This window comes from Paraburkholderia sp. BR13444 (assembly GCF_040948755.1).
Taxonomy (GTDB): Bacteria; Pseudomonadota; Gammaproteobacteria; order Burkholderiales; family Burkholderiaceae; genus Paraburkholderia; species Paraburkholderia youngii.
In genome coordinates this window covers 1-111,832 of the sequence record NZ_JBFPKM010000009.1, presented here as the reverse complement: position 1 = coordinate 111,832, position 111,832 = coordinate 1, and the positions used below count along the sequence as shown (strand labels likewise).

Annotated in this window: 102 protein-coding genes and 7 pseudogenes; 59 read left to right on the top strand and 50 right to left on the bottom strand. The window is 64.1% G+C overall.

What is annotated here, in order from left to right:
• Positions 1-133 precede the first annotated feature (133 nt).
• The 4 genes from AB3X95_RS24525 (at position 134) to AB3X95_RS24510 (ending at position 3,891) form a co-directional block, all read left to right on the top strand.
• Positions 134-2,128: a putative bifunctional diguanylate cyclase/phosphodiesterase gene (locus AB3X95_RS24525; RefSeq protein WP_368622765.1), complete on the top strand. Its 1,995-nt coding sequence runs from the start codon at positions 134-136 to the stop codon at positions 2,126-2,128.
• 148 nt (positions 2,129-2,276) lie between these two features.
• Positions 2,277-2,663 carry a hypothetical protein gene (locus AB3X95_RS24520; RefSeq protein ID WP_176107054.1) on the top strand — a complete coding sequence of 129 codons (387 nt, stop codon included), beginning with the start codon at positions 2,277-2,279 and terminating at the stop codon, positions 2,661-2,663.
• Positions 2,664-2,904: 241 nt separating this feature from the next.
• On the top strand, positions 2,905-3,222 hold the full coding sequence (locus AB3X95_RS24515; protein ID WP_176120884.1) for a hypothetical protein: 318 nt from the start codon (positions 2,905-2,907) through the stop codon (positions 3,220-3,222).
• Positions 3,223-3,351: 129 nt separating this feature from the next.
• Positions 3,352-3,891, top strand: coding sequence for a DUF962 domain-containing protein (locus AB3X95_RS24510; protein ID WP_176120883.1), 540 nt, complete (start codon positions 3,352-3,354; stop codon positions 3,889-3,891).
• Between the two features lie 20 nt (positions 3,892-3,911).
• Here the strand turns inward: AB3X95_RS24510 and rarD are convergent, their stop codons facing one another.
• Positions 3,912-4,802, bottom strand: coding sequence for an EamA family transporter RarD (gene rarD / locus AB3X95_RS24505; RefSeq protein WP_368622764.1), 891 nt, complete (start codon positions 4,800-4,802; stop codon positions 3,912-3,914).
• A gap of 558 nt (positions 4,803-5,360) precedes the next feature.
• Here rarD and egtD point away from each other — a divergent pair.
• Positions 5,361-6,344 carry an L-histidine N(alpha)-methyltransferase gene (egtD, locus tag AB3X95_RS24500; protein WP_176120881.1) on the top strand — a complete coding sequence of 328 codons (984 nt, stop codon included), beginning with the start codon at positions 5,361-5,363 and terminating at the stop codon, positions 6,342-6,344.
• A gap of 103 nt (positions 6,345-6,447) precedes the next feature.
• Here egtD and AB3X95_RS24495 read toward each other — a convergent pair whose 3' ends face one another.
• On the bottom strand, positions 6,448-6,741 hold the full coding sequence (locus AB3X95_RS24495; RefSeq protein WP_013092809.1) for an acylphosphatase: 294 nt from the start codon (positions 6,739-6,741) through the stop codon (positions 6,448-6,450).
• 138 nt (positions 6,742-6,879) lie between these two features.
• Between AB3X95_RS24495 and hpnA the strand changes: the two genes are divergently transcribed.
• Together hpnA and AB3X95_RS24485 are read left to right on the top strand one after the other, a co-directional pair.
• Entirely contained in the window at positions 6,880-7,890 is a 1,011-nt protein-coding gene (hpnA, locus tag AB3X95_RS24490; protein WP_176366429.1) for a hopanoid-associated sugar epimerase, read from the top strand.
• A gap of 99 nt (positions 7,891-7,989) precedes the next feature.
• On the top strand, positions 7,990-8,544 hold the full coding sequence (locus AB3X95_RS24485; RefSeq protein ID WP_368622763.1) for a hypothetical protein: 555 nt from the start codon (positions 7,990-7,992) through the stop codon (positions 8,542-8,544).
• Positions 8,545-8,636: 92 nt separating this feature from the next.
• On the opposite strand, the gene AB3X95_RS24480 is transcribed toward AB3X95_RS24485, so the two are convergent.
• Positions 8,637-9,809, bottom strand: a complete 1,173-nt coding sequence (locus AB3X95_RS24480) for a glycosyltransferase (protein WP_368622762.1) — start codon at positions 9,807-9,809, stop codon at positions 8,637-8,639.
• Positions 9,809-10,675, bottom strand: coding sequence for a squalene synthase HpnC (gene hpnC, locus AB3X95_RS24475; RefSeq protein WP_176120877.1), 867 nt, complete (start codon positions 10,673-10,675; stop codon positions 9,809-9,811). Before hpnC ends, AB3X95_RS24480 begins: the two co-directional genes overlap by 1 nt.
• Before the next feature lie 378 nt (positions 10,676-11,053).
• On the opposite strand from hpnC, the gene ispH reads away from it, so the two are divergent.
• Positions 11,054-11,998 (top strand): 4-hydroxy-3-methylbut-2-enyl diphosphate reductase, encoded by a 945-nt coding sequence (gene ispH, locus AB3X95_RS24470; protein ID WP_176366425.1) that lies wholly within the window; start codon positions 11,054-11,056, stop codon positions 11,996-11,998.
• Positions 11,999-12,008: 10 nt separating this feature from the next.
• Positions 12,009-13,163 (top strand): adenosyl-hopene transferase HpnH, encoded by a 1,155-nt coding sequence (gene hpnH / locus AB3X95_RS24465; RefSeq protein ID WP_176107065.1) that lies wholly within the window; start codon positions 12,009-12,011, stop codon positions 13,161-13,163.
• A gap of 115 nt (positions 13,164-13,278) precedes the next feature.
• Here the strand turns inward: hpnH and AB3X95_RS24460 are convergent, their stop codons facing one another.
• Positions 13,279-13,881 (bottom strand): phospholipid-binding protein MlaC, encoded by a 603-nt coding sequence (locus AB3X95_RS24460; RefSeq protein ID WP_176120875.1) that lies wholly within the window; start codon positions 13,879-13,881, stop codon positions 13,279-13,281.
• A gap of 211 nt (positions 13,882-14,092) precedes the next feature.
• On the opposite strand from AB3X95_RS24460, the gene AB3X95_RS24455 reads away from it, so the two are divergent.
• Together AB3X95_RS24455 and AB3X95_RS24450 are read left to right on the top strand one after the other, a co-directional pair.
• Complete coding sequence (locus AB3X95_RS24455; RefSeq protein WP_368622761.1) at positions 14,093-16,708, top strand: MMPL family transporter; 2,616 nt, start codon at positions 14,093-14,095, stop codon at positions 16,706-16,708.
• Between the two features lie 2 nt (positions 16,709-16,710).
• Entirely contained in the window at positions 16,711-17,730 is a 1,020-nt protein-coding gene (locus AB3X95_RS24450) for a VacJ family lipoprotein (RefSeq protein WP_368622760.1), read from the top strand.
• A gap of 97 nt (positions 17,731-17,827) precedes the next feature.
• Here the strand turns inward: AB3X95_RS24450 and AB3X95_RS24445 are convergent, their stop codons facing one another.
• The gene (locus tag AB3X95_RS24445) at positions 17,828-18,313 is read right to left on the bottom strand and encodes an acyl-CoA thioesterase (protein ID WP_176366422.1); all 486 of its coding nucleotides are present in this window, start codon (positions 18,311-18,313) and stop codon (positions 17,828-17,830) included.
• 264 nt (positions 18,314-18,577) lie between these two features.
• Complete coding sequence (locus AB3X95_RS24440; RefSeq protein WP_368622759.1) at positions 18,578-19,054, bottom strand: DUF3828 domain-containing protein; 477 nt, start codon at positions 19,052-19,054, stop codon at positions 18,578-18,580.
• Positions 19,055-19,329: 275 nt separating this feature from the next.
• On the opposite strand from AB3X95_RS24440, the gene AB3X95_RS24435 reads away from it, so the two are divergent.
• The 3 genes from AB3X95_RS24435 to AB3X95_RS24425 are packed head-to-tail and all read left to right on the top strand — an operon-like array spanning position 19,330 to position 20,414.
• Positions 19,330-19,761, top strand: a complete 432-nt coding sequence (locus AB3X95_RS24435) for an STM2901 family protein (protein WP_368622758.1) — start codon at positions 19,330-19,332, stop codon at positions 19,759-19,761.
• Positions 19,758-20,141 carry a DUF1493 family protein gene (locus AB3X95_RS24430; RefSeq protein ID WP_368622757.1) on the top strand — a complete coding sequence of 128 codons (384 nt, stop codon included), beginning with the start codon at positions 19,758-19,760 and terminating at the stop codon, positions 20,139-20,141. Before AB3X95_RS24435 ends, AB3X95_RS24430 begins: the two co-directional genes overlap by 4 nt.
• Positions 20,142-20,192: 51 nt before the next feature.
• Positions 20,193-20,414 carry a hypothetical protein gene (locus AB3X95_RS24425; protein ID WP_368622756.1) on the top strand — a complete coding sequence of 74 codons (222 nt, stop codon included), beginning with the start codon at positions 20,193-20,195 and terminating at the stop codon, positions 20,412-20,414.
• A gap of 56 nt (positions 20,415-20,470) precedes the next feature.
• Here AB3X95_RS24425 and AB3X95_RS24420 read toward each other — a convergent pair whose 3' ends face one another.
• The 7 genes from AB3X95_RS24420 to AB3X95_RS24390 form a co-directional block, all read right to left on the bottom strand.
• Positions 20,471-21,229: a phosphorylase gene (locus AB3X95_RS24420; RefSeq protein WP_368622755.1), complete on the bottom strand. Its 759-nt coding sequence runs from the start codon at positions 21,227-21,229 to the stop codon at positions 20,471-20,473.
• A gap of 3 nt (positions 21,230-21,232) precedes the next feature.
• Positions 21,233-23,317 (bottom strand): squalene--hopene cyclase, encoded by a 2,085-nt coding sequence (gene shc, locus AB3X95_RS24415; RefSeq protein ID WP_368622754.1) that lies wholly within the window; start codon positions 23,315-23,317, stop codon positions 21,233-21,235.
• Complete coding sequence (gene hpnE / locus AB3X95_RS24410; RefSeq protein WP_368622753.1) at positions 23,314-24,582, bottom strand: hydroxysqualene dehydroxylase HpnE; 1,269 nt, start codon at positions 24,580-24,582, stop codon at positions 23,314-23,316. Before hpnE ends, shc begins: the two co-directional genes overlap by 4 nt.
• Positions 24,583-24,586: 4 nt before the next feature.
• Positions 24,587-25,435, bottom strand: a complete 849-nt coding sequence (hpnD, locus tag AB3X95_RS24405; protein WP_184225417.1) for a presqualene diphosphate synthase HpnD — start codon at positions 25,433-25,435, stop codon at positions 24,587-24,589.
• A gap of 233 nt (positions 25,436-25,668) precedes the next feature.
• Entirely contained in the window at positions 25,669-26,619 is a 951-nt protein-coding gene (locus tag AB3X95_RS24400) for a diguanylate cyclase (RefSeq protein ID WP_176107077.1), read from the bottom strand.
• Entirely contained in the window at positions 26,616-27,239 is a 624-nt protein-coding gene (locus AB3X95_RS24395) for a chemotaxis protein CheC (protein ID WP_176107078.1), read from the bottom strand. The genes AB3X95_RS24400 and AB3X95_RS24395 overlap by 4 nt, the downstream gene beginning before the upstream one ends.
• Complete coding sequence (locus AB3X95_RS24390) at positions 27,232-27,597, bottom strand: response regulator (RefSeq protein WP_176120865.1); 366 nt, start codon at positions 27,595-27,597, stop codon at positions 27,232-27,234. Before AB3X95_RS24390 ends, AB3X95_RS24395 begins: the two co-directional genes overlap by 8 nt.
• Positions 27,598-28,201: 604 nt before the next feature.
• Here AB3X95_RS24390 and AB3X95_RS24385 point away from each other — a divergent pair.
• Positions 28,202-30,496 carry a response regulator gene (locus tag AB3X95_RS24385; protein WP_368622752.1) on the top strand — a complete coding sequence of 765 codons (2,295 nt, stop codon included), beginning with the start codon at positions 28,202-28,204 and terminating at the stop codon, positions 30,494-30,496.
• 237 nt (positions 30,497-30,733) lie between these two features.
• A complete protein-coding gene (locus tag AB3X95_RS24380) occupies positions 30,734-31,906 on the top strand; it encodes a hypothetical protein (RefSeq protein ID WP_368622751.1) in 1,173 nt (390 codons plus the stop codon).
• Between the two features lie 104 nt (positions 31,907-32,010).
• On the opposite strand, the gene AB3X95_RS24375 is transcribed toward AB3X95_RS24380, so the two are convergent.
• Entirely contained in the window at positions 32,011-32,568 is a 558-nt protein-coding gene (locus tag AB3X95_RS24375; RefSeq protein WP_176107083.1) for an NADPH-dependent FMN reductase, read from the bottom strand.
• 289 nt (positions 32,569-32,857) lie between these two features.
• Between AB3X95_RS24375 and AB3X95_RS24370 the strand changes: the two genes are divergently transcribed.
• The gene (locus AB3X95_RS24370; protein WP_368622893.1) at positions 32,858-33,073 is read left to right on the top strand and encodes a hypothetical protein; all 216 of its coding nucleotides are present in this window, start codon (positions 32,858-32,860) and stop codon (positions 33,071-33,073) included.
• An 81-nt stretch (positions 33,074-33,154) separates the two neighbouring features.
• Here the strand turns inward: AB3X95_RS24370 and AB3X95_RS24365 are convergent, their stop codons facing one another.
• The gene (locus tag AB3X95_RS24365; protein WP_260331982.1) at positions 33,155-33,289 is read right to left on the bottom strand and encodes a hypothetical protein; all 135 of its coding nucleotides are present in this window, start codon (positions 33,287-33,289) and stop codon (positions 33,155-33,157) included.
• Positions 33,290-33,742: 453 nt separating this feature from the next.
• Between AB3X95_RS24365 and AB3X95_RS24360 the strand changes: the two genes are divergently transcribed.
• Both AB3X95_RS24360 and AB3X95_RS24355 read left to right on the top strand, forming a co-directional pair.
• The gene (locus AB3X95_RS24360) at positions 33,743-34,351 is read left to right on the top strand and encodes an RNA polymerase factor sigma-70 (RefSeq protein WP_176107085.1); all 609 of its coding nucleotides are present in this window, start codon (positions 33,743-33,745) and stop codon (positions 34,349-34,351) included.
• Positions 34,338-34,544, top strand: coding sequence for a zf-HC2 domain-containing protein (locus tag AB3X95_RS24355; RefSeq protein WP_176120862.1), 207 nt, complete (start codon positions 34,338-34,340; stop codon positions 34,542-34,544). Before AB3X95_RS24360 ends, AB3X95_RS24355 begins: the two co-directional genes overlap by 14 nt.
• A gap of 27 nt (positions 34,545-34,571) precedes the next feature.
• Here AB3X95_RS24355 and AB3X95_RS24350 read toward each other — a convergent pair.
• Positions 34,572-34,856 (bottom strand): annotated as a pseudogene (locus AB3X95_RS24350) (DUF1272 domain-containing protein); the annotation flags it as partial.
• Between the two features lie 180 nt (positions 34,857-35,036).
• Here AB3X95_RS24350 and AB3X95_RS24345 point away from each other — a divergent pair.
• Entirely contained in the window at positions 35,037-36,020 is a 984-nt protein-coding gene (locus tag AB3X95_RS24345; RefSeq protein ID WP_368622749.1) for a sulfonate ABC transporter substrate-binding protein, read from the top strand.
• Positions 36,021-36,074: 54 nt separating this feature from the next.
• Here AB3X95_RS24345 and arsC read toward each other — a convergent pair whose 3' ends face one another.
• Positions 36,075-36,434, bottom strand: a complete 360-nt coding sequence (gene arsC, locus AB3X95_RS24340; RefSeq protein ID WP_368622748.1) for an arsenate reductase (glutaredoxin) — start codon at positions 36,432-36,434, stop codon at positions 36,075-36,077.
• Positions 36,435-37,160: 726 nt separating this feature from the next.
• On the opposite strand from arsC, the gene parA reads away from it, so the two are divergent.
• On the top strand, positions 37,161-37,823 hold the full coding sequence (gene parA, locus AB3X95_RS24335; RefSeq protein ID WP_013092840.1) for a ParA family partition ATPase: 663 nt from the start codon (positions 37,161-37,163) through the stop codon (positions 37,821-37,823).
• Between the two features lie 24 nt (positions 37,824-37,847).
• Positions 37,848-38,903, top strand: a complete 1,056-nt coding sequence (locus tag AB3X95_RS24330) for a ParB/RepB/Spo0J family partition protein (RefSeq protein ID WP_176366412.1) — start codon at positions 37,848-37,850, stop codon at positions 38,901-38,903.
• Positions 38,904-38,962: 59 nt separating this feature from the next.
• On the opposite strand, the gene AB3X95_RS24325 is transcribed toward AB3X95_RS24330, so the two are convergent.
• The gene (locus tag AB3X95_RS24325) at positions 38,963-40,312 is read right to left on the bottom strand and encodes a replication initiation protein (RefSeq protein WP_176107091.1); all 1,350 of its coding nucleotides are present in this window, start codon (positions 40,310-40,312) and stop codon (positions 38,963-38,965) included.
• A 1,966-nt stretch (positions 40,313-42,278) separates the two neighbouring features.
• On the opposite strand from AB3X95_RS24325, the gene AB3X95_RS24320 reads away from it, so the two are divergent.
• A complete protein-coding gene (locus AB3X95_RS24320) occupies positions 42,279-43,508 on the top strand; it encodes a DNA-binding protein (protein ID WP_368622747.1) in 1,230 nt (409 codons plus the stop codon).
• Positions 43,509-43,578: 70 nt separating this feature from the next.
• Here the strand turns inward: AB3X95_RS24320 and AB3X95_RS24315 are convergent, their stop codons facing one another.
• From AB3X95_RS24315 to AB3X95_RS24305, 3 genes are all read right to left on the bottom strand, one after another.
• Complete coding sequence (locus tag AB3X95_RS24315; protein WP_368622746.1) at positions 43,579-44,661, bottom strand: tyrosine-type recombinase/integrase; 1,083 nt, start codon at positions 44,659-44,661, stop codon at positions 43,579-43,581.
• Between the two features lie 113 nt (positions 44,662-44,774).
• Complete coding sequence (locus AB3X95_RS24310; RefSeq protein WP_368622745.1) at positions 44,775-45,173, bottom strand: DUF2471 family protein; 399 nt, start codon at positions 45,171-45,173, stop codon at positions 44,775-44,777.
• A 67-nt stretch (positions 45,174-45,240) separates the two neighbouring features.
• On the bottom strand, positions 45,241-45,888 hold the full coding sequence (locus tag AB3X95_RS24305) for a helix-turn-helix domain-containing protein (protein ID WP_368622744.1): 648 nt from the start codon (positions 45,886-45,888) through the stop codon (positions 45,241-45,243).
• Between the two features lie 137 nt (positions 45,889-46,025).
• Here AB3X95_RS24305 and AB3X95_RS24300 point away from each other — a divergent pair, with 137 nt between their 5' ends.
• Both AB3X95_RS24300 and tdh read left to right on the top strand, forming a co-directional pair.
• Positions 46,026-47,231 (top strand): glycine C-acetyltransferase, encoded by a 1,206-nt coding sequence (locus tag AB3X95_RS24300; protein WP_368622743.1) that lies wholly within the window; start codon positions 46,026-46,028, stop codon positions 47,229-47,231.
• A gap of 28 nt (positions 47,232-47,259) precedes the next feature.
• Positions 47,260-48,291 (top strand): L-threonine 3-dehydrogenase, encoded by a 1,032-nt coding sequence (gene tdh, locus AB3X95_RS24295; RefSeq protein ID WP_368622742.1) that lies wholly within the window; start codon positions 47,260-47,262, stop codon positions 48,289-48,291.
• Positions 48,292-48,332: 41 nt separating this feature from the next.
• Here the strand turns inward: tdh and AB3X95_RS24290 are convergent, their stop codons facing one another.
• Complete coding sequence (locus AB3X95_RS24290) at positions 48,333-48,983, bottom strand: YceI family protein (protein ID WP_176120851.1); 651 nt, start codon at positions 48,981-48,983, stop codon at positions 48,333-48,335.
• A 123-nt stretch (positions 48,984-49,106) separates the two neighbouring features.
• Between AB3X95_RS24290 and AB3X95_RS24285 the strand changes: the two genes are divergently transcribed.
• The 5 genes and pseudogenes from AB3X95_RS24285 to AB3X95_RS24265 all read left to right on the top strand — a co-directional run.
• Complete coding sequence (locus AB3X95_RS24285) at positions 49,107-49,778, top strand: TetR/AcrR family transcriptional regulator (RefSeq protein ID WP_368622741.1); 672 nt, start codon at positions 49,107-49,109, stop codon at positions 49,776-49,778.
• A 9-nt stretch (positions 49,779-49,787) separates the two neighbouring features.
• Positions 49,788-50,267, top strand: a complete 480-nt coding sequence (locus AB3X95_RS24280) for a nuclear transport factor 2 family protein (RefSeq protein ID WP_176366405.1) — start codon at positions 49,788-49,790, stop codon at positions 50,265-50,267.
• A gap of 249 nt (positions 50,268-50,516) precedes the next feature.
• Positions 50,517-51,032 carry a hypothetical protein gene (locus tag AB3X95_RS24275; protein WP_368622740.1) on the top strand — a complete coding sequence of 172 codons (516 nt, stop codon included), beginning with the start codon at positions 50,517-50,519 and terminating at the stop codon, positions 51,030-51,032.
• A 305-nt stretch (positions 51,033-51,337) separates the two neighbouring features.
• Positions 51,338-51,541, top strand: a pseudogene (locus AB3X95_RS24270) (hypothetical protein); the annotation flags it as partial.
• Positions 51,542-52,264: 723 nt separating this feature from the next.
• Positions 52,265-52,522 (top strand): annotated as a pseudogene (locus tag AB3X95_RS24265) (flavin reductase); the annotation flags it as partial.
• 128 nt (positions 52,523-52,650) lie between these two features.
• On the opposite strand, the gene AB3X95_RS24260 reads toward AB3X95_RS24265, so the two are convergent.
• The 5 genes and pseudogenes from AB3X95_RS24260 to AB3X95_RS24240 all read right to left on the bottom strand — a co-directional run.
• The gene (locus AB3X95_RS24260; RefSeq protein WP_368622739.1) at positions 52,651-54,300 is read right to left on the bottom strand and encodes an Nramp family divalent metal transporter; all 1,650 of its coding nucleotides are present in this window, start codon (positions 54,298-54,300) and stop codon (positions 52,651-52,653) included.
• A 46-nt stretch (positions 54,301-54,346) separates the two neighbouring features.
• The gene (locus AB3X95_RS24255) at positions 54,347-54,487 is read right to left on the bottom strand and encodes a hypothetical protein (protein ID WP_176107116.1); all 141 of its coding nucleotides are present in this window, start codon (positions 54,485-54,487) and stop codon (positions 54,347-54,349) included.
• A gap of 709 nt (positions 54,488-55,196) precedes the next feature.
• Complete coding sequence (locus AB3X95_RS24250) at positions 55,197-55,577, bottom strand: BON domain-containing protein (protein WP_176120825.1); 381 nt, start codon at positions 55,575-55,577, stop codon at positions 55,197-55,199.
• A gap of 870 nt (positions 55,578-56,447) precedes the next feature.
• Positions 56,448-57,206 (bottom strand): SDR family oxidoreductase, encoded by a 759-nt coding sequence (locus AB3X95_RS24245; protein WP_176366403.1) that lies wholly within the window; start codon positions 57,204-57,206, stop codon positions 56,448-56,450.
• 53 nt (positions 57,207-57,259) lie between these two features.
• A pseudogene (locus AB3X95_RS24240) lies at positions 57,260-57,487 on the bottom strand (helix-turn-helix domain-containing protein); the annotation flags it as partial.
• A 5-nt stretch (positions 57,488-57,492) separates the two neighbouring features.
• Between AB3X95_RS24240 and AB3X95_RS24235 the strand changes: the two are divergent.
• The 6 genes and pseudogenes from AB3X95_RS24235 to AB3X95_RS24210 all read left to right on the top strand — a co-directional run.
• Positions 57,493-57,654, top strand: a pseudogene (locus AB3X95_RS24235) (phosphohydrolase); the annotation flags it as partial.
• A gap of 90 nt (positions 57,655-57,744) precedes the next feature.
• Positions 57,745-58,734 (top strand): LysR family transcriptional regulator, encoded by a 990-nt coding sequence (locus AB3X95_RS24230; protein WP_368622738.1) that lies wholly within the window; start codon positions 57,745-57,747, stop codon positions 58,732-58,734.
• 104 nt (positions 58,735-58,838) lie between these two features.
• On the top strand, positions 58,839-60,032 hold the full coding sequence (locus AB3X95_RS24225) for a CaiB/BaiF CoA transferase family protein (protein WP_368622737.1): 1,194 nt from the start codon (positions 58,839-58,841) through the stop codon (positions 60,030-60,032).
• Positions 60,029-60,994, top strand: coding sequence for a hydroxymethylglutaryl-CoA lyase (locus tag AB3X95_RS24220; RefSeq protein ID WP_368622736.1), 966 nt, complete (start codon positions 60,029-60,031; stop codon positions 60,992-60,994). Before AB3X95_RS24225 ends, AB3X95_RS24220 begins: the two co-directional genes overlap by 4 nt.
• 76 nt (positions 60,995-61,070) lie before the next feature.
• A pseudogene (locus AB3X95_RS24215) lies at positions 61,071-61,325 on the top strand (MFS transporter); the annotation flags it as partial.
• A 728-nt stretch (positions 61,326-62,053) separates the two neighbouring features.
• Positions 62,054-62,833, top strand: coding sequence for a RelA/SpoT domain-containing protein (locus AB3X95_RS24210; protein WP_368622735.1), 780 nt, complete (start codon positions 62,054-62,056; stop codon positions 62,831-62,833).
• A 319-nt stretch (positions 62,834-63,152) separates the two neighbouring features.
• On the opposite strand, the gene AB3X95_RS24205 is transcribed toward AB3X95_RS24210, so the two are convergent.
• From AB3X95_RS24205 to AB3X95_RS24155, 11 genes are all read right to left on the bottom strand, one after another.
• Positions 63,153-63,383 (bottom strand): hypothetical protein, encoded by a 231-nt coding sequence (locus AB3X95_RS24205; protein WP_368622734.1) that lies wholly within the window; start codon positions 63,381-63,383, stop codon positions 63,153-63,155.
• A gap of 2 nt (positions 63,384-63,385) precedes the next feature.
• Positions 63,386-64,426, bottom strand: a complete 1,041-nt coding sequence (locus AB3X95_RS24200; RefSeq protein WP_368622733.1) for a phage major capsid protein — start codon at positions 64,424-64,426, stop codon at positions 63,386-63,388.
• Between the two features lie 70 nt (positions 64,427-64,496).
• Entirely contained in the window at positions 64,497-64,760 is a 264-nt protein-coding gene (locus AB3X95_RS24195) for a hypothetical protein (RefSeq protein WP_368622732.1), read from the bottom strand.
• A complete protein-coding gene (locus AB3X95_RS24190; RefSeq protein ID WP_368622731.1) occupies positions 64,750-65,121 on the bottom strand; it encodes a hypothetical protein in 372 nt (123 codons plus the stop codon). The genes AB3X95_RS24195 and AB3X95_RS24190 overlap by 11 nt, the downstream gene beginning before the upstream one ends.
• Positions 65,118-65,402, bottom strand: coding sequence for a hypothetical protein (locus tag AB3X95_RS24185; protein WP_368622730.1), 285 nt, complete (start codon positions 65,400-65,402; stop codon positions 65,118-65,120). The genes AB3X95_RS24190 and AB3X95_RS24185 overlap by 4 nt, the downstream gene beginning before the upstream one ends.
• 140 nt (positions 65,403-65,542) lie before the next feature.
• Positions 65,543-67,012 (bottom strand): phage/plasmid primase, P4 family, encoded by a 1,470-nt coding sequence (locus AB3X95_RS24180; RefSeq protein ID WP_368622729.1) that lies wholly within the window; start codon positions 67,010-67,012, stop codon positions 65,543-65,545.
• Positions 67,005-67,334: a hypothetical protein gene (locus AB3X95_RS24175; protein ID WP_368622728.1), complete on the bottom strand. Its 330-nt coding sequence runs from the start codon at positions 67,332-67,334 to the stop codon at positions 67,005-67,007. The genes AB3X95_RS24180 and AB3X95_RS24175 overlap by 8 nt, the downstream gene beginning before the upstream one ends.
• Positions 67,335-67,540: 206 nt before the next feature.
• Complete coding sequence (locus tag AB3X95_RS24170; RefSeq protein ID WP_368622727.1) at positions 67,541-67,789, bottom strand: hypothetical protein; 249 nt, start codon at positions 67,787-67,789, stop codon at positions 67,541-67,543.
• Positions 67,790-67,802: 13 nt separating this feature from the next.
• Positions 67,803-68,078: a hypothetical protein gene (locus tag AB3X95_RS24165; RefSeq protein WP_368622726.1), complete on the bottom strand. Its 276-nt coding sequence runs from the start codon at positions 68,076-68,078 to the stop codon at positions 67,803-67,805.
• Positions 68,079-68,194: 116 nt separating this feature from the next.
• Positions 68,195-68,722 carry a hypothetical protein gene (locus AB3X95_RS24160; RefSeq protein ID WP_368622725.1) on the bottom strand — a complete coding sequence of 176 codons (528 nt, stop codon included), beginning with the start codon at positions 68,720-68,722 and terminating at the stop codon, positions 68,195-68,197.
• Positions 68,719-70,440: a recombinase family protein gene (locus tag AB3X95_RS24155; RefSeq protein ID WP_368622724.1), complete on the bottom strand. Its 1,722-nt coding sequence runs from the start codon at positions 70,438-70,440 to the stop codon at positions 68,719-68,721. Before AB3X95_RS24155 ends, AB3X95_RS24160 begins: the two co-directional genes overlap by 4 nt.
• A gap of 58 nt (positions 70,441-70,498) precedes the next feature.
• Here AB3X95_RS24155 and AB3X95_RS24150 point away from each other — a divergent pair.
• A pseudogene (locus tag AB3X95_RS24150) lies at positions 70,499-71,599 on the top strand (MFS transporter); the annotation flags it as partial.
• Between the two features lie 393 nt (positions 71,600-71,992).
• Here AB3X95_RS24150 and AB3X95_RS24145 read toward each other — a convergent pair.
• Positions 71,993-72,724, bottom strand: a complete 732-nt coding sequence (locus tag AB3X95_RS24145) for a GntR family transcriptional regulator (RefSeq protein WP_176366398.1) — start codon at positions 72,722-72,724, stop codon at positions 71,993-71,995.
• Positions 72,725-72,896: 172 nt separating this feature from the next.
• Between AB3X95_RS24145 and AB3X95_RS24140 the strand changes: the two genes are divergently transcribed.
• The 4 genes from AB3X95_RS24140 to AB3X95_RS24125 all read left to right on the top strand — a co-directional run bounded on the left by AB3X95_RS24140 (position 72,897) and on the right by AB3X95_RS24125 (position 79,412).
• Complete coding sequence (locus AB3X95_RS24140) at positions 72,897-74,117, top strand: alanine--glyoxylate aminotransferase family protein (protein WP_368622723.1); 1,221 nt, start codon at positions 72,897-72,899, stop codon at positions 74,115-74,117.
• Between the two features lie 176 nt (positions 74,118-74,293).
• Positions 74,294-75,580, top strand: a complete 1,287-nt coding sequence (locus tag AB3X95_RS24135) for an MFS transporter (protein WP_368622722.1) — start codon at positions 74,294-74,296, stop codon at positions 75,578-75,580.
• Positions 75,581-75,582: 2 nt separating this feature from the next.
• Entirely contained in the window at positions 75,583-76,332 is a 750-nt protein-coding gene (locus AB3X95_RS24130; RefSeq protein WP_368622721.1) for a 2-keto-4-pentenoate hydratase, read from the top strand.
• 47 nt (positions 76,333-76,379) lie between these two features.
• Positions 76,380-79,412, top strand: coding sequence for an FAD-binding and (Fe-S)-binding domain-containing protein (locus AB3X95_RS24125; RefSeq protein ID WP_368622720.1), 3,033 nt, complete (start codon positions 76,380-76,382; stop codon positions 79,410-79,412).
• 51 nt (positions 79,413-79,463) lie between these two features.
• On the opposite strand, the gene AB3X95_RS24120 is transcribed toward AB3X95_RS24125, so the two are convergent.
• Positions 79,464-80,339, bottom strand: a complete 876-nt coding sequence (locus tag AB3X95_RS24120) for a helix-turn-helix domain-containing protein (protein ID WP_368622719.1) — start codon at positions 80,337-80,339, stop codon at positions 79,464-79,466.
• Positions 80,340-80,572: 233 nt separating this feature from the next.
• Here AB3X95_RS24120 and AB3X95_RS24115 point away from each other — a divergent pair, with 233 nt between their 5' ends.
• The 4 genes from AB3X95_RS24115 (at position 80,573) to AB3X95_RS24100 (ending at position 85,032) form a co-directional block, all read left to right on the top strand.
• On the top strand, positions 80,573-81,475 hold the full coding sequence (locus AB3X95_RS24115) for a DMT family transporter (protein WP_368622718.1): 903 nt from the start codon (positions 80,573-80,575) through the stop codon (positions 81,473-81,475).
• A 328-nt stretch (positions 81,476-81,803) separates the two neighbouring features.
• A complete protein-coding gene (locus AB3X95_RS24110; RefSeq protein WP_368622717.1) occupies positions 81,804-83,987 on the top strand; it encodes a hypothetical protein in 2,184 nt (727 codons plus the stop codon).
• A gap of 94 nt (positions 83,988-84,081) precedes the next feature.
• The gene (locus AB3X95_RS24105) at positions 84,082-84,339 is read left to right on the top strand and encodes a hypothetical protein (RefSeq protein ID WP_176107130.1); all 258 of its coding nucleotides are present in this window, start codon (positions 84,082-84,084) and stop codon (positions 84,337-84,339) included.
• A gap of 93 nt (positions 84,340-84,432) precedes the next feature.
• Positions 84,433-85,032 carry a LysE family translocator gene (locus tag AB3X95_RS24100; RefSeq protein WP_368622716.1) on the top strand — a complete coding sequence of 200 codons (600 nt, stop codon included), beginning with the start codon at positions 84,433-84,435 and terminating at the stop codon, positions 85,030-85,032.
• 44 nt (positions 85,033-85,076) lie between these two features.
• On the opposite strand, the gene AB3X95_RS24095 is transcribed toward AB3X95_RS24100, so the two are convergent.
• The 4 genes from AB3X95_RS24095 to AB3X95_RS24080 all read right to left on the bottom strand — a co-directional run bounded on the left by AB3X95_RS24095 (position 85,077) and on the right by AB3X95_RS24080 (position 90,476).
• A complete protein-coding gene (locus tag AB3X95_RS24095) occupies positions 85,077-86,807 on the bottom strand; it encodes an FAD-dependent oxidoreductase (protein WP_176366389.1) in 1,731 nt (576 codons plus the stop codon).
• Positions 86,808-86,925: 118 nt separating this feature from the next.
• A complete protein-coding gene (locus AB3X95_RS24090; protein WP_176107133.1) occupies positions 86,926-87,918 on the bottom strand; it encodes a DedA family protein/thiosulfate sulfurtransferase GlpE in 993 nt (330 codons plus the stop codon).
• 406 nt (positions 87,919-88,324) lie between these two features.
• Complete coding sequence (locus tag AB3X95_RS24085) at positions 88,325-88,576, bottom strand: hypothetical protein (RefSeq protein ID WP_008921056.1); 252 nt, start codon at positions 88,574-88,576, stop codon at positions 88,325-88,327.
• Between the two features lie 499 nt (positions 88,577-89,075).
• Complete coding sequence (locus AB3X95_RS24080) at positions 89,076-90,476, bottom strand: GntP family permease (protein ID WP_176366388.1); 1,401 nt, start codon at positions 90,474-90,476, stop codon at positions 89,076-89,078.
• A 329-nt stretch (positions 90,477-90,805) separates the two neighbouring features.
• Here AB3X95_RS24080 and AB3X95_RS24075 point away from each other — a divergent pair, with 329 nt between their 5' ends.
• The 7 genes from AB3X95_RS24075 (at position 90,806) to AB3X95_RS24045 (ending at position 100,058) form a co-directional block, all read left to right on the top strand.
• Positions 90,806-92,272 carry a sigma-54 interaction domain-containing protein gene (locus AB3X95_RS24075; RefSeq protein ID WP_368622715.1) on the top strand — a complete coding sequence of 489 codons (1,467 nt, stop codon included), beginning with the start codon at positions 90,806-90,808 and terminating at the stop codon, positions 92,270-92,272.
• Positions 92,273-92,371: 99 nt separating this feature from the next.
• Positions 92,372-92,635, top strand: a complete 264-nt coding sequence (locus tag AB3X95_RS24070) for a hypothetical protein (RefSeq protein ID WP_368622714.1) — start codon at positions 92,372-92,374, stop codon at positions 92,633-92,635.
• 517 nt (positions 92,636-93,152) lie between these two features.
• Positions 93,153-93,356: a hypothetical protein gene (locus tag AB3X95_RS24065; protein ID WP_018438439.1), complete on the top strand. Its 204-nt coding sequence runs from the start codon at positions 93,153-93,155 to the stop codon at positions 93,354-93,356.
• A gap of 143 nt (positions 93,357-93,499) precedes the next feature.
• Positions 93,500-94,699: a serine hydrolase gene (locus AB3X95_RS24060; RefSeq protein ID WP_184225444.1), complete on the top strand. Its 1,200-nt coding sequence runs from the start codon at positions 93,500-93,502 to the stop codon at positions 94,697-94,699.
• Positions 94,700-94,823: 124 nt separating this feature from the next.
• Complete coding sequence (locus tag AB3X95_RS24055; protein WP_368622713.1) at positions 94,824-95,123, top strand: H-NS family nucleoid-associated regulatory protein; 300 nt, start codon at positions 94,824-94,826, stop codon at positions 95,121-95,123.
• A 710-nt stretch (positions 95,124-95,833) separates the two neighbouring features.
• Complete coding sequence (locus tag AB3X95_RS24050) at positions 95,834-97,435, top strand: peptide chain release factor 3 (protein WP_368622712.1); 1,602 nt, start codon at positions 95,834-95,836, stop codon at positions 97,433-97,435.
• A 172-nt stretch (positions 97,436-97,607) separates the two neighbouring features.
• A complete protein-coding gene (locus AB3X95_RS24045; protein ID WP_368622711.1) occupies positions 97,608-100,058 on the top strand; it encodes a GNAT family N-acetyltransferase in 2,451 nt (816 codons plus the stop codon).
• A 42-nt stretch (positions 100,059-100,100) separates the two neighbouring features.
• Here the strand turns inward: AB3X95_RS24045 and AB3X95_RS24040 are convergent, their stop codons facing one another.
• Together AB3X95_RS24040 and AB3X95_RS24035 are read right to left on the bottom strand one after the other, a co-directional pair.
• Positions 100,101-100,646, bottom strand: a complete 546-nt coding sequence (locus tag AB3X95_RS24040; protein WP_368622710.1) for a hypothetical protein — start codon at positions 100,644-100,646, stop codon at positions 100,101-100,103.
• A 128-nt stretch (positions 100,647-100,774) separates the two neighbouring features.
• Entirely contained in the window at positions 100,775-101,560 is a 786-nt protein-coding gene (locus tag AB3X95_RS24035; RefSeq protein WP_176366385.1) for an IclR family transcriptional regulator, read from the bottom strand.
• Positions 101,561-101,811: 251 nt separating this feature from the next.
• On the opposite strand from AB3X95_RS24035, the gene AB3X95_RS24030 reads away from it, so the two are divergent.
• Genes AB3X95_RS24030 through AB3X95_RS24015 form a run of 4 tightly spaced genes read left to right on the top strand, consistent with a single transcriptional unit; the run spans position 101,812 to position 105,368 of the window.
• Positions 101,812-102,852 carry an aldo/keto reductase gene (locus AB3X95_RS24030; protein ID WP_368622709.1) on the top strand — a complete coding sequence of 347 codons (1,041 nt, stop codon included), beginning with the start codon at positions 101,812-101,814 and terminating at the stop codon, positions 102,850-102,852.
• A 7-nt stretch (positions 102,853-102,859) separates the two neighbouring features.
• A complete protein-coding gene (locus AB3X95_RS24025; protein WP_368622708.1) occupies positions 102,860-103,690 on the top strand; it encodes an amidohydrolase in 831 nt (276 codons plus the stop codon).
• A 33-nt stretch (positions 103,691-103,723) separates the two neighbouring features.
• The gene (locus tag AB3X95_RS24020) at positions 103,724-104,467 is read left to right on the top strand and encodes an SDR family oxidoreductase (protein ID WP_368622707.1); all 744 of its coding nucleotides are present in this window, start codon (positions 103,724-103,726) and stop codon (positions 104,465-104,467) included.
• Between the two features lie 52 nt (positions 104,468-104,519).
• Positions 104,520-105,368, top strand: a complete 849-nt coding sequence (locus AB3X95_RS24015; RefSeq protein WP_184225448.1) for an ureidoglycolate lyase — start codon at positions 104,520-104,522, stop codon at positions 105,366-105,368.
• 86 nt (positions 105,369-105,454) lie between these two features.
• Here AB3X95_RS24015 and AB3X95_RS24010 read toward each other — a convergent pair whose 3' ends face one another.
• Positions 105,455-105,889, bottom strand: coding sequence for a PaaI family thioesterase (locus AB3X95_RS24010; RefSeq protein ID WP_176120798.1), 435 nt, complete (start codon positions 105,887-105,889; stop codon positions 105,455-105,457).
• A 283-nt stretch (positions 105,890-106,172) separates the two neighbouring features.
• Here AB3X95_RS24010 and AB3X95_RS24005 point away from each other — a divergent pair, with 283 nt between their 5' ends.
• Entirely contained in the window at positions 106,173-107,795 is a 1,623-nt protein-coding gene (locus AB3X95_RS24005; RefSeq protein WP_368622706.1) for a methyl-accepting chemotaxis protein, read from the top strand.
• Between the two features lie 130 nt (positions 107,796-107,925).
• On the opposite strand, the gene AB3X95_RS24000 is transcribed toward AB3X95_RS24005, so the two are convergent.
• Together AB3X95_RS24000 and AB3X95_RS23995 are read right to left on the bottom strand one after the other, a co-directional pair.
• Positions 107,926-108,129: a cold-shock protein gene (locus AB3X95_RS24000; protein ID WP_013092907.1), complete on the bottom strand. Its 204-nt coding sequence runs from the start codon at positions 108,127-108,129 to the stop codon at positions 107,926-107,928.
• A 299-nt stretch (positions 108,130-108,428) separates the two neighbouring features.
• Positions 108,429-109,562 (bottom strand): AGE family epimerase/isomerase, encoded by a 1,134-nt coding sequence (locus AB3X95_RS23995; protein ID WP_368622705.1) that lies wholly within the window; start codon positions 109,560-109,562, stop codon positions 108,429-108,431.
• Positions 109,563-109,890: 328 nt separating this feature from the next.
• On the opposite strand from AB3X95_RS23995, the gene AB3X95_RS23990 reads away from it, so the two are divergent.
• Positions 109,891-111,279: a hypothetical protein gene (locus AB3X95_RS23990; protein WP_368622704.1), complete on the top strand. Its 1,389-nt coding sequence runs from the start codon at positions 109,891-109,893 to the stop codon at positions 111,277-111,279.
• 163 nt (positions 111,280-111,442) lie between these two features.
• Positions 111,443-111,601 carry a hypothetical protein gene (locus AB3X95_RS23985; RefSeq protein ID WP_176107149.1) on the top strand — a complete coding sequence of 53 codons (159 nt, stop codon included), beginning with the start codon at positions 111,443-111,445 and terminating at the stop codon, positions 111,599-111,601.
• The last annotated feature ends 231 nt before the right edge of the window (positions 111,602-111,832 follow it).

The following is a 111,832-nucleotide window of genomic DNA, read 5'->3' as shown; positions in this document are numbered from 1 at the left end:
GACAAGCAGAGCCATAGCGCGCCATTACCGGGTAGATCCCCAGCGCCCTAAGGCAAGTCATGCAGCCACCTGAACATTCACTATCCGGGCGGGCCGGTTTTCGCCCGCGCCGGGTTGACGGAAAGGAAGCGCCTTGGGACAGGAAGCAACGCGCAAAGCCGGTACTGTCATAGCCGTGCTTGCCATTCTCGCTGTCATTGCGACGAGTACCTTCCTCGCAATCCGCCAGAGCAGCGAGCAGGACAGTTCGCTTCGGACGATCCAGGCTTCCGGTCGGCTGCGCCACGACCTCGACCAGGTTCAGCATGTCATGCTCGATGAGCATGCGACGCTCTACACCTCGATAGCCACGGTGCCGCTTTTCAACCGCGCGGCCTATAGCTTTCCGATGCTGGAGCTGCTCGCGTTGACGCGCGACGCGCGCGAGAGCTGCAGCGAGAATCAGGAATGCGTATCGCGGCTGTCGGACCTGGACGACATGATCGGCAGACTCAGCGAGCAGAGCTTCGGTCTTGCGCGCATGATCGCGGAACATCCCGGCAGCGTGGCAGTGGGCGACCCCCGACTCGAGGAAATCGACGCCTATTTCTATAGCGTCCTCGAACGGGTAGTCGACGTACGACTCGCGGCCGATGCTAAGGTCGCTTCAGTCGTGAGCAAATCCTCGCTGGACGGGAAGTGGTTTACGCGCATGCTGTTGGGCTGCGGCGTCGCTTCGGCCTTGTTGCTGCTTTCGCTGATTCACTGGAACGGCCGCATTGGAGCGCATCTTCGCCGCTCGCTCAAAAGACTCGAGCATCAAGCCAGATACGATGCCCTGACCGAGCTGCCGAACCGGGTGCTGCTCGGCGAACATCTTTCGGCGTCGCTGGTGCGCGCGGCGTCGACAGGCCAGAACGTTTCCGTCCTGTTCCTCGATCTCGACCGGTTCAAGGACGTCAACGATTCGCTCGGACACCGCATCGGCGATTTGCTGCTGCAAGCCGTGGCGCGAAGGCTTCAGCGCCTGCTGCGCGCGACGGATTTCGTCGCGCGCTACGGGGGCGATGAATTCGTCATCGTCGCGGAACGAGCCGACGCGACGCAACTCACCGAAATGCTGGACTCGCTGATTCATGAGATGAGCGAGCCGTATGGCATCGGCGAGCACGAGCTTTATCTCGAAGCAAGCATCGGCGTCAGTACGTTTCCACAAGACGGCGCGAAGCCGGAATTGCTCACGCGCAATGCCGATGCCGCGCTGTACGTGGCGAAATCGCGCGGGCGAAACGGCTATCAATTCTACGAACCGGAGTTGAGCCGGGCGGCCGCCGAGAAGTTGCGGCTCACGACGCGACTGCGGCGCGCGGCGAAAGCCAATGAGTTGTATCTGGCGTATCAGCCGCAGATCGACATGAAAACCGGATGCATCGTCGGTGCCGAGGCGCTGTTGCGGTGGCACGACGACGAACTCGGCGAGGTGTCGCCGGCCGTCTTCATCCCGCTTGCCGAAGAAACCGGTCTGATTCAGAGCATCGGCACCTGGGTATTGCGGCAAGCGTGCCTGCAGGCGAGCGCGTGGGTGCACTCGGGGCTTCCCCCGGTGCGCATCTCGGTCAATGTTTCGCCACTTCAACTCGAACGGGCGGACCTCCCCGGCGTGGTGCGCTCGGCACTCGAGGACGCCAACTGGCCCGCCGAACTGCTGGAACTCGAAGTCACCGAGGGCACGCTGATGCGCAACGCGGAAGAAGCGCAACGGGCTTTTCGCGAGCTGCGCGAACTCGGTGTTTCCATCGCTATCGACGACTTCGGCACCGGTTATTCGAGCCTCAGCTATCTGAAACGCTTTAGCGTCGATCGCATCAAGATCGATCGCGCCTTCGTTTGCGAAATCGGCAGAGACAAGGAGCTCGAAGCGCTGTCGCTTGCGATCATCGCGATTGCTGAAACGCTGAGCTTCGATGTGGTCGCGGAAGGGGTCGAGCTCGAGGTCCAGCGCGAGTTTCTGGTCCGCCACGGATGCACGGTGGCCCAGGGTTTCCTGTTTAGCCCGGCGGTCTCGCCGGAGGCTTTAGCGCAATTGCTCGGCAAGACCGCGGTCGCGTCTTCATTGAGCGTGGCGACTTTCCGTGGATTCGCTTTGTGAGCCGCAAGATGTGTCCGCGCTGACGCACTACTTACGTTTTGTCACCAGCGCAGCGTCAACTCCTGTATTCCGCCCTACGTTAAACCGGCAGCGCTGAAATAATTCAGCCGCGACAAACGAATCCACCGATTCAACCAGGAGTCACATCATGAAGACGCTTTTCGCCGCTGTTGCTTCCGCACTGCTCGTGTCGACCGCATTTGCTCAAACGGCCGCACCGTCCGCCGCACAACCCGCGCAACCCGCGCAAGCCACGCAGCTGCCGACTGCCGGCCAGGCGAGTCTGAAAGCAAGCACCGCGGTACAAGCCGGTGCGACGGACGACAGCGCGGCCGCAGCGAAAGCGCCCGCCGAAGCCGCCACGCAAAAGCACGTGAAAAAGACTTCCGCCCATACGAAGAAGGCCCACAAGTCCACAGGCAAACATGCCGTCGAAACGAGCGCCGCGAAGACTAAAACGGAGAGTGCGAAAGAGGCCAGCACTGCCCCGGCGAAAGCCGACGGCGCACAAGCCGACACGACCAAAACGCAATAACACGTGATCGGTTTCGGCGCTGACCGGCCATCCAGGTGCTGTTCAAATAGAAGCTGATCGAAGCCGGGCCGTGCCGTTCAGGGAGGGCGAGTCTTATGACTCGCCTTTTTTTACGCCGTGCGCCATGCCGTGTCGTATCTTTTTGCCGACAGACCCGCGAATTTTTGCACCGTCTTTACCTGCGGGCGATTACGCTCGAATTGTTCCAATTCACCATCGCGTTACACGAACGCCGCATCACATGGCTCTCACGCAATCGCTCGACACGCTCTCTGCGCAACCTGCCAGCAAGCAGGTTCAACACAGCAACGTCATTCCGTTTCCGTCCACGCGCTCGCTTCTGTTCGTGACGCTGCCGCGCCCTCACCTGCGCGCACTGCTTCATTCGCCGCTCGGCGTTTATGTCATCAACACGGAAACCGTGCGCGGAGAAGTCCGCGTGCAACTCGACATCGCGCGCGAAGACCTCGACTTCACGTTGCACACGCTGCTCACCACGTTGCCCGCCGCGACGATCGGCGCATTGAAACGTCGCGTCGGTCACCCGGGCGCGCGTTAAACGCGCTCGGCGAGCACCGTACGAACCATGGACAGCATTCGCGGGCGATCGTCGCTGATCGCCGGCTACCCGATGGTTTGAAAATCCGCTGCGCGCGATTATGCTGACGTTGACACAGGAGCGGCACTGATGAGAACGCTGACGCAGCAACTCACGCAATACGCGGCCTACCACCGCGACCGGCGCAATATCGCCACGCACTTCGTCGGCATTCCGATGATCGTGCTCGCGCTCGCGGTGTTGCTGAGCCGCCCGTCGTTCGATGCCGGGATGTTCCCGATCACGTTGTCGCCAGCGTGGCTGTTGTTCGTGGCGGCGACCGTCTATTACCTCGCGCTCGACGTGCCGCTCGGCGTGCTGATGGCCTGCATCTCGGCGCTTTGTGTCGGATTCGGCGAGTGGATCGCCGCGCAAACGACGCTCGTGTGGCTCGCGACCGGCATTGGCCTCTTCGTGATCGGCTGGGGGTTCCAGTTCGTCGGTCACGTCGCGTACGAACATCGCAAGCCGGCCTTCGTCGACGACGTGATCGGCCTGTTGATCGGCCCGCTATTCGTGCTCGCCGAAGCGCTGTTCGGTGTCGGCTGGCGTCCCGAACTGCGCGACGCGATCGAGGCGCAGGTAGGCCCGACGCGCATCAATCCACAGCGGACCGAAGCGCATCGCTGAGCGGGCGTCGCCGTTCAGCTCTATGCAAACCGCACGAAGCGCACGCTGTGCAGCGCGGTCAGCGCAACGGCGATCCAGATCGGCACATAGGTCGCGAGTTGCGCGACGCTCAGCGTTTCGCGCAGCAGCGTGATCGATACGAACACGAGCAGCACCGGCTCGACGTAGCCGAGGATGCCGAACAACGCGACCGGCAGCAGGCGGCTCGCCTTCAGATACGAAGCGAGCGCGAGCGTGCTCAACGCGCCGAGGCCCGGCAATAGCAGAAACCACATTTCCGCGCGTCCGGCGATCGCTTGCAGCGAACCGCCGACGAGAATGAACACGATCGCCACCGGCATCAGCAAGGCCATTTCGACGGTGAACATCGCGAGCGAATCCTGATTGATCTGGCGGCGCAGCATGAAATAAGGCGGATAGCCGAGCGCGACGACGAGCGTCGGCCACGAAAACGCGCCGGTCACCCACAGCTCGTGCGCGACGCCAACCGCAGCGCAGGCGACCGCGAGCCACTGCAACGCGTCGAGCCGCTCGTGATAGTGGAAGCGCCCGACCAGCACCATCACGAGTGGCAGCAGGAAATAACCGAGTGACACTTCGAGCATGCGCCCATGCAGCGGCGCCCACAGAAACAGCCAGAGCTGCACGCCGAGCAAGCCCGCGGTCACGCTCATCGCGATGCCGAGCTTCGGCTGCTTCATCATTCGCACAACGAGCGCGCGCAGAATCGGCAGACGCTTGCGCAGCGCGACGAGCAGCAGCGCGCCGGGCACGGTCCACACGATGCGCCACGCGAAGATGTCGAGGCCCGAAAGCGGTTTCAGCAGCATCGCGTAAGCGGACAGCAATGCGAACATCGCCGACGCACCGACCGACAATGCGATCCCGCGCCTGAAGTCGTTGTGAGTCATTGCGCGGTCCGGAATCGGTGTGACGCTTGGGCTTGTGGCGCGCGACCCAGGCTCGCGGCGTTCGTTGTCGTCATGAATATGATGTCTCGTGAGCAGGCAGGCATGCGGGCAAAGCGGCCGACGCTGCATTGTTGTTCTGAAGCGGCTCTGCAAAAAAGCCGGAGAACGGGCATTCTAGACGGGTTAGTCGCCGATGGGCCTGCGCTTTTTCGTCAATCGGCTGCAATTAGTCGTGCGCATTGCGCGTCAATGCACTAAAACATAACTTCATGCGCAGCGGCCGACGAACACATGTACGTTCGTCAGCGCCGTGCGCGAATCTTGCTACCAAGTTTTGCACGCTGTGGCCGCATCACCCGCGACAACGACGGCCACAGCGGCACGAAACCAGCAGCACCCACGAGCCGGGTCGGCGAATGCAACTCCGAGCGTAGTCTTGGAGGCCGCCATGAACCGACGTCCGCGCATCTCGCCCACGGCACGCGTCAACCGCGTTTCACCGCGCATGCCACCACCCGGCAGCAATCCCGCTCATCGAATGTGACTACTGGAGCCAGCATGACCCAGCCAGCCCTATCGCTTAGCAACTCGCCTTCCGAACTGCGCCGCGCCTTCGCCGCCGCCGTTCACGCCGGCCTCACCCACACGCCGCAAAAAGAGCTGCCGTCGAAGTATCTGTACGACGAAGTCGGCTCCGCACTTTTTGAAGTGATTACCGTATTGCCCGAATACGGCGTCACGCGCGCCGAAGAACGGCTGCTCACGAAGCACGCGGCCGACATCGTCGAGCATTTGCCGCATGACGTGACGGTCGCCGAACTCGGCAGCGGCAGCGGCCGCAAAACGCGGCGCATTCTCGAGGCGCTGTGTAAAAAGCGCCCTACTTCTTACTGCCCGATTGAAATATCGCGCAGTGCTTTGCAGTTGTGCCGGCGCGAACTCGGCGACATCGAGCGGATTTCGATCGTCGGCTATGAGCGTGACTATCTGGCTGGTCTCGCCGAGGTGAGCCGGCAGCGCGCGCCCGGCGACCGCTTGCTCGTGCTGTTTCTCGGCAGCACGATCGGCAACTTCGGCCGGCTCGCGGCCACGCGTTTTCTGCGCGACATCCGCAACATGCTCGCGCCCGGCGACGCGCTGCTGCTCGGCACCGATCTGATCAAACCGACCCCCGTGCTGATCGCCGCGTACGACGACGCGGTCGGCGTGACCGCGTCGTTCAATCTGAATCTGCTCGCGCGCATCAACCGCGAACTCGACGGCGACTTTCCCCTCGATGAGTTCGAGCACGTCGCGCGCTTCAATCCGGACGCGCGCAGCATCGAGATGCATCTGCGCGCGAAGCGCGATATCACCGCTCACGTGCGCGCCGCAAAGCTGACGGTGTCGCTGAAGGAAGGCGAGACGATCTGGACCGAAAGCAGCCACAAGTATCGCGCGGACGAATTGCCCGCGATCGCTGATGACGCCGGCTTCGTGTGCAGCCATCAATGGATCGAGGATGAGTGGGGATTCGCGGAGAGTTTGCTGGTGGCGCGCTAAGCGCTGACCACGCGACAAACCGCGGCCGATAACGGCATCAACGAAAAAGCGGCGCGCCCTCCTCTGGACGGCGCGCCGCTTTTTTAACCCGCCTGGCTCGAACTCAATGCTGCTCGAAGCGCTCGTACCGCTTGTCGGTCGCGCGCTCCTCGCCGCTCACCTCGGTCACACGCGCCGCCGGCGGTCCGTGACGCAGCCACGACAGCATCCGGTCGATCTGATTGGCCGGTCCCTGCAACATCGCTTCGACCGAACCGTCGTCGAGATTCGCGACCCATCCCTTGATGCCAAGGGCGTGCGCCTGGCGCACCGTCGCGAGGCGAAAGCCAACGCCCTGCACGGTGCCGCGCACCCGCGCGTAATACGTTTCGATCCGCTCATCCAGATCCGGGGCCATGCCGCTACCTCCTTTTGATGCCTGACAGTCTTTCAAGCCGGCATTCTAGTCGTGTCGCGGCGAGCGTGCTCGACAACACCCATCCCTCGCGCGCGACACGTACAATCCGTCGACCGTCACGCAGGAAATGGAAACACAATGACCGAACAGAATCGCGATCTCGTGCTCGTGACCGGCGCATCCGGCTTCGTCGGCTCGTCGGTGGCGCGCATTGCGCAGAGCAAAGGCTTTCGCGTGCGCGTGCTGGTGCGCGCGACGAGTCCGCGCAAGAACGTCGAATCGCTCGATGCGGAAATCATCGTCGGCGACATGCGCGACGAAGCATCGATGCGCAACGCGCTGCGCGGCGTGCGCTATCTGCTGCACGTGGCCGCCGATTATCGGCTGTGGGCGCCGGACCCCGGCGAGATCGAGCGCGCGAACCTCGAAGGCACCGAGGCGACGATGCGCGCGGCGTTGAAGGAAGGCGTGGAACGCATCGTGTACACGAGCAGCGTTGCGACGCTGAAGGTGACGAGCTCCGGCCAGTCCGCCGACGAAACCTCGCCGCTTCGCGCCGACCAGGCGATCGGCGTCTACAAGCGCAGCAAGGTGCTCGCCGAGCGCGCGGTCGAGCGCATGATCGCCGAGGACGGCCTGCCCGCGGTAATCGTCAATCCGTCGACGCCGATCGGCCCGCGCGACGTGAAGCCGACGCCGACCGGCCGCATCATCCTGGAGGCGGCGCTCGGCAAGATTCCCGCATTCGTCGATACCGGGCTGAACCTCGTGCACGTCGACGATGTCGCCGCCGGCCATTTCCTCGCGCTCGAACGCGGCAAGATCGGCGAGCGCTATATTCTCGGCGGCGAAAATCTGCCGCTGCAGCAGATGCTCGCCGACATCGCGGCGTTGACGGGCCGCAAGGCACCCACACTGAGCCTGCCGCGCTGGCCTTTGTATCCGCTCGCGATGGGCGCGGAAGCGGTCGCCAAGTTCACGAAGCGCGAACCGTTCGTCACCGTCGATGGACTGAAGATGTCGAAGAACAAGATGTATTTCACGTCGGCGAAGGCGGAACGCGAGCTGGGGTATCGCGCGCGGCCTTATCGCGAGGGTCTCGGCGATGCGCTCGAATGGTTCCGGCAGGCGGGGTATCTGAAGCGGTAAGCGACAGCGGTAAGCAATTTGTTACAAGTCCCGAGCCGGCGACGGGTCCAAGCCCGCGTGCAGCGGGTAAAATCGCGGGTCCTACCTGAGAAACCTCGCATGAATCTTCACGAACAGCTCGGCGCGCTGGAAATGGGCGTCGATCAGCTCATTCAGGCTGTCGTGGCCACGCAGGCCGAGAACACTCCCGAGACAAACGCTGACGCGGCGGCCTCGCCAGCAGCGGCGGAGCATGCCGCGCACGACACAGGGGCGCAAGCGGCCGCGGAACACCCCGCGAGCCCCGCAGCAAACGCCGCAGCGATCGATAAGCCGGCCGCCCCGCAATTACAGCCGACGCTCGAAATCAACCGCCCGGCGCGTGACGAAATCACGATGACGATCGGCAACCAGACCGTCGCGCTGCGCCCCGAGCAGATCAGCCGGTTGATCGAGGAACTGTCGAACGCGCGCGCGTCGATGACGCCGGAGCAGCCGCAGGGCATCCCGCCGGGCTGGCAATTCGTGTCGACAAAGAATCCGATGATGGCCGTGCAGAAGCAGTCGAGCGGCGACCGTTTGCTCGTGATGCGCCACACCGGCCACGGCTGGGTGCCGTTCACGTTCTCGCCGGACGTCGTGATCCAGTTGTACATGATGCTGACGAACGCGTGACGAGAAGCGCGTGACGTAAAAAAAGCGGCCTGGGGCCGCTTTTTTTACGTCTGCATTCTGCCGGGAGCATCATTGGCCTGCGCCAAACGAATTCACCGCTCCTGCATCGGCGCCTGCACGCGCGCCTTCCACTGTCCACCCTTGCCACGCCAGTAACGCACCGCCGATGCGAACGTTGCGCCGACATAGAACAGCGCCACGAGCGGCAGAAACGGCGCCCACAGCGGCGAGCGCCGGTAGTAGACCAGCATCGGCGCATACGCGCAGCACATCGCCGCCCACGCGATCCAGGCCGGCCAGCCGAGCGGCCCGAGAATCAACGCCGCGACCGGCGGCAACAGATAGATGATCGCCATTCCCACCAGCGTGCCCGCGAGCAGCAGCGGCGAGTAGCGCAACTGCGTGAACGCGGTACGGGCGATCATGTTCCAGATGTCGCGCCAGCTATCGTACGGACGCAGCGACACGCTCTTCGCCGCCACGTCGAGGCGGATCGGATGACGCCCGGTGCCGCGATGCTTGATGCGCGCGGCGAGACTGCAATCGTCGATCAGTTCGCCACGGATCGACTCGATGCCGCCCGCCTCCTCGAGCGCCGCGCGGCGCACCAGCATGCAGCCGCCCGCCGCGGCCGCCGTACGGTTGCGCGGATTGTTGACCCACGCGAACGGATACAGCTTCGCGAAGAAGAACACGAAGGCCGGAATCAGCGCTTTTTCCCAGAACGAATCGCAGCGCAGCCTGACCATCAGCGAGACGAGGTCGCGCTTTTCGGCATTCGCGCGCGCGACGAGCTGCGTCAACGCCTCGGCGGGGTGGCCGATGTCGGCATCGGTCAGCAACAGGAACTCGACCGGCAGATCGAGCGTGCGCGCCGCCTCGATGCCCTGTGACTGCGCCCACACCTTGCCGGACCAGCCCGGCGGCAACGGCTTAGCGCTCAGCACGGTGAGGCGCTCCGGACATTGCAGCTGCAGCGCGGCGGCACGCGCGGCGTCGGCGGTGCCGTCGGTGCTGTGATCGTCGACGACGATCACGTGGAACGCGCCCGGATAGTCCTGCTTGAGCAGTGACGTCACCGCCTCGGCGATCACGTCGACTTCATTGCGCGCCGGTACGACGGCCGCGACGGCCGGCCATGCTTCGCGCGCCGCGATGGTCAGCGGCGCGGCGGGGCGCGCGCGCCAGAAGCCGCCGCGCGCGAACAGCAGCACGCACCAGATCAGCAGGGAAACACACGAAAGAATGAACAGGACCGCCGCCATTAAGCATTACCCTCGATTGAGCGCGCCGCCATGCCGACGCGCCTGGATAGTTGCATTGTCAGGGTGCGTGCCGCCACCACGCACCAGTCGAACAGATTGAGCACCGGGCGCTTGCGGAACACATCGTAGCCCGCGCGCTCGATGCGCTCGAGATACCGCAGTCCGGCATGCACCGCGCCGCTCAGCTCGATGCCGAACCGCCCCGGCATGCGCAGCGCGAGCGGCGCGCCGCTGATCAGCGTGGCACGCACGAACGCGATTTCGTGGGCCATCAGCGCGCGCCACGCGTCATCGACGACCCCCTCGGCAATCTGCGCCTCGGTCACGCCGAAGCGCCGCAGATCGGCTTGCGGCAGATACACGTGCTGTCGTTGCCAGTCGGCGGCGACGTCGAGCCAGAAGCTGATCAGCTGCGACGCCGTGCAGATCGCGTCGGCGTCGGCGAGATTGTCCGGCGTCGCCGCGCCGACCAGATGCAGCAGCAGATGCCCGACCGGATGCGCCGAACGACGGCAATAGTCGACGAGCGCGGCGCGATCCGCATAGCGATTCGTATCGATGTCCTGCGCGCAGCCGTCGAGCAGATCGTAGAACGGTTCGAGCGGCAGCTCGTATTGCGCGATCACGCCAGCGAGCTTGCCGAACAGCAGCGCATGCACGGGCGCGGCGCGCCGTTGCGCGATCGCGTCGAGCCCGGCGCGGAAATCGGCCAGACGGGCGTGCCGCTCGGCGGCGTTCCACTGACCTTCGGCGGAGATATCGGCCGCGGTGCGCACGACCTGATAGATAATACCGACAGGCGCGCGCAGCGCCTTCGGCAGCAACACGCTCGCGATCGGAAAGTTTTCGTGTTGATCGACGTCCATCCAGCGAGCCTCGAAACCATTCTGTAATACAGCGCGATGTCCGCGCAGCAAGGATCGGTAGTTTAAGGGTTCCGCCGTGACGGTGCAGTGTGCGGTCATGGCCGGGCGCATTACGGGGCGATCTGGCGCTGGCTCCTTACATCGTTGTAACGCTCCGTAGCCCTCGCTCCTGCGCAAGGCCCAGCGGATGCGGCAAGCGCCCAACACGCGGGCCGCACCAGAAAGCAAAGCGGCCCCGATAGCGTTAGAATGCGCGTTTGGTTTTGCTGTACCGGCCGGTCGCCGGGGCTCAAGACGTCAACTAATCATGATGAGCGCGGCGATAAAGTCAGCTTCACGACTTCTTCGAAACCCGCGTTAGTCGGAGTTCGCCAACTTATGCGAGTCATCCTTGCCCAGCCGCGCGGCTTTTGTGCGGGCGTTGTCCGCGCAATCGAAATCGTCGATCGTGCGTTACAGCAACACGGTGCTCCCGTGTATGTCCGTCATGAGATTGTCCATAACCGTCATGTGGTCGACAATCTGCGCCAGAAGGGCGCGCGTTTCGTCGAGGAGCTCGATGAAGTGCCGCAAGGCGCCGTCGCAATATTCAGCGCGCATGGGGTTGCGCAAACCGTCGAACGTGATGCCGAAGCGCGCGGCCTCGACGTGCTCGACGCCACCTGCCCGCTCGTGACCAAGGTGCATGTGCAGGGTCGCCAGTACGTGGCCGCCGGCCGCACGCTGATCCTGATCGGCCACGCCGGCCATCCCGAAGTGGAAGGCACGATCGGCCAGATCCCCGGCACGGTGCTGCTGGTGCAGAGCGAAGCAGAAGTCGCGAAACTCGAGTTGCCGGTCGATACGCCGCTCGCCTACGTGACGCAAACCACGCTGTCGGTCGACGACACGCGCGGCATCATCGACGCGTTGCTGCGCCGCTTTACCGACATCGTCGGTCCCGACACGCGCGACATCTGTTATGCAACGCAGAACCGCCAGGCGGCGGTGCGCGAACTGAGCAAGGAGGTCGATGTGCTGCTGGTGGTCGGCGCAACCAACAGCTCGAACTCGAACCGGCTGCGCGAAATCGGCAGTGAGAGCGGCGTGGCGAGCTACCTCGTCGCCGACGGCTCCGAAGTGAAGCCGGAATGGTTCGCTAACGTGCGGACGGTCGGCATCACGGCCGGCGCGTCGGCACCCGAAGAAATGGTCGAAAACGTAATCGATGCGCTGCGCGCATTGGGACCCGTCGATGTCGCGACGATGGCGGGCCGTGAAGAAAAAGTCGAATTCAAGTTGCCATCGAAGCTGATGCAACCTCTCGCTGCACGCGAAGTTTAAGGAGGACGCCTTGTCTATTCCGCTGCTACAGAAAGTCCGCGTCGGCGCATACATCATGCGCCAGCATCTCTCCGGCAACAAACGCTATCCGCTCGCCCTGATGCTGGAGCCGCTGTTTCGCTGCAATCTCGCCTGCAATGGCTGCGGCAAGATCGACTATCCGGATCCGATCCTGAACCAGCGTCTGTCGCTCGAAGAATGCCTTCAGGCAGTCGACGAATGCGGTGCGCCGGTCGTCTCGATCGCCGGTGGCGAGCCGCTGCTGCACAAGGAAATGCCGCAGATCGTCAAGGGCATCATGGCGCGCAAGAAGTTCGTGTACCTGTGCACGAACGCGCTGCTGATGGAAAAGAAGATGGACGACTACGAGCCGAATCCGTACTTCGTGTGGTCGGTTCACCTCGACGGCGACAAGGAAGCGCACGATCACTCGGTGTCGCAGGAAGGGGTGTACGAGAAGGCCGTCGCCGCGATCCGCGAAGCGAAACGCCGCGGCTTCCGCGTGAACATCAACTGCACGCTGTTCAACGACGCAGAGCCGGAGCGTGTGGCGAAGTTCTTCGACACGCTGGGCCCGATGGGCGTCGACGGCATCACGGTGTCGCCGGGTTATGCGTATGAGCGCGCGCCCGATCAACAGCACTTCCTGAATCGCGACAAGACCAAGCAGCTGTTCCGCGAGATCTTCAAGCGCGGCAACAACGGCAAGAACTGGTCGTTCAGCCAGTCGGCGATGTTCCTCGATTTCCTCGCGGGCAACCAGACCTACGAATGCACGCCGTGGGGCAACCCGGCGCGTACCGTGTTCGGCTGGCAAAAGCCGTGCTATCTGGTCGGCGAAGGCTACGTGAAGACCTTCAAGGAACTGATGGAAACCACGGACTGGGACAAGTACGGCACCGGCAACTATGAGAAGTGCGCCGACTGTATGGTCCACTGCGGCTTCGAAGCGACGGCCGTGATGGACACGGTCGCGCATCCGCTGAAGGCGCTGAAGGTCAGCATGCGCGGTCCGAAGACCACGGGCGCGTTCGCGCAGGACATCCCGCTGGATAAGCAGCGTCCCGCCGAGTACGTGTTCTCGCGTCACGTCGAGATCAAGCTCGAAGAAATCACGCGCGCCGGCAAGGGCAAGAAGGTGGAGACCGCGACGGCCACGCACTGACGCGTTGCACAGGAGGCGCCCGGGCGCCTCCTATCAAGCATGAAAAAAGCGCAGTGGCCAATCAAGGCCACCGCGCTTTTCTTTTACCGGTTAACGCTTCTGCCGACCGACCCGCTTATGCGCCGCGCGCATTATGCTCGGTCAGGAATTTGATCAGCCCGTCGATGCCGCCTTTGGCGATCTGATCGGCGAACTGCGTCTGATACACCTGGATCAGCCACGCGCCCATCATGTTGATGTCGTAGATCTTCCAGCCCGACGGCCCCTTGGTGAGCCGGTAGTCGATTGCATCGTCGCCGCCGGTGCTGATCACGTGTGATTGCACGACGATGTCGGTCGCGCCGGCGGGCGCGCTGACCGGCGCAAACTGGAACTTCACTTCCTGGTCGCGCAATTGCGATAGCGACGCGGCGTAGGTACGCGTCAGCAGCAGCGTAAACTGCTCGTACAGTTGCTTCTGCTGTTCCGGCGTCGCGGTCGCCCACGGCTTGCCGACCGCGATACGCGTGGTGCGCTGGAAGTCGGTGGCGGGCAGGAAGTGCGTCTGGACGACCTGGGTGATCTTCGCCATGTCGCCGCCGCGCGCCTGCGGGTCAGCCTTCATTGCAGTCACCGTGCCCTGGACTGCACTTTTTACCACCGCGTCGGGTGCGCTCTGCGCAAACGCCGCCGTGGATACCACGGCCGCAGCCACAAAAGCAGTCAGATATCGTTTCATACGCTTGTCATGACTCGAAAGAAGTAGCGCCGGCGGGCCGCAGCCCCCGCGGCTAAAGAGGGTAGACCAGTATAGCGGGGATTACGTTCCCATCCTGGCGAAGCTGTCGGGAGTCGTACTTGCTACCGAAGTCGGGCTTGCTTGCCCGGGCTCTGTATACTTATGCACCTTCGTCAAAAACAACACCCGTGATAAGGCCACGTCCGCCTACATGCTGAAGCCATACATCGTCCGTCTCGTCGCGTACTCGGTGCGTCATCCGCTCAGGATCATCGCGCTGTCGATCGTGCTCGCTGTCCTGAGCGGCATATACGTCGCGCATAACTTCAGGATCAACACGGACATCAGCCGTCTCGTCGAGACCAACAAGCAATGGGCGGCAGCCCAGAATGCGATCGACGCAGCCTTCCCCGACCGCGGCAACACCATGCTGGTGGTGGTCGAGGCGCGCGCGCCCGAATTCGCCGACGCCGCCGCCAACGCGCTGACCGCCGCGCTCAGAGCCGATCCTAAAGAGTTCACGTCGGTCTCGCAGCCTTCCGGGGGCCCGTTCTTCGAACACAACGGCCTGCTGTTTCCGTCCACCGACGAGGTGATGTCCACCACTTCGCAACTCGTGCAGTCGCGCCCGCTCGTCAATCAGCTTGCGCATGATCCGAGCCTGACCGGTCTCGCCGGCACGCTGACCACGAGCTTGCTGCTGCCGCTGCAACTCGGCCAGGTCAAACTCTCCGACATGAGCCGGCTGCTTGCGCAAAGCGCGAACACGCTCGATCGCGTGCTGGCCGGCCAGCCCGCCGCGTTCTCATGGCGCGCGCTCGTCGATAAGAGCGCCGCCACTGATCCGGCGCGTTCGTTCGTGGTCGTGCAGCCGGTCGTCAACTACGACGCGCTGGAGCCGGGCGCAAGCGCATCGAGAGCAATTCGCGCGACCGCGGTGTCGCTGCGTCTGCAGGAGCGCTACGGCGCGACGATCCGCCTGACCGGCGAACAGCCGCTCGCCGACGAGGAGTTCGCGTCGGTGCAGGACGGCGCCGTGCTGAACGGCATCGGCACTTTCATCGTCGTGCTGATCATTCTGTGGCTCGCGCTGCGCTCGGGCCGCATGATCGCGGCCGTGTTCATCACGCTGTTCGTCGGCCTCGCGATCACGGCCGCGCTCGGCCTGTTGATGGTCGGCGCGCTGAACATGATTTCGGTCGCGTTCATGGTGCTGTTCGTCGGGCTCGGCGTCGATTTCGGCGTGCAGTTCGGCGTCAAGTATCGCGAGGAGCGCAACCGCGACGACCGGCTATCGGCCGCGCTGATGCACACCGCGCACAGCATCGGCGTGCCGCTCACGCTCGCGGCCGTGGCAGTCGCGCTGAGCTTCTTCTCGTTCCTGCCGACCGCGTATCGCGGCGTGTCGGAGCTTGGGCAGATTGCGGGCGTCGGCATGTTCGTCGCGTACTTCACCAACATGACGCTGCTGCCGGCGCTGCTGAAGCTCTTCAATCCGCCGGGTGAAGTCGCCTCGCCGGGTTTCAAGCAGCTCGAACCCGTCGACGACTTCCTCGATCGCAACCGCAAGCCCGTGCTGATCGGCACGCTGATCGTCGTGATCGGCGCGGCGCCGCTGCTCGCGCACCTGCGTTTCGACTTCAATCCGCTGCATCTGAAGGACCCGCATACGGAGTCGATGGCGACGTTGCTTTCTTTGAAGGATTCGCCCGAAGCCGCGGTCAACAACGTGCAGGCGCTGGCGCCGTCGCTTGCCGACGCCGATGCGATGGCCGAGCGACTGCGCAAGCTGCCGGAAGTGGGCCGCGTCAACACGCTGAGCACCTTCGTGCCGGCCGAGCAGCAGCAGAAGATGATGCTGATTGCGAGCGCAGCGCAGCAGCTGCTGCCGGCGCTGCAACAGCAGCCCGCGCCGCAAGCCACCGACGCGGTGCGCGTTGCCGCCTTGAAGCGCGCGGCGAATCAGTTGTCGCTCGCCGCCGAGGACCATCCGGGAGCGGGCGCGGCGGAGGCGCAGCATCTATCGGCGACCTTGCAAAAGCTCGCGGGCGCCGACGCCGCCGCGCGCGAGCGCGCCGAAGTCGCGATGTCCGACACGCTGCGCATCGCGTTGAAGCAGCTGGAGAATCTTCTGCAGCCGACCGAAATCACTCAGGAGACGCTGCCTTCCGGCATCACCGCGATGTGGATCGGCAAGGGCGGCCACGCGCTCGTCGATATCGCGCCGAAGGTGCCGCCCGGCGTCGATCCGAACGACGACCAGATGCTCGCCCGCTTCGCGCGCGCGGTGAAGCAGGCCGAGCCGGGCGCGATCGGCGGACCGATCTCGATCATCCATTCGGCCAACACGATCATCAAGGCGTTCCTGCAGGCGGCCGTCTATGCGCTGCTGTCGATCGCGGTGCTGCTGTGGATCGCGCTGCGCCGGATCGGCGACGTGCTGCGCACGCTGGTGCCGCTGCTGGTCTCCGCGTTGGTCACGCTCGAGCTGTGCGTGGTGTTCGGCATGCCGCTGAACTTCGCGAACATCATCGCGCTGCCGCTGATGCTCGGCGTCGGTGTCGCGTTCAAGATCTACTTCGTGATGGCGTGGCGCCACGGCCAGACCGGCCTGTTGCAGTCGAGCCTCACGCATGCGGTGCTGTTCAGCGCCGCCACAACGGCCACCGCGTTTGGTAGCCTGTGGCTGTCGCACCATCCGGGCACGTCCAGCATGGGGAGGCTGCTCGCGCTTTCGTTGTTCTGCACGCTGATCGGCGCGGTGGTTTTCCAGCCGGTGCTGATGGGCAAGCCGCGTCAACGTCGCGGGAAGCAAAAAGGAATATAAGCATGAAGCTGCGTAACACCGCGCTGGCGCTCACCGCCGCGGGTCTCATTTCGGGCTGCGCGACCGCCCCGGACCGCAAGCCGGGCGATCCGTTCGAGCCAGTGAACCGGGCGATCTTCACTTTCAACGACGGAGTCGATCGCTATATCGCCGTGCCGGTCGCGAAGGGCTATCAGAAGGTGACGCCGCAGCCGCTGCGCACCGCCGTCAGCAATTTCTTCTCGAACCTCGGCGATCTCACCAACGCAGCGAACGCGCTGCTGCAACTGAAGATCACCGACGCGACCGAAGACATCATGCGGTTCGCGTTCAACTCGGTGTTTGGTATCGGCGGCCTGCTCGACTGGGCGACGCCGGCCGGCCTGCCCAAGCATCATCAGGACTTCGGTCTGACGCTCGGGCATTGGGGCATTCCGTCAGGTCCGTATCTGGTGCTGCCGCTGTTCGGGCCAAGCACAGTGCGCGACAGCATGGGGCTCGTCGTCGATGTGAAGTTCAATCCGCTGAACTATGTCGAACCGGCGACCCGCAATCCGCTGTACGTGCTGCAGTTCGTCAGCACGCGGTCGGATCTGCTCGGCGCGACCAGCCTTCTGGAGCAGGCTGCGCTCGACAAATACTCGTTCGTGCGTGATGCCTATGTGCAGCAGCGCCTTGCGCGTCTGCGCGGCACGAGCAATAACCCCCCGCCGCTGCCGGAATACGACGATCACGGCGATACCGGCCCCGCTGCTGCCCCCGCGGCAGGCGCGCCGGCGGGCGGCGTACCGAATTACTCCGATCCGGGCGATGTGGGCGAAACGCCGAATGGGGCTTCGGGAGCGGGCAGCGCGGCCAAGGGCGCGCCCGGCGCGCTGCCGAATTACAACGATCCGGGTGAGTCCGCACCGGCGCCCAATGGGGCTTCTGGCGGCGCGACCAAAGCGCCTGGCGGGGACCTGCCGAACTACGCCGCTCCGGGGGACAGTGGCGCGGGTGCAATGCCGGCTGCGCCTGCTGTGCCGGCGTCGTCCCCGCAATAGCGCTCCTAAGCACAACGGGGCGCCGTAGATGGGCGCCCCGCGTGGAAGTACAGTCAACCATCGCCCGACCAAACCCGCGGGCTTTACCACAGCCCGCTCAGTGCAGGCTCTCGATCTCGCTGCGCGCCGCGACCCGATCTTCCTCGGGCGCAGCGACTGGTGCCGGTTGCGGCACCGGCTTCGAGTTCGCGCGATAGTGAGCAAACTGCTCGTCCGCGTAACGGATGCGCGTGCGGCCGTGCGGCGCCGGGTCGCCGTTTTCATCGAGATTGACGAACACCATCTTGTCGACCGTCAGAATGCTCTTGCGCGTGATCTTGTTGCGCACTTCGCAACGCAGTGTGATCGACGTGCGGCCGAAATGCGTCGCGGTCATGCCCAGTTCGATGATGTCGCCCTGGCGTGCCGAACTGACGAAGTTGATCTCTGACATGAACTTGGTCACGACCCGCTGGTTGTCCAGCTGAGAGATCGCGTAGATCGCGGCTTCTTCGTCGATCCAGCGCAGCAGGCTGCCGCCGAACAACGTTCCGTTGGGATTCAGGTCTTCGGGCTTGACCCATTTTCTTGTGTGGAAATTCATTTGGTACTCCGTGTTCGAGGCTCCCGGGCGGGCGCGTCATGCGCCAGAACCTAGGGTTAACACTAGCATTGTACCAAATATAGGGGTTTTCCCTAGTATTTTAACGATTGCATAATTAATCGTGCTGAAAGTCTTGGATTCGTCCGAGCGGCAGTCGGCCACTGTGCCGGTACCAGCGGCTGCACAACCGCCTAACGGACTCGCGCTGGCGGGACAGACTGAAAAGCCCGGCCGACAGCGGGCGTGTAGGTTGAGAGGTATTCCCTAATCCATCGGGTCATACTGGTGGAATCCTTGGTAGCTGGTTGTGTCCTCTACCTTGGTTATCCGCCAGTGTCCGTTTTCCCTTGCGACGAATACGACCAGATTCTGTTTTTCCCCTAACCCGAAGGTCAACGGAATTACCACCGTTCCGCCGAGCGCGATAGCGGGATGCAAAGTCATCGTTTTGAGCCATATTTGTGGATCGATGTCTTGTACTCGCGTGAAATAGTCCGCACCGCCCGGCAAGCGCTTATGGCGATAGTCGTCCCGCAGATTATCGACGGTTGGTTTCGCCACATGGTTGTAAATGTGGCTATCGGTCAACTGATAAACGCTGCCCCCCTGCTGTAAATACCAGGTGTAAAAGGCCTTCACAGTAGTTTCTGGTGAATCCGGAGTCGCTGCGGTGGCTGCACCCGGCTCGAGTGCCAACGCAACAGCCAGTGAGGCAAAAACGCGGAAAATAAATTTAATCATCGTCAGTCGTGCCGGAATATTTTGTATGCAGGCTTGATGGTTCGATAGGCTTGACCCGGATAAGCGGTGATTTTTCGAAAGTCAGATATCAATGTCTGACCTTCAAACATCGCCTGATATATATCGTGACGCGCTGATCATGTCGATTAGTAAAGTTCAATTTGACCATAATTTACAATTAAATCCACCATTTCAATGATCGAAGAGACTATCCCAAAATAAAAAACGAGCATTCATCGACTAGAATTTTCTCGTTTTATAAACGGGAGAACGCAGTGAGCGATAACCGGTATTCATTTGGCAAACACAAAAATATTCGGGCCGTAGATTTGTTCACGTACGTAGCGCTGGACGAAACGGCTAAACAATTCGGGATAAGCGACCTGACAGCCGCCGCAGCGGTCCTTTTAGGACAGGCGGATATACCGGTGTCGGGCAAGTTAGCGGGCGCGACTGTGGGAACGTCTGTTGCATCCCTCGCCGCTCGCAAGGTTCTCCCGTTCAGGGTCGCGGTGCGCTTGCCGATGATTACATCGGTCGGGCTGAAAGGAGTTCGGATTGCTTTCACACGGAATCTTGGTGCATTCGTCGGCCGTATGGTCCCAGTAATTGGGGAGTTTTTTCTCGCTGCGGACGCGATACAGATTATGCGTCGCACCGTGACGACCTATAACCGGCTGGTGCTACCCGAGGACAGGCTGCTGTGACTGACACGGATATCTGGGAACGCCTTGAGGCTTTCACTCGCGAAGAACTAGGAAGGCCAATCTTTGGTGGCCCACTGAAGTTGACCCCATCGACCAGGCTTGAACAGGACCTGGGGGTAACCGGACTTGATGGTGTCGAGTTTATCGACAGGTGGGCTCTCACGTTCAACGTGCGGGCGGACGGCTTTCCATACAGGCGCTACTTCGGCCCGGAAGGGCAAAAGCTCCTTTCAACATTGATCGGTCGTTTCTCAACGCGGCATCGCAAACCGGACCTCGTGCCGCTGACCCTAGGCATGCTGGCAGAAGCCGTGCGACTCGGAACGTGGGACACCCAAGCCATTGAATCTGCGATCGCCATCCGAAGCGCTGACAAATAGGCCGGCGCGCCGACACTACGCCTGTCAGGCGCTCCATCGAACTGAACTGTTATGAATTGGATCGTCGATAAAGCGGCGCTTCTGCTCGCCGCCATCGCCTGTGCGGCGCTCGCATGGGCTCTGATTCACTACAGCGGCCAGTGGTTTGCGGTGCTGCTGTTCATACTGGCAATTGCGGGGCTTTTCGCGGACAACCAGCGGCTGCGCAACCTCCTAAGAGACTTAGGCGAAGACCCGAGTCGCCGCTCCAGGGGCGGCTCACGCACACGCTAGCGACTTGCTGCCTGCCCCGGACGCGATCGGGATGACTAACCACCCTCCCCCGTCGCTCAATCAGCGACACCCGTGATCCGCAGCACGCCGCCCTTCCCCAACGCCTCCCGCGTCTCGACCAGCGTCGTCCGCGCGGCGCGCGCATCGCCGGCGAGTCGCAGCAGCGCACCCAGTTGCGATGGCTGCCGCAACAATTCGCGCAAAATCGGCCCGAGCGCGGTGGTGCCGTCGTCGCGCAAACCCGCCGTCGCGGCCGGCGGCAGCGTGCGCCAGGCCGGATCGACGACCGCTCGACACACGGCGAACGGCAGACCGCGAGCGGCAGCGGTCGCCCCCGCGATGTGCGATTCCATGTCCACCGCTAGCGCGCCGGTGGATTCGTACAGCCCGCGTTTGTCTTCGGCGGTGATCAGCGGCGCGGCGACCGCCGCCGTCGCGCCACGGCGCACACGTCCCGCGAGCCCTTCGGCGGTCCTGACGTCAGTTACCGCGGCGGCAATCCGCTCCGACCACTGCCGATCCGTGTCGATGCGTCCAAACGGTCCATGCACCGCATCCGCGACGATCAGCGTCCCCGGTTCCAGATCCGGCGCGAGTCCGCCCGCCGTGCCGAAACTGACGATCCCCGCCGCGCCGCGAGCGACCGCAGCGCTTAGCGCGCGCTCGAGCAGATCGGCCCGTGCCGCGTACACGACCTCGACGCGCTCGCTGCCGTCGCCGCGTGCGATGCGCGCCTCGAACGCCATGCCCGTCACGACGATCACCGGCAAACGGCTATCGCCCGGTCCGACGGACGGCGTCATCGACACGGACATCCGTCACATCCCGACCGTGACGCGCGTGAGCCCATTGCGCTTCAGATGACGGAAGCGCGCGAGCGCCCACAACGGGAAGAACTTGCGATAGCCGTGGTAGCGCAGATAAAACACGCGCGGAAAGCCCGTCGCGGTAAAGCGCGTTTCGTCCCACAGCCCATGCTCGCGCTGCTCACGCTGCAGATAGTCGATCCCGCGCGCCACCGCGTCGTGATCGACCTCGCCCGCCGCCATCAGCCCGAGCAGCGCCCAGGCGGTCTGCGACGCGGTGCTCGGCGCGCGCTCGTAGCCGCGATAGTCGAGCTTGTAGCTCTCGCCGCCCTCGCCCCAACCGCCGTCCTCGTTCTGGATCGACACGAGCCATTGCACCGCGCGCCGCATGCGCGGGTCGTCGTGCGCCATGCCGGCCGCGTTCAGCGAGCACAACGCGGTCCATGTGCCGTAGATGTAGTTCAGGCCCCAGCGGCCGTACCAGCTGCCGTCCGACTCCTGTTCCTGCAGCATGTAGTCGAACGCGCGCTGCGCCGGCTCGCTGTTTTGCGGCAACTCACCGATCTGCGCGAACATCGACAGACAGCGGCCCGACACGTCCGCGGTCGGCGGATCGAGCAGCGCGGCGTGGTCCGAGAACGGGATGTTGTTCAGGTAGTACTGGGTGTTTTCCGGCTCGAATGCACCCCAACCGCCTTCGCTGCTTTGCATGCCGACTACCCATTCGCGCGCGCGGGCAATCGCTTCACGATCGACATCGGATTTCGTGAGCGCCGCCGAACGATGCATCGCCATCACGACCACCGCCGTATCGTCGACGTCCGGGTAATGCGCGTTGTTGTACTGGAACGCCCAGCCGCCCGGCCGCACGTTCGGACGGCGCGAAATCCAGTCGCCGCGCACGTCGAGAATCTGCAGCGGACGCAGCCACGCCAGCCCGCGTTCGGCCGCCTGTTCGGCGCGCGCTTCGCCGGTTTCAAGCAAAGCGTGCGCGGCGAGCGACGTATCCCACACCGGCGACAGACACGGCTGGCAATACGCTTCGTCGTCCTTGATGACGAGCAGCTTGTCGAGCGACTTGCGAGCGATCGCGCGGTTCGGATGATCGGCCGGATAGCCGAGCACGTCGTACATCATCACCGAGTTGGCCATCGCCGGGAAAATCGCGCCGAGGCCGTCCTCGCCGTTCAGCCGTTCGTCGACGAATGCGACCGCCGCGCGGATCGCGCGTTCGCGGCTCGCCTTCGGCAACAGGCCGTCGACCGCGCGCAGCACCGTATCGACACAGCGGAAAAAGCCGAACCAGCCCGCGTGCTGATGCGGTGCGCGCTCGCTCATGCCGGTGTTCACGGGCGCGCCGCGGAACAGCTCGTCGATGCGCACCTTGCGCGGGTTGCGCGCGAGCGGCCGCTTCGCGTTGAGCACGAGCAGCGGCACGATCACCGTGCGCGCCCAGTACGACACCTTCGACAGGTGGAACGGGAACCACATCGGCAGCAGCATGATCTCGACCGGCATCATCGGCACCGCGCGCCACGACACCACGCCGAAGAGGGCGAGCAGAATTCGCGTGAACACGTTCGCGTGTTCCGCGCCGCCGTGCGCGAGGATCGCGTCGCGCGCGCGCACCATGTGCTCGGCGTCGACCGGGTCGCCGATCATCTTCAGCGCGAAGTATGCCTTCACACTCGCGCTGATGTCGAGCGCGCCATCGGTGAAGAGCGGCCAGCCGCCATTCGGCAACTGGCTGCGCCGCAGATAGCGCGCAATCTTCTGCTCGAGTTCGAGGTTCGGCGTCTCGCCGAGGTAGTGCACCAGCAGCACGTATTCGGCCGGAATCGTCGCGTCGGCTTCGAGTTCGTAGATCCAATGGCCGTCCGGCTGCTGCGCGGCCAGGATCGCATCGGTCGCGCGCGTGATCGACGCGTCGAGCGGGCTCGCGCCGGCAGTTTGCATGGCCGACGGCGTTGCGGTTGCCAATGCGTCCGCCCTGGCGGGCGCGTTGGCAACCACGGCAGCTTCGGCCAGGTTCGGCGCCGCATCGGCGGCTTCGGGCAGCACCGCGTCGAGCGGCTGGGTTTGAGATAAGTCGTTCATCGGCGTTCCATCTGTTGATTCAGCAGCGTATCCGCGGCCTTCTGGCCGGAGCGGATGGCACCTTCGAGCATCGCGGGCAGGCCGGTGGACGTCCAGTCGCCTGCGAGCAGCAAATTGTTCCAGCGAGTGCGCGTGCCCGGTCGCAGCGTCTCCTGCTCGGGCAGCGCGGCAAACATCGCGCGCGGTTCCATCACGACCTGCCAGCGCGGTAGCGGCGCGAGCGGCAGGTTCACCGCCACTGCGACCTCGGCCCAGACGGTCGCCGCGAGCGCGTCGTGCGACATGTCGAAGAGCCGCTCGTCACCGTTGAGCGTCACCGACAGGCGGTCGTCGAACGCAAACAGCCATTCGGCCGTTCCGTTCAGCAGTGCGGTGATCTGCGGCAGACCGAACGGCGGCTCGACCGCGAAATGCACGTTCAGCGCAGCCGCGAAACGCGTCGGCGCACGTAGCCCCGGCACCAGCGCCGCCGCGGCTTCGGGCGGCAGCGCGAGAATCACCGCCTCGTTCGCGCCGAGCGTGATGCTCTCATCGCCGAAATGCAGCGCCTGCACACGCGCCGGGTCGGCCGCGAGCGCGATGTCGCGCAGACGCGAACCCAGCCGGATCGTCGCGCCGCCGTGCTGCAGGAGCCGCAGCGCCGGATCGACGAACGCACTGCCAAGACCATTACGCGCAACGAGCGGCCGGCACGCGAGCCCGCCCGCGAGCAGCGTTTCGCGCACGAGCGCGCCGGTCAGCTCGGCCGACGCGTCGCGCGGCTCCAGATTCAGCAGCACATGCAGCAGCGGCCGCAGCAGCCGGTCCCATAGCGGACCGTCACAGCGCATCGTCTGCGCGACGCTGCGGCCCGGCTTCGCGAACAGCAGCGGCACGAGCGACAGGTAATCGGTCGGTACCGTGTTCGGCACGCGCGCATGCGCATCGAAAATCCACCACGGCAAACGCCCCGGCGACAGACGCACGCTCCAGCGCGAACGCGTGGCCAGATCGACGAACGGATACTCGGGCTGCGCGGGGCCGACCAGTTCGTCGGCGGCGCCGATCGCACGCACGTAGTTCAGCGTCGCGGCATTGGCCGACAGCACGATGTGATTGCCGCTGTCGAGCGTCGCACCGAGCCTCGCGTCGTAGTACGAACGGCAGCGGCCGCCCGCGTAATCCTGCGCTTCGTGCAGCACGACCCGCGCGCCGCGCCGCTGCAACTGCACAGCGGCGGCGAGCCCGGCCACGCCCGCGCCGACCACGTGGACAAGCTTCGGCATCAGCTCAGAAAAGCGCGTAACGCGCGACGATCCACAGCAGGCGCAGCTTCGGCTTGCTGACCTTCGTGCGCGGAACGTCGAAGCCGCGCTCCAGCGTACGCTCGAGCAGCACGCGATAGACGCCCGACATGATGCGCGGCGCACGCACTTGCGCGCGCGGCTCGCGATCCATGATCGCATCGGATTCGGCGAAGTGCTGCTTCGCGCGCTCGGCGAGCGTCGCGCAAACGAGCGGCAGCGTCGGGTCTTCGGCGATCTGCCGCGGGTTCGTGGCCGCGATGCCTTCGCGCGCGAGCAGCTCGCGCGGCAGATAGCAGCGGTTGATGTCCGCGTCTTCGTCGATATCGCGCAGGATGTTGGTGAGCTGCAGCGCGCGGCCCAGATGGTGCGCGAGCAGCCGGCCCGGCTCCTCACGCATCCCGAATATCCTCACCGACAGACGGCCGGCCGCGCTCGCGACGCGGTCGCAATACAGGTCGAGCGTGGCGTCGTCGGGCGCGCAGATGTCGGCGGCGGCGTCCATCGCCATGCCGTCGATCATCGCGTGAAAATCCTCGCGTTGCAGATGAAACGTGTGAATGTGCCGCGTCAGCGCGCGCAGCGACGCCCGCGGCTGGCCGGCGTAGCACGCGTCGATGTCCGCGCGCCATTGCTCGAGCCCGGCCGCACGCTCGGCTCGCGGCAGGCTGCTGTCGGCGATGTCGTCGACGGCGCGGCAGAACGCGTAGACCTGGTACATCGCATCGCGCTGGGCCGCCGGCAAGATGCGCATCGCGAGATAAAACGAGCTGCCGGACGTGGCGGCAGCCGCGTCGATTTCAGTATCGTCCACGACGAGATTGGAAACAGCCAAGACGATCTCCGCTGGAGGCGCCCGCTGAAAGGCGTTCAAAGAGGTTTTTATGCCGACCCGCAAGGCAGTGTGCCCGCGCGCGCGGACACGCGCGAAACATCCGGCTGGGCGGCCGGAAACGGCGAAAAGTATAGCAATCTTTGCCGGTGACCGCAGATTTGGCGGCCAATGAGGGACGCAAAGAAAGGCCGCCGGGCGCGGCGAGCTGGAACCACGCCGCCCTCGCTAGCGAATCAGGCCCCCGCGAGCCGGAACGCGACCGCGCAGTTGCGGCCCTGGCGCTTTGCTCTGTAGAGCGCCGCGTCGGCCTCGTTGATCAGCACGTCGTACGCGGGTACGCCCTCGCGCGCCGACGCGCCGCCGAGGCTCGCGGTGACCGGCACGCTGGTGCCGATCAGTTCGACCGGCGTTTCCTCGATCACGCGACGGATCTTCTCCGCCACCAGCATCGCGTCGTCGAGCGGCGTGCACGGCAGCAGCAGCGCGAACTCCTCGCCGCCGAAGCGCCCGAACGTATCCTGCGCGCGCACCACACCGGCCACACGCTGCGCCATCACGCGCAGCACCGTATCGCCGACGCCGTGACCGAACTGGTCGTTGATCCGCTTGAAGTGATCGAGATCGAACAGCAGCATCGACATGTCGCCACCGTAGCGCTGCCAGCGCGTGAACTCGTCGCGCAGCCGCGCTTCGAAAAAGCGCCGGTTCGCGATGCCGGTCAGCCCGTCGCGATTCGCATACTCCTGCAGCTTCGCAACCGCCTCCTCGCGCTCGCGCTGCACGATGCTCACATGCGTCACGTCGGAGATCGTCACGCACACGGCCACCACTTCGCGGCCGCGCATCAGCGGCATGAACGTGCAGTCCTGCTGCATGAAGTCGACCCCGCCGGTGATCGGCCGGTCGTGATCGAACTTGAACAGATAGGGGCGCTGCTCCCACGAACTGAACGCGAAGCTGCCGAGCTGGAATACGCTTTCGATCTTGCGCGACAGCCACACGCGCGGCAGCTCCGGAAAGTTCTGGTAGATCGAGCGGCCGACCACCTGCTCCGCCGACAGGCCGCTATGGTCCTGCATGAAGCGATTCCACATCAGCACGTTCAATTCGCGATCGAGCACGAAGATGCCAAAACCGACCCGCTCGACCACGAGGTCGCTCAACGATTCCACTGGGACATTCATAGACTGGACAGCAGCGCATCGAGCGCTTCGTTCATGTGACGGATTGAGTCTTCGGCCATCAGCATCACGAGATGCGCGCGAAAACTCTGATGTTCGAGCGCGAAGTTCACTTCGACGAGCAGCGCCACCTGCCATTGCAGCACGCCGGGCTGGAACACTTCGTCGAGCGTCAGCGTGTCGCCGAGCACGCCCGGCGCGGAAAACACCGGCGTGCGGCCGAGCTGGTCGAGTATCGACGACACGCACGCGCCCGACAGCAGGTTCGCGACGTCGAGCATCAGTTCGCGCTCGCCGATCGCCTCGTAGCTCGAACGCGCGTACGGGTCGCTGACCAGCGAACACAGCTGCGCGATGCTGTCGCTGCGACAGATCACCAGCACCTCGCCCTTGATGTCCGAGCGAAAGCCCTGACGCACCGCGCTGACCGTGTCGTCGATGTGGGTCATCTCGCGCAGCGTGCGCGCCGCATCGCTCACCGCGACCATCTTCACGCGCGGCACCGACAGCTCGATAAACGAATCGAGCAGTCCCGCGAGCCGCGTCGCGGCCCGGCCCATCGCAAGGTTGGCGATTTCCTGTAGCGCGTCGCGCTGGTCTTCGGTGAAGGCGGGCTCAGACATACAAGCCGTACTCCTTGAGGATGGGCAGGACCGCCTCCGGCGTCACCGGCTTGGCGATGAACGCGATCGCGCCGAGCTCGCGCACGCGCTCCTGGGCGAGCGGCTGCACGTCGGCGGAAACGACGATCACGAAGGTATTGAGGTCCTCGTGCTGCAACGCTTCGAGAACCTGGTAGCCGGTCATGTCCGGCATCGTCAGATCGAGGAACATCACCGAGGCCTTGCCGTCGCGATACAGCGCGAGCGCCTCGCGCCCGTTCGTCGCGTAGGACACGTCGACAGCCCAGTCGGGCGGCAGTGCCTTCGTGAGCAACTTGCGGGCGAGCAGCGAATCGTCGGCGATCACAATGGGCAGCATGGCAACGGCGGGTCGGGCGGTTTTTTAGGCGGGCGGATAAAGGAATCGGCTCGTTCGTTTGCGCGCTTTCCGCGCCTGGTCGTTTGCGTTTTGTTCGTCCCGACAGCGGAGGACAGCACGCCTTCACGTGATGCCGACCGATGCGCGACCAGGTACAGTGGCGCCTGTCGAATTGCAATTGCCTATGGCGAGAGGGGTACTAATGCAGCAGGACGCGTTTTGGCGGACCTCGACGATCCGGCGCACAGAGGTGGCAACGGCCTTTTATCGTGGCGAGGATTGTCGAAGCAAAGCCGCGCAAAAGCAACTCGCCGAAAACGCCGACGGTAACGATCTGTTTCCAGACTAGGCGAATTTGAGAAATAGTTCTATCGTCAGGACCGGCAATCTTTTAACTTTATCCTTTTGTGTACGTTTGCGCTTCCCGATTCGTCGCTGTTTTAAAGCCGCTCTTAAAGAACGGCCGGTACGGTGGACGCGCGTCCCCGACGCTTTGCGGCAAGTTTTTCCGCGCTCCGTCTATGCTTGTTCTGAAGGCGGCACGGTGCCGGCAATGGCCCGATACGGGGCTGCCACATTCGAACGACTTTTCGCGTCAACGACAATGACATCAGACCAGGTCGACTCCGTGCGAGCGGGCCGTCTTTCGGGTCGTCCTCCCCGCGAGCAGGACGACGCGTCGTTTCCCGCCGTACCGGAACAGAACTTCCAGGTACGCCGCATCACACTGATCGCGCTGCTGGTCGCGGCGATCGTGCTGCCGTTCGTCTACGTCGCGGCGATGGCATTCAGCGATCTGCGCTCGCGCGAGGCCGATGCGACCGAGCTGGCGCTGCGTACGGTGCGGGTCGCCGAAGAACACGCATTGAAGGTGTTCGACATGAACGAGACGCTGAACTCGCGCATCGTCGATCTGACCGAGGGCCTCGACGACAACGGCATCCGCGCGCGCGAACACACGATTCACGACAAGTTGCGCACGATGGGCGGCGGCTATCCGCAGGTGGCTTCTGTGTCGATCTACGGCGAACAGGGCGCGCTGCTGGTGAGCAGCCGCCTGTATCCGGCGCCGGAAATTTCGGTCGGCCAGCGCGACGATTTCGTCGGCATCCGCGACGGCAGCGTGATCGAACGCGTGTCGAAAGTGATGACGGGGCACGTCAGCGGCGAGCAGGTGTTCAACATGGGCGTCGCGCGCCAGCAACTCAACGGTTCGTTCGCGGGAACGGTGTCGATCGCGCTGCGGCCCAGCTATTTCGATGCGTTCTATCGCGAGTTGCTCGGCAACAGCGACGACACGCCGGTCATCATGAGTCTCGTGCGCACCGACGGCGCGGTCCTCGCGCATTACCCGCGCGGCCCGCGCGAGCCGACCGCGCTCGCACCGGATTCGCCGTTCGCCGAAGCGGTTTCGCACGGGCAGCGCTCCGGCGTCGTGCGGATGCACTCGAGCTTCGCCGACGGCAACCTGATCGTCGCATTCCGGCATGTCGGCTCGTATCCGGTCTACGTGCTGTGCGGCTATCGTACGTCGGCGATCTGGGCCGCCTGGTACAGACACCTGAGCGTGCTGATCCTGTCGATGTTCACGCCGTCGATCGCGCTGTGGTGCGTGATCTGGCTGTCGCTGCGCCGCCTCGGCGCCGAAGAGGAAGCGTGGCAGCGCTGGCAGGCCGAGGCATCGATGCGCCGCTCGATCGAATCCGCGTACCGCCAGTCGCGCAAGATGGAAGCGCTCGGCACGCTGGTCGGCAGCGTCGCGCACGACTTCAACAACCTGCTGATGATCCTGTCGGCCAACGTGCAGATCGTGCGACGGCGCGGCGTCGGCGGACTGGAGCGCGAACTGTCGGCGATGGAGCGCGCGTTGAAGAGCGGCCAGTCGCTGACGCGGCAACTGCTCGGCGTCGCGCGCAAGCAGCCGCTGCGCACCGAGACGCTGTCGCTCCAACGCTGGCTGCCGTCGTGCCGCGAGCTGCTGCGGGCGTCGCTCGGCGCGAAGGTGTCGCTCGTGATCGATAGCGGCGTCGACACCTGGCCGGTGCGTGTGGATGTTGCCGAGCTCGAGCTCGCGCTGATCAACGTCGCCGTCAATGCGCGCGACGCGATGGCCAACGGCGGGCGCTTCACCGCGCGCGCGAGCAACGTCGTGTTCCGCCACGAGGACGGCTTTCCGCTGACCGGCGAGTTCGTGCAGTTGTCGCTCGAGGACACCGGCGCCGGCATGGCGCCCGACGTGCTCGCGCACGCGTTCGAGCCGCTTTACACGACCAAGTCCAAAGGCATGGGCACAGGGCTCGGGTTGCCGCAGGTCTTTGCATTCTGCGAGGGCTCGGGCGGGCTCGCGGCAATCGACAGTGCGATCGGCGCGGGGACCGCGGTGCGGCTCTATCTGCCGCGCGCGTCGGCCGAGCCGCAGACGGCTGGACCCGCCGAAGCGCTCGCGCCCGCAAGCGACGCGCCGCACGGTCTGCGCGTGCTGCTCGTCGAGGACAACGAAGAAGTCGCCGCCGGCACCGAGGCGCTGTTGCAGATGATGGGCCACCAGGTGAGCTGCGTGTTCAACGCCGACACGGCGCTGCGCGTGCTCGACGACGCCCGCGCGAAGCGCGCGGATAGCGGCGAGCCGCTGCCGTTCGATCTGGTGCTGTCGGACATTCACATGCCGGGCAAGATGAACGGCATCGATCTGGCAGAAGCGGTGCTCGGATTCGACCCGCCGCTGCCGGTCATTCTCGTCACCGGCTACGCGGAAGAGCTCGAGCGCGCGCGGCACGTGAACGTGCGCGTGCTGTCTAAACCATTCGATATCGGACTGCTCGAACAGCTGCTCGAAACGATCCAGCACAACACCGTGCAGACGAGCGCCGATACCGCCACGGATCCGGCCGATACCTGACGTCCGCGTCGTCCCGGGCGTCATTTACCAGACCTTGTAAAAAGCGCGGCGCTCGCACGTCGCGCCTTTTTCGTCGCGGGCCCGCGTGATGCATAGCGCGGGGGGCATCGCGGGCGCGCACGGGACGCAGCGCCGCCGCGCGTCGGTGCGGGGGCATGATCGTTGCGTGCCGGAAGACGGCAAGGGGACGGCGCTTCGGGCGCCGCCCGTTCCAGCAGAACATGTCGGGAGACAACCATGCAACATCTCGTGATTGGTTTATTCGACACTTACGTGCAAGCCGAAACTGCCCGCGACACGCTCGTGCAGACCGGTTTTGCGCGCGAGAAGATCGAGTTGCAGGCGAACGCCGAACCATCGGTTGGCTCGGCCACCAGCGAAGTCGCCAACGCGGGCGTGCTCGCGAATATCGAGCGCTTTCTCGCCAGCCTGTTCTCGACCGGGCCGCGTCCGTCGGACACCGCCCGTTATGCCGAGGCGATGCGGCGTGGAGCGGTGCTCGTATGCGTTCATGCCGCGAGCCAGTCGCATGCGGAACTGGCGCGCAACACGCTCGTGCGGCTCGGCGCGACCGATATCGGCGACCGCCTGCCCGAGGCGGACACCCCGGTCGCCTCCAACCGCGACCACTCGGTGCTCGATGAGCTGGGCATCGGCGCGGTGATGCCGGGTACGCCGCGTACCTCGAGCGTGACGACCGAGGCGGGCGCGACGCCGGGCATGCGAAACACCACGGCAACACCGGGGGCGGGTGCGAGTTCGAGCAGCGGCGCAACGGGTGCGGCGGGCGTCAGCGAATCGACCGGAATCGCCGGCGCGACGGGCGCCACTTCGGCAACAGGGACGACCGCGCCCGACACCATGCCTCCTCCTGCGACTCCGCGCCCCGATCCACTGACCGCCATGCCGCCGGCGGACATCGGCGCGGCCGCCGAGCCGTTCGCGCCGCCGCCCGTCAGCGAACGGCCGATGAGCGATCCGGTCAACGAACCCATCGCCGATCCTCTCACCGGCGATGTAGGACGCAGCGCCATCGCCGCCGGCTCCGTGCCGGGTTCGGGCGCGGTGATGCAGCCCCAGCCGTCCGACATCGTCCCGGAAGGCGGACAGCCGGGCACCGGTCCCGGCGCGCAGATGCCGAACGAATATCTGGAGTACGAAGAAGACTTCCGCACGCACTATGACGAGCAGTACGCAGCCGCGAACGCGCGCTACGAAGACTACGTGCCGGCCTATCGCTACGGCGCGGAGATCGGTCGCGACGCGCGCTTTCGCGATCGTCCGTGGGAAGAGATCGAGCCCGAAGCACGCCGCCATTGGGAGACCACGTCGCCGGAAAGCACGTGGGAGCGCTTCAAGCTCGCGGTGCGTCATGGGTGGGAGCGGGTGACCGGGCATCACCACGTGTAGGTGATGCAGCGGGCGAAACGGGCGCGGCCGCCTCGCGCGGCGCGCGCCGTGTCCTCGTTGCTTCGGTGGACGGTCAGGGCGCGGTCGGCACCGCTAAGTCTCGATTACGCCACCGCCCCATGCCGCTTGATCCACGTGACGTAGCGGTCCATGAACGATTGAAGGAACTTGCGCGTGCCGTCGTTGACGATTTCGCCTTTTTCGTTGATCACCGACGGATCGTGCTTGATGAATACTTCGGGCTGCCCCATCGTCGCGACGTCGAGATAAGCGAGCACGTTGCGCAGATGCTGTTGCGCGAGCGCCGTACCGGTGGCGCCGACCGAGGTGCCGATCACCGCGCCGGGCTTGTTGCCCCACGAATTCGTGCCCCACGGCCGCGAGCCCCAGTCGAGCGCGTTTTTCAGCACGCCCGGCATCGAGCGGTTGTATTCGGGCGTCACGAACAGCAGACCGTCCGCGGCTTGCACGCGCTCCTTGAGCTTCTTGCCGGCTTCCGGATAGTCGGCGTCGTAGTCCTGTGAGTACAGCGGCAGGGAGCCGATATCGATGTATTCGAAGGTGAAATCGGCTGGAGCGAGAGAAATCACCGCCTGAGCCAGTTGGCGATTGAACGAATCCCGCCGCAGGCTGCCGACGACCACTGCAATGTGATAGGCCATGTTCGCTTCCTCAGTTAGTGCGCTCGACGCGCAAAGAGTAGGACTGTTCATGATAGGCAAAAGCCGCGTGAAACGCCTGGGCACTGGCGGATTTGGCTAGGCGATAGCGGATCGGGAAGGGTTCTTGCGGCACCTTTCGGTGGATAACCTCGCCACTCGAAAAGTTATCCACAGAATCGCTGAATAACCTTGTGGATAAGTTGAACTTTTACCTTGTCAATCAAGCATGCCTTCGGGCTAGGGCGATCTGAGGCAAATGGACACCATCGACCTTCTGGAGGACCGGATCATGAGTCTCGACTACGCGGGAAAATCCCACGACGAAGCGGTTGCCGCTCGCAAGAAAGCGCGGCAGCGCGCGCAGGAGCCGGCGGGCGGCAGGATGGCCGTCGACGGCGTCGAAGCCGACGCCACGCATAGCTGCGGTGAGCTGTCGGAGCAAGGCAAACAGGTGTGGCGAACGGGCGCCGGACTTGATGGGGGAGGCAAGGCACCGAGCCGCTAGGGCTGAGCGCTAAACGCAAAAAGGGCGCCGTTGCCGGCGCCCTTTTCTTTTGCTTGCTTGCTGCGTATGTCGACGTGCCGATCAGTTGCCGAAAAATACGTTGCAGTATGACTTCGGGCCGTTGCAGGCCGAAGCCGGAGCGTCGGCGTGAGCGATGCCCGAAGCAGCTGCGAACAGTGCGGCCGAAGCGATCAGGGCGGAGAAAATGCGTTTCATGGTCCGGTCCTCGTTTTGCGTATGGTTGCGCGATCTCATGCGATAGATGGCGTGAAGAATAGCGAGCGGGTCCGCGTCCACAAACAGCGAAGATGAAAAGACATTTTTTTATAAATTGAAATAATCGTTATTGCCTGAGCGCACGGAAACTGGTGGGTGACCGCGACGCGTTGATTGACCGATGTGGCGATTCAAAAGCCTTCTCGCGGGCAGGCCGAAATATCATTTCTTGCAACAATTAATTTCCGCTGTCATATGTCGCCGCGCCGCGCGACCAAGCTCCTCGGGCCATCGATTGCCAAGGGGTATATGTTCAATACCGATTCGTTAGGGCAGGAACGTGAGGGAGAATGGCGCACACATCCGCAAATCGCGCGAGGACGGCCATCCGCTCATGAATCACGACGTATCAGCGCAACACGCGCAGCCGACAGTACAGCGACGGAGCACGCCGTGACGCAGCCAGGCGGCCCGTCGCTCGACGATCCCATCTATCTCGCGCAATTGCGGCGCGACCTCGTGCGCTTCGCCCGTCTGCAATTGCGCGATGCCGCGGCCGCCGAGGACGCCGTGCAGGAAGCGCTGACCGCCGCGTGGACTCAGGCAGCGCGTTTTTCCGCGCAGTCGGAGCACAAGACCTGGGTATTCGGCATCTTGCGCCACAAGCTCGTCGACACGCTGCGTGCGCGCCAGCGCACGGTCAATCTGTCGTCGCTCGAAGCCGAACTCGATGGCGAGGCGTTACTCGATCGCGAGCTTTTCAAGGACAACGGCCACTGGTCGCGCGAGACCAAACCGCGTCCCTGGCCGACACCCGAAACCGCACTGCGCCAGCAGCAGTTCTGGACGCTGTTCGAAATGTGCCTCGAGCATTTGCCCGAGCACATCGGACGCGTGTTCATGATGCGGGAGTTTCTCGACCTCGACATCGCGGCGATCTGTGCCGAACTGCAGATCAACGCGAATCATTGCAGCGTGCTGATCTATCGCGCGCGGCTGCGGCTGCGCACGTGCCTGAGCGAAAAGGGCCTATCCAGCGAGGACGCGAATGGGGAAGTGTAAGGACATCACGCGGCTGCTATCCGACGCGCTCGACCGCTCGCTGTCGACTGGCGAATGGCTCGCGATCCGCCTGCATCTGCCGACCTGCAGCGGGTGCCGGAACTATCGCAAACAGATCCGCCTGCTGCGGGTCGCCGCGCATGTGGCAAGCGGAGTCGCGAGCGCCGATGGAGCGGTGAGCGGCGACGAGTGATTTGCCGCTTTGCCGCTTCGCGGTTCGGCGCTCACCGGGCGGCGCGTCGCAATAGCGTTCGAAAAAGCGGGCATGCGACGCTTCATCGATTCCGACGGTATGCGCATCGGCACGCGCGGGATGTTTCGCGAGTTGCGCGCGAGTGCGAATCGGGCGATGCGCGAAATTGCCGCCGCAATTCGGACACACTTTGCGCAGCCTCGTCAGCGGGCAGACCTCACAGAACCTGCATTCGTAAGTGCAAATCATCGCGTCGGGGGCGTTCGGCGGAAGTGACTTGCCGCGCGAGTCGCTGGCCGACGCCGCTGTAATGCTGGTCGATTGTAGCGGGAGGGGGTGGGTCGGGCCTTCGGCGTTACGAAATGCTTCGCTAGTGCCGAATGATTTGCTTATGCGAATTTATCGGTTCGTCCAGGCGGGCGGACGAATTATCGTCGGAGCCAATCGGACCAGCCTTGGTATCCGTTAAATTCTCTTTCGACGAGTATTCTCATGTCCCGTGATCCGCTGCTGACGCGCCGTGCGTTTCTCGCCGGCGTAGGCGCAACGCTGGCCGCCGCCGCGTTGCCGGTCTTCTCCACCACCGCATTTGCCGCCGATGAACATGCAAAAGAACTTCGCATCGGATATCAGAAAGCCGCGAGCACCCTGGTATTGCTGAAGGCGCACGGCACGCTCGAAAAGCGCCTTGCGCCACTCGGCATCACGGTCAAATGGACCGAGTTTCCGGCTGGGCCGCAACTGCTGGAAGGGCTGAACGTCGGCGCGATCGACTTCGGCTATGTGGGCGAAGCGCCGCCCGTGTTCGCGCAAGCCGCGGGCGCCAATTTCGTTTATACCGCGTATGAAATTCCGACCCCGCACGCCGAAGGCATTCTCGTGCATCCGGACGCGCCGATCAGAAGCTTGGCCGATCTGAAGGGAAAGAAGATTGCGCTGAACAAGGGCTCGGATGTGCACTGGTTTCTCGTCGCCGCGTTGCAAAAAAACGGCGTGAAGTTCAGCGAGATCCAACCCGTGTATTTGCCGCCTGCCGATGCACGCGCGGCCTTCGAGCGCGGTGCGGTCGATGCGTGGGCCATCTGGGATCCGTTTCTCGAAGCCGCCAAAAGGCAGACGAACGCGCGGCTGCTTGCCGATGCGGAAGGTATCGTCAGTCATCACCAGTTCTTTCTGAGCGCGCGACCCTTCGCGCAACATAACGGCGACGTTCTTGCGATCGTGATCGATGAAGTCGGCAAGGAAGGGGAGTGGGTGCGCGGCCATTACGGCGAGGCCGCCGCACAACTCGCGCCGATTCAAGGACTCGACGCTAGCGTGATCGAATCAGGCTTGCGCCATTACGCGCATATCTATAAGCCCGTCGACGCGAACGTGCTTGCGGAACAACAACGCATTGCGGACACGTTCACCGAACTGCGCCTGATCCCGACGAAGATCGTGACCAAGGATGCCGCGCTGTCGGGCAAAGCCTAGCGCAGCGGTTCGAGGTCGCATTGCGCACATCGGTTGACTTCGACGGTCGCGCGATCAGTCGAAAAGCGCGGTGACATTTTCGGGCGGGCGGCCGATGACGCCACGCCCGTTTCTCACGACGATGGGTCGTTGCAAAAGAATCGGATGCTTCGCCAATGCTTCATAGAGCTGGGCGTCCGTCAGCGACGGGTCGGCGAGGTTGAGTTCTTTATATTCGGCCTCGGTGTCGCGGATCATTTCGCGGACCGGACAACCAAGTTGAGCATTGAGATTCCTGAGCTCCGCGACGGTCAGCGGCTTCTTCAGATATTCGACGATTTCCGTCGGTTCGTTTGCGGGGTTGTAGGTGTTCGCGACGAGTTCGCAGGCAGCGCGCGATTTGGAGCAGCGCGGGTTGTGGTAGATGGTGATCATGGCTGGGTTGAGGGCTTGCGCCGTTGAAGGTTGCTGTGACGGTTAGAAGGGTTCGGGAATTTTAGCGGGTGACTTGATGGCGTGGCGCGGGATGATTGCCCGGCATGCGCGTTGTTTGAACGATCGGTAGGGCGGGTCGGTTTATGCGCATAAACCGATGCTGCCTTCCGAGGTGACCCGGTATCGTTTAATGCTCGCAGCGTCAGTTCTCATCGAGCCTGCGATTCGCTTGCGCGGGCGCAATACCCTCTACAACCTAGATTCACTTGCTGATGAAGCGCCGCCCCCACGTTTGCCGCTTGCTGCCGCGACGGCGAAGGAGCCGCCTCGGACGACTCGATGGCGAATGCTCCACCGGGTCAATTGCCGCGCGAACTTTATGCGCATAAAGTCTGGCCTGCCTTGGGTCGCTCAGATGTGGGCACTCCTTTTCTCCGCGAGATCAGGTCGCGAATCGCGACTAGTTGCCGACGACTGGGTACGCAGCACGCGAGCACTCATTCCTCTCGTCCCGTCCCCTCCGAGAGATAGCGATCAGCATCGCTTAGGCCTCAGTCCATCCCTGCCCTGACACCCCACAAGATCCCGGGGCACACTGCTGATGCCTCTTTATGCGCATAAACCCTTTGCCGAATGGCCTATTTCCGAATTTCCCTTACTCAAATGATTTGAAATAGCAATTCAACCAGGTAAAATCCCTTTGCGTCTAAAAAGAGGAGGTGAAATTTGGCGGCAGAAATCATCGCGGTAACACAGCAGAAGGGCGGGGTCGGGAAGAGCACCATCGCGATGCATCTCGGCGCTGCATTTCACGAGAAAGGCAAACGCGTTCTCGTCGTCGACGCGGATGGCCAAAACACTCTGATCCACTGGGCCAGCGCTGCCTCCGACGGCGACATTGGTATTCCATTCGCCGTCGTCAACCTGTCCGAAGCAGGCAGCCAGATCCATCGCGAGATCAAGAAGTTCGTGGCGGACTACGACATCATCGTCGTCGACTGCCCGCCCTCCATCACCGAAAAAGTCTCCGGCGTCGTCCTGCTTGCAGCGAGCGTCGCGGTGATCCCAACTTCGTCGTCCCCCGCCGATTACTGGTCGAGTATCGGCCTCGTCAAGCTCGTTCAGCAGGCGCAGGTCATGAACGAAGACCTGCGTGCCGTGTTCCTGCTCAACAAGACAGAAGAGAAACGGATGCTGACGCGCGAGCTGAAGCGCGCGCTCGAAGAACTCGGCTTCCCTCTCCTCAAGACCCAGATTCCCACGCGCGAAGCCTACAAGCAGGCAATGGCGTTGGGGCAAACGGTGCTTCAGATGAACGACCGCGGCGCGAAGCTCGCCGCGCTCGAAGTACGGGCGTGCGCCAACGAGATCGCCGCCTTGCTCCCGTGAATTTATGCGCATAAAGGACCCTGAATGAAACCGTCCCAATTCGCCAAAGGCTTTCAAGCACGTCCTGACACGACTAGCAGTGAAAAGCGCACCGCACTCGACCGTCTGAATGCGATCGACGGCCTGGTTAAAAATGACGCGAAAAACTCCGCGATCGCCGGGCGTCCGATTCCGGCCGTCGTGCCGTCGCGTCTGCAGGACGCCGAGATCCCTGATCCGGACAACGAATCGGCGGCCTACCGCGCATGGCGGCTCGAGCACGGCTATCGTCCCGGCCAGATCATCGAACTGGCGCTCAAGACCATCAAGCCAAGCCCGTTCAATCCACGGTACTTCTATGTGAAGTCGTCGATTGCGGAGCTCGCCGTCAATCTGGCGAAGCAGGGGCAGCAGCAGGCGATTCACGTCATTCCCGACTACGACAACCCTGGCACCTACTTCGTCAGTGACGGCGGCCGACGCGTGCGCGCGCTGAAAGAAGCGAACAAGGAGTCGGTGAAAGCGATCGTCATCGATCTGCCAATCGGCATCCAAAGCTACAAGCTCGGCTACGACCTCAACGTGCAGCGCGACTCGCAGACCGTGTTCGACAACGCGATCGTGTGGCGACGCTTTCTCGACGAGCGGCATTTCCAGAGCCAGAAGGAACTGGCCGAACATCTTGGGCTCGACGAATCGACGGTCGCAGTCGCGCTGTCCATCGCCAAGCTGCCGGAAACCGTGATGCAGGAAATGGTCGCGCGCCCTGACCGCTTCGGCTCGAACATGGCATACCAGGTCGGCCGCTATCACACGGCTCGCGGCGCGGAGGCGACGCTGCGACTGATCAACCGGATCCTTTCCGACGATCTGAGCACACGCCAGGTCGCCGACATCGTCAAAGGGCGCGCGACCGCGCAGGAAAGCACCAAACCGGCGGGCCGGCAGCGCTATGCGCAACGTCTGGAAATCAAGCTTGGTGGTGTGTCGGTCGGCGATCTGAAATCATATGGGGACGACCGACTCGAGTTGCGCCTGAAAGGCCTCACGCGTGAAAAGCGTGACGACATCCTGCGGCAGATTGAGAAGATGCTGAAGTAAGACATGAGGGGCGGTGCGCGTGCACCGCCCCTTGTCTTTCGAGGGCCCTTATCGACCCATCAGGCCGCGCGCGACTGGTTAAGGGTGAAGGCGAGCAGATCGCCGTCGGTGGGTTCGCCCCAGGTCCTGCGCGCGAGCCAGTCGAAGAACGCCGTTTCCACGATCTTCGAATCGAGCCCGCGACGCCGCCAGTCGTCGCGCATGTGCGTGCCGAGCCCCGGCAATTCTTCTTCCTCGAACGATTGCCGTGCGATATCGCGCTCCGACTCCCCCTGTTCGTTGTACAACTCGTAGGCCTGCTTGCGACGGTAAGCCGAGTATTCGCCGAGCAGACGCGCCTTCAGATCGTCGGCCGGCGATGCCATGGCCTTGCTGGTGCCGCCACCTGCCGGCAGCGCCTCGACCGGCGGCGCATAGCCCTTCTTCAACGCATCCTTGAACAGCGCCGGCGCGCTACGCACCGGCGGCAGCGACGTGCTGCGCATCCGCTGCTCGGTCATCTGCAACGCGGCGCGGATCCGGTTCTCTTCGCTGTCCGCGTAAAGCGTCTGCGCTTCCTTCAGCGGAATGCCGATCTTCACCATCCGGTCGACCAACGTGCTGTCGAACACGTTCGGATGTTCGTCGAGCGCGAGCATCGGCTGCTTGCGCTCGGTCACGCGGAACTGGATTTCGGCGACGCGCCGACCTTCGCGATGCTCGATCAGTTCGACGAAAATGTTCGTGACCGCGTTGACCTCGGCGATGGCCGGGCGCAGGTAGTCGCGCTTGAAATACTTGTACTCGCGCTTCGCCTCGTCGCCGGCTTCGGTATCGGGCGTGCCCGACAGAATCGGCCGCCACCATTCCCAGGTCTCGCGCATCGTCAGATGGCTCGGGTTGGTCAAGTAGCGCACGCAGATCTCGTAGAGCGCGAGGCCCGCGCTGCTGCGTAGCTGGCTTTGGAACTGCAGACTCAGCCGTGCATACTGAACCGGATCGAGCAGCTTCTTCTTGATCTTCGGCGCAAACGAAAACTCGACCCAGACGCGACGCGTGGTCGGATCTTCGAGAATTTCCGCGTCCGCGATCAGCGTCGAAATACCCCATTTGCGGCCGGGTTTCTGACTCGAGGTGCCGGTGCTCCACTCGACCTGCACCGACACCATGCGCCGCAGGTGCTCCTTGACGAGCGCGGTGTCATTGGAATCGAACGCGGAATTAGCGACGATGTCGGACAGCAGCGCCCGATAGGTGTCGCCCGATTCATCCGCTTGCTGGGCCACCGCGAGCAGAACGTTAAAGAGCTTGCGCGTGAGCAACGTGATCTTGCCGCTCTTGGGCTGGATCGCAATTGCCTCGACGGCTTTGCGCAGCTCAGCCGAGCTCGGGCTGACAACATCGGTCTTTTTCGCGCGCTTCGTGGCCATGCGTCGAGGTGAGGGAGGGGATTTCGCGAGAGCATACCGGCTGTGGTGATACGCGTCTATAGCGCCCATCTCACCATTGCCGGTGAAGCGAGTTTACGAAGCGCTCCTCACCTCGAGCAAGTCCCGAAAACCCTCACCTCGGCCGCGTGCCACGAGGATCGGGCGCTGCTTGCCGGTCGCGGCGTTTGCGAATCCGGCCCGTTTCGCTGCGTACCGGAACGGGGAGCACCTGATCCCGAATCTTCTCACCTCAAAAATTTTTGCGGATTTTTCGGGACATCGTGTAAACGGACGGTGTCTGGAACCAGTGGGACTTCGTCGTGCGGCCTCGCGACGGTTTCGTCGATTCTCGCGTGCTGCCGGGCGACGCAAACTCCGCATCAATAAATGGAATTCACGCACGGTATTGGACCCGCGGCGCGACGCGGGCGAGCAACGTTCGACTGCGCGGCGCCTCTACTGACGACTCGACCGGCACCGCCGAGAAACCTGCTCCCGTTAACCATCGTTTGCGGCTTCGAGCTCCGACCGAACTGCCGTAGAAGGGGAGACTAGCCGTAGGCAAATCCTCACCACTCCGGTGCTCCCGAAAACTCTCACCGCAGCACCGCCGAACGGGACAACACGACACGCGTTTGTGTCGCGCCAGTACCGCATTTCCCAAATGTGACCTCCTGAAAAGCCTCACCTTTGAGGCTGCTGGAGGTCCAAACGTCCCCGTCCCGAGAACTCCTGTAAACCCTCACCATTGCTGTCGGAAGGGAAAAATCTCCATAATTTCAATGACTTGCGCAAATTCCACCGAATGTTCGAAGCGTGGGTGTCCCCGTAAAATCTCACCCTAAGCCGGCTTTTTCGCACCGCAGCACTTTTCATCGCCTTCCACAAACCTCCCGAAAAGCCTCACCTTTGCGATTAGAGACCAGGTGTACCTACTCCCGCCAACTGCCATCAGCCGGGCATCTCCGGCCCGCAGCCTCCATTCCGGTCCCGAATTTCCTCACCTTAACGCTCAGAACCAAAGCCAGAGTGTCCCGAAAAGCCTCACCTTCGGCGAAATCGCCGGCTAAACCAGCTCGCGGATCCACCTCATCAGCCGGCGCCCCGAATCCCCTCACCTTTCCAATCCCGAGCGATTCCAGCCAGGCGGTCTTTTGGGTCGTCGACACGTGACAATTCATCTTCGCTCCCGTAAAACCTCACCTCAGCGGTCTGGATGCTCAAAAAGAAAGCAAAATTGGCCACGGCGTCCCGAAAAATCTCACCTGCGTTTCATGTTCTCTCCCGCCAGCGCTCACCAAAGGGGTTAACCACCCTAAAAAAGCCCCGAAAAACCACGCTCGCGAGCGTCCCGAAAACCCTCACCTTGGTGCCCCCCAAACCGAATGGGTACCTTTGAGAGCTGTCGGGCGCTTCGCGGTCATGAAGTCCCGCAAAACCTCACCTTTGCCCGAACCCCACGTATACGGCGTTTCCTGAACCCGCTCACGTTCCATCCCGGACCCGCTCACCGAGCTCCCCGAACCTCATCACTCGAGTTTCCCGCAGACCCTCACCAAGTCTCCCGCAAAGCTTCACCTTGCCGGGCTGAAAGCCCCGCCAGACAAGGGTTTGCCGAGGCGTTAACGTTTTTAACAAGGGTTCAAAGGTGTTTACTTTTATTACTCTCAAGCCTTGGACCTCGCGAGTCCCGTGAAACACGGGTCTTACAACCCCCAGCCACCGCTGATCAATCGTGAAACAGTGCGCGATCCCGGGAGAATCTAACAAAGCGCTTCTAATACAATGGCTTATTGGCTATTCTTCGTTTTGTTTCACGATAGAAAACGGCACGGACGTGTTTACTATCGCGATTTGCCTGCAAAACTCCGTCTGTATACGCCAATCCGTTCGACAGTGATAAATCGGTAGCAAACACTACGTAAATTGTTATGATCCATCCAATTCGAGCCACATCGAGGTAAACATGAATCTGGATCAGGAGCGGCAAGCCATTCGCAATGAGCTTGAATCGATGCGTGCGCAGGGCGTGCGCCGCCAGGATCTTTCACTGCATGCATGCAAACGGCTCTTTTTCGATCTCGGCATCCGGCCATCGATGGCGGCCGTGCGCGATCTCACGCAAACCGGCAGCGCGAGCGACATCCCGAAAGACATCGATCATTTCTGGGAGCGCATCCGCAAGGTTTCGCGGGTCAAAGTTGGAGCAGGCGCAATACCGAAGGCACTTGAAGATCGCGCCGGCGAACTGCTGGGCGCGCTATTCGAAGAAGCGGTCGTGCAGGCCAAAGCGTCGCTCGATGCCGAACGTGAAGAGATCCGCGCGCAGATCAGCGCCGCCGAACTTCGGGTACGCGACGCCGAAATTCGTCGGGATGCGGCCGACGACTCTATCAGGCGCAGCGAAGCGCGCGCCGAAGCCGCGTGGGAGCGGGTTCGCGCGCTCGAAGCTCAGTTATCGAGCGCGACTACGCACGGCAGCGTTCACCTCGAAGGTATGCAGGCAACCACGCGCAGGCTCGTCCAGGAAAACGAGGCGCTGCGGCAACGGCTCGAAAACGAACAGGCCACCAATGCGGCGTTGCGCGACCGGATCGACGCGTTGCACGTCGAATTGCGGCAAAGCACCGAGCACTACGCGCAGCAGATCAAGGATGCGGTCGCCGAAGCGGAGCGGCGGGTCAAGCCGATGCTGGTCGAACTCGATTCGCTGCGCAGCATGGCCGCGACGTATCAGTCAGGCGTGCGCGACGCGAGCCGCAAGGAATTCGAGTTCATTCAGCAGATTGCCGCCGCCAAGGCGCGCGGCGACCGGCTCGACGCGCAATTGCGCGAGCAGTCGGACGAAGTCGATGCGCTGACCAAGGAAGTCGCCGCCCTGCGTGGCCAGCAGGGCATCGATCCGGCCATCGCCGTGCTGCTTTGCTCGCTGGTTACCGAGGGGCGGCTCACGAGCAAAGAGTTGAGCATGATCGGCACCGCGGCCGACGGCCACGTGACGCTGCCCGCGCGATGCCCGAAATGCGAGGAAGGTGAACCGGAGCTGTCGCAGGTCGATCACCGTTTCGAATTGTTGTGCCCGGAATGCGAGCACTCCTCCGGCCTCGGCGAATCGCGGCTCGCGGCGGTGAACCAGTTTCTGTCGAACGATGCGTCTACCGCGCCGTCGTCCCGCTCCGTGCACACGATCCGTTAACCAGAAACGGCCAATCCAACGGAAAAAACGTCAAAGGTGAGGAAATTCGGGAGCGTAAAGGTGAGGCTTTTCAGGGCTCGCCGGCTCCCGTTTGCCTCGTCAAACGCCCGTCACGCCGGGGCTCGGCCAACGGCGCCGCCGCCGGATCCGGCTCCTCTGTCGCGGGCGAATCCTGCTGATCCATCCAAGTTTGCCACGCGCGATACAGCCGGTTCGCGGACACCCCTTGCACGAAGCCGAGCCATTGACCGACCTGTTCGGCCTCGACTCCGCTTTCGAAAAGGTCTGCCGCAAACGTGTTGCGCAAGGTCTGCGGACTCGCGCGCGATTGGCGCGATGCGGCAATTCCCGCTGCGTCGACGAGTGCATCCACCGCGCGCAGCATCGTGGCCTTGTGCATCGGCCTGCCGGAAGGCGACGCGGGAAACACGAGGTTGCCGGCCAATTCCGTCAGCCGACGTTCGGCAAGCCAGGCGTCGAGAATCGCCGTTGCGAACGGCGCGAGCCGTGTCCGCCGTGTCAGCACCGGATTCGGCGACTCGATCGTGACCCACGGCGAGCCCTCTCTCACGCAACTAACCGTAAGCGCTCCCGCTTCGCCTGTCTTGAGTCCCCCACCCAGAAACACGGCGATCAGCGCGCGATCGCGTCGCTCCCTCCAGCGCTGCGCGGTCGACAACGCCGGCAACGGCGCGAACAATCGCGCGATCAACGCAGTGCGTTCCGCATGCGTGAGAAACCCGGTCGGCTCGTTGTCGCGAGCATTGCGCCACGCGGCTTGCCCATCCTGAGCAATGAAACGCGCCGGGTTGGTCGACGCCGATTCGATCTCGCGCACGTGATCGAGCACCCGCTCGATAAGCCGTAAATAGCGGACCCGTTGCGTTTTGCGGATCTCGAGGCCGGCGACGAATTCCGCGATCGCGGGCGTGTCGACCGTCGCGAGGCTTTGTTGCCGCGCGCCGAGCCAATCGAGAAACTGCCCCCACTGCGCCTGATAGACCAACGCCGAAGAGCGACGGAAATGCTGCTTCGCGAGCCACGCATCGAACGCGACCTGCGGGTCGCGACGCCAGTCTTCGCGTTGCTGATCGAACAGATCGGTAGAGGGCGCGGGACGGGGAACGGGGTCGGACAGATGGGGAGGTGACATGGGCATCCTTCTGTTAGTTGCTCCGTCGGTCCGCGTATTGTAGGCGCTCACCGCAGCACGGCCGACTTCGAGCAACAGATGACAATCCGAGCCATCCCGACATGGCGCCGCCATCAGCCGCCCCACGCCCGGGCGCGCTTCAAAGGCGCATCGACCGGCCGTGGCAGCGCCGCGCGGCGCGCGGCTTCCTCGTACGCATTGACGGCAAACGCAAAAACGGCGGGCAATGCATTGGACGTGCCGAAATCCACGCCGTCATCGGTTTCGGGATAAGGCAGATCGGACGGGCGCTGGAACAGCCCGAGCATCAGCGCGTCGTGCCGGCTGGCGAAACCGAGATCGGCCAGCGCCTCGGCTTCGATGGCATGGAGCAGACGCCACGTGAGCGGCACCGGCTTGACGATGTAGCGCCCGGCGATGCTGCGCACGATATGTTCGAGATCGCGCGCGGCGGTCTGGTAGCGCAGCGCGGCGAGCGTTTGATCGGTAGGGTCGGTTTTCAGGTTGTTCATTCTCGGCTCCAATCGACACCTGATACTGTACAAACATACAGTATCAGGCGCAACCTGGCCGAACGGCCTAGCCGTGAATCACCACTAGCAGCGCCTTCGCCTCGCTCTTGCCGACGTTGCGGATCGCGTGCGGTTCATCCGCGACGTAGCGCGCAGTGTCCGCGACCTTGAGCCGCTTCGTCGCGCCGGCCGCCTCGATTTGGATCGAACCGTGCAGCACGGTCAAATGCTCGCGCGTGCCAGGCTCGTGCGCGTTCGACACCAGTGCCCCGCCAGGCTGCAGCGTCAGCTCGTACCACTCGAACTTGCCGGCCAGCTCGATGGGTCCCCACACACGCAACTGGTATTTCGCTTCATGACCGCTTAGCGTAGGAATATCGTGCGGTCCCGAAACGGCGATCGCCTCGGGCGACTTCGGCGGCGCAAACAACGAATCGAGGCTCACGCCGAGCGCGTTGGTCAGCCGCCAGGCAACCGCGATCGTCGGATTGGCCTTGTCGCGCTCGATTTCCGACAGCATCGATTTCGACACGCCGGCCGCTCGCGACAGATCGTCGAGCGTCATGCGCCGCTCGGCGCGCAGCCGCTGAATCTGCTCGCCGACGCGCGGCGGCGCCGCAATCGCCGCATTCGACGGCAATGCCGCGCTAGCGGAGGTGGACGCCGCAGTGGCCGCGGCGCGGCGTGTACCCGAACTTGCCATTTCCTGACCCATCGTTTAGAGTTGTTCGATATATCGGATTTTAGTTCGGAAAAACGAAAAAATCCGATAAAGCTGACAACCGACTATAACAGGCCGCCCTTCCCGCGCCCAAGCGAACGCGGGCGCCGTCACCCTCAGGAGTCCCGTTCATGCGTGAACAATACCTTGCCCATCTGCGCGGCACCCTCGACCAGATCCGCGCCGACGGCTTCTACAAGAGCGAGCGCGTGATCGCGAGCCCGCAGTCGGCCGACGTGCGTCTCGCCGACGGCAGCGATGTGCTGAACTTCTGCGCGAACAACTATCTTGGTCTCGCCGACGACCCCCGGCTGATCGAAGCCGCCAAGCAGGGCCTCGATAACGACGGCTTCGGCATGGCGTCGGTGCGCTTCATCTGCGGCACGCAAACCGTGCACAAGCAACTCGAGGCGGCGCTCGCCGCGTTCCTGCAAACCGACGACTGCATTCTCTATTCGAGCTGCTTCGACGCGAACGGCGGCCTGTTCGAAACGCTGCTCGACGAAAACGACGCGATCATCAGCGACGAGCTGAATCACGCGAGCATCATCGATGGCGTGCGGCTGTCGAAGGCGAAGCGCTTTCGCTACAGGAACAACGACCTCGCCGATCTCGAAGCGCGTCTGCAGGAGGCCGATGCGGCGGGCGCGCGCTTCAAGCTGATCGCGACCGACGGCGTGTTCTCGATGGACGGCATCATCGCTAACCTGGCCGGCATCTGCGACCTGGCCGACCGGTACGGCGCGCTGGTGATGGTCGACGATTCGCACGCGGTCGGCTTCATTGGCGAACACGGCCGCGGCACGCCCGAGCATTGCGGGGTGCTGGCGCGCATCGACATCATTACCGGCACGCTCGGCAAGGCGCTCGGCGGCGCATCGGGCGGCTATGTCGCGGCGCGCAAGGAGATCGTCGAGCTGCTGCGGCAGCGCTCGCGCCCGTACCTGTTTTCCAACACGCTGACGCCGAGCATCGCGGCGGCATCGCTCAAGGTACTCGAATTGCTCGCCAGTGATGAAGGCGCGCAACTGCGCGCACGGGTGCGCGAAAACGGCGCGCATTTCCGCCGCGCGATGAGCGCGCTCGGCTTTACGCTCGTGCCGGGCGAACATCCGATCATTCCGGTGATGCTCGGCGACGCGCAACTCGCCGGAAAAATGGCCGATGCGCTGCTCAAGCAAGGCGTCTACGTGATCGGTTTTTCGTTTCCGGTGGTGCCGCGTGGCCGCGCGCGCATCCGCACGCAGATGAGCGCCGCGCATACGCCGGAGCAGATCGATCGCGCCGTCGACGCGTTCGCGCGCGTCGGCCGCGAGCTTGGCGTGATCCAGGCCTAGTCGCCGCGTGATTAGAACGGAGAAGCAGATGAAAGCATTGGCAAAACTCGAACGGGGGCCGGGCCTCACGCTGACCGACGTGAAGAAGCCCGAAGTCGGCCATAACGACGTGATGATCCGCATCACGCGCACCGCGATTTGCGGCACCGACATTCATATCTGGAAGTGGGACGAATGGGCGCAAAAGACGATTCCGGTGCCGATGCACGTCGGCCATGAATACGTCGGCGAAATCGTCGAGATGGGGCAGGAAGTGCGCGGCTTTGCGATCGGCGATCGCGTCTCGGGCGAAGGACACATCACCTGCGGTTTCTGCCGCAACTGTCGGGCGGGCCGCCGTCATTTGTGCCGTAACACGATCAGCGTCGGCGTGAATCGCGAGGGCGCGTTCGCCGAATACCTGGTGATTCCGGCCTTCAACGCGTTCAAGATTCCGCCCGAAATCTCCGATGATCTCGCCGCGATCTTCGATCCATTCGGCAACGCGACGCATACGGCGCTGTCGTTCAACCTCGTCGGCGAGGACGTGCTGATTACCGGCGCGGGGCCGATCGGCATCATGGCGGTCGCGATCGCGAAGCACGTCGGCGCGCGCAACGTCGTGATCACCGACGTCAACGACTATCGCCTCGACCTCGCGCGCAAGATGGGCGCGACGCGCGCGGTGAACGTGTCGCGCGAATCGTTGCGCGACGTGATGCACGATCTGCACATGGCCGAGGGCTTCGACGTCGGCCTCGAAATGTCGGGCGTGCCGAGCGCGTTTACGGACATGCTCCAAGCGATGAACCACGGCGGCAAGATTGCGCTGCTCGGCATTCCGCCCGCGCAAACCGCGATCGACTGGACTCAGGTGATCTTCAAAGGCCTCGAAATCAAGGGCATTTATGGGCGCGAGATGTTCGAGACCTGGTACAAGATGGTCGCGATGCTGCAAAGCGGCCTCGATCTGTCGCCGATCCTCACGCACCATTTCAAGGTCGACGACTATCAGGAAGCCTTCGCGACGATGCTCTCCGGCGAAAGCGGCAAGGTGATTCTCGACTGGACCGCTGCCTGAGCCGGCATCTCACCGTCTGAACGCCAACGCCCGCAGCGCGCTCACGCGCCTGCGGGCGTTTTCACGAATTCGGCCTGGATGCGCACGTGAATATCGTCGCCGACGGCCGGATACCAGGTCGTCAGACCGAACTTCGCGCGGCTGAAATGACCGTCGGCGGAAAAGCCGAGCGTGTCTTTCTTCGTCAGCGGATCGGGCGCGAAGCCGTTGAACGTGACGTCGAGCGTGACCGGCTGCGTGACGCCGCGGATCGTCAGGTCGCCGCTCAGCGTGCCGCGCGCTTCGCCGGTGCGCTCGAAACGCGTGCTCGCGAAGCGGATCTGCGGATAACGCGCGACATCGAGCATGCTGTCGCTTTTCACCATCTTGTCGAGCAGCGGCACGTTCGTGTCGATGCTCGCGGCGTCGATCGCGACCGACGCCGTACTGCGGTCGAGGCCGCCGTCGTTCCAGTCGAGTTCTCCCTGTTTGCGATTGAAACGCATCGTAAAGCGCGTGTATTTGAAGTGATCGATATCGAACGTGATGCTCGTATGGTCCTGATCGATGTCGTAGCGTCCGGGCGGCACACGCGCCTCGTTCTGACTGACCGAATGCGTGAGCACCTGGATCGGCGTGCAGGCCATCGCGCCCAGCAGCGTTGCGCCGAGCAGCGCGCGTAGCCATGCGGTGCGAACGGGGGATGTTTTCATCGGAGCGATTCCGGTTGAGCGGTGGTCAAGCGATCCCCACCAAGATAGCAGCAAGCGTACCCATCGCGCGGAAGCTCGAAGAAAAACTTGACGAGAGAGAATGATCGTTCTACCTTTTTGTCGATGACACACGATACGAATCCGACTGCCCAAAACGACGCGGCCCAGCCCGGCACCGCGCGCGAACGCCTGCTCGATGCCGCGGAGGCGCTCATCTACGCCGGCGGCATCCACGCAACCGGCGTCGATGCGATCGTGCGGCAGTCCGGCACCGCGCGCAAAAGCTTCTACACGCATTTCGAATCGAAAGACGCGCTGATCGCGGCCGCGCTCGAACGGCGCGACGAGCGCTGGATGAACTGGTTTATCGCCAGCACGCAACGGTACGGTAAGAATGCGCGCAAACGCCTGCTCGGCATGTTCGACGTGCTGCGCGAGTGGTTCGCATCGGCTGATTATCATGGCTGCGCGTTTCTGAACGCGGCCGGCGAAATCGAATCGGCCGACGATCCGATCCGCGTCGTCGCGCGCAAACACAAGGCACGTCTGCTCGATTTCGTGCGCGCCGAATGCGAAGCGTTCGCGGCGCAAGCGCACATCGATGCGCGTCGCGCGGCGCCGCTCGCGCGGCAATGGCTCGTGCTGCTCGACGGCGCGATCGCGGTGGCGCTCGTGAGCGGCGAAGCCGCTGCGGCGCTCGACGCGCAGACGGTCGGCAAGACCTTGCTCGACACGGCAGCGAAACCCGCTGCCATCAAACGGCCGCCATCCCGGCGCACCGCACGACCTGACTGAGGAACCATCATGGCCGATACGATCGAAACCCGCCCGCCGCTGCCGCCGTTCACGCGCGACACCGCGATCCAGAAAGTGCGCGCCGCGGAAGACGCGTGGAACACGCGCGAACCCGAGCGCGTCTCGCTCGCGTACACGACGGATAGCATGTGGCGCAACCGCGCCGAATTCGTGCAGGGCCGCGCGGAGATCGTCGGATTTCTGCGCCGCAAGTGGGCGAAGGAGCTCGACTATCGGCTGATCAAGGAGCTGTGGTCGTTCACCGACAACCGCATCGCGGTGCGCTTCGCGTACGAATGGCACGACGATTCGAACAACTGGTTCCGCTCGTACGGCAACGAGAACTGGGAGTTCAACGAGCACGGTCTGATGGCGCGTCGTCACGCAAGCATCAATGACCTGCCGATCCGCGAAGCCGACCGCTTGTATCGCTGGCCGCTCGGCCGACGGCCCGACGATCACCCGAGCCTGTCCGATCTCGGTCTGTAGACGTTCCTGCCACGTTCATCATCGACGGCGCGCCCGCTGCGCGCCGCGAACTTCTTCACCGCTGGTTCATCAGGACGCCATCGGTTCTCCTTTATCCTGGCGGTTCCGGCTGCGGGGCACGTCGCATGCCCGGCCGGGCCGAGCGAGTCCTCAACATCGAGCGCGCGGCTTCAGGTACAGTGCGCGTCGGGCGGCACGCGGATCGCCAGAACACGATGACACCGGCGCTCGACCGGTGACGGAGAAGAAATGCACTTCAGGCAGATGAACAAGAATATCCGGCGCGCCGCGGTGGCGCTTTTCGCAAGCTTCGCGGCGGTCTCCACGGCACACGCGAGCTGGTGTGACGGCGGTGTATGGGTCGACGCGATGCTCGGCTCGTATCACATCAATCCCGATCCCGATACGCACTTCGAGCAATTCAACCCTGGGCTGGGCGTCGAATGCTGGCTGAACAACCAGTGGGCGCTGACGGCCGGCGGCTTTCGCAACTCGCTGCGTCGGCCGTCCTACTATGGCGGCGCCGTGTGGGCGCCCGAGTTCGCGCATTGGGGCATCGTGCGGATCGCGGCGATCGGCGGGATCATCTCCGGCTATAACTACGGCAACTGGGGTCTCGGCAGCAATCATACGGTCGGCCCGGTGGTCGCGCCGATCGTGATGCTCGAATACAAGCGCGTCGGCGCGAACTTCATCGTCATTCCGCCGATCCCTTCGGATAATCTGCCCTTTACGATTGGTTTTCAGGTGAAGGTGAAGTTCTGACGGAGTTGTGCGTTGTCAAAAAAGTTGCGACTTTTGGGAAATCACCTAAATCGGACAACAAAGTTGCGACCTTCCGTCTCACACTACGAAAATCTGCTCTCTCCTGTCTTACGGCGCGCTGATGTGTGCGATTGGGTGTCAGCGCTCCAACCGCGATCAACTCGGCGAATTTCTTTCTTGCGGCGGCATGTTTTAATTCGTTGTACGCAACTAAAAGTTGCGACCTTGCTTGTCGCATGAATCTCCCGAGGTGATTCGTACGTGACGTTAGGGAGCTCAACCCGACTGCACGTTCGTCTCCATTTCGGTTGGGCGGTCCGGCCGGGATCTATATCGGTAGCCGCACGCCACCCGAAATCGCGATATCGATTCTCGCTGAAGTGACGGCGGCGAAGAACAGCGTGTTGCTACCGGCAATCCTCAGGGTCGAGCGTGGGAAGACGGAAAAAGAAGTCACGAATGACACATCGATAAATGCGCGGCATCTCACATGGTTGGATGATGCCTGACTTCCCGGTGTACAGCCACGAGGCGGCCGAGCGCAGCTTCCCTGCGTGATTTCACGCAGTTCGGAAAGGTCGGTCTGGGAATGGCCAGCGGCTGTCACCACGGGCAGGTCGCATGTTTTTTGTGCTGCGATAGGATTCGGAAGCAGTGAGGGCGATGGCCCTAAGGTGAGGTTTTTCGGGAGCAAAAGGCTCCCGCTTCACCTGGATCGAGCAATTGCCGCGAGCATGAAGCCTCGAATGCGGGGTTGATCTCCTGGAATTCCTCACCTTTGTGAACCCGCGTCGTTCTCCTGACTCCTGGAAATCCTCACCACCCCTGGAAGAGCTGACCTTAGCAGGCTCGCTTCGACTTTTAGCCCTGCATTCCAGCGTACTTTTCTCGCACTGAACACCGACGCGCTCCGCGCTGGCTGCTCCGAAACGCCGCTATTCACCACAATGCTGAAGCCAGCGAAGCACGTTTTGCGCGCTTCGACGCGTCTCCTCTCCATCGCCATTCCGACGCACACGGCGCGAGCCGTCGCACATCCCGCCAGCCGCTCCCGTAAATCCTCACCGTAGCGCCACCTCCTGGAACTCCTCACCGTTCGCGAGTCGCCCGATGCGGCCGTGGCCCATGCACGCCGTTCATATCGACCATTTTTGGCCCGAATATGACCGCGTTTATCGCCGCTCATATCGTGCAGCCACGTCGTCCGGATGGGATTTCGGGCACGCCGGGCACATTTTGCGGGCATGACCGGTCTTTCGATGGAGGATCGCTTCAAGCTGCCCGTATGGGATCAGGGCGAAAACGATGTGCCGGTGCTGCACGGCGCACTAGCGAGCTTGCAGGGGAAGATCGTCGAAGCGAAGGAAGTCGGCTCGCACTCGGTCATGTTCGTGGAGACCACGCAGATTCGCGTGCGCGCCGATGGCGACAGTCTGATTTACTTCGACCGGGATTTTCACCGGGTGCCGCGCGCGTGGAAGGGGCAATGAGTTCAATGAGTTGTTCGAAGCGCTGCCGGCCGGCTCAGGCTCCGGCAGCGCTTGCGTTGTCGCTCCGGACGTGGCTCCCGTAAAACCTCACCATTGCCCGGACCTCCTGGAACTCCTCACCTTTCGCCCTACTTCAGCAGCGCCATTTGCACGACCTTGACGATCACGAGCGCGATCGCGACCAGCAGATAGCCGCGCAGCACGCCCATCCATACGCGTTTGGCGAGCGTCAGGCGCGGCGGCGGCAGTTCGTCGAGCGGCGGCATGCGCCATGTGTTGCGCGCTTCTTTCGTATAGACCGAAGCCGGCTCGGCTGCGGCGGATTCGCCGCGCAGTTTGCGAAGCCCAATGCTCGCCGCATACCCGACGACCGCGAGCAACGTGCCGCCCGCCAGTACTTCGATGATCGTTTCCGCCGCGATGTCCGGATAGATCACCGACGCGGTCAGGATGATCGACAGCATCACGAGCACCCAGATCACTGAGCCGGTAAACAGATTGAGCTTCTTCGAGTTGGCCCACGGACCGAGCACCGCGCGGTCGTTGCACAGCAGCAGCAGGAACACGGTCGCGCTCGGCAGCAGCACGCCGGCGAGCGTTTGCACCGCTTCGGTCAGCAGACCGAGCGGGCTGCCAGGAATCAGCACCAATACCGCGGCGGCTGCGACGATCGCGAAGTACACGACGTAGAAGCCCTTCGCGTCCGACACGCTACGGTGCAGCGAATGACGGATCTTGAACACGTCGCCGATCGCATAGGCGGTCGATAGCGACACGGCCGCCGCGCCGATCACGCAGGCGTCGAACAGCGCGATCGCGAACAGCACCGCCGAGGTCCGTCCCGCGTATCTCTCCAGACCGGCGATCACACCGCCCGCGTCCGTGAAGTTGCCGAAGCCGGGCTGGCCGTCGAACAGCGCCGCGCTGAACGAGATCATCGCGACTGCGCCGATCAGCACGAACACGATGCCGATCCACAGGTCGGCTTTTTCGTAGTTCATGAAGCGCGGCGTGATGCGCTTGTCGACCACATAGCTCTGCTGGAAGAACAGCTGCCAAGGAGCGACCGTCGTACCGACGATGCCGATCACGAGCAGCATCACGTCGGACAGCTTCGAATGCGCGGGCCAGTTCGGAATGAAGAAGTCGCGCGCGATCTGGCCGACCGGCGGATGAATCGATACGAGCACCGGCACGAGCAGCAGGCTCAACACGCACAGCGCGACCGCGAAGCGCTCGAAGCGGCGGAAGTCGCCGGTGCTGACGGCGGCCATCGTCAGCGCCGCGGCGATGCACACACCCGCGATCTTCGAGACGCCGAAGAAGTCGAGCACGAACGTGATGCCGATGAATTCCGTCACGATGGTCAGCGCGTTCAGCAGGAACAGATCGACGACGCTGAACGCGCCCCAGAACTTGCCGAAGCGCTCGAAAATAAGCCGCGCGTGGCCCACGCCCGTGACCGCGCCGAGCCGCAACACCATCTCCTGATTGACGAACAGCACCGGCACCAGCAACAGCATCGTCCACAGCAACGTGGTGCCGTAGTTCTGGCCGGCCTGCGTGTAGGTGCCGAATGCGCCCGCGTCGTTGTCGCCGACCATCACGATCAGACCGGGGCCGAGGATCGCGAGCAGCGTGCGCACGCGCGCCCACCAGCTGGTGCGCGGTGCGATGTCATGGTGAGCGATCGTGCCGAGCGCGCCCTTGATATCGCCTACGTGTGCCGAATCGAGCACGGCGCTGCGCGCGGAGGAAATGTTCGTCGGAGTAGACATGTCGTTCTCTCCTGGTTGTAGTTGTCGGAGGTCGGGTCGCGAAACGCTATGCCACGCGCGACATCACGCGACGGCAGAAGGCGATGAACGGACGCGATTCGCGCGGGTGCAGCACGAGCAGAGCGTCGTAAAACGCGCGCGATTCCTGTACGCGCGGGAACTTCGAAAGAAGGAGGCCGAATTGCATTGGGTATCTCCGTGCGCCGGTTTCGACGCGCTGGTGGAAAGCCAGCAGACACGGAGGCCGCGTATGTCCGGGCGCGGCGGTGGAGGTCTACTCGCTTTCCTCAGTTAATAGAACAGGGAAGCGGCATAAGGGATAACTGTCACTGCCAGGCATGGCGGCTCCTTGTTGGCGTGTAGCGTGTATGAGCGATTGATACGTTCGCTAGCACGTTGCTACACACGTGTTTATCCACGCGTTCGCGCGCATTGCGTTGAACTGACTGCGTTGACTGACAACGCGCGCGCAAACGCGACCGCAAGCACGAGGCTCGCGATGCGACGCCGTATCAGCGCAGGGACGCGTTTGAACGCGGCGTTCCTGTCATGCGGAGACGACGTTACGTTAGGTGCACGGGAAAAGACTGTGGCGCGCACCGTCTGCCTGCTGGCAAGACGGCGGCTGATGAAGAGAGCGCGGACGTCCTGCCGGTCAGGCAGCGAAACTGTTCGAAAGTCGGCTACTGCAGGTGTCCAAGGCGTGAGCCCCATTGGTGATGATTCTTGAATTCTAGGGTTCGGTTTCCGCCGAGGTCAACCTGTTTCTCAAGCAGAGCGGAGAAAATGTGCGGCGCGCAACGCCGCGCACTGTGAACGCGTGCGGATCGACGCCGATAGAGGGGGAAGGTCGAACAGGCGGCATCGATCCATCCGGCCGATGCCGCCACACAGGCTTACTGATTGGCGCGCCGTCGCACGGTCAGCCGGTTATGCACGCTTCTGACGCCGCGAACCGATCGCGCCGCGTTGCCGGCCCGCTCGATTTGCGATTGCCGCGGAACCGTGCCGCTCAGCGTGACGATGGCGTGGCGCGATTCGACATGGATGTTCGCCGAATTGAGGTTCGTGGTGCGCGTGAAAGCGCGGCGGACGTCGCGGACGATCGCGCTGTCGGACCGGTTAGCGTGCCGGTTCGAAGCCGCTGGGGCCGGCTGGCTTTGCATCGACGCATCGTTCGGCATCTCGCGCGTCTGTGCGTTCGCATAGGTCGCGCAAGTCGCGATGGCCATCGCGACCATTGCGCCGAGGATTCTTCTCGCGCCGTTTGTTTTCATTCTTCCTCCTTTGCCGGTTTGCCAGGAACTGCCGTTCGAGCCGCGTGTTGCCAGCGTGGAAGAGGCGACGCAACGCACTGCCGCCTCGCGACGAGTAATCGACCGTCGGCTCCGATTATATTCTGCGGCGCAGGCGTCGATATCGATAGGTGAGAAGGTTCGGGAGCGGCCGAGGTGAGAATATGCGCACATGTACGCGCACTTCAAAACTAAAGGTGAGGGTATTCGGGAGTTGCCTCGACGGTGCGATAAGTTGCGAATAGCTTCTTGAAAAGCATGGTTCCGGTCAGAAGCGCAATGCGTTGAGGCCGTCTCGCAGGAAGCCGGCGAGGGCTCACGTCGGTTACTGGTTGTGCCTGATCGAATGATCGTGGCGGGTGCGGCACGCGAAAGGTGAGAAGTTTCGGGAGTCGCGCGGCGGCGGCTCTTTTGCAACTAACCGGCCGTGCCAGAAGCGAAATAAGCCGAGCGGCAAGCAGCGTGCGGCAGTGCACGCATTTTGCCTATCAGCCATAGGTGAGGAGATTCGGGACTCAAAACGCGTCTCATGCAGTCGCCAATCATTGCATCCATCGTGTTGGCCGCTCGGCGGCTGTGTAACGTAAGTCGTTGAATGTCCAAGCGATCTGCCGCTTACGCGACCCTCATCGGCGACGCGAACCGACCGCGTTCGATCAATGGTGAGGATTTTCGGGAGCAGTGTGTAAGAGCCACGCCGCGCGCGCTGAAATGCCCCCTCGAGCCCTCATTTCACCGCAAAGGTGAGGCTTTTCGGGAGCACTGACGACGCTACCAGACGCCGATTCACCGCCGCTCCGTGCCAAAGGTGAGGCTTTTCGGGAGCGGCAGCACTCGCCCGCGATCACCCGTTCAGGCCGGTTTCGCGATCTCGCGAATGTCCGCGACCGGCGTCTGCCCGAAAGCATCGCTAAGCGCGTAGTCGATCAGCCGCTCCGCGGATTGCTCGGGCGTCGACAGTTGGCCGTTGCGCTTCAGGTCTTCGAAGCGCTGGCGCATCGGGAATTGCTCTTCGCCGCTACCGCGAATTTGCGCCTGCATGTCCGTATCGATCACACCCGGCGCGAGGCTGCAGATGCGCAGCGCGCAAGTCGCATCGAGCGCGACGGCGCGCGCGTGATGATCGAGCGCGGCCTTGGTCGCGCAGTAGATGCTCCAGCCCGGATACGCGTTGCGCGCCGCGCCGCTCGAAATGTGGACGATGCGCCGGTCGGTTGCGTCGACGGCCGCAGCGGCGAGCGCGCTCGCGAGCATCAGCGGCGTCGCGACGTTCAGGCTCACCGCGTCCGCGACGTTCGCCGCGTCCTGTCCTTCGATGGGCCCGATCGGTTCCACTGTGCCCGCATTGTTGATCAGCAGCACCGTCTGCGCGCCGCGCACGAAGTTGCTCAGCGCGTCGGTGGCGATCCATTGCGCGACGCGTGCGGGCTCGGCGAGGGGCAGCTCGATCTCTTCGAGCTGCGCGGCAAAGCGCGCCTTTAGCGCCGCATTGCGCGAGCGCGACAGACCCAGCACCGTGACGCTGCGCGCGAGCAGTTGTTCGGCGAGCGCCGCGCCCAGGCCGCGCGTATGGCCGGTGACGATCGCGCGGATCGGAGAAGATGAGGTCATGTCGTTCCTTGTGATCGTTGTCTTGCAGAATCGTCGATTTTCTCACGCCGTATTCAGGCCGACCGAAAGCGCTCGCGATACTGCATCGGCGTCACCCCAAGCCGCTTCGCAAACACGATGCGCATGCGGTCGGCGGTGCCGAAGCCGCAATCGTAGGCGATCGTCTTCAGCGCCGCGGCGCTGCTTTGGAGCCGCTTGCGCGCGGCATCCACGCGTGCGCGTTCGACGAATTCATGCGGCGTCACGCCGGTTTCCTGCACGAACACGCGCGCGAAGTCACGGTGCGCACTTCAAGAAAGGCATCATCGATGCGTTCGCGCACGGCACGATCCACAAGCCGCACACGACGTTCGGCAACGTGAAGGCCGACGTGCTGGCGCTGAAAGACCCGCATTTTCATCGCGAGAACTTCTGCACGATGATTCTGGGTTCGGCGTGGAAGTCGTGAGCGACCGATTGGCCAAATGAGCGGGCGCGGCCCCACGATTTGCGCAACTCGCGTCAAAATAGGCGCATCGCACTTCTGCGCCGCCGCCCCATGGCCATCAAAAACCTTCTCCGCAAGCTCGATCTCACCACGCTGCAGCTCTTCCTCGCCGTGTTCGAAGAGGGCACGCTCACGCGTGCCGCCGAGCGCGAAGCGATCGCGGTGTCCGCCGCCAGCAAGCGGCTGGTCGAACTCGAACAGGCGGTCGGCGCGTCGCTATTTCAGCGCAACGCGCGCGGCATGACGCTGACGCCGGCGGGCGAAACGTTGCTGCATCACGCGCGCCGGGTGCTGCGCGACATCGAGAGCATCGGTATCGAACTGGCCGGCCATGCTAGCGGCGTGCTCGGCTATGTGCGGATGATGGCGAACCTGTCGGCGATCGTCGAATTTTTGCCCGAAGATCTGCGCGCGTTCCAGTCGCTGCACGAACGCGTGAAGGTCGATCTCGAGGAGCGGCCGAGCGGCGGCGTCGTCAAGGCCATCGACGAAAGTCTCGCCGATCTCGGCATCTGTTCCGGCGACGCCGACACGCGCGAACTGCACGTCGAGCACTACCGGCGCGATTCGCTCGTGATCGTGATGCGCGACGATCATCCGCTCGCGGCACGCACGAGCATCGCGTTCACCGAAACGCTCGATGGCGATCACGTCGGCCTGCATTCGGCGAGCTCGATCAACGCGCGCACGCACCTCGCGGCGCGCCAGGCCGGCAAGCCGCTGCGGTTGCGCATCCACGTGCCGGGCTTCGATGCGGTTTGCCGGATGGTGCAGGCGGGCATGGGCGTCGGCGTGCTGCCGCAAAAGGTGTATCAACTGATGGGCCGCCCGCTCGGTCTCGTCGGCATGCCGCTCGACAACGACTGGGCCGAGCGCAGCCTCGTGCTCGTCGTGCGCGACGTCGATGCGTTGTCGCCGGTGAGCCGGCTGCTGTTCGATCATCTGCGCACGGTCGAAGCGCGCGAAACGGCAGCGGACGCTCAACCCGAACCCGCACCCATCACCACCGAACCACCGCGCCGGTCCCGCGGCCGCCGCTGATCGTTCGCCGTTCGCGAACGGTCGTTGGCGAATTGCGGTTGGACGCCGCCACCACGCCGCTTCTAAGCTGTCTCCCGATACGAAACGAGTTCGGAGACAGCAACATGGGTGGACCACTGCAGGGTATTCGTGTCGTCGAGATCGGCACGCTCATTGCCGCGCCGTTCGCCGCGCGACTGATGGCCGAATTCGGCGCCGACGTGATCAAGATCGAAGCGCCCGAAACTGGCGATCCCCTTCGCAAATGGCGCAAGCTGCATGAAGGCACGTCGCTGTGGTGGTATCTGCAGTCGCGCAACAAGAAGTCCGTCTGCGTGAATCTGAAATCGGCCGATGGCGTCGAGGTCGTCAAGCGCCTCGCCGCCGATGCCGACGTCATCATCGAAAATCTGCGTCCCGGTGCGCTCGAAAAGCTCGGCCTCGGCTGGGACGTGCTGCACGCGCTGAACCCGAAACTGACGATGGTGCGCATTTCCGGCTACGGTCAGTCCGGCCCGTATCGTGACCGGCCGGGCTTCGGTGCGATCGGCGAGGCGATGGGCGGCATCCGTTACACGACCGGCGAAGTGGACGGCGCGCCGGCGCGCGTCGGCGTGAGTCTCGGCGATTCGCTCGCGTCGCTGCACGGCGTGATCGGCGCGCTGATGTCGCTGCTGCGCGTGAAGACCGGCCAGGGCGAAGGGCAGGTGGTCGATGTGTCGCTCGTCGAGAGCGTGTTCAATCTGATGGAAAGCCTCGTGCCCGAATACGACCTGTTCGGCCATGTGCGCGAGCGCAGCGGCGGCGCGCTGCCGGGCATCGCCCCTTCGAACACCTATCGCACCGAGGACGACGGCTATGTCGTGATCGCCGGCAACAGCGATCCGATCTTCAAGCGCCTGATGCATCTGATCGGCCGCCCCGATCTCGCCGACGATCCCGCGCTCGCGCACAACGACGGCCGCGCGGAGCAGGTCGCGCTGCTCGATCAGGCGATCACCGAGTGGACCTCGCATCACGCGACCGAAGACGTGCTGGCCGCGCTCGAACGCGCCGAAGTGCCGGCGGGCCGCATCTATTCGGTGGCCGACATCGTCGCCGATCCGCACTACCAGGCGCGCGACATGTTGCTGCAGGCGCAATTGCCGGGCGGCGCGTCGGTGAAGATGCCGGGCATCGTGCCGAAGCTGTCGGACACGCCGGGCGAAGTGCGCTGGCAAGGGCCGACGCTCGGCGAGCACACCGGCAGCGTGCTCAGCGAACTTGGATTCGCGAGCGAAGAAATCGAGCGGCTTCGTCGCGAGGGAGCGGTGCAATGAATTCCTCGATCTTTTCCACGCGCGAGGCCGCGTCATTCGACCAGCTGATCGTGCAGGAAGTCGCCCCGCGCGATGGCCTGCAGATCGAACCCACGTGGGTTGAAACCGCCGACAAGATCGCGCTGATCAACGGGCTATCCACCTGCGGATTCACGCGCATCGAAGCGGGCTCGTTCGTGTCGCCGAAGACGATTCCGGCGTTGCGCGACGGCGAGGCGGTGTTCCAGCGGATCGAGCGGCAACCCGGCGTGATCTATGTCGCGCTGGTGCCGAACCTGAAAGGCGCCGAGCGCGCGTTGTCCGCGCGCGCCGACGAACTGAACCTCGTCATGTCCGCGAGTCAGACGCATAACCGCGCGAACATGCGCATGAGCTGCGAGTCGTCGCTCGCGGCGTTCGACGACATCGTGCGTCGAGCGCTGGCCGCGGGCGTGCGGCTCAATGCGACCGTGGCGACCGCGTTCGGCTGTCCGTTCGAAGGGCGCACCGACGAAGACCGGGTGATCGGCATCGTCGACGCATATCGCGAGATGGGCATCGAGGGCATTACGCTCGCCGATACGACCGGCATGGCGAATCCGCACCAGGTCGCGCGGCTCGTCGCGCGCGTGCTCGAAACGCTGCCGGCCACGGCGCTCACGCTGCACTTTCATAACACGCGCGGCCTCGGTATCGCCAACGTGCTCGCCGCGTATGAAGCCGGCGCGCGCCGCTTCGATGCGGCGCTCGGCGGCCTCGGCGGCTGCCCGTTCGCGCCGGGTGCGTCGGGCAACATCTGCACCGAAGACCTCGTGAACCTGTGCGACGAAATGGGCATCCCGACCGGGATCGACCTGCCGAAGCTGCTCGCGCTGTCGCGCGGCTTGCCTGCATTGCTCGGCCACGACGTGCCGGGGCAAGTGGCCAAAGCAGGCCGCAATTGCGATTTGCATCCGGTGCCCGACTACGTTCGACAGATCTGAACCGAACCCCGACAAACAACCCCTCAACCGATCAAACGACCGGACGGCACCGCCGAATCCGGCATTGGAGACAAGCATGAGTGACCTGGGCGTAGTGGCGGGCAGTACCCGCGAGCATGGCGCGGACGATCTCGCGGCGATCGTCCGCAAAGTTGCGTGGCGGCTGATGCCGCTCATCATGATCTGCTATCTGTTCGCGTTCTTCGACCGCATCAATATCAGCTTCGCAAAGTTCCAGCTGCAAAGCGATCTGGGCTTGTCCGATACCGCGTACGGTCTCGGCGCGAGTCTGTTCGTGATCGGCTACGTGCTGTTCGAGGTGACGAACGATACTCGATATGTACTGATCGATCAGCCCGGAAATCCGGCCGTCTGACACCCTCGCGCCGTCATCGATGCAACGACAGCGGCCGACACCCGCCAACCCGTTCTGGGCGGTTCTCGCCGGTCTCAGCGGTCAATCTGAGCGCTGCCTGATCGCTGGTTGCGCGCGCATCGAGATCGAGATCGTCGCGCGGGTGTGCTGGTCAGGGAGATGGCGCTGGACGGCACGCGCGCAACGCGCGGCGGTGATCGTCGATCACGCTCGCCAGTTACGGCATCAGCAAGGATCAGTCATCGCAGTGGCAGCGGGCGCGGGGGCACGACCGGTGGGGGGTGGTCGGGAAAAGGAATCCGGGTTCCTGAAAATACCCGCAGAACCTTTCTTTTCTGAAGCGCATATTTGTGACGGGGGGGCAACCCGGCCGCACCCCGTCAGCACGTCGAACGCACCCGACCAGTATGCCGACCGCAACCGATGCTCTCCGGGCAGCAGTCGGGCCACTAGCCGCCGTTCAGGTGCGGTGTCGCTCGGAAATCCATGCGTCAGCAACAACCCGAGACCCGCCATCCGATCGCGACTGACGAGCGCTCGGAAGTCCCTTCGGCCTTTTGCCGACATTCGGGTTTATTCCGTTTAACGTCAGCAGCCTGCCGAATTGCTGACCTTGGCGGCGTCGGATTGTAGGCTGCATATTCCGCGCGAATCGAACGACGCTTCCACGCGAAGGTCCGTCCATGCCATACTCCCAATTCCAAATTTTCCCAGTAATACCATGGCGTATCCGCTTCCCCCCGAAAACAAATCGGCAGTACGGGCGAGCTGGTAAAGCGATCTCAGAGGGCAAGGCGTTGCCGCAGGACTACGACCTCGTTGACACGTGGCGGGCGTCACACGGCTATGTCATCAATACTTTCCAGATCTGGATAAAGCGCCATATCTCGCGAAAAGGCTTCAACGTCGAGTTTGCGCAGCGCTTGAAACGGCGCAACACGGTCGTCGACAAACTGGGAAGGAAAGACTCGAATGGGGAGTTCTTGATCGCTGACGTGTCAGGCATGCACGACTTCGCCGGCTGCAGAATGATCTTCGACAACATCGAAGACTTGCACGAGTTCCGCGCCTACATGCACTCTCAGACGGTGATGAAGAATGTGAAGCATGTACTGAGGTACCCGGCTGAGAAGTACAACTATATCGAGCATCCGAAGTCGACTGGTTACCGCGGGATTCATGACGTGTACCGCCATCTGCCACGCGGCAGCGAACGCGAGGAAGGGAAGAAGCCGTGGGATAACTTGCTTGTTGAGATCCAGTATCGGACTCGGGCCCAGCACGCTTGGGCAACGGCTGTTGAGATCTCTGACCTCGTCGATGGCGAACGAACAAAGTTCGAAATGAACGCCACCAAGCGCGGTCGTTTTTTTGCGATCGCCAGCGAGATCATCATCGACCGCGCGACCTATGACCACACTGCGCTCCACCGGTCGCGCAACCCAGTGCAGGCGACCGCTTAGCAATTGCTAGAAACCACGAGCATCTGGAGAAAGCGTTCATAGGAAGTTCGGTGCGAGACCTTCAGAAGGAACTGCAGGCACTCGAAGATGAACTCGGGATCCTGCAGCGACTGTCCGCTTTGAAGACGTTCGCCGATGAGGACCGATTGCAGCAGCACAACGTGCGTTCAAACTGGACCCAGAGGATTCGAGTTCCGTGGCCATCGCGATTGCATCGGCAGCTTGTTGAAACGGCAAAACGGAGAGGGTAGCTCACCGGCGCCGTTACGAGTGATGTTCAGCACGAGATAAACGATCTGGGTGTTCACGCGCTTCAGGCTCATGGCGCGTCGTCTCCAAAGACTTCCTCGAGTTCGGCCGCCGTGAGAAGCGGCAGGCCCGCCGCAGCACGTTCGCGGTCAATCTGGCAGACCAGCGGCCAGAGCCCATCCGCGATTGCCGACGCCAGCGCATTGACCTCACGTTCGGACACGACACTGCTGCTGCGATCGTCGTCACCATCGCCGCCGAGGTCAGCGGTACGCGGGCTGCGCCGGAAAAACAGCCGCATGATCATGCTCCCGCGCGCGACTGCTTCGCCTTCCGCACGTCGCCCGTGCCTGCCCCCGCGTCGCTGACCCACCGCGCGTAACGCGGGTCCGTGAGCCGCCAGTAGCAGAACTTCTCGACACGCACGGCCGCGAGATTGGCTTGCCACAGCGACAGGACCGACGCCTCGCCCTGCTCATCCTCGACGGTGACGATGCCCTGCTGCGATGTCGCGGGCACCACGGGACCGTCATACATCAGCACACGCGCGAGATCGACGATGCCGAGCACGCCATCTGCAACGGCGTCACTGGTTGCGGTCGCGATGCCCGCGACATAGCCGCCCTGTGCGCCGACCTGATCGTGACCGGACAGATTGAACCGCGCCGCGATGACGGGCGTCGTGACGACGCAGGAGGTGCCCAGATCGCCGGGAAAGTTGTCGATCAACAGTGCGATGTCGCCTTCGAGACTGCCGGTCGAAGCCAGTGGCTCGACGTTGTGGAAAACGCCTCCGGGATCATCGTCGCTGGGCGCGGTGTTGCCCGCGAACGTGGCGGACAGGCGGTCGGCAACCGCCCGGCTCAGATCGCGTTGCAGGATCGCGTCGCTGGCCTCGTCGATCTTGCGCATGAATTCCTGCGTGGCGATCGTCATGCCCGTGATCTTGCGCACGGGGATGTATTCCGACCGGAACGCGGCGTCGGCGGACGTGATCTTGATCTTTGCCTCGCCTGCCCACCAGGCCACGCTGCCATCGGTCTGGAGCAGCAGCGGCCGGTACGGCACCACCGCCCTGAAGCCGCCGCCCACGGCGTCAGACATGCGCGAGATGATCGAGCGGCGATCGACCAGCGCGACGAAGTCCCCTGCCCGGGCGAACGGTACGGGTTCGCCGCTGGGACCAGTGATGCTGCCCTGCGTGTCAAGCACGTCCTGCGCGCGTCGCAGCCAGTCCACACACGGCGCGCCGATGCCATAGTTGCCGATCGCAAGACCCCGCGCGCTCCGCACGTCACCGCCGAGTGCAATCGCGCGGGCTGCGCGCGTGAGTTCGTAGGCCACGGTCACCTCCGATGTCGATCTCGATGTCGATGTTGATGTTGATGTCGCCTGAAGGATCGCGCGGCGCACGTCACCCGTCCAACGCGCGGTTCGCGCCGTTCGCGAGATACGCGGCAATTTTTTGCAGGGCGTATTGCCTGCGGCCGAACACGACGCGCGCGGGCGGCACCGCGCTGCGACCTTCGTGGAACTGCCGCCGCAGGCAGGCGCTGGTGACGCCGAGCAGGCGTGCCGCATCGGCTTCGCCGATCTCGTCGAGCGCGGAGAGTGACACGTGGTGCTCGCGGCACCAGTCGCGCAGTTGCTGCCCGATCTGGTCGGCGTCACCGGTCACGAGCGGCCTGCAACGAAGTGATCACCGACGACGCGACCCGCGCAAAGGCGGCGCGCTGCTGCGCGTCGAGATCATCGAGCGCCACAACATCGAACGTCAAGAACTGGAGTTCAAGCGCGAGCAGGGCATCGAGCAGACGCGCGGCGGGTCGTGCGATGCGGCCATTGCCACCGACCGGTGCCTTGATGACTGCGTTGTAGCGCGCCTTCATGTCGGGTGCTGCCAGCATCGCCTCGAACTCGTCCTCCGGCATCTCTGCGAGCTTTCTCCATTCGTGCGCCTGCTTCCGGCTGATACCGCAGCGCCGAAGCATCTGCGAGTAGGTCTCCGGTTTCTGTTCCTCCGGGGAACGCTTCGTCATGATGCCTCCCCGGCAGTAGCGTCGCGCGCCGTGAGGCGCGGCAGGTTCATCGTGACGACGGTGCCCCGGGGCGTGATCAGAAGCGGTACGCCCACGATGCGGCCATCAAGGACGGCGCAGACCGAGAGTTCACCGCGCCGATCAACCGACAGCAGCAACCCGCCGCCGTCGCGCTCGATCTCACGCAGCCGCTCGCGATCTTCGGGCAGCATCGCCGCCTCGATCTGGCCGAGCAGGACGGTGGCGTGACGTTGCAGTGCTTCAATCGAATCCGTTTTCATGATGTTCTCCGCAAGGTCTTTAACAGCATGGCCACGGTGCAGCTTGCAGGGCATGTCAGGGCATTTCTCTATTTCTTATCTAACTTCTCTTCTATGCGATGTAAAAAGAGAAAATGCCCTGACATGCCCTGCAAGTCCGGTTAGCCGAGCGGGCTGTCACACAGGTCAATGCCATCGAGGAACGGCTTCTGAACGCCGCCCACAAGGCGTCTGCGCCGCTTCGTTGCCACGACCGGCGCGAGGTCGCGGTAGAACCAGTTACGCGCCAGCGGCTTGAAGTTCTGTCGCATGCACCACGCCTCGTATGCACCGAACAGCAGATCGTCCGAGACCTCGCAGTGCGGCCCGACCACGCAGCAGTCGGCCACGAATGCCGCCGTGGGCGACGTTGCACGGTCCCACGTCTCGCGCGTGGCTTCGGCGTCACCCGGCTCAACAAAATGGGCGCGCTTCGTGAGCACCGTCAGGCCGTCCAGTGCCCAGTCGAGGATGGCAGGCAGTTCTTCCGCCAGTTCACGTGCGAGCTTCGGATTCTCGCGACCATAGAACGACTGGCGCGTACGCAGGATCAGGAAGCGGCTGGTGATCGCGCCGGACGCATCCGCGAAGGCGGGCAACTCGTTCGAGAGCATCAGGATGCGGCCGGGCAGCACGACCGCCGGCAATGGCGTGAGGAACTTGCGATGCACATCGACCGGGTCGCCCGCGATCACGCGCAGCAGGGTCTCGACCACGTTGTTGATGTCGGCTCGCGCGGTCAGGCGCGCATCGCTCACGACGATCAGGCTGCGGTTGAGCAGCCCCGCCAGTCCGAACGGGTCGCCCAGTGTGTGCAGCGCCGGTGACGCCACGGCGGCGCGTCCGATCAGCCGCGTGAGCACGCCTGCAATGGTGCCCTTGCCCGAGCGCTTCGGCCCGGCAATGAACAGTGCCTTCTGGTACAGGTTCCCACCCGACAGCACGTGGCCGAAAAATTCCTGTAGCAGTGCGATGGAAGCGGGGTCGTCGTCGAACACCTCCCCGAGAAAGGCGAGCCACTTCACCGGGTCGCCACTGTCGGGTTCGTAGTCGAAGTCCGCGCGCGACGGCGCGAACAGGTTCGGCGTGAGTGGGCGCAGCGTGCGCGAGGCGAGTTCGATGTAGCCGTTGTTCACCACCAGCACCCCGCCTGCGGGCAGGACGGTGCCGTCAAGCATGAACGGTGCATCACGGGCGTCATCGATCTTCGCCCGTGCCCGCAGCGCATCGAGCACGTCATTGACCATGCGGGGCGTCGGCTTCACGCTGAGGAGCAGGTTCTCGACCGGGTGCTTCGCGACCGACAGCAGCCGGTAGAGTTCGGCGCGCACGTCATCGGTTGACATCTGCTGCCATCCATTGGGCGCATAGCGCCAGAACTCACTGCGCCAGAAAGCCATGCAACCCACGCCGCCCTGCATCCAGTGCGTCAGCATGAACTGGCTTGCCACGTCGAGCGGGGCCTTCGGGTCGATGACGGTCAGCGCTTCGTCGGCGTGGCCGTTGCCCTTCGACGGCGTGCGCTTTTTCGACGGCCGCGTCGGCGACCGATCGAGGATCGTCCGGTCGGGATAGTTCGTGCGCTCAGTCATGGCACGCCCCTTCAGCCACGGCCACGCGCGAGATCGCGAGGCACAGGCGTTCGTGTTCGGCGGGCGTGACGCTGCCACGGCGCAGGATCGAGCCGACGATCACCAGCACTTCGAGCAGTTCGAGATTGATCGCGCCGATGACCTGCAATGCGGTGAAGCGGCGACCGCGCTTCACGGGCTTCGATGCGTGGACACTTTCCCGTGGCGGGAACAGGTCTGAGAGGTCGAGACCGACCGCGCCCACGATGTCGGCGACGCTGCACCCGCTCCTGAAGCAGAACAGCAGGACCGTGTGGTCATCCTTTTCGGTGATCGCGAGCACGGCCCTGTGCGATCCGCACACCGGGCAGCGTGCCCGCCAGCGACCATTCCCACACGCCTGCACACCGTCGAGCCGATCGAGCAGCGCGGTGGCGGTTGATGACGCTTGCGCGATCAGCGGACGCCGACTATCCTGTCCGCGACCCGCAAGGTCATCAGCTGTACCCCGCCCGCCGCTGCCAACGGCGGGTTCTTTTTTTTCGGCAGTCACTTGTCGGCCTCCGCGTGCGGTTCGGTCTGCGAAGCATCGGGCACAAAGACACGAAGTGCGCCTTCGGCAAAAAGAAAATTCTCGTAACAGTCGAGTGCGGTCGTCCAGATACGTTCGGCCAGTTGCGGTCCGCTGTCGAGAACATGCCCCTGATCATCGACCACGGCGAGCGCCGCGACCCTACCGTCTGCTGTCCTGATGTCCAACCCGCCCATTGCGGTCGCGCTGATGGTGACTGGTGTCATGGTCGGCCTCCGCTCAGCCAGCAGCCCCTGTCGGGGTTTCTTCGGGCGGCTTCGTCAGCAACTCGAACACGATCGGTGCGTAGCGATCCGGGTCCGCGATGATCCTGTTGTTTGCGGGCGAGCGGCGGATCACGTCGAGTTTTTCGAGCAACGCGCCGTGCTTGCGGATCAGGTTGGTGAGCGAGTTCTGGTTGCCCTTCAGGCCGAGCAGCTTGCCGTTCGGGTCCGCCGTGCAGAAGCGCTGATGCACGTCGAGGGCGGGCAGCCACGTCCGTGATTCGTTTGTCATGGCAATTGACTCCTGATGTCTCACCTGCTTCTGGCAGGCGTTGGAGTCAACTCTATGGCGCGTCGGTAGGGCGTGTGAAGGGTGCGGAATTCACGTGAGGGGGTTCACGTGAATATTTATTTTTTTTCGTCACCGCGCCACGGGTCGCCGTGTGTGCGGTCGTGCGAGCGGATGTTCCTGATCCGCTCCGGTGTGACCTTGTACCGGGCAGCCACGTCCCTGTCACATACGCTTTTCTCCTTGCCTTCGGCGCGTAGCTGCTCCCACCGCGCGCGGCGGTCGTCCGAGTTTTTCCGGTACTTTGCGGCAGTCTTTTTCTGGCTGCGCAGCCCCATGCCGGACACATAGGCCCCGACGATCCGCTCGATCAGATCAACCGCCTGACTCACGGGCAGATCGTTGTAACGCGGGTCAAATTCGGCCAGCACGTGAAACCCGCGCATCACGGCATCCAGTCTGCCCGTGCCCTCCTGCACGGCGCGGATGAGGTTGTTGTAGTTCTCCGCGAAAGCCTGCAACTGCCTGCCGCCCCGGTCAGCGTCGGCGAGCAGTGCATTCACTTCGCGAACCTGCGCCCGCAGTCTGGTGACAGTGCGATTCAGTTCGGCGGCCAGCCGCGCGCGGGCATCGTCGTCCGCGCTCATGCGGCCGCCTTCGCGGGGCGGAGCTTCGCGCGCGCGGCCTGGACCGCCTTCCGCTCCGCTTCGGTGCCGCTCAGGAATTCGCCCGATCGGCGATCGATCTCGAGCCTGCGCGAAACGCCTGCCTTGCTCACCAGCACCAGTCCGATCGACGGCGTCTCGCCTTCCGCGACAGGGTGGAAGCCGTGCATGTGGATTTCGATCCGCTGGAACGTGTCGAGCACCAGCCTGCGCGCGTCGCGGCGCGCGTCGGGATCGAGCGCGTGTACTCCCGCCGTGAGCTTCACCCATGCGTCGGCCGACGCCGGGAGCGGCATCTGGCGCACGACCGCCAGTTCGCTGTCGAACGCCGCGACTTTCTTCCGTTCGATCGCAAGCTGGTCTTCACGCTGCGCGATGGACGCAATCACCGATTGCAGCGTCAGTCCCTGCCCCGCGGCTTCGGCGATCGCGTGGTTCAGGTTGCTGATCTCGCGCTCAAGTTTCGCGACGGCTTCGCGGGCGCGCGCGAGCCTGCCTGCAACCGGTCCGCTCACATCCTGGCCCTGGACCAGCGAGTCGAGCGCATACTGATCCGAGCAATACGCCAGCAGCGCGCGCTCGACCGGGACGATGCTGATGCTACCTGCCGGGCACCGGGGCACCGCCGTCGAGCCGGTACAGACGGCCCGGCGATGGCCGTCCTGCGGCCGACCGTCTGCCTGACGGCTGCGGCCCATGACGTTCTGGCTCGCGACCGCACTGCCACAAGTGCCGCAAAAACTGATACGTGCTCCGGTGAACAATGGCACGACCGCCGACTTGCCGCCGCGCCTCCCGCGCGCTGCGCGCAGATGTTCGAGTTCGGCAAACTGGAGTTCGGTGGCGACCGCTGGGTAATAACCTGCAAGCGTGTAGTCCGTGCCGTCGACCGCAACCGTGCGCTCGCCGAGCAGCACCCGGCTGCCAATCGTCGCATAGGCCCGACCCGCATTGGACAGGCCGGGCGGCACGGTCATGCCCGACTCCGCGATCATCTCCAGCGCGCGATGCGGACTCACACCCGCCCGGAAGTGTTTGATCAGCGCGCGCACCACCCGCACGGCTTCCGGAACGAGTTCGAAGCGCCTGCTGCCGCTGATGCGCCTGACCCAGAACGGATCGCGCCCGACGCTCACATACCCGCTGTGATCGCCCGCGATCCAGCGCTCACACTGCGCCCGTGCGGCGGCCGTGATGCGTTTGGACTTGGTCGCACTTTCTTCGTGACTTCTGATCATCGTCGCCAGCGCGAGGAACAGCGGCGACGGGTTCTCCCGAAGCAGTTCGCGGCTGTAGCGCTGACCGTCATTGGCGGTCACGATCATGACGCCCGAGTCGATGATGTCGCTGAACTGGCGCTGGGCATCAACCGGTTCGCGGCGGCTCAGACGATCCAGCGATTCGATCAGCAACACGTCGTTCGGCTGGACGAATCCCTTTTCCCGGATCGCGGCGAGAAAGATTCCGAGCGCGCCGCGCCGGACGTGATCACCCGTGAAGGCGCTCAGACCGGCGTCGGCCATCGTCAGCGATTCATCGACGACATACCCGTTCTCGTCCGCCCAGCGGCGCGCGTACGCCATCTGGCGGCGCAGGGAGTCACCGTCAGCCTGCTTCGCGGAACTGAACCGGGTGTACACGAACAGCTTGGGCTGGCGCTGCGGGGCTTGCTGGACCGGCTTTCTAGCGGTTTTGGGCATGAGTTTTCACCTCGAAAAATCTGGCTGAAAACTCGATTATATGCGCAGTTAATATCCAGTCTTGTTTGTCGTGCCGAGCAACCTGTTCCTGTACAAGGTCGGCGCGCGACGCTGGATCGCGCGGATCATGATTTCGTGGGGACTCGCGACCGCGGCCATGGTGTTCGTCAACAACGAATGGCAGTTCTACGGGCTGCGCTTCGTGATCGGCGCGATGGAAGCGGGCTTCGCGCCCGGCGTACTGTACTACCTGACGCTGTGGTTTCCGACCGAATATCGCGGCCGCATCACGTCGATGCTGTTTCTCGCATCGGCGTTTTCGGGGCTGGTCGGTGCGCCGCTCGCTGGGCTCGTGATCGGTCATATGGACGGCGTGCTCGGCATGCCGGGCTGGCACTGGCTGTTCCTGCTCGGCGGCTTGCCGTGTGTGGTGCTCGGTTTGCTGGTGCTGAAGCTGCTGAAGGATCGCATCGACGATGCGGGCTGGCTGTCCTCGGCGGAGAAGAGCTTGCTCGCCGGGCAGATCGCGCAGCAAAGCCGCCCGGCGCCGACCGGCCATTCGCTGCTGGGCGCGCTGAAAACGCCGGGCTTCCTGACCCTCGGGCTCGTGTACTTCCTGATTCAGGTCGCGTCGTACGGCCTGAATTTCTGGGCACCGCATCTGATTCACGTGGCGGGCACGAAGAATCCCACTGTAGTCGGCCTGCTGACGGCGGTGCCTTATGTGTGCGGCGCGATCTGCATGGTGGTGGTCGGGCGCCTGTCGGACGCGAGCGGCGAGCGGCGCAAGTTCGTGTTCGGGCTGCTGTTGATGTCGGCGCTCGGCTTCTTCGCCGCGGGCTACTTCGACAAGCAGACCGCCTTGCTGGTGGTCGCGCTTGCGGTGATGGGCGCGGGCGTGGTCGCATCGATTCCGGCATTCTGGGCGCTGCCGCCCAAGCTGCTGACGGGCGCGGGCGCCGCGGGCGGTATCGCGTTGATCAACACGCTCGGGCAACTCGGCGGGATCGTGAGCCCGGTGATGGTGGGCCGTGTGAAGGATCTGACCGGCAGCACGACGCCGGCGCTGTATGTGATCGGCACGATGAGCGTGGTATGCGCGCTGATCGTGCTGTATGGGCTGCCGGAGTCGCTGCGCAGCTGTGAAACGACGCAGTGAAATCGATGTGGACGGCGCGGTCGTTCGCTTGCATCACACGACGTGCCGCGCCGCTGCCCGCTCCCGCATCCGCGAGCGATAGGCCTGCCGCATCAATCACTTGGCAGGCCTGTGCGCAGGTTGTCCACAAGCTTGTTCCCAAATTATGTGGACAACTGGTCTTCGAGGTTGGTCCGACTGATACGGCATCCTTGCCAAGCCCGCTTTCCGCTATCACGGACTCCGTAGCGACGCTCGCTGCCTACGCGTGCACCGCACGCGGATAGTTCTCACGCTTCAAGCACTTAAGCTCGCTGTGCGAAGGTTGTCCACAGGCTTGCCAACAATTTAGGTGGAAAAGTTTTGTTTGCCGATGGGGTGACGAGGAGCGGGACTCGGCATCGGTTGTCCGCATCACGCCTTCGACACGGAGGCCGAAGCGACCACTTCCTCCTGCACCGGCACCTGCAAAACCGCATCCCGCTTATCGAGCAGATGCTGACGCAAAATCGCGCTGAGCTTCTTGCCGTCGCGAGCCTCGAGCGCCTTCAGCATTTCATCGTGATCGTGAATCGCGCGGTCCCACTTCGGCGTCTGATAGTTCGAGCGAAAGCGCAGCGCCTGCAGCCGCCGGTTGACCGACACATAGGTCTGTCGCAGCGCTGAATTCCTCGCCGCTTCGTTGATCTTGTCGTGAATCGCCTGGTTGCGGCTGTAGTAGCCCGGCAGATCGTTCTGCGCGCGGCACGCGAGCATCGCGTAATGCAGGGCCTTGATTTCGGCGAGTTCGGCCGCCGTGATGCGTTCGGCTGCGAGTTCGCCCGAAAACGCTTCGAGGCCGCTCATCAATTCGAAGGTTTCGCGCACTTCCGCCTCCGACATTTTCGACACCGACGCGCCCCGATTCGGCGAAATCTCGATCAAACCCTCGGCGGCCAGCACCTTCAGCGCCTCGCGCAGCGGTGTGCGCGAAATGCCGAGCGTTTCGCACAACTCGCGCTCGTTCAGTTTCTTGCCTGGCTCCAGCACCCCCTCGACGATAAAGCGGCGGATGTGCTCCACCACCGTGTCATGCAGGCGCTGACGCTCGACCTTCGGCATCAGCGGGGCAGCGGTCACACCCGCGTCGACATCCGAATTTTGCATACAAAAGTCCTAAGCGTTACATGATGTGGGGATCTTATCGGAACCATATCGATTAGTTAATCAAGCGCAACCACGGGTAAACGCGGGCCTCAACGAGCATATTTGGTCTTGGGAGCGTCACGATTCTTCTGATACAGTTTTTTGAATGCAAAATTCAAATTGGAGGAGCCCGATGCTGAAGCTAGATTTCCATCCCGCTGGCCGTCACTTCCTGCAGATTCCGGGGCCGAGTCCGGTGCCCGATCGCATCCTCCGCGCGATGAGCTACCCGACCATCGACCACCGCGGCCCCGAGTTCGGCGAACTGGGTCTCAAGGTGCTCGACGGCATCAAGAAGATCTTCAAGACGCAGCAGCCGGTCGTCATCTATCCGGCGTCCGGCACGGGCGCATGGGAAGCCGCGTTGTCGAATACGCTGAGCCCCGGCGACCACGTGCTGATGTTCGAGACCGGCCACTTCGCGACGCTATGGAAAAAGATGGCCGAGAAGCTCGGCCTGAAGCCCGAGTTCCTGGGTCTGCCAGGCATCGAAGGCTGGCGGCGCGGCGTGCAGCCGCAGATGATCGAAGAGCGCCTGCGCGCCGACCCGCAGCATGCGATCAAGGCGGTCTGCGTCGTGCACAACGAAACCTCGACCGGCGTCACGTCCAACATCGCCGCCGTGCGTCGCGCGATCGACGCCGCGGGTCATCCGGCGCTGCTGCTCGTCGATACGATCTCCGGTCTCGCGTGTGCCGATTACCGCCACGACGAATGGGGCGTCGACGTGACCGTGTCGGGCTCGCAAAAGGGCTTGATGCTGCCGCCGGGCATCAGCTTCAACGCGATCTCGCCGAAGGCGATGGCCGCCAACCAGCACGCGAAGCTGCCGCGCAGCTTCTGGGACTGGTCGGAAATCGTCGAAATGAACAAGACCGGCTACTGGCCGTACACGCCGAACACGAACCTGCTGTACGGCCTGCACGAAGCGATCGAGATGATTCTCGGCGAAGGGCTCGACAACGTGTTCGCGCGTCACGAGCGGCTCGCCGAAGCGACTCGCCGCGCGGTGCGTGCGTGGGGGCTCGAAATCCAGTGCGCCGATCCCGCCGTCTATAGCCCGGTGCTCACGGGCGTGATGATGCCCGACGGCGTCGATGCCGACGCGGTGCGCAAGCTGATCTACGAGCGCTTCGACATGTCGCTCGGCACGGGCCTCGGCAAGATGAAAGGCCGCATGTTCCGCATCGGTCATCTCGGCGATTGCAACGACCTGACGCTGCTCGCGACCCTGGCCGGCTGCGAAATGGGTCTGCGGCTTGCTGGCGTGCCGATCAAGCAAAGCGGCATGCCGGCCGCGATGGAGTGGCTGAGCCAGGCACCGAAGACGTCGGGGTTGAAGGCCGCGGCATAAGCGCCAGCAGCAGGAAACAACCCGCAACACCAGGGAGCGCATTTCTCAGCGAGCCGCGCGCAGAACGCGGCCATAACCACATGCAATGCGTCCATAACGGCTGTCGCGGCCGACGGGCGACGACGCAGCGCGCCACTTCAGGCGCGCCGTCGACACATGCCACGGAGAGAGAGACGATGAAACGGTTCCGTTTGACCAGTGCGACCAGTATCGTTCTAGTGATGCTCTGCATCATGTACTTCATCACGTACCTCGATCGCGTGAACGTCAGCACCGCGGCCGCGGGTTTCGGCAAGGAATTCAGTCTCACGCATACGCAGGTCGGCCTCGTGTTCTCGGCTTTCGCGTATCCGTATCTGCTGTTTCAGGTGATCGGCGGCTGGGTCAGCGATCGCTTCGGCGCGCGGCGCACGCTGCTGTTTTGCGGTGCGATCTGGGGTCTCGCTACGGTGTTCACGGGCCTCGCGGGCGGCCTCGCTTCGTTGCTCGCCGCGCGGCTCGTGCTCGGTTTCGGCGAAGGCGCGACGTTCCCGGCGGCAACATCGGCGATGTCGCGCTGGGTCGCGAAAGAAAAACGCGGCTTCGCGCAGGGCATCACGCACGCGGCGTCGCGAGTCGGCAATGCGGTCGCGCCGGCGCTCATCGTGCTCGTGATGACCACCTGGGGCTGGCGCGAATCGTTCTATATCTGCGGCGCACTGAGCCTGGTGTGGGTCGCCCTGTGGGCGATCACGTTCACCGAGCATCCGAAAGATCATCCGCGCGTCACGCCCGAGGAACTGGCGGTGCTGCCCGCGGTGAAGCCGAAAGTCGCAGGCCTGCCGTGGGGCAAGCTGTTTCGTCGCATGACGCCGGTCACGATCGTCTACTTCTGCTACGGCTGGACGCTGTGGCTGTTCCTGAGCTGGATTCCGCTGTACTTCCTGCATAACCATCATCTGCAGTTGCAGAAGTCGGCGATCTTCGCGTCGGTCGTGTTCTTCGCCGGCGTGATCGGCGATACGCTCGGCGGCCTCGTCACCGATGCGATTTTCAAGCGTACCGGCAGCCTCAAACGCGCGCGCAGCTGGATGGTGTCGGTATGCATGCTGTTCTGCCTGCTGTCGCTGATTCCGTTGATGTTCACGCATGACCTGACGCTGTCGATCGCCTGTCTCGCGTCGGGCTTTTTTTTCGCCGAGATGACGATCGGCCCGATGTGGGCGATCCCGATGGATATCGCGCCGGAATTCTCCGGCACCGCGAGCGGCATGATGAACACGGGCTCGGCGCTCGCCGCGATCATCTCGCCGGTGATGGGCGGCTTCCTGATCGACCATTTCGGCAACTGGGATCTGCCGTTCGTCGGCAGCATGTTGCTAATGGGCATCGGCGTAGTGCTTGCGTTCCGCATGCAGCCGGAGAGCCGCTTCGAACTCAGCGCGTCGGAGAAGGCGCAGGTTTCCACCCGGATAGGCGCGTAAACATGACTTCGTCACTGAGTCAGCTTCTTGCCGATGCGCGTCGCAGTCGCGCGGTACTCGATGCGTTGCCGCCCGAGCAGATTCCAGCCGATGCCGACGCGGCCTACGCAATCCAGCACGAAATCCTGAGCGCGTGCGGCGCGCGAATCGGCGGCTGGAAGATCGGCGCGAAATCCGCGAGCGGACCGATTCAAGGCGCGCCATTGCCCGACACCGATCTGCACGCCGATGGCGCGCGTCTGTCGCGCGAAGGTTTCGCGCCGCTCGGGCTCGAACTCGAGGTCGCGTTCCGTTTCGGCCGGCGCTTCGAGCCGTCCGCGACGCCGTACGGCGAAGACGAAGTGCTCGCGGGCATCGGCTCGATCGGCGCGACCATCGAGATCGTCGCGAGCCGCTATGCGGAGTGGCCCGCCATCGACAAACTCGCGCAGCTCGCGGATCTGCAGAATCACGGCGCGCTGATCGTCGGGGAATTCGCGCGGTATCGCGACGATTTCCCGTACTTGACGCCGTCGCTGCGTTTCGAGTTCAACGGACGCAATGTCGTCGCAACGACGCCCGCGAATCCGGCCGGCGATCCGCGGCGGCTGTTGACGTGGCTCGTCAATCACGCGAGTGCGCGCGGCATCGCGGTGACCCCGGAGATGGTGATCACCGCCGGTTCGTACACCGGCATGTTCTTTCCGCCCGAGGCAGGCAACGTGAGCGGGCATATCGAAGGACTCGCGCCGGTGCATCTGACGCTGTACTAGGTAATTCGAGCCGCGCGGCTCACGCGCGCTCCTCATAGGCCGATGAAATGACGAATCCCACTGCGGGCTTGCTCGTCAAGCCGATCCATCTGGTCCCTTCCGCCGCGCGCGCCACGAGTCCGCTCGCTCAGCATCTGCGCAAAGCGCTGCGCGGCGACGTGCTGTTCGATCTCGCGAGCCGCGGCCGCTACTCGACCGATGCGTCGATCTATCAGATCACGCCGGTCGGCGTCGTGGTGCCGCGCGATCAGGACGACCTGCGCATCGCGCTCGAGATCGCGCGCAGCGAGAAAGTACCGCTGCTCGCGCGCGGCGCGGGCACGAGCCAGTGCGGACAGACGGTCGGCGAAGCGCTGGTGGTCGATACGAGCAAATGGCTCAACAACATCGTCGCGTTCGATGCCGACGCGCGCACCGTGACGGTCGAGCCAGGCGTCGTGCTCGATCATCTGAACGCGTGGCTGAAGCCGCATGGACTGTGGTTCCCGGTCGATGTATCGACTTCCGCGCAGTGCACGATCGGCGGCATGGCGGGCAACAACTCGTGCGGCTCGCGCTCGATCGAATACGGCAACATGGTGCACAACGTTGATGCGATCGACGCGATCCTCGCCGACGGCAGCGAAGCGCGCTTCGCGTCGCTGCGCGAGACGCCGCAAGGCGAGCGCTTGCAGCAGATCGTCGCGGGCGTCACGCGGATCGCGCAGCGCGAGCGTGATGAAATCGTCGCGCGCGTGCCGAAAGTGCTGCGCCGTGTGGCAGGCTACAACATCGATCTGTTCGACTGCCAGAACCCGCGCGCCTATACCGATGACGGCAGCGCGAACCTCGCCCATCTGCTGGTCGGCTCGGAGGGCACGCTCGCGTTCAGCCGGCAGATCACGCTGAAGCTCGCGCCGCTGCCCGCGCACAAGGCGCTTGGCGTGGTCAACTTTCCGACCTTCCGGCAATCGATGGCGCTCACGCAGCACATCGTCAAGCTGAAGCCGGTCGCGGTCGAACTGGTCGATCGCACGATGATCGATCTCGCGTTGAGCAATCCCGCGTTTCGTCCGGTGATCGAGAAGGCGCTGGTCGGTGAGCCGCAGGCGATTCTGCTCGTCGAGTTCGCGGGCGAGGATCGCGACGCGCAGCTAGCGTCGCTGAAGCAGCTCACCGCGTTGATGGGCGAGCTGGGCCTGCCCGATTCGGTCGTCGAGATGCCGGACGCGAATGCGCAGAAAGCGCTGTGGGAAGTGCGCAAGGCCGGTCTAAACATCATGATGAGCATGAAGGGCGACGGCAAGCCGGTGTCCTTCATCGAAGACTGCGCGGTGCCGCTCGAACATCTGGCCGACTACACGAGCCGCCTGACCGACGTGTTTCATCGCCACGGCACCGAAGGCACCTGGTACGCGCATGCGAGCGTCGGCACGCTGCACGTGCGGCCGATTCTCGACATGCGGCGCGACGGCGCGACGAAGATGCGCGCGATCGCCGAGGAAGCGGCCGCGCTGGTGCGCGAGTACAAGGGCGCGTATTCCGGCGAGCATGGCGACGGTCTGTGCCGTGGCGAATGGGTCACGTGGCAATACGGGCCACGGCTTAACGAGGCGTTCAGCGAGATCAAGGCGCTGTTCGATCCAGACAATCGCTTCAATCCCGACAAGATCGTGCGTCCGCCGAAGATGGACGACGCGCGCAATTTCCGCTTTGCGCCGGGCTATCGCGAACAGCGCATCGAAACGGTACTCGACTGGTCGACGTGGAACGTGAAGCGCGATCCGCTGACGGGAGAAGAAAGCGCGCCGGGCAGCGGCGACGACCTGAGCGGCGGCCTCGCGAAAGCGGTCGAGATGTGCAACAACAACGGCCACTGTCGCAAGTTCGACGCGGGCACGATGTGCCCGAGTTATCGCGTGACGAAGGACGAGCAGCATCTGACGCGCGGGCGGGCCAACACGTTGCGGCTCGCGATTTCGGGCCAGCTCGGCGAAAGCGGACTCGCGAGCGATGACGTGAAGGAAACGCTCGACCTGTGCGTATCGTGCAAGGGCTGCAAGCGCGATTGCCCGACCGGCGTCGATATGGCGAAGTTCAAGATCGAGGCGCGCGCGGCGCGGGTGAAGACGCATGGCGTGCGGCTACGCGACAGGCTCGTCGCGTTCATGCCGCGCTATGCGGGCGCGGCGAGCCGCATGCCAGGACTGCTGGCGCTCGCGGACAACGTGCCGGTGCTGTCGGCGTGGTTCAAGCGCTCGGTCGGGTTCGCTGCCGAGCGGAATCTGCCGCGGTTCAAGAAGGCGTTTCTGGCCGATGCGGTGTCCGCGAAGGCTGCGCGCAGCGCTGCGCAGCCGTCCACGCTGAAAGAAGTTCTGCTGTTCGTCGATACCTTCAACAATCACCTCGAGCCCGACAACGCGCGTGCCGCACGACAGGTGCTCGAAGCGGCGGGCTACACGGTCCACTTCAATGCGCGCCCGGGCGAGCGTCCCGTTTGCTGCGGCCGCACGTTTCTCGCGGCGGGTCTCGTCGATGAAGCGAAACGGGAGGCGCGGCGCATGCTCGAACTCTTCAGGCCGTTCGTCGAACGCGGCGTGCCGGTGGTAGGGCTGGAGCCATCGTGTCTGCTGTCGTTGCGCGACGAATTCCTGCAGTACGGTTTCGGCGACGAAGCGCAGCGGCTCGCGCAGCACGCGTTTCTATTCGAGGAATTCCTCGTGCGCGAAGAAAAGGCCGGACGTTTGCAGCTCAAATTGAAACCGCTGCCGATGCGGCAGGCGCTCGTGCACGGCCACTGCCATCAGAAGGCGTTCGATGCATTCACGCCGGTGCAGACCGTGCTGAAGTGGATTCCCGAATTGAAGGTATCGACGGTCGAATCGTCGTGCTGCGGTATGGCCGGCAGCTTCGGCTATGAAGCGGAGCACTACGCGACCTCGCAGGCGATGGCGGAGTTGTCGCTGCTACCCGCGGTGCGCAAGCTCGACGCCTCCACGGTGATGGTCGCCGATGGCACCAGTTGCCGGCATCAGATTCACGATGGCGCGGGCGTCGACGCGATCCACGTCGCGCGCGTGCTGGCGATGGCGCTGCAATGACGCGGAGCTAACCGGAAAGCGAAACTCGAACGCGAGACTCAAACGCGAGACTCAAACGCCGATAGCCTGCCGGAACCCGCTCGGCGTCACCCCGACAGCCTCGCGAAACCGGTGGCTAAAGTGACTCGCGTTCGCATAGCCGCATTGCGAGGCGATCTGCGCAAGCGGCAACGTCGTCGTGCGCAGCAGCGTGCGCGCGCGATCGAGCCGTTGCCGCGCGATCCAGGCGGCCGGCGGCAACCCGAACGACTCGCGAAACATCCGCGCGAGATGAAACTCCGACAGCGCCGCGACACCCGACAACTCACCGAGCGTCAACGGCTGCGCGAGACGACTGTCGATATAGTCGCGCAGGCGGCGCCGCGTCGCGGCCGACAGCCCGCCCTTCAGCGCCACGTTCGCGCGCCGCACGCCTTGTCCGTGCAACAGCAGGCTCAGCACTTCGTGCGCGGTCTCGTTGGTGCGCAGCAGGCCGTCGGGACTTTCCCACTCCTCGTCGACGAGCGCCTGGCACAGACTCGCAATGCGCGGGTCTTCGAAATAAGTCCGATCGGCGAGCGTCAATTCGCGCGGCTCGCGGTCGAGCTCCTGTACCGCGCGTCGCGTGAAGTGCTCGGGCAGGAAGTACAGGTGCATGAAGTGCATATGGCCGCGCACCCACCAGCGCGATTCGTGATCGCCGGGCAGTGCGCACAGCCGCGACGGCGCGCCGTAGTGGCCCGGCATTTTCTGGCGCTCGGTGCGATAGCCGCCGTCCAGATAGCACGACAGCGTGTGATGGCCGGGCCGCTCGTAGATGGTCTCGGCTTCCTTCGTGTCGCGGGTCCATAGCGCGATCGCGAGTCCGTCGCCGAGCCACGTGAAGCGGTCCAGATGCGCATTCGCACTGGCGAGTGTGTGACAGACCGACTGCAGGCCAAAAGGCATGCCGGCGGCGGCTATCACGGGGGCGGACGGGCTGGCGGTCACGGCGGCGAGCGGAGGTTTTCCGGTGATGCGTAGGGTTGAGCGGCCAGTATACGGCGCGGCCAGTCTGGCCGCTCATTGCCACGAAAAAGTGCGCAATTTTGGACAATTGCGGGCGGCGGCGCGGTTGCATAGTCGAACTATCGTCAATGCTGCGCGTTGTGGCAGCCTGTCATGCAGTCCGAGGCCCGACCATGAATCTTTTGCTTTATGCCGTCACCGTGCTGATCTGGGGCACCACGTGGATCGCGATCAAATGGCAACTCGGCGCGGTGCCGCCGCCGGTATCGATTGCATGGCGTTTCTGGATCGCCGCGCTGCTGCTGTTCGCGCTGCTGCGCATCATGCGCCGGCCGATCTGGCCGCCGCTCGGCGCCTGGCGCTACCTCGCCGCGCAGGGCCTCGCGCTGTTCTGCCTGAATTTCCTGTGCTTCTACTACGCCGAACAGATCGTGCCGAGCGGGCTCGTCGCGGTGGTGTTCTCGACCGCGCCGCTGCTGAACTCGATCAACGGACGGCTGTTCATGGGCAGGCCGCTGCAGCCGAGCGCGATTGCGGGCGCATTGCTCGGGCTCGTCGGCATCGTCTGTCTGTTCATGCAGCAGATGGCCGGGCATCTCGGCGATCACACCGCGTGGCTCGGACTCGGCGTCGCGTTTCTCGGCACGCTGTGCTTCTCGGCCGGCAACCTGCTGTCGAGCCGCATGCAGTCGATGGGCCTGCATCCGTTCGCGACGAATAGCTGGGCGATGCTGATCGGCGCGGCTGTCCTGACGCTCGGTAGTCTGTTCGCCGGCTATTCGTTCGCGGTTGAAGCGTCGGCGCGCTATCTTGGCGCGCTCGCGTATCTCGCGGTGTTCGGCTCGGTGATCGGCTTTACGGCGTACCTGATGCTGGTCGGCCGCATGGGCCCGGAGCGCGCCGCCTACTGCACGGTGCTGTTTCCGATCGTCGCGCTCGCGGCGTCCACGCTGTTCGAGGGTTACCGCTGGTCAGTGCTCGCGGTGGTCGGTCTGCTGCTCGTGCTGGCCGGCAATCTGGTCGCGTTCGATCTGACGCGACGGATCTTCGTGCGTCGCCGGGCGGCGCGAACCTGATGCGCATCGCGCTCGAGGTGAGGATTTACAGGAGCAGAAAAAGCGCCTGAATCTCTGGCCGGTGAGGTTTTACGGGAACCGGTTTTTACCGGATTCGTGAAGTAAAGATTTTGTTGGAAACGTAAATCGATGCAAGTGGAATGGAATTGGATGTGGCGGCATTCAAGTATCATTTTTTATCAATAAGTTTGCTATTTTTATGTGAGAGGATAAAACGCCAACTCTGATGTATGCGCATCGTGACGCTACCGGCAATGATGCGCGTACAGATGAAGCACGCCGGTCTGCCTTACCGTGCGTGCTTCGCGTCTAGCAAGGATCGACCGCCGTGAAGCTTTTGCCCCGTCTTGGCCTGGCCGTGGTTCTAATCCATAGCCTGATTTCCCCGCATGTCTCCGCCCAATCCCAATTGAATTACACGACTTCATGGATCGGTAATAGTTTCGGATTTGGCGACGGCAAATGGATGCAGCAGGATATTCAGGCCATTAGCGTCGATGCCAATGGCACCGTTTATACGAATGCGCCGTGGGACGAAAGCGGCAGCGAAATCGCCGCCTATCGTGCGGGCGAAAAGCTCGCGGTCGCCGGTTCGACGCACGGCTGGGGCGCGGCCGGCGGCGACGCGGTGGCGGTGAATCACACGTACCTGTACGCGGCGATGTCGATCGGCAACGAAAGCAATGCGCTGGTCGGCGCCGACTATCCGCCGGCGAATCAGACCTGGTACGGCATCACGCGACGCACGCTCGCGAATCTCGCGGCCGGCGCGCCGTTTTCCGGCGGCATCGGCAATAGCGCGAACGCGACGAAGAACAGTTTCGTTGCGGTACAAACGGTGAAGACCGGCATCGACGCGGGCATTCGCGGCCTCGCCGCGACCGACAGCGAGGTCTATGTGGCCGACACGTACGGCAACCGGATCGTCGTGTACGACGCGCAATCCATGCTGCCGCTGCGTTCGTGGACCGTCGCATCGCCCGCGCGCATCGCGATCGACACCGACTCGACGCTGTGGATCATCAGCGGCTTCGGCACGGGCAGCCTGAGCATTCTGCACTACCGCGCCGACGGCACCGCGCTCGCCGGTCCATTGGCGCTGCCCGCCGGCACCGTGCCGACCGACCTCACGGTCACGCCATCCGGCCAGCTGCTGGTCGCCGACAACAGCGTTTCGCAGCAGATTCTCGTGTTCAACAAAGGCGCGGGCGGCCAGATGCAGGGCGGCACGTCGATCGGCACGCGCAATGGCATCTTCCATCCGATGCGCGGCGTGCCCGGTGACACGCGTTTCAACGGCATCACCGGCATCGGCGTCGATGCGGCCGGCAATCTGTACGTCGCGCAAAACGGCGAAGGACCGCGCGCGCTGGGCTCGGCATCGGTCGGGCAAGGCGCGGTGCTGGAGAGTTACGTGTACGGCACGCGCGTGCTCAACTGGCGGCTCTACGGCCTGAACTTCGTCGATAGCGGCGCGTTCGATCCGGCCACACCCGCTTCGATCTACACGGGCTCGAAGCGCTTCACGCTCGATTACCGGCAGCCGGTCGGCCACGAGTGGTCATATGCGGCGTTCACGCTCGATCGCTTCGATTACCCGGACGACCCCGCGTTTCACCAGCCGCGCGGCGTGCGCGGCGAACCGATGGTGCGCAGATTCAAAGGCCAGCGTTTTCTCTATACGCTCGATCCGGGCGCGCACTACCTGAACGTCTATCGCTTCGATGCCGCGCATGGTGAGATCGCGATTCCGTCGGGGATGCTCGCGCAGAATCCGCTGCCGGGCAGTTGGCCCGACGCGCAACCAACTTACGGCGAATGGTTGTGGCGCGATAGCAATGGCAATGGCGCCGTCGATGCGAGCGAGATCAGCGGCAACCCGTCGACCGGCAGCACGGTCGGCAACGGCTTCTGGTGGGTCGACGATTCCGGCAACGTGTGGCTCGCCACGCCATTGAGCGGCGTGCGCGAGATGCCGCTGCAAGGTCTGGACTCCGCCGGCAATCCGATCTACACGTACGCGAGTGCGAAGCTGTTCGCGATGCCCGCGCCGTTCACACGGCTCGCGCGGCTCGTCTATGTCGCAGCGACCGACACGATGTATCTGTCCGGTTTTACGAGCGCGATTCCGTGGGACCCGACGCACTGGAAGGAAGCGGGCCCGATGCTGGCGCGCTACGACAACTGGAGCAGCGGCACGCCGACCCTGACTTACACGGTCTCGCTGCCGTGGAACACGCAAAGCGATCCGCAGACCACCACGGTCGGCGTCGCGGTGGCGGGCAACTATATCTTCGTCGCCGAGCTGTACACCGATCGCATCGACGTCTACGACGCGCGCAACGGCACGGCGGTCGGTTATATGACGCCGGGCGCGAGCGTCGGCGGCACGAGCGGCTGGGTCGACGTGTATCTCGGCATCAGCGCGGTGCAGCGCGATAACGGCGAGTACGTGGTGCTGGTCGAAGACGACGCGCGCGCGAAGCTGCTGATGTATCGCTGGACGCCTTGACGCGGATCGCCGCCGCGCCGAACACGAATAGACGGCGGCGCACGATCGGTATATAACAACTTTACCGATGCACTCAAAGGAGTGGTGTTCGATCATGACGCAAGACGTTCCTCCCAAGCCGCCCTCCGACGATCGTCCGGAGATCGAGCAGCTCGACGCGGCGCTCAGTCACGTCGATCAGCAGATGTCGTCAGGTGGCATTGCGTCGGGCGCGGCGAAAGGCATTGTGTACAGTCTGATCGAAACGCTCGGCGCGCTGGTCGGCGATCCCGATCTGCCGGAGCACGCGCGTTCGGGGTATGAAGGACTGCTGGAGGCCGCGCGCGAGCTGCGCGCGAAGCTGGAGCGCTGAGCGGACCGCTGAACCGACGGGTCCGCTTCGGCGCAGCCATCGGGCTGTCTGTGCTACAAAAGCGCACTGTGTAACTCACCGTGCGCTTTTTTTATGCTCTCAGCGACCGAGATCGCGTTGCTGGCCACCGGCATCATCGTGGTGCTGGTGACGCCCGGCCCCACCAACACGCTACTGGCGGCGGCCGGTTTGCGCGCCGGGTTGCGCCGCGCGCTGCCGCTGATCGCCGCCGAACTGGCGGGCTATCTGGTGTCGATCTCCGCGTGGGGACGCTTCTTCGCGCACGCGGCGCAAGCGTGGCCGTGGCTGCCGTCGCTGCTGCGCGTGGCCGCGAGCATGTATATCGCGTGGCTTGCGCTCGATATGTGGCGCGCGGCGGTGGCACTGCCCGGCTCGACGCAACGCGCTGGCAACGTGCGCGCGCTGTTCGTCGCGACCTTGCTCAATCCGAAAGGGCTGCTGTTCGGCGGCACGATCTTTCCGGCCGCCGCGTTCATGCACTTACCCGCTTATCTGCTCGTGATGGCGATGTTCGCGTGCCTCGCCGCGCCGATCGCACTCGCGTGGATCGCGTTCGGCGCAGCGCTCGGCGGAGGCCGACTCGGTTGGCTCGAACCGGCGAGGGTGCAGCGCGGCGCGTCGATCGTGCTCGGCGTGTTCTCGGTGTCGCTCGCGTGGGCCGCGTTGCACTGAAGACGGATGCGGTAAAGACGATGCGCTAAAGACCGCACCGAGACTCACGCACCGAGCGCCACCTCTTCCCCGCTCATCTGCGCCAGCAACTGGTGAATCTGCGCGACTACGGCTGCGCCTTCGCCGACCGCTGCGGCCACGCGTTTCGTCGACCCGGCGCGCGCATCGCCGATCGCATAGACCCCTTCGACCGTAGTCCCGAGATCGCACGCGGTGGCCGAGCCGTCCGCGCTGATGCCGGTCAGCACGAAGCCTTTCGCGTCGAGCTGCACGCCGCAGGTGCGCAGCCATTCGGTGTTCGGGTCCGCGCCGGTGAAGAGAAACAGATGCCGCGTGTCGAAGTGATCGACGCCGTCGGGCAGCGGCCGCTTCAGCGCGACCGACACGAGCCCGTCCTCATCGCCCTCGAGCCGGCCCACTTCCGAATTCGGATGCACGTACACGTTCGGCAGCGAGCGGATGCGGTCGATCAGATAGCGCGACATCGTCGCCTCGAAACCGCTGCGGCGGATCAGCACGTGAACCTTGGCCGCGTGCGTCGCCAGATAGACGATCGCCTGGCCGGCCGAATTGCCGCCGCCCACCAGCACGACCTCCTGGCGCTTGCACAGCTTCGCCTCGACCGGCGACGCCCAGTAGTAGACGCCGCGTCCGTCGAAGCGCTCGAGCCCGTCGAGCGCAGGGCGCCGGTACACGGCGCCGCTCGCGATCACGATCGCCCGCGCGCTGATGTGACCGCCGCATTTCGTTTCGAGCCGATAAGGTGTCTGCCCGCAATGCAGCGCCTGCACGCTGACCGGAATTGCAACGTGCGCGCCGAACTTCTGCGCTTGCACGAACGCGCGGCCGGCAAGCGCCTGGCCCGAGATGCCGGTCGGAAAGCCGAGGTAGTTTTCGATGCGCGAGCTCGCGCCCGCCTGGCCGCCCGGTGCGCGGCTGTCGAGCACGATCACCGACAGCCCTTCGGAGGCCGCGTACACCGCGGCGGCGAGTCCGGCCGGTCCCGCGCCGACGATCGCGACGTCGTACACGTAGGTGTCGTCGAGATCGGGCAGCAGACCTAAGCGAGTGGCAAGCTCCGGCATGCTCGGATGACGCAGCACCGTGCCGTCCGGGCAGATCACGAGCGGCAGGTCCTCGCGCTGCGCGGCGAACTGCTCGATCAGCCGCAGCGCGTCTTCGTCGCGTTCGTCGATCACCGAATGCGGATGGCCGTTGCGCGACAGGAAGCCTTGCAGCATCACGAGCCGCGGGTCATTGCTGTTGCCGACGAGGATCGGCCCGCCCGCGCCCTTTTCGATCAGCGACACGCGCCGCAGAATCAGCGCGCGCATGATGCGCTCGCCGAGTTCCGCTTCGGCGACGATCAGCGCGCGCAGCCGGTCGGGCGGAATCAGCAGCGCTTCGACGGCGCTGGTCGCGACGCCGTTCACCAGCGATGGCTTGCCCGACAGTTGCCCGACCTCGGCCAGGAAATGCCCGGCGCCGCGCTCGCTGATCACATGCTCGCGGCCGATACCGTCACGCTGATAGACCTTCACGCTCCCTTTGAGCAGCACGAACATGCCGGGGCCGGTGTGCCCGGTCTCGAACAGCAACTCGCCGGACTTCCAGCGACCGACCTCGCCGAAGCGGCGCAGCCGGTCGATCTCGGCGCAAGTGAGCTCCGGAAACATCTGATGCAAACGCGTCGACAGCGAAGAAAACGGCGCGTCGGCGACGACTCCCTGCTGTCCTTCCACTTCTTGAGTCGAAACGTCCTGAGTCGAAAGCATTGAACCGCTCCTTCGATGTTCATAGCACGATTGAACGCAAGGCAACGCAATGCGCGCTCACACGCCGGGACGAGCCGTGCCGCGCGCGTCAGGCGGACGATGCCGCCGCTGATTTCTACTAGACGGCTTTGGGCGCGATATCGTCGACGGTGACTTCCGGCGGCGGCATTTCGGGCAGCGAGTCGACCGGCTTGCCGGAGTCGCGCCAGGCTTCCATGCCGCCGCGCAGCGGCAGCACGTCGGAGAAACCGGCTTCGGTGAGTTGCTTGGCCATCCATGCCGCGGAAATCTCGTTCGGGCAGGAGCAGTAGATCACGAGCTTCTGATCGCGTGGATAGCTGGCGACGATGCCGTCGAGTTGCCGCTCGTCGGCGAATTGCGCGCCTGGAATCACGAACGGATCGAGCTTGCGCTTCTCCTGCGAACGGATGTCGAACACGACCGGTGCCTGATTAGCCTTGTACAGCTTCGCGAGTTCGTCGACCTCGATGCGCGCGGACGCGAGCTTCGCAATCAACTGACGGCGGCGGATCCACCGGTACGCCGCGTACAGCACCAGCAACGCGACCACGACCAGCGCCGCCGTGCGCCCGAGCCGCCCGGCGATCGCGAACAGCATGTCGATCTGCCGCGCGAACAGCGCGCCGATGATCAGCCCGGTGCCGGACCACAGCGCGGCGCCGACGCCGTCGTAGGTGAGGAAGGTGCGGTAGCGCGTGCCCATCGCGCCGGCCATCGGGATCGACACGATCGACAGTCCCGGCACGAACTTCGCGACCGCGAGCACGCGCACGCCCCAGCGGCCGAAGAAGCGCTCGGTCTTTTTCACACAGGTGTCACGCGACAGCGACAGCCGGCAGATCGTCTTCAGCGTATTGCCGCCGTAGATGCGGCCCGCGACGTACCACGCGCTGTCACCGATCAGCGTCGCGAAGATCGACAGCACGAGGACCGGCAGCAACTGCGTGCCGACCGAGCCGGGGTGCATCGCGGCCATCGCGCCGAACAGCACGAGCGACGGCATGGCTGGCACCGGCAGCCCGAGCGCGGCGGCTAGCACGTTCGCGAAGACGAGCGCCGGTCCATATTGCGCGACGAGGTCATGTAGCATCGGTTTAACATCCGCGGCCCTTGCGGGCGCAGCGCGGTAAGGAACGCAAAGGGGAATGCAAGGATTATGGACGTATTTTCAAGACGTGCAACCGACCTGGAAATCGGCCCGTCTTGTGGCTGCAATCAGCTCTGCATATATGGCCGCATGCCCCGCTGCACAAGGGTGGCAACCGCGTGTGACAAGTGGTAGAAGGCCGGGTAAGCAGCCTCGACGAGACGCGCGAAAGCGCTTGCAAAAACCCGTAGGAAAGCGGGGATTGGCGTTCGAGCGCAACAAGCGGAAGCACGGCGACGCACGCGGGCGCGCCCAACGCGAACAATTCCACGCTGCCGCGTCGAAGCGCGACGCCACCGGCGCGAGGAGGCTGACGAGTCACGCGACGGTAATACGCCGCGCGCCTGCTTCACTGACGATGGTTGTGCTGCTCGCCCGGCAACTCGGCCCCATGCGCGCGGATCGCGGCGATCAGCTCCGCGGGCGTGATTTCGTAGCGCACTTCACGATGTATGCCCGGCTTGCGCTCATCGACCTCGATCAGCAGGATGCCTTTGCCGTCTTCGGTCGATTCGAGGCGCAGCGAGCGAAGTTCGCGCGCCGTTGCGTCGTCGTATTCGGTGAGCAGGGCCATTGACCCGGAGGACCCGGTAATGCGCATCGAAGTTGTCCTTGTTGCGTTGGTGATGGAGCCATTGTACGGGGCGGATGGCGTGCCGTCTGCCGCGTCGTCGTGCCGTGTTGCGTCTGCCTCAGTCTCGATCTCGCCCGGATTTAGTGCATTCGCGGTTGCGGAGCGAGCAACCAGTTTAACGCGACTCCTCGTTGCGACGGCTGCATTTTTCATGCCCCTCGGCGGCGCGGCTTGCGATTGGGTTTTGTCATGCGGGTGACGCGGGCGCGGGCTAGGCGGCGTCTGGCGGCACTCTCGCTGTGGTTGGCGTCGCTCCCGGATTTCCTCACCTTTCGCGCACGAATCGCGCACTGAAAAAAATAGCCCGTCCGGATAGGACGGGCCGTTAAACGCCGTTGTTACTCGGGTCAGCCTGCCCTTGCAACATTGGGCGCTGACGTCTCCATCCTCGTGCTTCGTCGGCGGTCTGTCGAGGTGGGACTAATGCGGATCTATCAGATCTAAGTGCTGCTTTCCGGTTCGACGTTCACACGAGGCCGGTCGTGTAATACACCAGGATCACGAAGAACACCGCGAGCGTCTTGATCACCGTGACCGCGAAGATGTCGCGATACGACTGCCGGTGCGTGAGACCCGTCACCGCGAGCAGCGTAATCACCGCGCCGTTGTGCGGCAGCGTATCCATGCCGCCGCTCGCCATCGCGACCACCCGATGCAGTACTTCGAGTGGAATATTCGCGGCCTGCGCGCCCTTGATGAACGTATCGGACATCGCGGCGAGCGCAATGCTCATACCGCCCGATGCCGAACCCGTAATACCCGCCAGCGTGCTGACCGACACCGCGGCATTGACGAGCGGATTCGGAATGCTTTTCAGCGCATTGCTGACGACGAGAAAGCCCGGCAGCGCCGCGATCACACCGCCGAAGCCATATTCCGACGCGGTATTGAGCGACGCCAGCAGCGCTCCCCCCACCGCTGCCTTGGTGCCGACCGCAAAGCGGTGGCTGACGCGGCCGAACGCCGTCACGATGACCATGATGATGCCGAGCAGCAGCGCGCCCAGCACGGCCCAAATCCCCACCAGAGCCTTGACGTTCGTTTCGACCGGTGCATGCAGGCCCGGCAGGATCTCCGGCGTGACCGTGAAGGACGGGCCGTACCAGGCCGGAATCCAGCGCGTCAGCAAGAAGTTCGCGACGCCGACCACGATGAGCGGCGCGATCGCCAGCAGCGGATGCGGCAGCTCTTTCGATTCGACGCGCTCCGGCTCGTTGACGAGTTCGGTGCCGTAACCCTCGCCGGTCGCCATCGCGCCGCGGCGGCGCCATTCCAGATACGTCAGACCGACCACGATGATGAACAGCGAGCCGAGCACGCCGAGCGTCGGCGCGGCCCACGAGGTGGTCTTGAAGAACGTCGTCGGGATGATGTTCTGGATCTGCGGCGTGCCGGGCAGCGAGTCCATCGTGAACGAGAACGCGCCGAGCGCGATCGCACCGGGCATCAGCCGCTTCGGAATGTTGCTCTGGCGATACAGCTCGGCCGCGAACGGATAGACCGCGAACACGACGACGAACAGCGACACGCCGCCATAGGTGAGCAACGCGCACACCGCGACGATCACCGCGTTCGCGCGCGAGCGACCGATATAGCGGATCGCGGCCGCGACGATCGACTCGGAGAAGCCCGACAGCTCGATCACCTTGCCGAACACGGCGCCGAGCAGGAACACGGGGAAGTACAGCTTCACGAAGCCGACCATCTTGTCCATGAAAATACTCGTGAAGACCGGCGCGACGGCGGCGGGCTCGGTGAGCAGGACGGCGGCGAGCGCCGCGATCGGCGCGAACAGGATTACGCTGTAGCCGCGATACGCGGCCAACATCAGAAACGCCAGCGCGGCGATAACGATGAGAAAGGTCATTGAGTCTCCATAGCCTGGTTGTTCTACCTTTTTTGCCGTCCTGATCAAGCGACGGCGCGGCGCGGTCGAAATGCAGATTCCATGCCATGCCCGGCGTTCGTCCGCTGAAGCGCTGTGGCGCCTGGCGCGGGCGTGCAGCGGCGGCCCGAGGCATCGTTGGCGGATTGTACCCGGGTGTCTCCGAAACGGGACTTCAATCCGGCCAAGATCACCTGAAACCAGGGTAAGTCACGATGCATAAGGCCTGTCGTCTGTCTCTGTTTGGAGATAAATTTGTCTAGCAATTGAGACTGATTGCAAACAAAACGATAAGTGGAGACAACGACAGCATGATGACCGACTGGACGGGCCTGCCCGCCACCTACGACGACGTGCTGCGTCGGGCGATGGAATCGCTGTTTCGCACGTTCGAAAACTTCAGTGAAGGCACCTTCATCGTAGATGGGCAAGCGCGCGTTGTCTGGATCAATAAACGGTATGCGGCGCGCTTCGGCTTTTCGGACCCGCAACAGGCGATCGGCCGCGATTGCGAAGCGGTGATCCCGAACAGTCTGATGCGCGAAGTCGTCAACACCGGCAAGCCGATCCTGCTCGACATCATGGAGACCGATCGCGAGCCGCTCGTCGTCACGCGTCTGCCGCTGAAGGACGATGCCGGCGCGACGATCGGCGCGGTCGGCTTCGCGCTGTTCGACGAGCTGAAAGCGCTGTCGCCGCTGTTTTCGCAGTACTCGCGGCTGCAGCAGGAGCTGATCGCGACGCGCCAGTCGCTCGCGCAGGCGCGCCGCGCGCGCTATACATTCGGCAGCTTCGTCGGCACGAGCGCGGCGTCGCTCGAAGTGAAACGCCAGGCGCGGCGCGCGGCGCAACTCGAAGCGCCGGTGCTGCTGCTCGGCGAAACCGGCACCGGCAAGGAACTGCTCGCGCACGCGATTCACGGCGGCTCGGCGCGCGCGCATAAGCCGCTCGTCAGCGTCAACGTCGCGGCGATTCCCGACACGCTGCTCGAAGTCGAATTCTTCGGCGCCGCACCCGGCGCGTACACCGGCGCCGATCGCAAGGGGCGGGTCGGCAAGTTCGAGCTCGCCAACGGCGGCACGCTGTTTCTCGACGAGATCGGCGACATGCCGCTGCCATTACAGGGCAAGCTGCTGCGCGTGCTGCAGGACAAGGAGTTCGAGCCGCTCGGCTCGAACCGCGTCGTGCGTGCGGATGTGCGGATCATCGCGGCGACCTCGGCCGATCTGCCCGCGCTCGTCGCGGCCGGACGTTTCCGCGCGGACCTGTTCTACCGGCTCAACGTGCTGACGATCCTCGCGCCCGCGCTGCGCGAGCGTCCGTCCGACATCGAGGCGCTCGCGTACGCGATGCTCGAAGATCTGGCCGCGCAGGCCGGCGGCGGCAGCCACTTCGAATTACACGACGACGCGTTGCGTCTGCTGTGCGCGTACGACTGGCCCGGCAACGTGCGCGAGCTGCGCAACACGTTGGAGCGCGCCGTGATGCTGTCCGACAGCGAACGCATCGATGCGCGCGTGCTTGCGCCGTTCATCGGCTCGGGGCAGGGTGGCGCGACGGCGTCGACGCGGACCCCGTCTGTCGCGGCTGCCAGCGTGGACGTTGCGGCCACCGCGGAACCCACCTCCTGGAGCGACGCGATGGCCGCCTTCGAAAAGCGCTTTCTGTGCGACGCGTTGCGCGCGAACGGCGGCCGCGTGATCGACACTGCGAAACAGATCGGCATGGGCCGCGCGACGCTGTACAAGAAGATCGCCGCGCACGGCATCGACGTTTGACGCGCCGCGCCCGCCCGGCCGCACGGCGCGAACTGACGCAGCATGAGGGCAGCGTGGCACAATCGCGAGATCGAAAAACAAGACGTGACCGGGGTCTCCATGAAACGCCTTTCCTTCTTCGCGCGCCGTTCGAGCGTCATGCTGGCCGTCGGCGCGATCGTCGCGCTTGGCGGGTGTAGCAGCAGCGCGCCGCTGTTCCTGCCGGACGGCCGCTTAACCACGCTCGTGCAATGCCCGGTCGGTTCCGACTCGTGCTCGCAACAGGCGGCCGCCAGTTGCAATGGCGCGTTCGACGTCGTGCGGCAGTCGAGCCAGGGCGGCACGCTGAGCCTGATCTACGCGTGCCGCGCGACCGCGAAGTAAGCACCTTAAGCCGCGCCGGCGCAACGCCGGCGCGCGCGGCAGTTCCATCCGCAGGCGGCATTGGTTTTTTCACCTGTTCCAGGTGATTCCCTGCCAAGTCCCGATACGCTTGCGGTTACCACATGGCTGTCATAAATTCATGTGCCTAATGTGGTCCGATCCGCGATTAGCATGCGAATTGGGTTAAGTACGCCGCACGCGGCTTTTTTACAACGTTGAGTCGCCGTGCACCGATTATCCTTTGCGCCCCGACAACGATTTATCTTTGCCTTCGGGGTGTCCAACGAGGTTCAGTGCGGCAGGCAACGGAACGTGAAATTTGACAGCAGTATTCTTTTTAAACCGTTGGGAATTTACCCCGACGAGAAGAAACTGCCGGTTTTTTTCCGGCGCAGAAAACGAAGAGGAAGGTTTTCCCCGCTGCTGGCGGGCATTAGTTCGGGTCGCGCGGGCCAACGCGACTTATGCTTTCGATTTTTTTGCTTCAACACTAATTCAATAGAATCCGGGGAAAGCAATGAATCATCAGCAACTCGAAAAAGATATCGAGCATCTCGAACAGATAATTTCCCATATTTCCGCAGAAGACCGTATTCCGTTGTCTTACTGGCGAAACCGCCTCCAGCACGTTTCCGGCGCGGTTATCGTGCCGGCGCAGGCAACCCGTGTCAAACGCCTCGATGCCGCGCTTTGCGCATTGGAAAAACGGCAGAAAGCCTGAGTGTCGTCACTAAGTCCGGCAAAAGGAATCGGCAATCAGGAAAGCCGTCGTGTGCGTTTTCACCGGACCGGTTATATCTTTCGGTTGATCCGCCAAAGTGACATGGGCGCGCGCACGCTTTCTTTTACCGACACAGGACGAACATGCAGATAGCAGGGCTTGCCGCGACCCGGCTCGCGAGGGTGACCACCACGATGCAGGGCTACGTGGAGCGCGGCGAAGTGGCGGGGGTGGTGGCGCTCGTATGGCGGCGCGGGGAACTCGGCTACTTCGAACCGATAGGCCTACGCGACGAGGCCGCGCAATTGCCGATGGAGCGCGACACGCTGTTTCGCATCGCGTCGATGACGAAGCCGGTGACGAGTGCCGCGATCATGATGCTGATCGAGGAAGACCGCCTCGCGCTCGATGCGCCCGTTTCGCGGTGGCTGCCCGAGCTTGCGGCGCCGCGCGTGCTGCGTGATCCGAGCGGCCCGCTCGACCAGACCGATCCGATTCGCGCGCCGATTACGGTGCTCGACCTGCTCACGCATCGCGGGGGCTTCGCGTATCACTTCACGGCGACGGGCCCGCTCTCCGAAGCCTACTCAGCGGCTTTCAACGGCTTCGAGGCAAGCGGCGGCAACAGCGCGTGGCTCGCGCGCATCGCCGCACTGCCGCTGATGTTCCAGCCCGGCTCGCGCTGGCACTACGGCGTGGCGACCGACGTGCTCGGCGTGCTGATCGAACGCGTGAGCGGCATGCCGCTCGGCGAGTTTTTCCGCACGCGCATTTTCGAGCCGCTCGGCATGCGCGACACCGCGTTCTGGGTGCCCGACGCGCAGCTTGCTCGCCTCGCCACCGCGTACAACATCGATCCGGGAACGCGGCGTCGCGTGGTCGAGGATCATGCGGCGGCGAGCCGCTGGGCCAATCCGCGGCGCTTTCAGAGCGGCGGCGGCGGGCTGGTCTCGACCGCCGAGGACTATCTGCAATTCGCGCAACTGCTGCTCGGGCGCGGCCGCGTCGGCGGCACGCGGCTGCTGTCGCATCGCTCGGTCGACCTGATGCGCAGCAATTTCCTGAGCCGCGACCAGCGTCGCCTGCCTGCGTTCGGTCACGTGATCTGGGCGGGGCAGGGCTTCGGCCTTGGACTATCGATCGTCGACGATCCGGCGCAGCAATTGCCGCTCGGCTATCGCTCGCTCGGCTCGTTCGGTTGGCCCGGCGCGTACGGCACGAGCTGGTTCGCCGATCCGGTCGAGAACATGATCGGCCTCATGCTGATCCAGCGTCGCTCGATCGACCCGTTCCCGATGGCCATCGACTTCGAACGCCGCGTCTACGATGCGATCGACGATTGAGCGAGGCCTTCGCGCCTGCGCTCGGCCGCGTGATTCACTATCCTGTGATTTATTCGTCTGATAGTGTCCGCTAACCATTCATCGCGATTCATCGCAGTGCGTCCAACCGAGGGGGAACACCGGCATGGCCTCTTACAAACAGTTGACTGCGCAACTCGAAAAACTTCACAAGGAAGTCGCAGCCGCGCGCGACAAGGAAGTCGCGCAAGCTGTCGCCGATATCAAGCAGAAGATTGCCGAATACGATCTGACCGCCGAAGAACTCGGCTTCACGAGCGCCGCGCCGAAGCCGCGCCGCAAGTCGTCGGCGACGGCAGTCGCCAAGTACCGCAATCCGAAGACCGGCGAAACCTGGAGCGGCCGTGGACGCTCGCCGGCCTGGCTCGTCGGGAAAAATCGCGAGCGGTTTCTGATCGAAGGTTGAATTTCGCCGTGGATGCCGATGCGTCCGTGTTCTCTGAAGTGATGCGTCGTTTGACTCGCTCCGCACCGTTGAGAAGGTCCCGAAAACGCTCACCTTTGCGTGACGCCTGGACGTGTCCAGCGAGATTCACCGATGCGCTCGAAGCTCGCGGGATGCTTCGGTGAGCCAGGCTTTGTCGCGCGACGCACCGCCGCAGGTGCGAATCACCATCGTGTCGCGCCGCTCCTCACAGCTCGCCGCAAACCCGCGCCAGCCTTTGCCGGCGGGCGTTTCCAGGCGTCGAGCCGGAGCCTGTTCGTAGCGTTGCGACGCTTTACCGCGGTTTTCCCGCACATCGCGGTTGTGGTGCGTGCGCCGCGGCAGGTGCGTGCATGCGCTTCGCGATCCTCACCTTTGGCCGCGAATCATATCCGCCGCCGCAAGTCCCCGAAAACACTCACCTTTGCCCGCGGGCATGCGCGGCGCGGGACGCTTGCGCGGTCGCCCCGTCCGGTGCCGCGGCCCTTTCCCCCGGCCGTCGCGCCAGACGTGTATCATTCGCACCTTGCGCCGTTTTTGCACCAGCGATTCCCGCATTGTCGAACCAGTGCCGGCCGATTCCGGCCCGCGCCCGACTCCCGCAGCGCGACGCCGCCGCGCCACGCGCGGCATACCGGCCGCCCGAGGCCGCCGGGAACCGCCCGAACCCCTTTCCGTGACCGCCAGACCCGATGTCAGTCTCCGAACTCAAACGCCGCCGCACGTTCGCGGTCATTTCCCACCCGGACGCGGGTAAAACCACGCTCACCGAAAAGCTGCTGCTGTTTTCGGGCGCGATCCAGATCGCCGGTACGGTGAAGGGCCGCAAGAGCAACCGCTACGCGACGTCCGACTGGATGGAGATCGAAAAGCAACGCGGCATTTCGGTCGCGAGCTCGGTGATGCAGTTCGAGTACGGCGATTGCGTGATCAACCTGCTCGACACGCCGGGCCACGAGGACTTTTCCGAAGATACCTACCGCGTGCTGACCGCGGTCGACGCCGCCGTGATGGTGATCGACGGCGCGAACGGCGTCGAAGCGCAGACGCTGAAGCTGCTTGAAGTCTGCCGCAGCCGCAAGACGCCGATCGTCACGTTCATCAACAAGCTCGACCGCGAAGTGCGCGAGCCGCTCGAACTGCTCGACGAAATCGAGCAGCACCTCGGCGTAGCGGCAGTGCCGTTCACATGGCCGATCGGCATGGGCAAGGATTTTCAGGGCGTCTACGACGTCCAGCGCGATCAGGTGCGGGTGTTCCGCGCCGGCCAGGATACGGCCGGCGGCGCGGTCGAAACGCTGCAGGCACTGAGCGACGAGGAGGGCGAGCGCCGTTTCGGCCACGCGTGGGTGCGTGCGAAGGAAGAGATCGATTTGATCAGCGGCGCGACGCCCGAATTCGACCGTGAGCAGTTTCTGGCCGGGCAGCAGTCGCCGGTGCTGTTCGGCTCGGCGATCAACAACTTCGGCGTGAAGGAAATTCTCGACGCGCTGGTCGACCTCGCGCCGCCGCCGTCGATGCGTATGACCGTGCAGCGTCCGGTGCAGCCGGAAGAGTCGAAGTTCACCGGCGTCGTGTTCAAGGTGCAGGCGAACATGGACCTCGCGCACCGCGACCGCGTCGCGTTCATCCGCGTGTGCTCGGGGCGTTTCGAGCGCGGCATGGCGGTGAAGGTCACGCGCTCGAACAAGACGTTCCGCGCGAACAACGTGGTCACGTTCCTGTCGCAGCGTCGCGAGACGGTGAGCGAGGCGTATCCGGGCGACATCATCGGTATTCCGAATCACGGTACGCTCAGTCTCGGCGATACGCTGACCGAAGGCGAGCAGCTTCAGTTCGTCGGCCTGCCGTTCTTCGCGCCGGAAATTTTCCAGACCGTCGAAGTGGTCGATCCGATGCGCGCGAAGCAGCTCGGCGAAGCGCTGAAGCAGCTCGGCGAGGAAGGCGCGATCCAGGTGTTCCGTCCCGAAGCGGGCGGTCTGATGATTCTCGGCGCGGTCGGGCAACTGCAGTTCGAAGTGGTGTCGCACCGTCTGTCGACGGAATACAAGGTCGACGTGCGGATGGCGCCGGCGCGCTACCGGCTGTCGCGCTGGGTGACCTGCGACGATCCGGCCGAGTTGCGCCGCTTCACCGACTCGTACTCGGCGCGGATCGCGCTCGATGCGTCCGATGCGCCGACCTATCTGGCCTCGCACGTGTCGGAGATCGAAGTCGCGCAGAAGGCGTGGCCGAAGATCGTGTTCAACGAGTTGCGCGAGCACTCGGGGGCGCCGTTCAAGAAGGCGATGTAAAGCGGCGAGTCCGCTGGTTTCGAAGCAAAAAAGCCGCGTCGATCGACGCGGCTTTTTTCTTTTCGGTCGCCACGACGTCCCGGCGGCAGCGCGCGACTTCGCCTATGCTGACGGAACCACCCGCCCCGCCGCGAAGCCGGCTCCAATTCCTGTCCAACCGCATGGAGCGACCGTGACCGTTCGCAATCTCGACGCCCTGTTTCGCCCGAAATCCGTCGCCGTGATCGGCGCGTCCGAACGGCCGGGCAGCATCGGCGCGATGGTCTGGGCGCGCGTGCTCGAAGGCGGCTTCGACGGCCCGCTGTGGCCGGTCAATCCGAAGCACGCGACGCTCGGCGTGCACCCGGTGATCTCCGACGTAAGCGATCTGCCGCAGGCGCCCACCGTCGCGGTGATCTGCACGCCGCCCGCGACATGGCCCTCGTTGATCCACAAGCTCGGCGGCATGGGCACGCGCGCCGTGATCATCGTCGGCGAGGCGCGCAGCGAGGAAGACCGGCTGGAGCTGCGGCACGCGCTGTCGGCGGCGCGGCCGCATCTGTTGCGCATCGTCGGGCCGGGTAGTCTCGGCGTGGTGTCGCCGGCAATCGGCGCACATCTGGGCGCGCCGTCTTGCACGGTCAAGGCGGGGGGCGTCGCCTGGGTGTCGCAGTCGAATGCGCTGACCAACGCGGTGCTCGGCTGGGCACGCGCGCGCGGGCTCGGTTTTTCGCACGCGGTGGCGCTCGGAGCGGAGGCCGACGTCGATGCCGGCGACGTGCTCGATTACCTCGCGAGCGACCCCGGCACCCGCGCGATCCTGGTCGAACTCGACAGCGTGCGGGCGGCGCGCAAGTTCATGTCGGCCGCGCGCGCGGCGGCGCGCAACAAGCCGGTGCTCGCGCTGCGCTCCGGCCGCGACGATCCCGCCGACGGTCTCTATACAGCGGCGTTCCGGCGCGCGGGCCTCGTGCGCGTCGACGCGCTCGACGATCTGCTCGACGAAATCGAAACGCTCGGCGTCGGCCGCGTGGCGGCGGGCGCCACCGCGACGCTGATTACCAGCGACCGGGGTCTCGCGACGCTCGCGCGCGACGCGTTCGGCGCCGCCGGCGGCCTGCTCGCGCCGTGGCCGGCCGCGGCGTCGGTTGCGCTGCGCGAGGCGCTGCCGCTCGCGGTGGGCGGCAATCCGCTGCTGCTCGGCGACGGCGCACGTCCTGAACACTTCGGCACCGCGCTGAAGCTGCTCGGCGAGTATCGCGAGACCGGCACCGCCGTCGTGGTGCACGCATCGACGCATGGAGCGCCCGTCGACGACGTCGCGCAGGCGCTGATCGAGCATCAGCGCTTTGCGTATCGCGGGCTGCTCGCATGCTTCTTCGGCGGTGTCGATGCGGCGAGGCGCGACGCGCTGCATGCGCAGGGCATCCCGGTGCACACGACGCCGCAGCGGCTCGCGCGCGCGTTCGCCCGGCTGGTCGATTACCGGCTGGGTCGCGAATTGCTGATGCAAACGCCGGAAGGCCTGCCCGCGCAGATTCCCGAGTCGATCGACGCCGCCCAGGCGCAGGCTCGCGAAGCGTTGGCGGCGGGCGAAAGCGAGCTCGCCGGGGACGCGGCGGCGCGGTTTCTGGCGCGATTCGGGTTGCAGGTGGAGGGTGCGGAAGAAGGGGGCGCCACTGCGCCGGGCCCCGCTGCGCCGTGCGCCGATGCCGACAGCGCGACAAAACCCATCGTCGACGTCGCCGTCGAACTGCACGACGACGACAACTTCGGCCCCGTGTTCCGCTTCGCCGCGCCGCCGATCGACGGCGTTTCCAGCGGGTTGCACGTGTACGGCCTGCCGCCGCTCAATCCGATGCTCGCGCGCGATATCGTCACCCGTTCGCAATACGCGAGGCTGGTCGCGCCGGAGCCGACGCTCGCCGCGTTGACGGCATTGTCGCAAGCGGTTTGCGACGTGCGCGAGATCGTCGGCCTGTCGTTGAAGCTGAGGGTCTACCGGGACCGCGTGACGGTGGTCGATCCGGTGTTGCGGGTCGGCGGGAAGCGCAGCCGTCTCGCGATCGTGCCGTATCCGCGCCGCTTCGAGGAAACGATCGACTGGCAGGGTATGCGTATAACGGTACGGCCGATTCGCCCGGAAGACGAAAACGCGCATCGCGAGTTCGTGAACGCGATGACGCCGGAAGATTTGCGGCTGCGTTTTTTCGGTGCGGTCGGCGCGTTCGACCACTCGCAACTCGCGCGCATGACGCAGATCGATTACGACCGGGAAATGGCGCTGATCGCGACGGTCGAGAACGAAGACGGCGTCGCGCAGACGCTCGGCGTGGTGCGCGCGGTGGCCGATCCCGACAACGAGACAGCCGAATTCGCGGTGACCGTGCGCTCGGATCAGAAGGGGCGCCGCCTCGGCCAGTTGCTGATGCAGCGGATCATTGCGTACGCGCGGGCGCGCGATACGCACTGGCTGATCGGTGAGGCGCTGCGCGAGAACACCGCGATGATCGCGCTGGCGAGGGCCAGCGGCTTCACGATCACGCGGACCGAAGACCCCGGCGTGGTCGGCTTCCGGATGGCGCTCGACGAAACGGCGGGGGCGGAGCCGAAGTCCGCCGCGCAGAATCAGCCGGGGGTTTGAGCGGCTTAGGTCGCGAGCCGCTCAACGCACGGCTTCATCACCTCACGCCGCCAGCTTCTGCGCCGCCTCATCGACTTGCGCGCGCGTGACCGACAGCTCATCGAGCCATGCCTGCGCATACACCGCCCCGGTTTCGCGCTCGAGCCGCGCGATCGTCGCGGCGCAGCGGTTCGCGTCCTTCAGCGTCGAAATGAACGATTTCACCGACTCGCCGCCCTTGAACGCGTCGAATAGCGGCACGCGAATTTCATCGGGCAGCGGGCGGGTGGTCCATTGGTACGGCTTGCCGTTGAACGTCAGCGACGGCGGCAGCACGCGCTCCTTGCGCGCGGCCGGAATCAGGCCGTAGGTGCGCGCCGCTTCGCCGATCTTCTCGGGCGAAAACAGCTCGTCGGGCGTGATGTCGAATTGCTGGATGAAAGTCTCGATGCTTTGCATCGCGGCGGCGCGGTCGTCGCGGCGCTTCTGCGCGTGAGCGACGATGTCGCGCAGTTCGTCGGCTTCTGCCGCGGTGATCGTGAAGCTCGACTGCTTCTGCTGGAGTTCGGAAAAACGCTGGAATTCGGAATCGGTCAGAAGTTTGGCCATTGCTCAATCGATGCGCGCGCATGAGTCCGTCATGCGGCGGTATTTTGGAAGGGCCGCCATTCTAAACCAAGTGCGCGTGCGTGCAGCCGCACGAACGTCGTCGCGCAACTTGCCGCGCACCTTGTCGATTACGCGGCCTGCTCGCGGAACATCGACAGCGCCTGCACCGTGTCGCGCAGCAGCGTGGTGGCCGCTTCGAGCGTCGGCGCGACGTATTCGTCGATCCGCCGCAGATACGGACAGGTGAGCACCGCGATCGCCTGTCCCGACGGCGCGAGGATTGGGAACGTCACGTCGGTGACGCCGAAGGTCTGCTGGCTGTCCTTCTGCCAGAAGCCCGCCGCGCGGATGCGTTCGCAGGCCTCCTCCAGCGCGTCGCGATCGAGCGTCACTTCGCCCTTCACCTTGGTGTGCTCGGCAAGCATCTGCTGACGCTGCTCGACGCTCTGGAACGCGAGCATCACGCGCCCCGAGCCGGTGTCGATCAGTCCGACCCGCGAGCCGAGCCGCACCGACATGCCCCACGTGCCCGGCCCGTCGACCTGGGCGATCACCAGCAGGTTGCCGCGGTCGTAGACGACGAGGTGGCACGACTGCTCGGCCGCGTCGGCGAAGCGCTGCATCAGCGGCAGTGCTTCGGCGATCAGCCGGTTCATCGGCGGATGACGGTGCGCGAGCGCGAACAGCTTCAGGCTCAGCGAATAGCGGTCTCCGGCCGCCGAGCGCACCACGTATTGACGCGCGACGAGGCGTTCGAGCATCCGGTACATCTCGCTCGCATTGCGGCCCAGCTGGCGCGTGATTTCGGCGCGCGTGAGTCCTTCCTTCTGCTCGGACAGCAGCTCGAGAATGTCGAGGCCTTTATCCAGTGCGGGGGCGCGGTAGCGGTCGTCGTCTTTGTCTTCGGCGTCCATCGTAAGGGTAGGGGATCTCGTCGGGATTTCTTATTATCTGGCGCGCGCGCAGCGTTTCGCGAACTGAATGTCTGCTGTCCAGGGAAAACCCCCGGGCATCGCGTCGCGCAGTTTTCTTGACTTGGAAAAATTCGAATATGAATAATACGTTCATTGGTGAATGAATGCACGCGTGAGCAAGGCGCGCCTTTTCTGGCTGCGCATTGGGCCCGTCGCATGGTAAAAACACCACAAAATAGGGAGACACGCTCATGTCGGCATCGATCGGATCCAGGATCGGGCAACGGCGCCGGATCGGCCGCGGCTCGTTGCAGGTGAGCGGACTAGGGCTCGGCACGGCGCCGCTCGGCGGCCTGTATCGCGACCTGTCCGACGAGGAGGCCCATGCGACCATCGCCGCCGCCTGGGACGCGGGCGTGCGCTACTTCGACACCGCGCCGCATTACGGCAACACCAAGGCCGAGCATCGGCTCGGCGCCGCGTTGCGCCACTATCCGCGCGGCGAATATGTGCTGTCGACCAAGGTCGGCCGCCGCTTCGTGCCGCGCACGTCGCCATTCGACGACCGCGAAGGCTGGCAGAATCCGCTGCCGTTCGAAGCGATCTACGACTACACGCACGACGGCATTCTGCGTTCGTTCGAGGACAGCCAGCAGCGCCTCGGCATCATCGATATCGACATCCTGCTCGTGCATGACATCGGCCGCCTCACGCACGGCGACCGGCACCCGCACTACTGGCGGCAACTAACCGAAGGCGGCGGTTTCCGCGCGCTGGAGCGCCTGCGTTCGACCGGCGCGATCAAGGCGGTGGGCCTCGGTGTCAACGAAGGCGCGGTGATCCTCGACGCGATGGCTGAGTTCGATATCGATTGCGCGTTGCTCGCGGGCCGTTATACGCTGCTCGAGCAGACCACCCTCGAAGATCTGCTGCCCGCCTGCGAAGCGCGTGGCGTCAGCATCCTGCTCGGCGGCGCGTTCAATTCGGGCATTCTGGCGCGCGGCGTCGAAGGCGATCTGAAGTTCAATTACGGCGCTGCGCCGCCCGAGGTGATCGAGCGCGTCGCGCGTCTGGAAGCGGTGTGCCGCGCGCACGATGTGCCGCTCGCCGCCGCCGCGTTGCAGTTTCCGTATGCGCATCCGGCGGTCGCCACCGTGCTGACCGGCGCGCGCAGTGCCGACGAATTGCGCGAGAACGTCGCGTCGTTCGAGCAGCCGATCCCCGCGGCCTTGTGGTCTGCATTGCGCGCCGCGGGCCTGCTCGACCCCCGCGCGCCCGCGCCCGAGGACTGAACCGACCATGCCGATCGACGCTCACCAGCACTACTGGGACCCCGCGCGGGGCGACTACGAGTGGCTGACGCCGGAGCTGAAAATTCTCTACCGGCCGTTCGGGCCTGATGATCTGAAGCCGTTGCGCGAACAGGCCGGCATCGAGCGGACCGTGGTCGTGCAGGCCGCGCCGACGCTCGACGAAACCCGCTACCTGCTCGACATCGCGCGGCACGAGCCGTCGATCGCGGGCGTGGTCGGCTGGGTGCCGCTGCTGTTGCCGAACGCGCCCGATCTGATCGAGGCGCTCGCGCGCGAGCCGAAGTTCAAGGGCGTGCGGCCGATGCTGCAGGACCTGCCCGACGACGGCTGGATCGCGAACCCCGACCTCACGCCGGCGATCGACGCGCTGATCGCGCACGACCTCGCGTTCGATGCGTTGATCTACGCGCGTCACGTGCAGTACGTCGAGATTTTCGCGCAGCGTTTTCCGGCGTTGCGCATGGTGGTCGATCATGGCGCGAAGCCGCCGATCCGCTTCGGCCAGGCGGGCTACGAGGTGTGGCGCGATGCGATTACCCGGCTCGCCGCATTCCCTCAGCTGCACTGCAAGCTGTCGGGACTCGCGACCGAGGCATCGCCCGGCTGGACCGAAGACACGCTGCGGCCCTACGTCGAGCATCTGCTGAACACTTTCGGCCCGGCGCGGCTGATGTGGGGCAGCGACTGGCCCGTGCTCGAACTGAACGGCGACTATCTGCTGTGGCATTCGGTGGCGACCACGCTGCTCGCGTCGTTGAGCGACGCCGAGCGCGACGCCGTGTTCGGCGAGAACGCCGCCGCGTTTTATCGGCTTTGATTTCGTTAGCAGCCCATTCAACTGGAGTCGTAGATGACGCAAAGACTGGCCGGCAAAACGGCCCTAATCACCGCGGCGGGACAAGGTATCGGTCTCGCCACCGCCGAACTGTTCGCGCGCGAAGGCGCGCGCGTGATCGCCACCGATATCCGCATCGACGGACTCGCCGGCAAGCTGGTCGAGGCGCGCAAGCTCGATGTACTCGACGGCGCGGCGATCAAGGCGCTCGCCGCTGAAGTCGGCACGATCGACGTGCTATTCAACTGCGCGGGCTACGTGCATGCGGGCAATATCCTCGAATGCAGCGAGGAGGACTGGGATTTCGCGTTCGACCTCAACGCGAAGGCGATGTACCGTATGATTCGCGCGTTCTTGCCGGCCATGCTCGAGAGGGGCGGCGGCTCGATCATCAACATGTCGTCGGCGGCGTCGAGCGTGAAGGGTGTGCCGAACCGCTTCGCGTACGGTGCGTCGAAAGCCGCGGTGGTCGGGTTGACCAAGTCCGTCGCCGCGGATTTCGTTACGCGTGGTGTACGCTGTAACGCGATTTGCCCGGGCACGGTGTCTTCGCCGTCGCTCGAACAGCGGATCGCCGCGCAGGCGCAAGCGCAGGGCGCGTCGGTCGATGCGGTGCAGGCCGCGTTCGTCGCGCGTCAGCCGATGGGCCGCATCGGCAAGCCGGAGGAAATCGCCGCGCTCGCGCTGTATCTCGCGTCCGACGAGTCGTCGTTCACGACGGGCCAACTCCATGTGATCGACGGCGGATGGTCGAACTGATTCTGATTGATTGACGAACCGAACACTACTGAACGTAAAGGAAAGTGCAACGATGAAACTGCTTCGTTATGGGCCGAAGGGCCAGGAAAAGCCGGGCCTGCTGGACGCGCAAGGCAAGATTCGCGATCTGTCGAAGGTGGTGGGCGATATCGACGGCGCTGTGCTCGGCGATGAAAGCCTCGCGAAACTGCGCGCGATCGATCCGGCAACGCTGCCGCTCGTCGAAGGCAATCCGCGCGTGGGCCCGTGCGTCGGCAAGATCGGCAAGTTCATCTGCATCGGCCTGAACTACGCGGATCACGCGGCGGAATCGAACCTGCCGGTGCCGGCCGAACCGGTCATCTTCAACAAGTGGACGAGCGCGATCAGCGGCCCGAACGACGACATCGAAATCCCGCGCGGCTCGAAGAAGACCGACTGGGAAGTGGAACTCGGCGTCGTGATCGGCAAGGCGGCGAAGTACGTCGACGAAGCGAACGCGCTCGAGCACGTGGCCGGCTACTGCGTCGTCAACGACGTGTCGGAGCGCGAATGGCAGATCGAGCGCGGCGGCACGTGGGACAAGGGCAAGGGCTTCGACACGTTCGGCCCGATCGGCCCGTGGGTCGTCACGCGAGATGAAGTCGCCGATCCGCAGAACCTGAGCCTGTGGCTCGAAGTGGACGGCCATCGCTACCAGAACGGCAGCACGAAGACGATGATCTTCAGTGTCGCGAAGCTGGTGTCGTATGTGTCGCAGTGCATGAGCCTGCAGCCGGGCGACGTGATCTCGACCGGCACGCCGCCGGGCGTCGGCATGGGCGTGAAGCCGAACCCGGTATTCCTGAAGCCGGGGCAGACGGTGCGTCTGGGTATCGAAGGGCTCGGCGAGCAGACGCAGAAGACTTACGCGGCGGAGTAACGCGCTTTCTCTTCCTGTCTTGTCGCTGTGAAATGCAAGGCCGTTCCTGTTACGAGCAGGAGCGGCCTTTTTCATGCCGCGCGGCTTTAACTCCCCGCCTCCTGCTCTCCATTCTCCCCAATCCGATTCACGGTCCCCTGCGCAACCGCCACCAGCTTCTCGCGATTCCCCTCCATCACGAACACGCTGCACTGGCAGGTCGCCTGATGCCGGCCCGCATAGACGACGCTGGCGCGCGCGATCAGCGTGCCCTTCACTGCCGGGCGCAGATAGTTGATCTTGTATTCACCGGTCACGACTCTCGGACCCAGCGACAGTGCGCCCGCGAACGTCAACGCATTGTCGGCGAGATAACTGATGACGCCGCCATGCACGAAGCCATGCTGCTGCCGCAGTTCATCGCGAATCGGCAGACACAGGGTGAGCTCTTCGCTGCTGGCGTGCATCAACTCCGCGCCTAGCAGCATGCTGAACGGCTGGGCGTGCAGTGCGCCGCGCGCCCGGTCGAGTAGGTCGGTCATCGTGGTTCCTTCGTGCAGGGTCGGGGTGGTGCATCGGTGCAGCAGTACATCCGCACGGCGAGCGCCACGCGGTCCCTACCCACTCTAGGAAGTGCCGCTGCACTGCGCAAGGTGATTCCTCGCGATGAACGGAGCATTGTTGCGCAAAACGACCACAATCGCGACGATCGCCGATGAAACGTGCACGTAGGGCGCTTTTTGCGGGATTTGACCTCAAGCCATTAATCGGGCTGCCGTTAACCCTGGTGTAGCCTCCGTCATCCTTTGTTCCCAGGTGTCCCCGATGTTCAGCAAGATCAAGGTCGCATCCGGCCTGCTATGTGTTCTGGCCGCGTTCTGCGTCTTCCAGCTCGTCACGGTAGGGTTGGGGTTCTGGTCGCTGACCCGCACGCACGACGACGTCGGCGATCTGGCGAGCATCGCGCTGAAGCAGGTCGACGCGGTCAACCAGACGACGCAGCGCCTGATGGACGCGCGCATCAACCTGTCGCGCGCCGGCACGCGCATGGTGCGCGGCGGCGCCGAGCCGACGGACATCGTGCAGCACGCTCGCGAACAGCTCGCCGCCGCCGATCAGTCTTTCGCGGGCTTCATGAGCGCCCAGAAGACCAGCGACGAAGACAGCGCGCGCGCCACCGCGCTCGCCGAACGCTACAAGACGCTGCACGGCGCGCTCGCGGAGCTCGTGCAGTATCTCGACTCGAACAACATTCAGGCCTTCCTCGATCAACCCACGCAATCGTTTCAGGACGCCTATCTGGCGGAAGTGCACAACTTCGAGCAATTCGGCGACGCCGCGAGCCGCGCGTCGCTAGCTTCGATCGATGCGCGCGTGGCGGCGTTTCGCATCGTCAGCGTGGTGATTCTGCTCGTGCTGGTCGCCGGCACGCTTGCCGTCTATACGGCGCTGCGCCGCGGCGTCGTGGCACCGCTCGAAGAGGCGGGCCGCCACTTCGAGCGCATCGCGCAAGGCCGTCTCGATCAACCGATCGCCGCGCGCGGCAGCAACGAAATCGGCCGCCTGTTCTCCGGCCTCGCGACGATGCAGGCGAGCGTCGCACGCACCGTCAGCCGCGTGCGCGAATCGGCGGACTCGATCCATCTCGGCGCCAACGAAATCGCGACCGGCAACGCCGATCTGTCCGCACGCACCGAAAACCAGGCGGCATCGCTCGAGGAAACGGCGTCGAGCATGGAAGAACTGACGGCGACCGTGCGCCAGAACGCCGATCACGCGCGCGAAGCCAACGCGCTCGCCGAGACCGCGCTCGACGCAACGTCGCGCGGCAGCGAAGTCGTCAACCAGGTGGTCGACAAGATGCGCGGCATCGCGCAGAGCTCGGACAAAATCGCCGAGATCATTTCGGTGATCGACGGTATCGCGTTCCAGACCAACATCCTCGCGCTCAATGCCGCCGTCGAGGCGGCGCGTGCCGGCGAGCAGGGCCGCGGCTTCGCGGTCGTGGCCGGCGAAGTGCGCGGCCTCGCCCAACGCAGCGCGCAATCGGCGAAGGAAATCAAGACGCTGATCAGCGAATCGGTCGCGGAGATTCAGGGCGGCTCGGCGCTGGTCGAGCGCGCCGGCGAAGCGATGAGCCATGTGTCGGCGTCGATCTCGCGCGTCACGCAGATGATGGCCGAAATCAGCGCGTCGTCGCTCGAGCAGAGCACCGGCATCGAGCAGGTGAACCAGGCGGTCGTGCAGATGGACGAGATGACGCAGCAGAACGCGGCGCTCGTCGAGCAGGCCGCAGCGGCGGCGGCTTCGCTGCATCAGCAGACCGAGCAATTGAAACAGGCCGTTTCTGTGTTCGAAATTTCTGAAAGTGTGTTGCGCACGCAACAGCGGACTGCAATGTCCGCAGTAAATGCTGAATTCGCATTAACCGGAATGCATGCGCTTTAAGCAGCGACGCTTGAAAACGCGACGCAGAAATAGAAAATGGCCCGCGTAAAGCGAGCCATTTGCATTAGACGCAGGGGCCTTTAGAGGCCTATCGTGACGCCCAAGTCTGTCTCAAAGTACCTGAAGGTACTTAGATCGACTGGATGTTTGCAGCCTGCTTGCCCTTCGGGCCTTGCTTGACTTCGAACGACACTTTCTGGTTTTCCTGCAGGGACTTGAAGCCCGATGCCTGGATTTCCGAGAAGTGTGCGAACAGGTCTTCGCCGCCGTCGTCCGGGGTGATGAAGCCAAAGCCCTTTGCATCGTTAAACCACTTAACAGTACCTGTTGCCATTTTTGATCCAAATAAATGTTGTGTATTGCATCGCGACCGCTCTTGCTCGAATGCAAAGCGAGCGCGAGGGAAGAGTTGTATCACGTCTTTATGACAGACGCCAATCAACATGCATCCGGGTATTCCCGGTTTTGATGTTTTTTCGCGCTTTGAGAACGTTTGGCGAGAACTTTTTTCGCGCTAGGGTTTACCAGCGGCATTAATTTCCTCGCGACCCGGCGGCGGATCGTCGTCCATGCATGCGGCTCTTTATTGAGACGATCAAGCGTTCAATTTCATTTATCGATGAACAAATTCGGCTAAGTTCCCGCTGCCGATTCGGCACCCACGGGCAGCGCCGCATAGGCGGTAGCCAAGTGATAAGGCGTGGTTGACGGCATGTCGGCGCGCGCAACTTCACCGCTCGACGTCTTGCATTCGAACCAGCCATGTTCATGCAAAAAGCATCGCTGAAAACGCGCGATCTGTTGCGGCAGCGCCGCGCGCACGGCCGGATCGTCGTGACAGGCGAGCGCGCGCAGGTATTCCGTCTGCGCCCAGATCCGCTGAGTCGCGTCGCTGACGTTGCCAGCCTCGTCGAGCGATGCGCACACCCCGCCGTTGTTCGGGTCCACGCCATGCTGTTGCGCGAAGGCGAAAGCGCGCACCAGCGCTTCCGTTAGCCCCGTGCCGTCGAACAGCGCGCCCGGCTGCCTGACCAGCCAGTACCACTCGAACTGATGTCCCGGCTCAAGACGATTGCCGCTCGCACCGATCGGCAGTTCAGCGATGCAGCCGCTCGGCGCATGCACGAAGTGTCGCGCGACCGCGCCAGCGAGGCGGCGCAACGCGGCGCCGAAGACGTTATCGCGCGTCGCCTGGCAGGCGGCGAGCCACGCTTCGGTCAGGTGCATCAGCGGATTCTGCAGCGGCGTGGCGGTGACTTTCGAAAAGTCGACGTTCAGCGCGGCGTTGAACAGATCGCCGTCGGCCGCGAAGTTCGACTGGATCAGCGCGGTCGTGCTGTGTACGAGCTTCAGCGCGTCGAGGTTGGCGGAGCGCCGCGCGTATTCCGCGCAAGCGAACACGACGAAAGCGTGCGTGTAGAGATCCTTCGTCGTGTCGAGCGGCACGCCGAGCGCGTCGACGCTATAAAACCATCCGCCGTGCTCGGCGTCCCGAAAGGTGCGCGTCAGCGAATCGAACAGCACGCTCGCGTGTTCCATGTCGCCCGCTTGCGCAAACGTGAACAACTGCCGCGCGCACGCCATCGCCCGATAGCGTTGCGCGGGCAAAGGCTCGGCTCCGGTGGCGTCGAGCGCTTCGTAGGGCAGCTGCAACGCGTGGTTGAAGCCGGGCCCGCGCCACATCGGCAGCACCACATTCGCGAAGTGCTCGCGCAGCGCGTTCGCGGCGGTGGTCGTCGAAGCAGGGGGAGGGGTCGTGCTTGGCATGGTCGGTTGGTTCGGGCGCGGAACGTGCGCAGTGTATCGAGGCGGCGCTCAGGGTGGCGGCTCAGGGGTCCGCTCGGCCGGGTCGCTGTGGTCTGCGGCCTAGCATAAAGCAAACGCCTCGCGCTGACACCTCGAGTCAAGCAAGCATCCGGAATGCTCGACGCCTGCGAGGTCGTGAAACGCGCGAGGGCCTCGAAAGCGCGCAAATCGTCGGGGAATGGCTTCGGCGCGGGCGGAGCGCCATGCGACAATGCTGGCTCTAAATATTCCAACGGCAATGACGAGCGGCATCCGGCGCCCGTTCCTGGCGACGACCGCTTTTTCCTCTATGGCAGATTCCGCAGCATCCCCGCAGTCCAGGCCCCGGCGCGTCGCTTCGAAGAAGCAGCGGCAGGGCGCCGTCTCCACTGAAACCGAAAACAAGCTGGCGCGCGCGGCGCGCTCGGCGCAACGCCTCGCGCAACTGAGCGGCGTCGCGCGCGACGACAGCACGCTCGACCTGTTCCCCGACGATCCCACCCGCGCGACGCTCGAAGCGATGAACATCGACGTCCGCCAGGGCACGCTGCACGGGTTCGAGTTGCCGGACGTGGTGCTGCAGGCGGTCGGCGCATTCGATGAACACATGGCGCTCGACAAGACTGCGCGACGCGCACCGCGTGCGGCGAAACTTGATGTACCGATGCCGGTGAACGAGCAGTTGAGCGGGTTTGACGTCGAACCGGCGATGGCGGCTGCCGATGCGCCCGCAAGCAAGCCCGCGAACGGCGCCTCCGACGATGCAACGCCGAACGCCGGAGCAAACACCGACGACAAACTCACCCCCCCTTCGCGTGAGTCATCCGCGCCGCTGAGCTCGGCGATGGCCGCCGCGACCGTCGCGCGCAGCGTGACCGCATTGCGTCAGGCGGCTGAAGCGGAGTCGGCAGCGACGGCGGGCGCGGGCAAGCCGCAGCAGCGTTTCGCTGCGACCTTTGCGAAAGCCGCGACGGCATCGCGCGATGCGACTGCGGCTGCGATTCCAGCCTCGTCCGCAACGTCCGCCGCGACCGACGACGACAGTAGCACGCGCATGTCCACCAACGAGTCCGTGACGCGTACTCAGTCCGCCTCGCCAGAGGCTGTGACGCCGAAACAGGACGACAAGTCCTCGACCACCGCGCCGTTGACGACACCCCGGCCCGCGTCCGCAGACAACCACACCGGATTCGCCACGTCGTGGCGTGACGCGCGCCGCACCGACGCGGCTGCCACCGCGCAACGCTCGGAACCGGAACTCGACCGCGCGCGTGCCACCGCGTTCGCCGATACGGTCGATGCGCTCTATGGCGTGATTGCCGATCAGCGCCGCGCCGCGACCGATCATTCGCGGCGCGTGAAATGGATGCTGTCGATCGTGGTCGGTGCACTGCTGGTGACGGTGGCGATCGGCATCGCGCAGACGCTGCTGCTGATGCGCCTCACACACGAGACGACGGCCCAGCAACAGCGCATCGAACAAATGATGCAGAACCAGCAAGCGGCGATGGTGAGCCTGCTCGACTCGCATACGGCGATGGCCGCGACGGCGAACACGGCGACAGCGAACGCGGCGACGGCGACCGCCGCCGTCACGACCCCCACCGCGGCGCTCCCCAACGCGCCCCTACAGCCCAGCGCTACGCCGACACACGCGAGGCATGCTCGCGCTCAGCACGGCCGCCCACCCGGTCGTTGAATCGGGGGATGTTGTCGCGATGCAACACCTCCCGGCGCCGTGACACCGCGACAACGACCGCACCGAAATTTTGCTGCATTGCACTAGCTTTTTCCTAGGGAAAACCCCTATAATCATGGCTAAGGGAAAACCCTAGCAATGCAGTCACTAACCGGGAGTCGCCATGAGCTTCATCTTTGCACTGTTCCAAAAGATCAGCGACCTCTTTGCGTCGCCTCATCTGCCGCTGGATTCGGACTATTCGTATGCGGCCCGTGCCCGCGAAGCGGAGCGTCTGCGCCGCGCGCAGTCCACGCTGTTCGGCATCAAGCTGACGGACTAAGTCCAGCCGTACCTTCCTCAGCGCGACACGACGCGCTGGGGCGCGCACCTCGGGTGCGTTATTCATTGAGCCACTATTCGCGAAATGCGAATCGTGGCTTTTTGTTGTGCGCCCAGCATGGGCGCACTCTTGTGGGTGCAAGTCCCACCGCAAGTTGATCACAGCGAGCGAAGCGAAGCGCAACTGCGCGAGGGCGACCGGGCGTAGGGAGGAAGCGTGGAGCGAAACTGC

What these genes read in the sequence shown, in the direction of transcription:
- AB3X95_RS24375 (WP_176107083.1), bottom strand. Translation starts at nt 32,568, where the DNA reads ATGGCCTATCACATTGCAGTGGTCGTCGGCAGCCTGCGGCGGGATTCG.
- AB3X95_RS24165 (WP_368622726.1), bottom strand. Translation starts at nt 68,078, where the DNA reads ATGACAAACGAATCACGGACGTGGCTGCCCGCCCTCGACGTGCATCAG.
- AB3X95_RS24185 (WP_368622730.1), bottom strand. Translation starts at nt 65,402, where the DNA reads ATGAAAACGGATTCGATTGAAGCACTGCAACGTCACGCCACCGTCCTG.
- AB3X95_RS24520 (WP_176107054.1), top strand. Translation starts at nt 2,277, where the DNA reads ATGAAGACGCTTTTCGCCGCTGTTGCTTCCGCACTGCTCGTGTCGACC.
- AB3X95_RS24425 (WP_368622756.1), top strand. Translation starts at nt 20,193, where the DNA reads ATGAATTGGATCGTCGATAAAGCGGCGCTTCTGCTCGCCGCCATCGCC.
- AB3X95_RS24090 (WP_176107133.1), bottom strand. Translation starts at nt 87,918, where the DNA reads ATGCTACATGACCTCGTCGCGCAATATGGACCGGCGCTCGTCTTCGCG.
- AB3X95_RS24035 (WP_176366385.1), bottom strand. Translation starts at nt 101,560, where the DNA reads ATGGACGCCGAAGACAAAGACGACGACCGCTACCGCGCCCCCGCACTG.
- hpnA (WP_176366429.1), top strand. Translation starts at nt 6,880, where the DNA reads ATGACCGAACAGAATCGCGATCTCGTGCTCGTGACCGGCGCATCCGGC.
- AB3X95_RS24140 (WP_368622723.1), top strand. Translation starts at nt 72,897, where the DNA reads ATGCTGAAGCTAGATTTCCATCCCGCTGGCCGTCACTTCCTGCAGATT.
- AB3X95_RS24225 (WP_368622737.1), top strand. Translation starts at nt 58,839, where the DNA reads ATGGGTGGACCACTGCAGGGTATTCGTGTCGTCGAGATCGGCACGCTC.
- AB3X95_RS24145 (WP_176366398.1), bottom strand. Translation starts at nt 72,724, where the DNA reads ATGCAAAATTCGGATGTCGACGCGGGTGTGACCGCTGCCCCGCTGATG.
- AB3X95_RS24245 (WP_176366403.1), bottom strand. Translation starts at nt 57,206, where the DNA reads ATGACCTCATCTTCTCCGATCCGCGCGATCGTCACCGGCCATACGCGC.
- AB3X95_RS24055 (WP_368622713.1), top strand. Translation starts at nt 94,824, where the DNA reads ATGGCCTCTTACAAACAGTTGACTGCGCAACTCGAAAAACTTCACAAG.
- AB3X95_RS24160 (WP_368622725.1), bottom strand. Translation starts at nt 68,722, where the DNA reads ATGAGCGCGGACGACGATGCCCGCGCGCGGCTGGCCGCCGAACTGAAT.
- AB3X95_RS24280 (WP_176366405.1), top strand. Translation starts at nt 49,788, where the DNA reads ATGGCCGATACGATCGAAACCCGCCCGCCGCTGCCGCCGTTCACGCGC.
- ispH (WP_176366425.1), top strand. Translation starts at nt 11,054, where the DNA reads ATGCGAGTCATCCTTGCCCAGCCGCGCGGCTTTTGTGCGGGCGTTGTC.
- AB3X95_RS24460 (WP_176120875.1), bottom strand. Translation starts at nt 13,881, where the DNA reads ATGAAACGATATCTGACTGCTTTTGTGGCTGCGGCCGTGGTATCCACG.
- AB3X95_RS24080 (WP_176366388.1), bottom strand. Translation starts at nt 90,476, where the DNA reads ATGACCTTTCTCATCGTTATCGCCGCGCTGGCGTTTCTGATGTTGGCC.
- AB3X95_RS24510 (WP_176120883.1), top strand. Translation starts at nt 3,352, where the DNA reads ATGAGAACGCTGACGCAGCAACTCACGCAATACGCGGCCTACCACCGC.
- arsC (WP_368622748.1), bottom strand. Translation starts at nt 36,434, where the DNA reads ATGATCACCATCTACCACAACCCGCGCTGCTCCAAATCGCGCGCTGCC.
- AB3X95_RS24515 (WP_176120884.1), top strand. Translation starts at nt 2,905, where the DNA reads ATGGCTCTCACGCAATCGCTCGACACGCTCTCTGCGCAACCTGCCAGC.
- AB3X95_RS24440 (WP_368622759.1), bottom strand. Translation starts at nt 19,054, where the DNA reads ATGATTAAATTTATTTTCCGCGTTTTTGCCTCACTGGCTGTTGCGTTG.
- AB3X95_RS24495 (WP_013092809.1), bottom strand. Translation starts at nt 6,741, where the DNA reads ATGGCCCCGGATCTGGATGAGCGGATCGAAACGTATTACGCGCGGGTG.
- AB3X95_RS24285 (WP_368622741.1), top strand. Translation starts at nt 49,107, where the DNA reads ATGACACACGATACGAATCCGACTGCCCAAAACGACGCGGCCCAGCCC.
- AB3X95_RS24115 (WP_368622718.1), top strand. Translation starts at nt 80,573, where the DNA reads ATGAATCTTTTGCTTTATGCCGTCACCGTGCTGATCTGGGGCACCACG.
- AB3X95_RS24230 (WP_368622738.1), top strand. Translation starts at nt 57,745, where the DNA reads ATGGCCATCAAAAACCTTCTCCGCAAGCTCGATCTCACCACGCTGCAG.
- AB3X95_RS24190 (WP_368622731.1), bottom strand. Translation starts at nt 65,121, where the DNA reads ATGACGAAGCGTTCCCCGGAGGAACAGAAACCGGAGACCTACTCGCAG.
- AB3X95_RS24085 (WP_008921056.1), bottom strand. Translation starts at nt 88,576, where the DNA reads ATGCGCATTACCGGGTCCTCCGGGTCAATGGCCCTGCTCACCGAATAC.
- AB3X95_RS24180 (WP_368622729.1), bottom strand. Translation starts at nt 67,012, where the DNA reads ATGACTGAGCGCACGAACTATCCCGACCGGACGATCCTCGATCGGTCG.
- AB3X95_RS23990 (WP_368622704.1), top strand. Translation starts at nt 109,891, where the DNA reads ATGGCAGATTCCGCAGCATCCCCGCAGTCCAGGCCCCGGCGCGTCGCT.
- AB3X95_RS24040 (WP_368622710.1), bottom strand. Translation starts at nt 100,646, where the DNA reads ATGGCCAAACTTCTGACCGATTCCGAATTCCAGCGTTTTTCCGAACTC.
- AB3X95_RS24015 (WP_184225448.1), top strand. Translation starts at nt 104,520, where the DNA reads ATGAAACTGCTTCGTTATGGGCCGAAGGGCCAGGAAAAGCCGGGCCTG.
- hpnE (WP_368622753.1), bottom strand. Translation starts at nt 24,582, where the DNA reads ATGCCGAAGCTTGTCCACGTGGTCGGCGCGGGCGTGGCCGGGCTCGCC.
- AB3X95_RS24105 (WP_176107130.1), top strand. Translation starts at nt 84,082, where the DNA reads ATGACGCAAGACGTTCCTCCCAAGCCGCCCTCCGACGATCGTCCGGAG.
- AB3X95_RS24420 (WP_368622755.1), bottom strand. Translation starts at nt 21,229, where the DNA reads ATGTCCGTGTCGATGACGCCGTCCGTCGGACCGGGCGATAGCCGTTTG.
- AB3X95_RS24385 (WP_368622752.1), top strand. Translation starts at nt 28,202, where the DNA reads ATGACATCAGACCAGGTCGACTCCGTGCGAGCGGGCCGTCTTTCGGGT.
- AB3X95_RS24480 (WP_368622762.1), bottom strand. Translation starts at nt 9,809, where the DNA reads ATGGCGGCGGTCCTGTTCATTCTTTCGTGTGTTTCCCTGCTGATCTGG.
- AB3X95_RS24330 (WP_176366412.1), top strand. Translation starts at nt 37,848, where the DNA reads ATGAAACCGTCCCAATTCGCCAAAGGCTTTCAAGCACGTCCTGACACG.
- AB3X95_RS24075 (WP_368622715.1), top strand. Translation starts at nt 90,806, where the DNA reads ATGATGACCGACTGGACGGGCCTGCCCGCCACCTACGACGACGTGCTG.
- AB3X95_RS24065 (WP_018438439.1), top strand. Translation starts at nt 93,153, where the DNA reads ATGAATCATCAGCAACTCGAAAAAGATATCGAGCATCTCGAACAGATA.
- AB3X95_RS24000 (WP_013092907.1), bottom strand. Translation starts at nt 108,129, where the DNA reads ATGGCAACAGGTACTGTTAAGTGGTTTAACGATGCAAAGGGCTTTGGC.
- AB3X95_RS24060 (WP_184225444.1), top strand. Translation starts at nt 93,500, where the DNA reads ATGCAGATAGCAGGGCTTGCCGCGACCCGGCTCGCGAGGGTGACCACC.
- egtD (WP_176120881.1), top strand. Translation starts at nt 5,361, where the DNA reads ATGACCCAGCCAGCCCTATCGCTTAGCAACTCGCCTTCCGAACTGCGC.
- AB3X95_RS24130 (WP_368622721.1), top strand. Translation starts at nt 75,583, where the DNA reads ATGACTTCGTCACTGAGTCAGCTTCTTGCCGATGCGCGTCGCAGTCGC.
- AB3X95_RS24030 (WP_368622709.1), top strand. Translation starts at nt 101,812, where the DNA reads ATGTCGGCATCGATCGGATCCAGGATCGGGCAACGGCGCCGGATCGGC.
- AB3X95_RS24365 (WP_260331982.1), bottom strand. Translation starts at nt 33,289, where the DNA reads ATGAAACGCATTTTCTCCGCCCTGATCGCTTCGGCCGCACTGTTCGCA.
- AB3X95_RS24020 (WP_368622707.1), top strand. Translation starts at nt 103,724, where the DNA reads ATGACGCAAAGACTGGCCGGCAAAACGGCCCTAATCACCGCGGCGGGA.
- AB3X95_RS24345 (WP_368622749.1), top strand. Translation starts at nt 35,037, where the DNA reads ATGTCCCGTGATCCGCTGCTGACGCGCCGTGCGTTTCTCGCCGGCGTA.
- AB3X95_RS24095 (WP_176366389.1), bottom strand. Translation starts at nt 86,807, where the DNA reads ATGCTTTCGACTCAGGACGTTTCGACTCAAGAAGTGGAAGGACAGCAG.
- AB3X95_RS24050 (WP_368622712.1), top strand. Translation starts at nt 95,834, where the DNA reads ATGTCAGTCTCCGAACTCAAACGCCGCCGCACGTTCGCGGTCATTTCC.
- AB3X95_RS23985 (WP_176107149.1), top strand. Translation starts at nt 111,443, where the DNA reads ATGAGCTTCATCTTTGCACTGTTCCAAAAGATCAGCGACCTCTTTGCG.
- AB3X95_RS24380 (WP_368622751.1), top strand. Translation starts at nt 30,734, where the DNA reads ATGCAACATCTCGTGATTGGTTTATTCGACACTTACGTGCAAGCCGAA.
- AB3X95_RS24485 (WP_368622763.1), top strand. Translation starts at nt 7,990, where the DNA reads ATGAATCTTCACGAACAGCTCGGCGCGCTGGAAATGGGCGTCGATCAG.
- AB3X95_RS24220 (WP_368622736.1), top strand. Translation starts at nt 60,029, where the DNA reads ATGAATTCCTCGATCTTTTCCACGCGCGAGGCCGCGTCATTCGACCAG.
- tdh (WP_368622742.1), top strand. Translation starts at nt 47,260, where the DNA reads ATGAAAGCATTGGCAAAACTCGAACGGGGGCCGGGCCTCACGCTGACC.
- AB3X95_RS24205 (WP_368622734.1), bottom strand. Translation starts at nt 63,383, where the DNA reads ATGCGGCTGTTTTTCCGGCGCAGCCCGCGTACCGCTGACCTCGGCGGC.
- AB3X95_RS24255 (WP_176107116.1), bottom strand. Translation starts at nt 54,487, where the DNA reads ATGCAATTCGGCCTCCTTCTTTCGAAGTTCCCGCGCGTACAGGAATCG.
- AB3X95_RS24390 (WP_176120865.1), bottom strand. Translation starts at nt 27,597, where the DNA reads ATGCTGCCCATTGTGATCGCCGACGATTCGCTGCTCGCCCGCAAGTTG.
- AB3X95_RS24455 (WP_368622761.1), top strand. Translation starts at nt 14,093, where the DNA reads ATGCTGAAGCCATACATCGTCCGTCTCGTCGCGTACTCGGTGCGTCAT.
- AB3X95_RS24290 (WP_176120851.1), bottom strand. Translation starts at nt 48,983, where the DNA reads ATGAAAACATCCCCCGTTCGCACCGCATGGCTACGCGCGCTGCTCGGC.
- AB3X95_RS24070 (WP_368622714.1), top strand. Translation starts at nt 92,372, where the DNA reads ATGAAACGCCTTTCCTTCTTCGCGCGCCGTTCGAGCGTCATGCTGGCC.
- AB3X95_RS24355 (WP_176120862.1), top strand. Translation starts at nt 34,338, where the DNA reads ATGGGGAAGTGTAAGGACATCACGCGGCTGCTATCCGACGCGCTCGAC.
- AB3X95_RS24135 (WP_368622722.1), top strand. Translation starts at nt 74,294, where the DNA reads ATGAAACGGTTCCGTTTGACCAGTGCGACCAGTATCGTTCTAGTGATG.
- AB3X95_RS24210 (WP_368622735.1), top strand. Translation starts at nt 62,054, where the DNA reads ATGCCATACTCCCAATTCCAAATTTTCCCAGTAATACCATGGCGTATC.
- AB3X95_RS24315 (WP_368622746.1), bottom strand. Translation starts at nt 44,661, where the DNA reads ATGTCACCTCCCCATCTGTCCGACCCCGTTCCCCGTCCCGCGCCCTCT.
- rarD (WP_368622764.1), bottom strand. Translation starts at nt 4,802, where the DNA reads ATGACTCACAACGACTTCAGGCGCGGGATCGCATTGTCGGTCGGTGCG.
- AB3X95_RS24125 (WP_368622720.1), top strand. Translation starts at nt 76,380, where the DNA reads ATGACGAATCCCACTGCGGGCTTGCTCGTCAAGCCGATCCATCTGGTC.
- AB3X95_RS24320 (WP_368622747.1), top strand. Translation starts at nt 42,279, where the DNA reads ATGAATCTGGATCAGGAGCGGCAAGCCATTCGCAATGAGCTTGAATCG.
- AB3X95_RS24300 (WP_368622743.1), top strand. Translation starts at nt 46,026, where the DNA reads ATGCGTGAACAATACCTTGCCCATCTGCGCGGCACCCTCGACCAGATC.
- AB3X95_RS24395 (WP_176107078.1), bottom strand. Translation starts at nt 27,239, where the DNA reads ATGTCTGAGCCCGCCTTCACCGAAGACCAGCGCGACGCGCTACAGGAA.
- AB3X95_RS24025 (WP_368622708.1), top strand. Translation starts at nt 102,860, where the DNA reads ATGCCGATCGACGCTCACCAGCACTACTGGGACCCCGCGCGGGGCGAC.
- AB3X95_RS24370 (WP_368622893.1), top strand. Translation starts at nt 32,858, where the DNA reads ATGAGTCTCGACTACGCGGGAAAATCCCACGACGAAGCGGTTGCCGCT.
- shc (WP_368622754.1), bottom strand. Translation starts at nt 23,317, where the DNA reads ATGAACGACTTATCTCAAACCCAGCCGCTCGACGCGGTGCTGCCCGAA.
- AB3X95_RS24005 (WP_368622706.1), top strand. Translation starts at nt 106,173, where the DNA reads ATGTTCAGCAAGATCAAGGTCGCATCCGGCCTGCTATGTGTTCTGGCC.
- AB3X95_RS24305 (WP_368622744.1), bottom strand. Translation starts at nt 45,888, where the DNA reads ATGGGTCAGGAAATGGCAAGTTCGGGTACACGCCGCGCCGCGGCCACT.
- AB3X95_RS24170 (WP_368622727.1), bottom strand. Translation starts at nt 67,789, where the DNA reads ATGACACCAGTCACCATCAGCGCGACCGCAATGGGCGGGTTGGACATC.
- hpnC (WP_176120877.1), bottom strand. Translation starts at nt 10,675, where the DNA reads ATGGACGTCGATCAACACGAAAACTTTCCGATCGCGAGCGTGTTGCTG.
- AB3X95_RS24155 (WP_368622724.1), bottom strand. Translation starts at nt 70,440, where the DNA reads ATGCCCAAAACCGCTAGAAAGCCGGTCCAGCAAGCCCCGCAGCGCCAG.
- AB3X95_RS23995 (WP_368622705.1), bottom strand. Translation starts at nt 109,562, where the DNA reads ATGCCAAGCACGACCCCTCCCCCTGCTTCGACGACCACCGCCGCGAAC.
- AB3X95_RS24010 (WP_176120798.1), bottom strand. Translation starts at nt 105,889, where the DNA reads ATGACCGACCTACTCGACCGGGCGCGCGGCGCACTGCACGCCCAGCCG.
- AB3X95_RS24445 (WP_176366422.1), bottom strand. Translation starts at nt 18,313, where the DNA reads ATGAATTTCCACACAAGAAAATGGGTCAAGCCCGAAGACCTGAATCCC.
- AB3X95_RS24120 (WP_368622719.1), bottom strand. Translation starts at nt 80,339, where the DNA reads ATGCCTTTTGGCCTGCAGTCGGTCTGTCACACACTCGCCAGTGCGAAT.
- AB3X95_RS24100 (WP_368622716.1), top strand. Translation starts at nt 84,433, where the DNA reads ATGCTCTCAGCGACCGAGATCGCGTTGCTGGCCACCGGCATCATCGTG.
- AB3X95_RS24260 (WP_368622739.1), bottom strand. Translation starts at nt 54,300, where the DNA reads ATGTCTACTCCGACGAACATTTCCTCCGCGCGCAGCGCCGTGCTCGAT.
- AB3X95_RS24310 (WP_368622745.1), bottom strand. Translation starts at nt 45,173, where the DNA reads ATGAACAACCTGAAAACCGACCCTACCGATCAAACGCTCGCCGCGCTG.
- AB3X95_RS24400 (WP_176107077.1), bottom strand. Translation starts at nt 26,619, where the DNA reads ATGAATGTCCCAGTGGAATCGTTGAGCGACCTCGTGGTCGAGCGGGTC.
- AB3X95_RS24275 (WP_368622740.1), top strand. Translation starts at nt 50,517, where the DNA reads ATGCACTTCAGGCAGATGAACAAGAATATCCGGCGCGCCGCGGTGGCG.
- AB3X95_RS24450 (WP_368622760.1), top strand. Translation starts at nt 16,711, where the DNA reads ATGAAGCTGCGTAACACCGCGCTGGCGCTCACCGCCGCGGGTCTCATT.
- AB3X95_RS24250 (WP_176120825.1), bottom strand. Translation starts at nt 55,577, where the DNA reads ATGAAAACAAACGGCGCGAGAAGAATCCTCGGCGCAATGGTCGCGATG.
- AB3X95_RS24325 (WP_176107091.1), bottom strand. Translation starts at nt 40,312, where the DNA reads ATGGCCACGAAGCGCGCGAAAAAGACCGATGTTGTCAGCCCGAGCTCG.